Annotated in this window: 94 protein-coding genes and 1 tRNA gene (1 of these 95 running past the window's edge); 45 read left to right on the top strand and 50 right to left on the bottom strand. The window is 72.4% G+C overall.

What is annotated here, in order from left to right; genetic code table 11:
* Window positions 1-68 precede the first annotated feature (68 nt).
* Together AC2D8W_RS10010 and AC2D8W_RS10005 are read left to right on the top strand one after the other, a co-directional pair.
* On the top strand, window positions 69-980 hold the full coding sequence (locus AC2D8W_RS10010) for an SMP-30/gluconolactonase/LRE family protein (RefSeq protein ID WP_484671412.1): 912 nt from the start codon (window positions 69-71) through the stop codon (window positions 978-980).
* A gap of 61 nt (window positions 981-1,041) precedes the next feature.
* Entirely contained in the window at window positions 1,042-1,236 is a 195-nt protein-coding gene (locus AC2D8W_RS10005; RefSeq protein WP_484671411.1) for a hypothetical protein, read from the top strand.
* Between the two features lie 34 nt (window positions 1,237-1,270).
* On the opposite strand, the gene AC2D8W_RS10000 is transcribed toward AC2D8W_RS10005, so the two are convergent.
* Window positions 1,271-2,371, bottom strand: coding sequence for an NADH:flavin oxidoreductase (locus AC2D8W_RS10000; protein WP_484671410.1), 1,101 nt, complete (start codon window positions 2,369-2,371; stop codon window positions 1,271-1,273).
* A 117-nt stretch (window positions 2,372-2,488) separates the two neighbouring features.
* On the bottom strand, window positions 2,489-2,956 hold the full coding sequence (locus tag AC2D8W_RS09995) for a GFA family protein (protein ID WP_484671409.1): 468 nt from the start codon (window positions 2,954-2,956) through the stop codon (window positions 2,489-2,491).
* 134 nt (window positions 2,957-3,090) lie between these two features.
* On the opposite strand from AC2D8W_RS09995, the gene AC2D8W_RS09990 reads away from it, so the two are divergent.
* The 4 genes from AC2D8W_RS09990 to AC2D8W_RS09975 all read left to right on the top strand — a co-directional run bounded on the left by AC2D8W_RS09990 (window position 3,091) and on the right by AC2D8W_RS09975 (window position 6,215).
* Window positions 3,091-4,371: a cytochrome P450 gene (locus AC2D8W_RS09990; protein ID WP_293484341.1), complete on the top strand. Its 1,281-nt coding sequence runs from the start codon at window positions 3,091-3,093 to the stop codon at window positions 4,369-4,371.
* Between the two features lie 59 nt (window positions 4,372-4,430).
* Window positions 4,431-4,841, top strand: coding sequence for a CHRD domain-containing protein (locus tag AC2D8W_RS09985; RefSeq protein WP_484671408.1), 411 nt, complete (start codon window positions 4,431-4,433; stop codon window positions 4,839-4,841).
* A gap of 269 nt (window positions 4,842-5,110) precedes the next feature.
* On the top strand, window positions 5,111-5,293 hold the full coding sequence (locus AC2D8W_RS09980) for a TFIIB-type zinc ribbon-containing protein (protein ID WP_484671407.1): 183 nt from the start codon (window positions 5,111-5,113) through the stop codon (window positions 5,291-5,293).
* The gene (locus AC2D8W_RS09975; protein ID WP_484671406.1) at window positions 5,286-6,215 is read left to right on the top strand and encodes a lipid kinase; all 930 of its coding nucleotides are present in this window, start codon (window positions 5,286-5,288) and stop codon (window positions 6,213-6,215) included. Before AC2D8W_RS09980 ends, AC2D8W_RS09975 begins: the two co-directional genes overlap by 8 nt.
* A gap of 50 nt (window positions 6,216-6,265) precedes the next feature.
* Here the strand turns inward: AC2D8W_RS09975 and AC2D8W_RS09970 are convergent, their stop codons facing one another.
* The 3 genes from AC2D8W_RS09970 to AC2D8W_RS09960 form a co-directional block, all read right to left on the bottom strand.
* On the bottom strand, window positions 6,266-6,724 hold the full coding sequence (locus AC2D8W_RS09970; protein ID WP_484671405.1) for a tellurite resistance TerB family protein: 459 nt from the start codon (window positions 6,722-6,724) through the stop codon (window positions 6,266-6,268).
* On the bottom strand, window positions 6,721-6,933 hold the full coding sequence (locus AC2D8W_RS09965; protein WP_484671404.1) for a hypothetical protein: 213 nt from the start codon (window positions 6,931-6,933) through the stop codon (window positions 6,721-6,723). The genes AC2D8W_RS09970 and AC2D8W_RS09965 overlap by 4 nt, the downstream gene beginning before the upstream one ends.
* Before the next feature lie 191 nt (window positions 6,934-7,124).
* Window positions 7,125-8,093, bottom strand: coding sequence for a sodium-dependent bicarbonate transport family permease (locus tag AC2D8W_RS09960; protein ID WP_484671403.1), 969 nt, complete (start codon window positions 8,091-8,093; stop codon window positions 7,125-7,127).
* 95 nt (window positions 8,094-8,188) lie between these two features.
* Here AC2D8W_RS09960 and AC2D8W_RS09955 point away from each other — a divergent pair, with 95 nt between their 5' ends.
* Entirely contained in the window at window positions 8,189-9,091 is a 903-nt protein-coding gene (locus AC2D8W_RS09955) for a LysR substrate-binding domain-containing protein (protein ID WP_484671402.1), read from the top strand.
* A gap of 123 nt (window positions 9,092-9,214) precedes the next feature.
* On the top strand, window positions 9,215-9,340 hold the full coding sequence (locus AC2D8W_RS09950) for a hypothetical protein (RefSeq protein WP_484671401.1): 126 nt from the start codon (window positions 9,215-9,217) through the stop codon (window positions 9,338-9,340).
* Between the two features lie 44 nt (window positions 9,341-9,384).
* Here the strand turns inward: AC2D8W_RS09950 and AC2D8W_RS09945 are convergent, their stop codons facing one another.
* On the bottom strand, window positions 9,385-11,643 hold the full coding sequence (locus AC2D8W_RS09945) for a TonB-dependent receptor (RefSeq protein WP_484671400.1): 2,259 nt from the start codon (window positions 11,641-11,643) through the stop codon (window positions 9,385-9,387).
* A 92-nt stretch (window positions 11,644-11,735) separates the two neighbouring features.
* On the bottom strand, window positions 11,736-12,815 hold the full coding sequence (locus AC2D8W_RS09940; RefSeq protein WP_484671455.1) for a Gfo/Idh/MocA family protein: 1,080 nt from the start codon (window positions 12,813-12,815) through the stop codon (window positions 11,736-11,738).
* A gap of 133 nt (window positions 12,816-12,948) precedes the next feature.
* Between AC2D8W_RS09940 and AC2D8W_RS09935 the strand changes: the two genes are divergently transcribed.
* Window positions 12,949-14,238, top strand: coding sequence for an MFS transporter (locus AC2D8W_RS09935; RefSeq protein ID WP_484671399.1), 1,290 nt, complete (start codon window positions 12,949-12,951; stop codon window positions 14,236-14,238).
* A 95-nt stretch (window positions 14,239-14,333) separates the two neighbouring features.
* Here AC2D8W_RS09935 and AC2D8W_RS09930 read toward each other — a convergent pair whose 3' ends face one another.
* The 9 genes from AC2D8W_RS09930 to AC2D8W_RS09890 form a co-directional block, all read right to left on the bottom strand.
* Complete coding sequence (locus tag AC2D8W_RS09930) at window positions 14,334-15,917, bottom strand: trypsin-like peptidase domain-containing protein (RefSeq protein ID WP_484671398.1); 1,584 nt, start codon at window positions 15,915-15,917, stop codon at window positions 14,334-14,336.
* A 152-nt stretch (window positions 15,918-16,069) separates the two neighbouring features.
* Complete coding sequence (locus AC2D8W_RS09925) at window positions 16,070-16,522, bottom strand: cytochrome c-type biogenesis protein (protein ID WP_484671397.1); 453 nt, start codon at window positions 16,520-16,522, stop codon at window positions 16,070-16,072.
* Window positions 16,519-18,486 (bottom strand): heme lyase CcmF/NrfE family subunit, encoded by a 1,968-nt coding sequence (locus AC2D8W_RS09920; protein ID WP_484671396.1) that lies wholly within the window; start codon window positions 18,484-18,486, stop codon window positions 16,519-16,521. Before AC2D8W_RS09920 ends, AC2D8W_RS09925 begins: the two co-directional genes overlap by 4 nt.
* Window positions 18,486-19,016 (bottom strand): cytochrome c maturation protein CcmE, encoded by a 531-nt coding sequence (ccmE, locus tag AC2D8W_RS09915; RefSeq protein WP_293481769.1) that lies wholly within the window; start codon window positions 19,014-19,016, stop codon window positions 18,486-18,488. Before ccmE ends, AC2D8W_RS09920 begins: the two co-directional genes overlap by 1 nt.
* The gene (ccmI, locus tag AC2D8W_RS09910) at window positions 19,013-20,089 is read right to left on the bottom strand and encodes a c-type cytochrome biogenesis protein CcmI (protein WP_484671395.1); all 1,077 of its coding nucleotides are present in this window, start codon (window positions 20,087-20,089) and stop codon (window positions 19,013-19,015) included. The genes ccmE and ccmI overlap by 4 nt, the downstream gene beginning before the upstream one ends.
* A 95-nt stretch (window positions 20,090-20,184) precedes the next feature.
* Window positions 20,185-21,552, bottom strand: coding sequence for a hypothetical protein (locus AC2D8W_RS09905; RefSeq protein WP_484671394.1), 1,368 nt, complete (start codon window positions 21,550-21,552; stop codon window positions 20,185-20,187).
* A 77-nt stretch (window positions 21,553-21,629) separates the two neighbouring features.
* The gene (locus AC2D8W_RS09900; protein ID WP_484671454.1) at window positions 21,630-23,012 is read right to left on the bottom strand and encodes an ATP-binding protein; all 1,383 of its coding nucleotides are present in this window, start codon (window positions 23,010-23,012) and stop codon (window positions 21,630-21,632) included.
* A gap of 17 nt (window positions 23,013-23,029) precedes the next feature.
* Window positions 23,030-23,722, bottom strand: coding sequence for a response regulator transcription factor (locus tag AC2D8W_RS09895; protein WP_293481763.1), 693 nt, complete (start codon window positions 23,720-23,722; stop codon window positions 23,030-23,032).
* Window positions 23,723-23,760: 38 nt separating this feature from the next.
* Window positions 23,761-24,078, bottom strand: coding sequence for a PepSY domain-containing protein (locus AC2D8W_RS09890; protein WP_484671393.1), 318 nt, complete (start codon window positions 24,076-24,078; stop codon window positions 23,761-23,763).
* A gap of 277 nt (window positions 24,079-24,355) precedes the next feature.
* On the opposite strand from AC2D8W_RS09890, the gene AC2D8W_RS09885 reads away from it, so the two are divergent.
* Window positions 24,356-25,333: a hypothetical protein gene (locus AC2D8W_RS09885; protein ID WP_484671392.1), complete on the top strand. Its 978-nt coding sequence runs from the start codon at window positions 24,356-24,358 to the stop codon at window positions 25,331-25,333.
* A 703-nt stretch (window positions 25,334-26,036) separates the two neighbouring features.
* Here the strand turns inward: AC2D8W_RS09885 and AC2D8W_RS09880 are convergent.
* Both AC2D8W_RS09880 and AC2D8W_RS09875 read right to left on the bottom strand, forming a co-directional pair.
* Window positions 26,037-26,981 (bottom strand): DnaJ C-terminal domain-containing protein, encoded by a 945-nt coding sequence (locus AC2D8W_RS09880; RefSeq protein WP_293481759.1) that lies wholly within the window; start codon window positions 26,979-26,981, stop codon window positions 26,037-26,039.
* 103 nt (window positions 26,982-27,084) lie between these two features.
* Window positions 27,085-27,549: a YcgN family cysteine cluster protein gene (locus AC2D8W_RS09875; protein WP_484671391.1), complete on the bottom strand. Its 465-nt coding sequence runs from the start codon at window positions 27,547-27,549 to the stop codon at window positions 27,085-27,087.
* A 127-nt stretch (window positions 27,550-27,676) separates the two neighbouring features.
* Between AC2D8W_RS09875 and AC2D8W_RS09870 the strand changes: the two genes are divergently transcribed.
* From AC2D8W_RS09870 to AC2D8W_RS09855, 4 genes are all read left to right on the top strand, one after another.
* Window positions 27,677-29,464, top strand: a complete 1,788-nt coding sequence (locus tag AC2D8W_RS09870) for an ABC-F family ATP-binding cassette domain-containing protein (RefSeq protein ID WP_484671390.1) — start codon at window positions 27,677-27,679, stop codon at window positions 29,462-29,464.
* 504 nt (window positions 29,465-29,968) lie between these two features.
* Entirely contained in the window at window positions 29,969-30,964 is a 996-nt protein-coding gene (locus AC2D8W_RS09865; protein WP_484671389.1) for an ABC transporter substrate-binding protein, read from the top strand.
* Window positions 30,965-31,097: 133 nt separating this feature from the next.
* Complete coding sequence (locus AC2D8W_RS09860) at window positions 31,098-31,835, top strand: ABC transporter ATP-binding protein (RefSeq protein ID WP_484671388.1); 738 nt, start codon at window positions 31,098-31,100, stop codon at window positions 31,833-31,835.
* Window positions 31,832-32,599: an ABC transporter permease gene (locus AC2D8W_RS09855; protein WP_484671387.1), complete on the top strand. Its 768-nt coding sequence runs from the start codon at window positions 31,832-31,834 to the stop codon at window positions 32,597-32,599. The genes AC2D8W_RS09860 and AC2D8W_RS09855 overlap by 4 nt, the downstream gene beginning before the upstream one ends.
* Before the next feature lie 15 nt (window positions 32,600-32,614).
* Here the strand turns inward: AC2D8W_RS09855 and AC2D8W_RS09850 are convergent, their stop codons facing one another.
* From AC2D8W_RS09850 to AC2D8W_RS09825, 6 genes are all read right to left on the bottom strand, one after another.
* Entirely contained in the window at window positions 32,615-33,277 is a 663-nt protein-coding gene (locus AC2D8W_RS09850; protein WP_293481747.1) for a hypothetical protein, read from the bottom strand.
* Between the two features lie 56 nt (window positions 33,278-33,333).
* A complete protein-coding gene (locus AC2D8W_RS09845) occupies window positions 33,334-34,704 on the bottom strand; it encodes a hypothetical protein (protein WP_484671386.1) in 1,371 nt (456 codons plus the stop codon).
* Window positions 34,705-34,930: 226 nt separating this feature from the next.
* Window positions 34,931-35,665 carry a pseudouridine synthase gene (locus tag AC2D8W_RS09840; protein ID WP_484671385.1) on the bottom strand — a complete coding sequence of 245 codons (735 nt, stop codon included), beginning with the start codon at window positions 35,663-35,665 and terminating at the stop codon, window positions 34,931-34,933.
* Window positions 35,662-36,564 carry a class I SAM-dependent methyltransferase gene (locus AC2D8W_RS09835; protein WP_484671384.1) on the bottom strand — a complete coding sequence of 301 codons (903 nt, stop codon included), beginning with the start codon at window positions 36,562-36,564 and terminating at the stop codon, window positions 35,662-35,664. The genes AC2D8W_RS09840 and AC2D8W_RS09835 overlap by 4 nt, the downstream gene beginning before the upstream one ends.
* Before the next feature lie 4 nt (window positions 36,565-36,568).
* Window positions 36,569-38,200, bottom strand: coding sequence for a peptide chain release factor 3 (locus tag AC2D8W_RS09830; RefSeq protein ID WP_484671383.1), 1,632 nt, complete (start codon window positions 38,198-38,200; stop codon window positions 36,569-36,571).
* A gap of 59 nt (window positions 38,201-38,259) precedes the next feature.
* On the bottom strand, window positions 38,260-40,275 hold the full coding sequence (locus tag AC2D8W_RS09825) for a TonB-dependent receptor (protein WP_484671382.1): 2,016 nt from the start codon (window positions 40,273-40,275) through the stop codon (window positions 38,260-38,262).
* A 119-nt stretch (window positions 40,276-40,394) separates the two neighbouring features.
* On the opposite strand from AC2D8W_RS09825, the gene nikR reads away from it, so the two are divergent.
* Window positions 40,395-40,880: a nickel-responsive transcriptional regulator NikR gene (gene nikR, locus AC2D8W_RS09820; RefSeq protein ID WP_484671381.1), complete on the top strand. Its 486-nt coding sequence runs from the start codon at window positions 40,395-40,397 to the stop codon at window positions 40,878-40,880.
* A 12-nt stretch (window positions 40,881-40,892) separates the two neighbouring features.
* On the opposite strand, the gene AC2D8W_RS09815 is transcribed toward nikR, so the two are convergent.
* The 8 genes from AC2D8W_RS09815 to AC2D8W_RS09780 all read right to left on the bottom strand — a co-directional run bounded on the left by AC2D8W_RS09815 (window position 40,893) and on the right by AC2D8W_RS09780 (window position 47,926).
* Window positions 40,893-41,402, bottom strand: a complete 510-nt coding sequence (locus AC2D8W_RS09815) for a hypothetical protein (protein WP_484671380.1) — start codon at window positions 41,400-41,402, stop codon at window positions 40,893-40,895.
* A gap of 66 nt (window positions 41,403-41,468) precedes the next feature.
* Entirely contained in the window at window positions 41,469-41,774 is a 306-nt protein-coding gene (gene minE / locus AC2D8W_RS09810) for a cell division topological specificity factor MinE (protein WP_293481730.1), read from the bottom strand.
* Complete coding sequence (minD, locus tag AC2D8W_RS09805) at window positions 41,771-42,592, bottom strand: septum site-determining protein MinD (protein WP_293481728.1); 822 nt, start codon at window positions 42,590-42,592, stop codon at window positions 41,771-41,773. Before minD ends, minE begins: the two co-directional genes overlap by 4 nt.
* Before the next feature lie 22 nt (window positions 42,593-42,614).
* On the bottom strand, window positions 42,615-43,307 hold the full coding sequence (minC, locus tag AC2D8W_RS09800) for a septum site-determining protein MinC (RefSeq protein ID WP_484671379.1): 693 nt from the start codon (window positions 43,305-43,307) through the stop codon (window positions 42,615-42,617).
* Window positions 43,308-43,445: 138 nt separating this feature from the next.
* On the bottom strand, window positions 43,446-44,447 hold the full coding sequence (locus AC2D8W_RS09795; RefSeq protein WP_484671378.1) for an ATP-dependent DNA ligase: 1,002 nt from the start codon (window positions 44,445-44,447) through the stop codon (window positions 43,446-43,448).
* A gap of 53 nt (window positions 44,448-44,500) precedes the next feature.
* Window positions 44,501-45,748, bottom strand: a complete 1,248-nt coding sequence (locus tag AC2D8W_RS09790) for an LLM class flavin-dependent oxidoreductase (RefSeq protein WP_484671377.1) — start codon at window positions 45,746-45,748, stop codon at window positions 44,501-44,503.
* An 87-nt stretch (window positions 45,749-45,835) separates the two neighbouring features.
* Window positions 45,836-47,533: a class I adenylate-forming enzyme family protein gene (locus tag AC2D8W_RS09785; protein WP_484671376.1), complete on the bottom strand. Its 1,698-nt coding sequence runs from the start codon at window positions 47,531-47,533 to the stop codon at window positions 45,836-45,838.
* A gap of 60 nt (window positions 47,534-47,593) precedes the next feature.
* Window positions 47,594-47,926 carry a DUF1491 family protein gene (locus AC2D8W_RS09780; RefSeq protein WP_293481718.1) on the bottom strand — a complete coding sequence of 111 codons (333 nt, stop codon included), beginning with the start codon at window positions 47,924-47,926 and terminating at the stop codon, window positions 47,594-47,596.
* A gap of 201 nt (window positions 47,927-48,127) precedes the next feature.
* On the opposite strand from AC2D8W_RS09780, the gene AC2D8W_RS09775 reads away from it, so the two are divergent.
* Complete coding sequence (locus AC2D8W_RS09775) at window positions 48,128-48,979, top strand: hypothetical protein (protein WP_484671375.1); 852 nt, start codon at window positions 48,128-48,130, stop codon at window positions 48,977-48,979.
* 48 nt (window positions 48,980-49,027) lie between these two features.
* Here AC2D8W_RS09775 and AC2D8W_RS09770 read toward each other — a convergent pair whose 3' ends face one another.
* Complete coding sequence (locus AC2D8W_RS09770; protein WP_484671374.1) at window positions 49,028-50,674, bottom strand: sensor histidine kinase; 1,647 nt, start codon at window positions 50,672-50,674, stop codon at window positions 49,028-49,030.
* A 161-nt stretch (window positions 50,675-50,835) separates the two neighbouring features.
* On the opposite strand from AC2D8W_RS09770, the gene AC2D8W_RS09765 reads away from it, so the two are divergent.
* From AC2D8W_RS09765 to AC2D8W_RS09750, 4 genes are all read left to right on the top strand, one after another.
* Window positions 50,836-51,588 (top strand): sensor histidine kinase, encoded by a 753-nt coding sequence (locus tag AC2D8W_RS09765; protein ID WP_484671373.1) that lies wholly within the window; start codon window positions 50,836-50,838, stop codon window positions 51,586-51,588.
* A gap of 39 nt (window positions 51,589-51,627) precedes the next feature.
* Window positions 51,628-52,053, top strand: a complete 426-nt coding sequence (locus AC2D8W_RS09760; protein WP_484671372.1) for a SufE family protein — start codon at window positions 51,628-51,630, stop codon at window positions 52,051-52,053.
* A 74-nt stretch (window positions 52,054-52,127) separates the two neighbouring features.
* The gene (locus tag AC2D8W_RS09755) at window positions 52,128-53,093 is read left to right on the top strand and encodes a hypothetical protein (RefSeq protein WP_484671371.1); all 966 of its coding nucleotides are present in this window, start codon (window positions 52,128-52,130) and stop codon (window positions 53,091-53,093) included.
* A gap of 215 nt (window positions 53,094-53,308) precedes the next feature.
* The gene (locus tag AC2D8W_RS09750) at window positions 53,309-53,734 is read left to right on the top strand and encodes an endonuclease domain-containing protein (RefSeq protein ID WP_484671370.1); all 426 of its coding nucleotides are present in this window, start codon (window positions 53,309-53,311) and stop codon (window positions 53,732-53,734) included.
* Between the two features lie 441 nt (window positions 53,735-54,175).
* Here the strand turns inward: AC2D8W_RS09750 and trxC are convergent, their stop codons facing one another.
* Window positions 54,176-54,622: a thioredoxin TrxC gene (trxC, locus tag AC2D8W_RS09745; RefSeq protein ID WP_484671369.1), complete on the bottom strand. Its 447-nt coding sequence runs from the start codon at window positions 54,620-54,622 to the stop codon at window positions 54,176-54,178.
* A 75-nt stretch (window positions 54,623-54,697) separates the two neighbouring features.
* On the opposite strand from trxC, the gene AC2D8W_RS09740 reads away from it, so the two are divergent.
* The 3 genes from AC2D8W_RS09740 to AC2D8W_RS09730 all read left to right on the top strand — a co-directional run bounded on the left by AC2D8W_RS09740 (window position 54,698) and on the right by AC2D8W_RS09730 (window position 58,794).
* Window positions 54,698-55,843, top strand: coding sequence for a serine hydrolase domain-containing protein (locus tag AC2D8W_RS09740; RefSeq protein WP_484671368.1), 1,146 nt, complete (start codon window positions 54,698-54,700; stop codon window positions 55,841-55,843).
* Between the two features lie 673 nt (window positions 55,844-56,516).
* A complete protein-coding gene (locus tag AC2D8W_RS09735; protein ID WP_484671367.1) occupies window positions 56,517-57,935 on the top strand; it encodes a M20/M25/M40 family metallo-hydrolase in 1,419 nt (472 codons plus the stop codon).
* 7 nt (window positions 57,936-57,942) lie between these two features.
* The gene (locus tag AC2D8W_RS09730) at window positions 57,943-58,794 is read left to right on the top strand and encodes a tetratricopeptide repeat protein (RefSeq protein ID WP_484671366.1); all 852 of its coding nucleotides are present in this window, start codon (window positions 57,943-57,945) and stop codon (window positions 58,792-58,794) included.
* Window positions 58,795-58,962: 168 nt separating this feature from the next.
* Here AC2D8W_RS09730 and AC2D8W_RS09725 read toward each other — a convergent pair whose 3' ends face one another.
* From AC2D8W_RS09725 to thrB, 4 genes are all read right to left on the bottom strand, one after another.
* Window positions 58,963-59,664 carry a hypothetical protein gene (locus AC2D8W_RS09725; RefSeq protein ID WP_293481286.1) on the bottom strand — a complete coding sequence of 234 codons (702 nt, stop codon included), beginning with the start codon at window positions 59,662-59,664 and terminating at the stop codon, window positions 58,963-58,965.
* 21 nt (window positions 59,665-59,685) lie between these two features.
* A complete protein-coding gene (locus AC2D8W_RS09720) occupies window positions 59,686-60,132 on the bottom strand; it encodes a MarR family winged helix-turn-helix transcriptional regulator (RefSeq protein ID WP_484671365.1) in 447 nt (148 codons plus the stop codon).
* A gap of 63 nt (window positions 60,133-60,195) precedes the next feature.
* Complete coding sequence (rnhA, locus tag AC2D8W_RS09715; protein ID WP_293481288.1) at window positions 60,196-60,648, bottom strand: ribonuclease HI; 453 nt, start codon at window positions 60,646-60,648, stop codon at window positions 60,196-60,198.
* The gene (gene thrB, locus AC2D8W_RS09710) at window positions 60,645-61,610 is read right to left on the bottom strand and encodes a homoserine kinase (protein ID WP_484671364.1); all 966 of its coding nucleotides are present in this window, start codon (window positions 61,608-61,610) and stop codon (window positions 60,645-60,647) included. Before thrB ends, rnhA begins: the two co-directional genes overlap by 4 nt.
* A 95-nt stretch (window positions 61,611-61,705) precedes the next feature.
* Here thrB and AC2D8W_RS09705 point away from each other — a divergent pair, with 95 nt between their 5' ends.
* Both AC2D8W_RS09705 and AC2D8W_RS09700 read left to right on the top strand, forming a co-directional pair.
* On the top strand, window positions 61,706-61,933 hold the full coding sequence (locus AC2D8W_RS09705) for a hypothetical protein (protein WP_293481290.1): 228 nt from the start codon (window positions 61,706-61,708) through the stop codon (window positions 61,931-61,933).
* Between the two features lie 24 nt (window positions 61,934-61,957).
* A complete protein-coding gene (locus AC2D8W_RS09700; protein ID WP_484671363.1) occupies window positions 61,958-62,335 on the top strand; it encodes a type II toxin-antitoxin system death-on-curing family toxin in 378 nt (125 codons plus the stop codon).
* Here the strand turns inward: AC2D8W_RS09700 and ispH are convergent.
* A complete protein-coding gene (ispH, locus tag AC2D8W_RS09695; RefSeq protein ID WP_484671362.1) occupies window positions 62,332-63,273 on the bottom strand; it encodes a 4-hydroxy-3-methylbut-2-enyl diphosphate reductase in 942 nt (313 codons plus the stop codon). The genes AC2D8W_RS09700 and ispH overlap by 4 nt on opposite strands.
* 135 nt (window positions 63,274-63,408) lie before the next feature.
* On the opposite strand from ispH, the gene AC2D8W_RS09690 reads away from it, so the two are divergent.
* From AC2D8W_RS09690 to argS, 3 genes are all read left to right on the top strand, one after another.
* On the top strand, window positions 63,409-63,960 hold the full coding sequence (locus AC2D8W_RS09690) for a hypothetical protein (protein ID WP_484671361.1): 552 nt from the start codon (window positions 63,409-63,411) through the stop codon (window positions 63,958-63,960).
* A 103-nt stretch (window positions 63,961-64,063) separates the two neighbouring features.
* Complete coding sequence (locus tag AC2D8W_RS09685) at window positions 64,064-64,747, top strand: Tat pathway signal sequence domain protein (protein ID WP_293481294.1); 684 nt, start codon at window positions 64,064-64,066, stop codon at window positions 64,745-64,747.
* On the top strand, window positions 64,744-66,528 hold the full coding sequence (argS, locus tag AC2D8W_RS09680; RefSeq protein ID WP_484671360.1) for an arginine--tRNA ligase: 1,785 nt from the start codon (window positions 64,744-64,746) through the stop codon (window positions 66,526-66,528). Before AC2D8W_RS09685 ends, argS begins: the two co-directional genes overlap by 4 nt.
* 130 nt (window positions 66,529-66,658) lie before the next feature.
* On the opposite strand, the gene AC2D8W_RS09675 is transcribed toward argS, so the two are convergent.
* Entirely contained in the window at window positions 66,659-68,479 is a 1,821-nt protein-coding gene (locus AC2D8W_RS09675) for a DUF885 domain-containing protein (RefSeq protein ID WP_484671359.1), read from the bottom strand.
* A gap of 103 nt (window positions 68,480-68,582) precedes the next feature.
* Window positions 68,583-68,744, bottom strand: a complete 162-nt coding sequence (locus tag AC2D8W_RS09670; protein ID WP_293481387.1) for a hypothetical protein — start codon at window positions 68,742-68,744, stop codon at window positions 68,583-68,585.
* 270 nt (window positions 68,745-69,014) lie between these two features.
* On the opposite strand from AC2D8W_RS09670, the gene AC2D8W_RS09665 reads away from it, so the two are divergent.
* The 13 genes from AC2D8W_RS09665 to AC2D8W_RS09605 all read left to right on the top strand — a co-directional run bounded on the left by AC2D8W_RS09665 (window position 69,015) and on the right by AC2D8W_RS09605 (window position 99,222).
* Entirely contained in the window at window positions 69,015-71,555 is a 2,541-nt protein-coding gene (locus AC2D8W_RS09665) for a helicase-related protein (RefSeq protein ID WP_484671358.1), read from the top strand.
* Window positions 71,552-71,839, top strand: a complete 288-nt coding sequence (locus tag AC2D8W_RS09660; protein WP_484671357.1) for an RNA-binding S4 domain-containing protein — start codon at window positions 71,552-71,554, stop codon at window positions 71,837-71,839. Before AC2D8W_RS09665 ends, AC2D8W_RS09660 begins: the two co-directional genes overlap by 4 nt.
* Window positions 71,840-72,010: 171 nt before the next feature.
* Window positions 72,011-72,352: a ferredoxin FdxA gene (fdxA, locus tag AC2D8W_RS09655; RefSeq protein ID WP_293481390.1), complete on the top strand. Its 342-nt coding sequence runs from the start codon at window positions 72,011-72,013 to the stop codon at window positions 72,350-72,352.
* 291 nt (window positions 72,353-72,643) lie between these two features.
* Window positions 72,644-73,159: a CarD family transcriptional regulator gene (locus tag AC2D8W_RS09650; protein WP_293481391.1), complete on the top strand. Its 516-nt coding sequence runs from the start codon at window positions 72,644-72,646 to the stop codon at window positions 73,157-73,159.
* 122 nt (window positions 73,160-73,281) lie between these two features.
* Window positions 73,282-73,358, top strand: a tRNA-Arg gene (locus tag AC2D8W_RS09645).
* Between the two features lie 88 nt (window positions 73,359-73,446).
* Window positions 73,447-74,982, top strand: coding sequence for a N,N-dimethylformamidase beta subunit family domain-containing protein (locus tag AC2D8W_RS09640; protein WP_484671356.1), 1,536 nt, complete (start codon window positions 73,447-73,449; stop codon window positions 74,980-74,982).
* A gap of 456 nt (window positions 74,983-75,438) precedes the next feature.
* Complete coding sequence (locus AC2D8W_RS09635; protein ID WP_484671355.1) at window positions 75,439-76,929, top strand: ShlB/FhaC/HecB family hemolysin secretion/activation protein; 1,491 nt, start codon at window positions 75,439-75,441, stop codon at window positions 76,927-76,929.
* A gap of 3 nt (window positions 76,930-76,932) precedes the next feature.
* Complete coding sequence (locus AC2D8W_RS09630) at window positions 76,933-87,705, top strand: hypothetical protein (RefSeq protein WP_484671354.1); 10,773 nt, start codon at window positions 76,933-76,935, stop codon at window positions 87,703-87,705.
* Window positions 87,706-87,708: 3 nt separating this feature from the next.
* A complete protein-coding gene (locus AC2D8W_RS09625) occupies window positions 87,709-90,891 on the top strand; it encodes a CHAT domain-containing protein (protein ID WP_484671353.1) in 3,183 nt (1,060 codons plus the stop codon).
* A 59-nt stretch (window positions 90,892-90,950) separates the two neighbouring features.
* Window positions 90,951-93,350, top strand: coding sequence for a CHAT domain-containing protein (locus tag AC2D8W_RS09620; RefSeq protein WP_484671352.1), 2,400 nt, complete (start codon window positions 90,951-90,953; stop codon window positions 93,348-93,350).
* Window positions 93,347-96,487 carry a two-partner secretion domain-containing protein gene (locus AC2D8W_RS09615; RefSeq protein WP_484671351.1) on the top strand — a complete coding sequence of 1,047 codons (3,141 nt, stop codon included), beginning with the start codon at window positions 93,347-93,349 and terminating at the stop codon, window positions 96,485-96,487. Before AC2D8W_RS09620 ends, AC2D8W_RS09615 begins: the two co-directional genes overlap by 4 nt.
* The gene (locus tag AC2D8W_RS09610; protein WP_484671350.1) at window positions 96,484-98,352 is read left to right on the top strand and encodes a ShlB/FhaC/HecB family hemolysin secretion/activation protein; all 1,869 of its coding nucleotides are present in this window, start codon (window positions 96,484-96,486) and stop codon (window positions 98,350-98,352) included. The genes AC2D8W_RS09615 and AC2D8W_RS09610 overlap by 4 nt, the downstream gene beginning before the upstream one ends.
* Window positions 98,353-98,544: 192 nt before the next feature.
* Window positions 98,545-99,222 carry a 3-keto-disaccharide hydrolase gene (locus AC2D8W_RS09605; RefSeq protein WP_484671349.1) on the top strand — a complete coding sequence of 226 codons (678 nt, stop codon included), beginning with the start codon at window positions 98,545-98,547 and terminating at the stop codon, window positions 99,220-99,222.
* A gap of 10 nt (window positions 99,223-99,232) precedes the next feature.
* On the opposite strand, the gene AC2D8W_RS09600 is transcribed toward AC2D8W_RS09605, so the two are convergent.
* Window positions 99,233-99,991, bottom strand: coding sequence for a VOC family protein (locus AC2D8W_RS09600; protein WP_484671348.1), 759 nt, complete (start codon window positions 99,989-99,991; stop codon window positions 99,233-99,235).
* 135 nt (window positions 99,992-100,126) lie between these two features.
* Between AC2D8W_RS09600 and AC2D8W_RS09595 the strand changes: the two genes are divergently transcribed.
* Together AC2D8W_RS09595 and AC2D8W_RS09590 are read left to right on the top strand one after the other, a co-directional pair.
* Entirely contained in the window at window positions 100,127-100,948 is an 822-nt protein-coding gene (locus AC2D8W_RS09595; protein ID WP_484671347.1) for an enoyl-CoA hydratase, read from the top strand.
* A gap of 45 nt (window positions 100,949-100,993) precedes the next feature.
* Window positions 100,994-102,037, top strand: coding sequence for a formylglycine-generating enzyme family protein (locus AC2D8W_RS09590; RefSeq protein ID WP_484671346.1), 1,044 nt, complete (start codon window positions 100,994-100,996; stop codon window positions 102,035-102,037).
* Here AC2D8W_RS09590 and AC2D8W_RS09585 read toward each other — a convergent pair.
* The 3 genes from AC2D8W_RS09585 to AC2D8W_RS09575 all read right to left on the bottom strand — a co-directional run bounded on the left by AC2D8W_RS09585 (window position 102,013) and on the right by AC2D8W_RS09575 (window position 104,494).
* Complete coding sequence (locus AC2D8W_RS09585; protein ID WP_484671345.1) at window positions 102,013-102,855, bottom strand: fumarylacetoacetate hydrolase family protein; 843 nt, start codon at window positions 102,853-102,855, stop codon at window positions 102,013-102,015. The two genes, AC2D8W_RS09590 and AC2D8W_RS09585, sit on opposite strands and share 25 nt — an antisense overlap.
* A 100-nt stretch (window positions 102,856-102,955) precedes the next feature.
* Window positions 102,956-103,888, bottom strand: a complete 933-nt coding sequence (locus tag AC2D8W_RS09580; RefSeq protein ID WP_293484508.1) for a glutaminase — start codon at window positions 103,886-103,888, stop codon at window positions 102,956-102,958.
* 42 nt (window positions 103,889-103,930) lie between these two features.
* The gene (locus AC2D8W_RS09575) at window positions 103,931-104,494 is read right to left on the bottom strand and encodes a GNAT family N-acetyltransferase (protein WP_484671344.1); all 564 of its coding nucleotides are present in this window, start codon (window positions 104,492-104,494) and stop codon (window positions 103,931-103,933) included.
* Window positions 104,495-104,648: 154 nt separating this feature from the next.
* On the opposite strand from AC2D8W_RS09575, the gene AC2D8W_RS09570 reads away from it, so the two are divergent.
* Window positions 104,649-107,150, top strand: a complete 2,502-nt coding sequence (locus AC2D8W_RS09570) for a circularly permuted type 2 ATP-grasp protein (protein WP_293484505.1) — start codon at window positions 104,649-104,651, stop codon at window positions 107,148-107,150.
* Window positions 107,147-108,034 (top strand): transglutaminase family protein, encoded by an 888-nt coding sequence (locus AC2D8W_RS09565; protein WP_484671343.1) that lies wholly within the window; start codon window positions 107,147-107,149, stop codon window positions 108,032-108,034. Before AC2D8W_RS09570 ends, AC2D8W_RS09565 begins: the two co-directional genes overlap by 4 nt.
* Before the next feature lie 738 nt (window positions 108,035-108,772).
* On the opposite strand, the gene AC2D8W_RS09560 is transcribed toward AC2D8W_RS09565, so the two are convergent.
* From AC2D8W_RS09560 to AC2D8W_RS09540, 5 genes are all read right to left on the bottom strand, one after another.
* Window positions 108,773-109,522 carry an enoyl-CoA hydratase/isomerase family protein gene (locus AC2D8W_RS09560; RefSeq protein WP_484671342.1) on the bottom strand — a complete coding sequence of 250 codons (750 nt, stop codon included), beginning with the start codon at window positions 109,520-109,522 and terminating at the stop codon, window positions 108,773-108,775.
* A gap of 68 nt (window positions 109,523-109,590) precedes the next feature.
* Window positions 109,591-111,066 carry a carotenoid oxygenase family protein gene (locus AC2D8W_RS09555; protein ID WP_484671341.1) on the bottom strand — a complete coding sequence of 492 codons (1,476 nt, stop codon included), beginning with the start codon at window positions 111,064-111,066 and terminating at the stop codon, window positions 109,591-109,593.
* Between the two features lie 29 nt (window positions 111,067-111,095).
* On the bottom strand, window positions 111,096-111,749 hold the full coding sequence (locus tag AC2D8W_RS09550; protein WP_484671340.1) for a TetR/AcrR family transcriptional regulator: 654 nt from the start codon (window positions 111,747-111,749) through the stop codon (window positions 111,096-111,098).
* A 34-nt stretch (window positions 111,750-111,783) separates the two neighbouring features.
* Window positions 111,784-113,244 carry a bifunctional 3-(3-hydroxy-phenyl)propionate/3-hydroxycinnamic acid hydroxylase MhpA gene (gene mhpA, locus AC2D8W_RS09545; protein ID WP_484671339.1) on the bottom strand — a complete coding sequence of 487 codons (1,461 nt, stop codon included), beginning with the start codon at window positions 113,242-113,244 and terminating at the stop codon, window positions 111,784-111,786.
* Window positions 113,241-113,913, bottom strand: partial view of a fumarylacetoacetate hydrolase family protein gene (locus AC2D8W_RS09540; RefSeq protein WP_484671338.1) — the 3' portion only. Its footprint extends 188 nt past the window's final position; only the last 673 of its 861 coding nucleotides appear in the window; its start codon lies off the right edge, out of view — the gene reads right to left on this strand; it ends in the stop codon at window positions 113,241-113,243. Before AC2D8W_RS09540 ends, mhpA begins: the two co-directional genes overlap by 4 nt.

Here is a 113,913-nt window from a genome sequence, read left to right as displayed (position 1 = left end):
GGGGTCACCGATGGCGCCTCTCGAGGCGCGCGCTATGGTCGCCGCCAACGGGAGAGGGAGCGTGCGCCATGGATTTCGAGGTGGTCTGCGAAGGGCTGGAGTTTCCCGAGGGGCCGATCGCCATGGCCGACGGATCGGTGATCCTCACCGAGATCAAGGGCCAGCGGCTGACGCGGGTGAAGCCGGACGGATCGAAGGAGACCGTGGTCGAGACCGGCGGTGGTCCGAACGGCGCGGCGATCGGGCCCGACGGCGCCATCTGGATCACCAACAACGGCGGCTCGTTCGTCTGGCTCGACAACGGCGGCCTGACCATCCCGGGTCCCACGCCGCCCACCCACACGGGCGGCTACATCCAGCGCTACGACCTGAAGACGGGCAAGCTGGAGACGGTCTACGAGGCCTGCGACGGCAAACGGCTGGTCGGGCCCAACGACCTCGTCTTCGACAGGTCGGGCGGGTTCTGGTTCACCGACCACGGCTGCTCGACCCCTGACGGCCGGAAGAACGGCGCCGTCTACTACGCCAAGGCTGACGGCAGCCACATCAGCCAGCAGCGCGGGCACCTGATCTCGCCGAACGGCGTTGGCCTCTCGCCCGACGAGAAGACGGTCTACGTGGCCGACACCCAGCTGGGCCGCCTGTGGGGCTTCGACGTGGCCGAGACCGGGATCCTCGCGCCGAACCCCGGCTTCGCGCCCGGTCGCGTGATCTGCAACCTGCCCGGCTACCAGCTGCTGGACAGCCTGGCGGTGGAGGCCTCGGGCAAGGTCTGCGTGGCCACCATCATCAACGGCGGCATCACCGCCTTCGACCCGGACGGCTCGGTCGAGCACTTCGCCTTCCCGGACCTGATCTGCACCAACATCTGCTTCGGCGGGGCCGACATGCGCACGGCGTGGATCACGGCGTCGTCCACCGGCAAGCTGATGAAGGCGACCTGGCCGCGGCCGGGACTGAAGCTGAACTTCAACGGCTGAGGGTTCATCGAACCGTCGCGAAACTGTGATCACGTGGGGTCCCATAAGCGGAGACCTGTCCATGGACAGCTTCGAGATGCTTCTGCTTGCAGCAAGCGCCGCGGTGATCGCGCTTGTCACCACGATCGTCCTGTTCAGACCCTTCGATCGCATTCGCCGCAGCGACAACAGGGACTGGGCATGGTTCGGAGGCGACCATCGAAGTGATGGCGACTGCGCCCACGGCGGAAGTGACGGCGCCGGAGGCGGCGACTGACCATCGCCACCTCGCGAGCGGCCGGGCGGAACAGCTAGTACAGCGTCGCCATGGCCGCGCGGTCGAAGGCCTTCAGTTCGCCGTGGCGGCCGTCGCGGACCTTCACGACCCACTCCGGATCCTGCAGCAGGGCGCGGCCCACCGCGACGAGGTCGAAGTCGCCGCGCTCGAGCATCTCCTCCAGGCGGTCCAGCGACGCCGGCTCGCTCTTTTCGCCCGCGTAGGCGGCGATGAACTCGCCCGACAGACCCACGGAGCCCACGGTGATGGTCGGGACGCCGGTGATCTTCTTGGCCCAGCCGGCGAAGTTGAGGTCGCTGCCCTCGAATTCCGGCTCCCAGAAGCGCCGCTGCGAGCAGTGCAGGCAGTCCGCGCCGGCGTCCACCAGGGCGCCGAGCCAGGCTTCCAGCGCCTGCGGGGTCTCGGCTAGGCGGGCGGTGAAGTCCTGCTGCTTCCACTGGCTGATGCGGATGATCACCGGGTAGTCCGGCCCGACCGCCTTGCGCACTGCGCGCAGGATGTCGGCGGCGAAGCGGGCGCGGCCGGCGATGTCCTTGCCGCCGTAGGCGTCCTCGCGGAGGTTCACGCCGTCCCAGAAGAACTGGTCGATCAGGTAGCCGTGGGCGCCGTGCAGCTCGATGGCGTCGAAGCCCAGGTCCTTGGCGGCCTCGGCGGCGTCGGCGAAGGCGCGGACGGCGTCGGCCACCTCCTCCTCGCTCATCGGCTCGCCGAACTTCTTCCCGGGGCTCGAGTAGCCCGACGGGCTGTCGTAGGGGCCGGGCGGCCGCCAGGTCTCGCTCCGGGTGCGCACCGCGCCCACGTGCCAGAGCTGGGGCGCGATCTTGCCGCCCTCGGCGTGCACCGCGTCGACCACGCGCTTCCACGCCGCAAGCTCGGCCTCGCCGTGGAAGCGGGGGATGTTCGGGTCGTTCAGCGAGGCGGGCCGGTCGACGCCCGTGCCCTCGGTGATGATCAGGCCGACCTGGTTCTTCGCGCGGCGCGCGTAGTAGGCCGCGACGTCCTCGGTGGCGACACCGCCGGGCGAGAACGATCGCGTCATGGGCGCCATGACGATGCGGTTCGGAAGGTGCACGCCCTTCAGGTCGAAGGGGCGGAAGAGGACGTCGGTGGCCATGGAAGTTCCCGAGAGGCGATGTTCAGGTTGTCTCTAGCGGAGCTTCGGACCGCAGGCAGCGTAGAAAAGCTGAGCGCTCCGGCGCCGCCTCTGGGCGCGCGGCCTTCGGGAGCGGGCTCAGCGCACGTTCAGCGCCGCTCTGCGGGCCAGGCTCTCAGGCGGCCAGAGGGCCTGCATGTCGTAGTAGATCTCGAACGACGGCGTATCGTCCGGGAGCCTCACCCAGGGCAGCTTCGAGCGCGTGAAGATGTGCGCATCGGGGACGATCGCGGCGGGATCGTCCAGCGTGGCGGCGCGCAGGAAGCTCATCACCCTGCGGTCGCCGTAGTCGGACCACAGCGTCGTGCCGCAGGCCGTGCAGCGGTAGACCAGGTGCGGGCGGCCGGAGTCGGTGGGCATGGCGGTCGGCCGGAGCTCGCCCGAGCGCACCGCGATCCTGTCGGTCTCGATGATGGCGTTGATGACGAACGCCGACCCGACCTGACGCTGGCAGTCGCGGCAATGGCAGCAGTTCGTGAACATCGGCCGCGACGCGAGTTCGTAGCGCACCGCGCCGCAGGCGCATCCTCCGGTCAGTCCCGTCACCTCGGTCCCCTCATGTTGCAGGCGCGAAGAAGTTGACGCTCGCGTCATCTTTCTTGACTCAGCCAAGGTCGAAGGCCATCGTTTTTCCTGACGCCGTGCGGGCTGCAGAACCCGCGCCAGAGAGGATGCAGAAGATGGACGACGCCTCGATCGACCTCCACCGCGCGGCTCGTGACGCCGCCTACTCGATGCCGCTCGAGGAGATCAATCCGGCCGATCCGGAGCTCTTCCGCACCGACACCATGTGGCCCTACTTCGAGCGGCTGCGGAAGGAGGACCCCGTCCACTACACGGCCCAGACGCCGTGGGAGGACATCGGCGCCTACTGGTCCATCACCAAGTACAACGACATCATGGCGGTGGACACGAACCATGAGGTGTTCTCGTCCGAGCCGACCATCGTGCTGCCCGACCCGGCAGAAGACTTCACGCTGCCGATGTTCATCGCGATGGACCAGCCGAAGCACGACGTACAGCGCAAGACTGTCCAGCCGATCGTGGCGCCGAACCACCTGGCCTACCTCGAGCCGATCATCCGCGAGCGCGCCGGCAAGATCCTCGACGACCTGCCGATCGGCGAGGAGATCAACTGGGTCGACAAGGTCTCGATCGAGCTCACGACCATGACGCTCGCCACCCTGTTCGACTTCCCGTGGGAAGACCGGCGCAAGCTGACGCGGTGGTCGGACGTGGCGACGGCCGGGCCGGAGAGCGGCATGTTCTCGTCGAACGATCCCGAGGTCGCCGAGCAGGAGCGGCGCCAGGAGCTGTTCGAGTGCGTCGACTACTTCATGAACCTCTGGAACGAGCGGGTGAACGCCCCGCCGAAGCCCGACCTGATCTCCATGCTCGCTCACGGCGAGGCGACGCGGAACATGGACCGCATGGAGTACCTCGGGAACCTGATCCTGCTGATCGTCGGCGGCAACGACACGACCCGCAACTCGATCTCGGGCTCGGTCCTGGCGCTGCACCAGAACCCGGACCAGAACCGCATCCTGCGCGAGAACCCCGCGCTCATCCCGAACATGGTCTCCGAGACCATCCGCTGGCAGACGCCGCTGGCCTACATGCGCCGCACGGCGAAGCGGGACGTCGAGCTGGGCGGCAAGACCATCAAGGAAGGCGACAAGGTCGCCATGTGGTACGTCTCGGGCAACCGGGACGAAGAGGTCATCGAGCGGCCGAACGACTACTGGATCGAGCGGCCCCGCGTGCGCCAGCACCTGTCCTTCGGCTTCGGCATCCACCGCTGCGTGGGCAACCGCCTGGCCGAGCTGCAGCTCAAGATCATCTGGGAAGAGATCCTGGCCCGGTTCCCGCGGCTGGAAGTGGTGGGGCCGCCGCGGCGCGTCCTGTCGTCGTTCGTGAAGGGCTACGAGCACCTGCCGGTGGTGATCCCGACACGCAATTGACGCGCTTCGGCCCCTAGGCTTCCATCCCGCCTCCAAGTCGGGGGCGGATGGAGGACGAGATGATCAAGAACTGCATGCTGGCGCTTGCCGCGGTCGCGCTCCTGGGCGCGCCTGCGCAGGCGGCCGACAAGCTGTCCGCCCACCTGGGCGGCGCGGGCTCGCCGGACACGGACGGCGGCGGCCACGCCAACTTCCAGATCGACACCGCCAAGAACGAGGTCTGCTACGACCTGATGGTCGAGAAGATCGACTCGGCGACGGCGGCCCACGTCCACCGCGGCGCCGCCGGGGCCTCGGGTCCGCCCGTGGTTCCGATGAACAAGCCCGGCGCCGACGGCAAGTCGAAGGGCTGCGCCACGGTCGGCGCCGATGTGGTGAAGGACATCCTGGCCAACCCGGCCGGCTACTACGTCAACGTCCACAACGGACCCCACCCGGGCGGCGCGATCCGCGGGCAGCTCTCCAAGTAGGGACGGGACGCGGCGAGGCCCTCACCGCTTCGCGGGCGGGGCTTTCGTCGCGGCAGTCTTCGCGCACGCGGCCTTGGCCGTCGGGGCGGCGGGCGCCTTCCCGGGCCGCGCCCACGCGCACGAGCCTCGCCGCCGGTCGAGACGCCGATCACCCAACGCGACGGCACATCCGGCGTTGATCGCAGCCATGAGGCCTTTTCATCGCCTGCCGCTGGCGAGGGAGCCCTCGAACCCCAATGTCCTGCGTCGCCGCGCCGTCAGGAGAAGTCGTGATCGCCCCGCTCTGCCTGAGCTGCCGAGTCCCGATGCAGTCGCTGCACTTCAAGTGCGTGGAACTGGACCTGTGCCCCCATTGCCGCGGCGTCTGGCTGGATCATGGCGAGCTCGAGAAGCTCATGACCTACGCCGCGGGCGAGGGCGCGCCGCCCAGGCGACGGCCCGCGTATGACTGAGCTGGCGGTGCTTCCCTCGCGGTCCGCCCGCCCGGCGGCCGCGCCGCCGGTGCGCCGCCTGCTGCTGGTGGGCAACACGCGCTCGCGGAAGGGCCGGCGCGGCCTCGCCGAGGCGCAGGAGGCGTTGCGGCGCGAAGGCTACGGCTTCGATACCCTGCCGCTGTCGCCCGACCAGGATCTGACGGCGAGGGTGCGCGGCCGGCGGTACATGGTCGACGCGGTCGCCGTCGCGGGCGGCGACGGGACGCTGAACGCGATCGCGCCGGCGCTTCTGGAGACGGGCCTGCCGCTCCTGGTGCTGCCGACCGGTTCGGCCAACGACCTCGCCCGCACGCTCCGCGTGCCGCCGGCGCTTCCCGACGCGGTGAGGCTGGCGCGGACGGGCGAGCTCCGCACGATCGACGTCGGCTTCGCCAACGGCCGCCCCTTCTTCAACGTGGCCAATATCGGGCTGGGCGCCCTGGTCACGGAGAACCTCGACTCCGGGCTGAAGCGCCGGCTGGGCCCCCTGGCCTACCCCATCGCCGCCCTGCGAACCCTCCGGCGGGCCCGCCGGTTCACGGCCCGCATCCGCGGCGCCGGCTGGGACGTCGAGGTGCAGACCTTTCAGATCTCCGTCGGCAACGGGCGCTACTACGGCGGGGGAACCCCCATCGAGGCCCAGGCGCAGATCGATGACGGGCAGCTCGACCTCTACAGCCTCGAGGTCTCGGACCTGCTGCGCCTGCTTGCCCTTGCGCCGCGGCTGCGGCAGGGCCGTCAGCGCCTGTCCGCCCAGGTCCGCGTCGGGGCCTGCACCCGCTTCGAGGTGGAGACCCGACGCCGCTGGCCGGTGAGCCTCGACGGCGAGATCCTCACCCACACGCCGGTGACCTTCACCATCTCCCCGCAGGCCGTCCGGGTCTTCGCGCCCGCCGCCTGACGGGTCGCCCGTTCGGGCCGAACGTTTGGAACTGGTTCTCCGGCTCGGGCTCAGGGCGCGTCGGCGACGCCGACCTCCTCGGCGGACACCCCGACCGCACGGCAGATGCGGCGCACCGCCTGCCGTTCGGCCTCGTCGTAGCCGCCATCGGCCATCGCCACCGCGTTGCAGGCCTGCAGCAGCGCGCGCGCCTGGCCGGGATCGGAGCGGAGACGGGCGATCAGCGCCATGCAGACGGGCTCCGCCGTCTCGGGATCCTCGATCAGGGCGTTCAGGAACCGATCGAAGTCGCGGACGACGTGCTCGAGGTCGAGATGGGTGGAGTCGGCGAGCAGCCGGAGCCGCTCGACCATCTGCCGCCTTTCGTCGTCGGTCGGCCAGCCGTCGGCGCCGGCCACGATGGCGCAGGCCGCCGCCAGGGCGCGACCGGACTCCGGGGTGCGTCGAAGGGGCTGCTCGACGCGACCTGTCGCGCGGATGGGGCGGCGCAAGCTGAGGACCGAACTCATTCGGCGGCCATGAGCTGGACCGGCCGTGCGTCGGGCGCCGGCGCCGGCATCAGCCCGCCGAGGTCGGCGCCCCACCACAGGTCGGCCGCCGCCACGTAGGGCGTCCACCAAATCTGCGCCAGGATCAGCCCCTCCATCGTCTGCCGCCGGCCAAACCGCGCGGACTGGTCCTCTCCCTGTCGGAGCTCGATTGTCGGCGTACGTTTCATCAGTCCCTCCGGTGTGGCCCGGCGCGATGACGCGGCGCGGGCGCGGCTGCTGGACCGACATCGTGAAGCCGCCCCAAGTCGGCGGCCGCACCAGAGGGGCCGGTCCCGGAGGGGATTTCAGGCCACGGCCGGCGCTCCGCAAGGCGAAGGTCGATGAGGAAGCGCCATCGTCGCGAGAAGCAACGCTCATGCTAGCTGAGCAGCCGCGAGGCGGCCCAGGCGTAGAGGGGGATGCCCACCAGCAGGTTGAACGGGAAGGTGACCGCCAGCGGCAGGGTCACATAGACCCCCGCGTTCGCCTCCGGCAGCGCCAGGCGCATGGCGGCGGGGACGGCGATGTAGGACGCAGACCCGGCGAGGACCATCAGCATCGTGGCCTCGGCAAGCGGCAGATCCAGCGCAACGCCGATCCCCAGCGCCACAGCGGCGCCGGTCAGCGGAACCAGGATGCCGAGCACCACCAGGCGTGGATGAAGCGCCTTGCCGCCGAGCAGGCTGCGCGACGCGGTCAGCCCCATGTCGAGCAGGAAGAAGCAGAGCGCGCCCTGGAAGATCGTGTTCACGAAGGTGTCCAGCCTGGCCATCCCGGCCGCGCCGGTCAGGGCGCCGATGACGAAGCTGCCGACGAGAACCATCAGCGCCCCATTGCAGAAGACCTCGTGCAGGGTGCGTCCGGGCGTGGCGGCGGGCGCGGAACCGGGCGTGCGCCGCGCGAGCAGCAGGCCCGTGAGGATCGCCGGCGTCTCCATGACGGCCAGCACGGCGGCCATGTAGCCGGCCGCCGGCCGCCCCAGGCCGGTCAGGAACTCGCTCGCCGCCGCAAAGGTGACCACCGAGACCGAGCCGTAGGCGGCCGCCGCGGCCGCGGCCGTGGGCGAATCCAACCGTCCGAGCGTCCGCAGCAACGGGAACAGAGCCAGGGGCGTCGCGAAGCTCAGCAGGAGGCCGGCCGCGCCGGCCGTCAGCATGCCGGCTTCGAACCCGTGGAGCCGAGCTTCCACCCCGCCCTTGAAGCCGATGCAGAGCATCAGGTAGAGGGCCAGCCCCCGCGAGACCTGTTCCGGCACCGTGAGGTCCGACCGCACGAAGCCGCCGATGGCTCCCAGCACGAAGAAGAGAGTTCCCGGCGCCACCAGCGCCGCCGCCATTCCCAGGTCCATGGGTCCGCCCCCTGCGAAGAAGTGCGCCGCACTACCCCGCCCAGCCGACCGGCCAACCTTGATACTGCACATCGGGATGATTAGTTGGAGCAATCATGCCGAACCGAGCGCAGCGAAACATCAATCTTGATCTGGACCTGATCCGGACGTTCGTCACGATCGTCGAAGCCCAGAACTTCACCCGCGCGGGCGAACGGCTGGGCCGCAGCCAGTCGGCGGTGAGCCTGCAGATGCGACGGCTGGAGGACCAGGTCGGCGCGGTGCTGCTGTCCCGCGATCCGCGGCACGTGGTGTTGACCGAAGCGGGCGAGATCTTCCTGCCGCAGGCGCGCCGCCTGCTGCGCGTCAACGACGAGATCCTCGCCGAGGTGCGGGGCGACGATATCGAGGGCGAGGTGCGGCTGGGCGCGCCCGAGGACTTCGCCACGGTTCACCTGCCCGAGATCCTGGGGCAGTTCGCCCGGCTCCACCCGAAGGTCTCGCTCACGGTCACCTGCGACCTGACCCTGCACCTGCTCGACAAGCTGCGCGAAGGGCAACTGGACCTCGCCCTGGTGAAGCGGGAGCCCCTCGGGCCGGACCAGGGCGTCCGCGTCTGGCGCGAGCCGCTGGTCTGGGTCGCCGCGGACAAGAGCGTGCTCGACGCCGCGCCGGTGGCGCCGCTGATCCTGGCCCCCTCACCCTGCGTCTATCGCAAGCGCGCCATCGCGGCGCTGGAGGCGGCCGGGCGCGCCTGGCGCTGCGCCTACACCAGCCCCTCCCTGGCGGGCCAGCATGCGGCCTTGCGCGCCGGGCTGGGGATCACCGTGCTGCCCCGCGACATGGCGCCGCCGGACCTCACCGTGCTCGGCGAGGCCCAGGGACTGCCGCCCCTTCCCGACGCCGAGATCGCCCTGTTGCGGGCGCGCGCCGCCGTCCCCACCGCCGCGGTCCGCCTGGGCGAGTACGTCCTGTCGGCGCTCGACCGGCGTCACGCGCTGCACGCCGCCGGCGCGTGAGCGACGCGCCGGCCCCCGCACGATGACGGCGCGCGATCGGCGCGGTCAGCCCGCGCAATGCCCTTGCGTGCGAAGGCGCGGTCCCGACATCAGGAAGGCGCCTCCGGCGCAGGAGACACCGAGATGCGGCATCCGTTGAGCTGGAACGCGGCCCAGGCCCTGGGCGCGGTCCTGCTGGCCCTGGGCGCCTTCCTCGCCTTCGCCGGACGCTCGCGCCGCGGGAAGGCTCGGGATCCGCGGGAGCCGTAGAGCCCGCAGCCGGATGGCGGCGGGCCCTACGACCTGTCACGGGATCAGAAGTTCACGCGCGCCGTCACGCCATAGTAGCGGTCGGCCTCGCGCGGGATCAGGTAGCGGAAGCTGCCGCCCGGACCGCCGGACGTGATGGCCGACGGGAAGCTGGTGTCGAACAGGTTCTTGACCTGCAGCATCACGCGATACCGGTCCTCGGGGTCGGCGATGCCGGCCGAGAGGTCGACCAGCGCATAGCCGTCGATGGTGGTGGCGGCGCGAACGGCGGCCGAGGCGTCGAACTGGCTGAGCTGCTTGGACTGGAACGAGCCCTGCGCGCCCAGCAGAACGTCCACCGGGCCCACGCCGCGGATCCGATAGTCCACCGCGACCGACCCCTTCCACTTCGGCGCATACGCCAGGGTGGTGCCGGACGGCACGACGCCGGTGATCACGCCGTTGGTGGGCAGCTTGAACTGGTCGACCTTGGCGTCGGTGTAGGCTAGGCCGCCCGAGATGCTGAGGTCTTCCAGGGGCCGGAACAGGAAGTCGAGTTCGCCGCCCCGCGTGGAGATCGTGCCCGCATTGGTGAAGCGGGTGACCAGGACGCCCGCGACCACGTCGGGATTGTTGGCCTGGAAGTTGTGGTACTTCGCGTAGTAGGCGGCGAGGTTCAGGACGAGCCGGCCGCCCATGAGGGTGTTCTTCAGGCCCACCTCGAAGCTGTCGGCCGTCTCGGCGTCGATGACGTTCGTGCCCGTGGCGGTCAGGTTGTAGAAGACGTTGTAGGCCGGTCCCTTGTAGCCGCGGGAATAGGTGGCGTAGGCGGTCGACGCCTCCGAGAGGTCGAACTGGGCGCCGGCCTTGCCCGACAGGTTCTCGTTGGACGTGGAATCCGCGAAGGGCCCGAAGCTGGGCTGGATGCCCGGCCCCGCCAGCGCGGTGACCCGCTGGTGGTAGACCGACAGCTTGTCGGAGGTGAAGCGCAGGCCGGCGATCAGGCGGAAGCGCTCGCTGACATTGATCGTGCCCTGGCCGAACAGGGCGTAGTTCTTGAACACCGAGCCGAAGGTCGCCGTGCCCGTGGGCGTGGTCACCACCGTGCCCGGCGTGGTGCAGGGCGTGATGACCGTGGGGGCGGGCGTCAGGGTGCAGACGATGTCGTTGCGGGTGAAGGTCCGGTCAGTCTCGGCGCGCGAGTAGTAGGCGCCCAGGACGTAGCTCACGGTCTGGTCGGCCGGCGACGTGACCCGCAGCTCCTGGGTCAGGGTGTTGCTGGTCTGCGGCCCGATGTCGTGCAGCTGGTTGAAGCCGACGTAGGCGCGGGGCAGCCAGTCGCCGTCGCGGATCTCGGTGTTGTCGTACTCGCGGTACGAGCCGATGTAGGTCACGACGTGCTGGCCCACGCCCCAGTCGGCCTGCAGCGAGACGCCGCCGCTCTTCTCCGTGGTGGCCGTGATCAGGTCCTGCGCCACGCGCCGGGTGCGGTCGCCCCGCGGGGTCGGCAGGACCGTGGCGGTGAGGTTCGTCGGAACGGTGCCGATCAGCTCGGCGCAGCAGTCGTCGTCGCTCTCGCGGTAGTCGGCGATCAGCGTCAGGGACAGCGCCTCGCTGGGATCGGCCACTATCATGCCGCGAACGCCCCAGTGCTCGTAGCCGTTGACCCGCGTGTCGCGGGTCACGTTGCGGATGTTGCCGCCGTAGGTCCCGTAGAAGGCGGTGAAGCGGCCCTGGACGGTCTCGCTGAACGGCACGTCCACGCCGGCGCGCACGCGATACTCGCCGCCGTTGGAGAAGGCTCCGCCGTCCACATAGCCCGCGAGCACGTCGCCGGGCCTGCGGGTGACGATGTTGATCACGCCGGCCGACGTGTTCTTGCCGAAGAGCGTGCCCTGGGGCCCGCGCAGGACCTCGATCCGCTCGACGTCGATGAGGTCGCTGAACGCCTCGCCCGCCCGGCTGTAGACGACCCCGTCCACCACGGTGGAGATCGACGGCTCGCCGGCGATCGAGAAGGTCGAGGTGCCGACGCCGCGGAGGAACAGCGTCTGGTTGATGGTGGTGCCCGACTTCCGGAAGTTCAGCGTCGGCACGAGGTACTGGGCGCTCTCCAGGTTGACGGAGCCGCGCGCCGCGATGGCGTCGCCCGAGACCACCGAGACCGCGGCCGGCACGTCCTGCAGGCGCTCCTCGCGCTTCTGGGCGGTGACCACGATCTCGCCCACGTCGGTCACGCCGTCGCTGTCGGTCTGGGACATGGCCGGACCCGCCGCCGCGATGGCGACGACGGCGGCGCTGGTGATCAGGATGGTCCTCTTCATGTGTCTCCCCCCTGTTCCTTCTTCTCTCGTTCGTTGTCTGACGCTGTCATACGGACAGCAGGTTCATGATCTTCCGGGCGACCGGCTCGGCTTCAGAAGCCCAGTTCGCTCATCTCCACCACGCGCTTCTCGCGGGCGCTGATCTCGGCGGCGGTCCCGATGGCGACGGCCATCAGTCCGTCGTGCGCGGTCACCTCGACAGGGCCGGCGCCGCGCACAGCGGCGTTGAACCGCTGGTGCTCGTAGAAGGTCGAGCCGTGGTGCGTGCCCGCCTCCAGCGCGGTGCGGTCCACGTCCACGATCCGCGACTCGACGCGCTTCGGATTGCGGAATCCGACGCGGGGCGAGAAGACCAGCGCTCCCGTCGGGATCAGGACGTCCAGCCGACCCGTATCCCCGACCGCTGTGATCTCCTCCTGGTTCTCGGCCCCGTCGGCGAACATGCAGAGGTCCAGCATGGCCCGGACGCCGTTCGCGAAGTCGACGGTGGTGTAGCTGTTGTCGATGATGTCGGGCGTGCGGCCGCCGTAGCGCTCGTCCCGATGGTTCACATCCATGGCGCCCGAGCAGTAGACGCGCACCGCCTCGGAGCGCGTGATCAGGCGCATCAAGTCAAAGAAATGACAGCACTTTTCGACCATCGTGCCGCCGGTGTTGCCGGCGAAGCGGTTCCAGTCGCCCACCTTCCGCAGGAAGGGGAAGCGGTGCTCGCGGATGGACAGCATCCGCAGGTCCCCGATCCGCCCGCCGTGCACCTCCTCGATGAAGGCGGCGGCCGGGGGCATGTAGCGGTACTCCATCGCCGTCCAGAACGGCGCGGCGCTTTCGGCCGCCCGCCGCACCACCCAGCGCGCGTCCTCGAGCGTCGTGGCCAGGGGCTTCTCGCAGAGGATCGGCAGCCCCGCGTCGAACAGCGGCTCGAGGACCTCGCGGTGCGTGTGGTTGGGGCTGGAGACGATGACGCAGTCGACCTCGCCCCCCGCGGCAAGGGCGGCGCTGTCGGCGTAGGCCTTCGCCAGGTCGGCCCGCTCGCCCAGGGCCTTGCGGGCCCAGCCGAGCGAGGTTTCCACGGGGTCGGCGATGGCCGTCACCACCGCCCCCGGCGTGACCGCCAGGTTGTGGATGTGCTCGACGCCCATCATGCCCGTGCCCACCAGGCCGTAGCGAACCACCTCGGGCAAACGCCTCTCCAGAATTCCATATGACAACGATGACTTATTATGAGCATTCTCCCAGACGGCTCGGCGGGGCAAGCCCAAAAGTTGCGCAGACGACGGCCGGCCAGGATCGAGGGGGAGGCCTGACTTGACGAGCGCCACGCACCCGGTCGGCGGCGAGCCCAGCCTGCGGCTCCGCTGGATCCTTTTCGCCTTCCTGGCCGCATCCGGCATCCTGGCCCTGGTCGACCGGCAGATCATATCGGTGCTGAAGCCCGAGATGGCCGCAGAGCTCGGCTGGACGGACGACGACTACGGCACGCTGGGCGCCTGGTTCCAGGGCGCGACAGCCGTGGCGCTGCTCGGCGCGGGGCCGCTGGTCGACAAGCTCGGCGTGAAGTGGGCCAACCCGATCGCGGTGATCAGCTGGAGCGTGGCGGCCCTGTTCCACGGCTGGGCCCACACCCTGGTCCAGTTCACCCTGTGCCGCATCGGCCTCGGCGCCACCGAGGCGGCCGTGACGCCGACGGCGGTGAAGACCATCGCCACGATCTTCCCGCCCCACATGCGCTCCACCGGGGTGGGCCTCCAGAACGCCATCGCCAGCTTCGGCGCGATCAGCGCGCCGTTCATCATCCCGATGATCGCCGGCCCCTTCGGCTGGCGCGGCGCCTTCCTGCTGGCCGGCGCGGCCGGCCTCGTCTGGGCGGTCGGCTGGCTGCTGGTGACCCGGAAGGTCAACTTCGGGGACGCCGCGCCGCCCCCCGCGGCCGCCGCGGAAACCCTGCCGCGCGGCGCCTTCTTCCGCGACCGCGCCGCTTGGGCCGTCGCCGGGGCCAAGTTCCTGAGCGATTCGACCTGGTGGCTGCTGCTGTTCTGGATGCCCGACTTCCTGAACCGCCAGTTCGGGCTGTCGGGCGGCGACATCGCGGCGCCGCTGGCGCTGGCCTATATGGGCGCGGCGGCGGGCTCGCTGATCAGCGGCACGCTGGCCACGCGCTTCCTCGCCCGCGGCGTTCCCGTGAACCGGGTGCGCAAGGTCGCCATGCTGGTCAGCGCGCTGATGGTCCTGCCCATGCCCCTGGCGCTGCAGGCCACCAGCCCGTTCGCCGCGGCCGGCGTGCTGGCGCTGGTCCTGGCGGCGCACCAGGGCTTCTCGACCAACCTCTTCGCGCTCATCACCGACGTCACGCCGAAGGCCAAGATCGGGCGGATGACGAGCTTCGGCGTCTTCAGCGGCAACATCGGCGGGATGCTGATCCTGAAGGTGGCGGGCATGGTCCTGGCCGCCGGGCTGGGCTACCTGCCCCTCTTCCTCTTCGCCTCGGTGTCGTACCTGCTGGCGCTCGGCTGGATCCACGTGATGCTGCCGAACATCCGCCTGGTGGACGCCGGCGAGCGTGCGAACCTGCCCGGCGACGGACACGCCGGCGCTTGAGCGGCGGCGGGCCGCCGCGGCGCAGGCTTGAGGCGGCGGCCTCGCCGCGCCTCGAGGCGGAGATCTGAGATCCGCCCCCCCGGGGGTCGCGGCGGCTAGCCGGCGACCTTGATGGGGAGGAAGGCGGTGCGGCCGTTGCGGTAGACGCCCACGACGACGCTGGTGCGGCCCGCCTTCTTGGCGGCGTCCACCACCGCGGCGAGATCCGTCGCCCCGGCGATGACCCGGCCGTTGGCCAGCGTGATCACGTCGCCCCGGCGCAGGCCCTTCGCGCCGGCGTCGGACGCCTGGTCGACGTTCTCGACCAGGGCGCCGCGGACGTCCGCGGGCAGGTTGAGGCGGTTGCGCGCGCCCTCGTCGATGGGGCCCAGCGACATGCCGAGGACCGGCGCCCGCGGCGAGGGCGAGGCGCCCGGCGGCGTCGCGCCGCCGCCGCGCCCGAGGTTGTCGTTCGCCGCCAGCTCGCGCTCGGACGGACGCACGCCCGAGCGGATCTCCACGGTGCGGCGCTTGCCGTCGCGGATCACGTCGAGGCGCAGGATGTCGCCGGCGCGCACGCGGGCGACCTGGCGCGTGAGGTCCGAAGAGCTCTTCACGGTGTTGCCGTTCACGGCGATCACCACGTCCCCGATCTGCACGCCGGCCCGCTGGGACGGTCCGCCGGGCGAGATGTCGGACACGATGGCGCCCTTCTGGTCGCCCAGGCCCTGGGCCTCGGCCATCTCGGCGGTGAAGTTCTGGATCGTGGCGCCGATGTAGCCGCGCTCGATCTTGCCGCCCGAGATCAGCTGCTTGGTGACCGCCTCGGCCACCTCGGACGGGATCGCGAAGCCGATGCCCACGGAGCCGCCCGAGGGCGAGAAAATGGCCGTGTTGACGCCGATCACGCGGCCGTAGACGTCGAACGTCGGTCCGCCCGAGTTGCCGCGGTTGATGGGGGCGTCGATCTGGATGTAGTCGACGAAGGTCTCGCCGATGTCACGCCCATAGGCCGAGACGATGCCCGCCGTGGCCGTGCCGCCCAGGCCGAACGGGTTGCCCAGGGTGATGACCCAGTCGCCGACGCGCGGCTTGCCGGCGTTCTCGAAGTTCACATAGGGGAACGGGCCGCGCCGGCCCTTGACCCTGAGCACGGCCAGATCCGTGGCCTCGTCGCGGCCCACGACCTCGGCCTCGAGTTCGGTCTCGTCCTTGAGCACGACCTTGATGGTCTCGGCGTTCTCCACGACGTGGTTGTTGGTCACCACATAGCCGTCCGCCGAGATGAAGAAGCCTGAGCCCGACGACTGCTGCGTGGGCAGGCGCGGCTGGCCGCGCTCGGTGCGGCCGCCCGGATCGCCGCCGCCCGGACCGTCGTCGTCGTCCTGCCCGCCCTGCGGCCCGCGCGGGATGATGCCGAAGGGCAGCCCGGGGAACTGGCGGAGGTTCGAGGTGTCGACCCGGCTGGTCACGTTAATCGAAACCACCGCCGGCGAGACGCGGTCGACGATGTCGGCGAACGACATCGGCGCGCCCGGGGGCGGGGCGAAGATGGGGGCGGTCGAGGCCTTGATCAGGCCCCCCGGAGGCATTTCGGCATGGGCTGCGGGCAGGCGCATGCCTGCGCCCGCGACGGCGGCGGCCATGACGCCGGCGCCGGCGACGGCGCCCAGGATGTAACCGGTCTTCTTAGAGGTCATCAGCCTTCGTTTCCCTGCGCAGCCCGCGTCTCGCAAGAGACATACTGCGCCCAAACAACCTAGGTGGGATGCACCGAAGTGCAACGTCCGCGCAAATTACTTTGCATCCACCCTTAGGCGCCGCTTCGCGTCCATTTATGGGCGGGAACGTGTCAGGCGCCGTCGTCCCTTGAAACCTGCTGCAACCGCTTCCTTTCCGAAGGGCTCAGCTCGGGTTCCGGCGCCGTCTTGCGGAGGCGCGCGAGGAGCAGCGCCGCCCCCGCGACCACCACCAGGAAGGGCCCCGCCCAGAGCAACAGGTTGCCCGGCGACCACGACGGCGTCAGCAGGACGAACTCGCCGTACCGGTCCGTCAGGAAGCGCTTGATCTCGGCTTCGCTGCGGCCCGCGCTGACCTGCTCGCGGACGATGACGCGCAGGTCGCGCGCCAGTTCGGCCTCGCTGTCGTCGATCGATTCGTTCTGGCAGACGAGGCAGCGCACGTCGCGGAAGATCTCGCGCGCCCTGGCCTCCTGCGCCGGATCGGGAAGACGCTCGGCGGGGTCCGAGGCGGCGGCCAGGCAGAGCACGCCCGCCAGGCCGGCGAGGAACGCCCTCAGCCTCACGCCTCCTGCTCCCGGCGCCGACGGCCCGCCGCCAGGCGAAGGCGCCGGTCGGAGAGGGACACGAGGCCGCCCGCGGCCATGATGGCCGGCCCCACGAAGATCAGGCTGGCCCAGGGGTTCCAATAGGCGCGCACCAGGTATGTCCCGCCCTCGCGCCGCTCCCCCAGCACCAGGTACAGGTGGGACAGCCCGCGGTAACAGAGGCCCACCTCGGAAGTGGTCTGGCCGCCGGCGGTGTAGAACCTGCGCTCGGGCGTCACCTGGCACACCGGCTGGCCGGCGCGGGTCACGACGATCGTGCCCCGGTCGGCGTCGTAGTTGGGACCGTTCACCGGCTCGACCGCGGCGAGGCGGACGCTGTAGCCGCCGACCTCGATGGCGCGGCCCACCGGCAGCGCCTCGGCGGCCTCGAGCTTCCACGACGTCTCGAACACGGCGCCGAGCACGAACACGCCCAGCCCGAGATGGGCCAGCGTCATGCCCCAAGCGCCGCGCGGCAGGCCGGTGAACCGCCGCCACGCCTCGGCCCGCGGGACCCGGAAGACCCGCGTGCGCTCGAGGATCTCGGCCAGGGCGCCCGCGATCAGCCAGCCGCCCAGACCGACGCCCAGCGCGCCCCAGGTGTGGCGCGGCGTGACCAGCAGGCCGACCAGCAAGGTAAGGACGACCGCCACCGCCGCGGCCACGGCGAGCCGCCGCAGCGCCGTCGCCCCGTCGCCACGCTTCCACGCGAGCAGCGGGCCGATCGGCAGCAGGACGAGCAGCGCCGCCATCAACGGGGTGAAGGTCAGGTTGAAGTAGGGCGGACCGACCGAGATGGCCTCGCCGGACATCGCTTCGCGGATGAGCGGGTAGAGCGTCCCCAGGAGGACGGTGGCTGTGGCGGCCGCCAGCAGGATGTTGTTCAGCACCAGGGCGCTCTCGCGGCTCACCGGCGCGAACATCCCGCCACGGCCGAGGGTGGGCGCGCGCCAGGCGAAGAGGCTGAAGCCCAGGCCGGCCGTCACGCCGAGGATGATCAAGAGCAGCACGCCCCGCGTGGGGTCGACGGCGAAGGCGTGAACGCTGGTCAGCACGCCCGACCGCACCAGGAAGCCGCCGAGCATCGAGAAACTGAACGCCGCCAGCGCCAGGAACACCGTCCAGCCCGCCAGGGCGCCGCGCTTCTCGGTGACGATGGCCGAGTGCAGCAGGGCGGTGGCGACCAGCCAGGGCATGAAGCTGGCGTTCTCCACGGGGTCCCAGAACCACCAGCCGCCCCAACCCAGCTCGTAGTAGGCCCAGAACGACCCGAGGGTGATGCCGACGGTGAGCAGGCTCCACGCGGCCAGCGTCCAGGGCCGGACCCAGCGCGACCAGGCCGCGTCGACGCGGCCTTCGATCAACGCCGCGACCGCCAGGGAGAACACCACCGACATGCCGACATAGCCGGCGTAGAGGAACGGCGGGTGGACCGCGAGCGCAGGGTCCTGGAGCAGCGGGTTGAGCGAGCGTCCCTCGACCGGCGGCTGGGCGACCCGCGCGAGCGGGTTGGAGGCGAAGACCGTGTAGGCGAGGAACACCGTGCCCAGCACGCCCTGCGTCCCCACCGTCAGGGTCCTGAGCCCCTGGGGCAGCGTGCGGCCCAGACCGGCCACCGACGCGCCGAAGCCGGTCAGCGCCAGACACCACAGGAGCATCGAGCCCTCATGGTTCCCCCACGTGCCGGCGATCCGGTAGAGCAGCGGCTTCTCCGTGTGCGAGTTCATCGCCACATTGGCCACCGAGAAGTCCGAGACCACGAAGGCGTACATCAGGGCCGCGAAGGCGGCCGCCACGCCGAGGAAGGCCGCGATGGCCGCGCCCTCTCCGGCGCCGGCCAGCACCGCCGAGCGGCGCACGCGGGCCGCGTACGACAGCACCGCCTGCGCCAGCGACAGGGCCAGCGACAGGATCAGCGCGAACGCGCCGACTTCTGCGATCACTAACGCCCCCCGCTCTGCGGCGGCGAGGGGCCGCCGGCGGCGGAGGTCACCGCAGGCCCGCCGGCGTCCTTCGGGGGTCCGTCGCCGCGGTACTCGCCCTTGGCCTTCAGTTCGTCGGCGAGCGCCTTGGGCATGTAGGTCTCGTCGTGCTTGGCCAGCACGCGCTTGGCCTCGAAGACCCCGTCGCGGCGGTACGAGCCTTCGGCGACGATGCCCTGGCCCTCGCGGAACAGATCCGGCAGGTCGCCCTGGTAGACGACCCGGTCGGCGGCGGTGTTATCGGCCACGGTGAACTCCACCCGGCCGTCGGGGTGCTTGAGCACGGAGCCGGCCTGCACCAGCCCGCCGAGCTGGATCGCGCGCCCCGGCGGCGGGTTGGCCGCCTCGGCCTGCGACGGCGTGTAGAACAACGAGATCGAGTCCCGCATGCCCCAGAGCGCCAGGGCCACGGCGGCGATCACCACCGGCGAGATCACAGAAAGGAGCAGGAGGCGCGTGCGCGCCTTGCGGGATTTGGGAAGGAAGCTCATCGCATCTGTTCCGCGCGGGCGGCCTCGTCCAACTGTTTGAGCACGGCCGGTTGTCCGGCGTATTTCGCACGCGCCGCGGCGTAGGCCTCGTCGCGCTTCCCGGCGTCGCCCAGCACGGCATAGGCGCGCACCAGGCGCACCCAGCCCTCCGGGTTCTCCGGATCCGCCTTCAGGCGCGCGGCGAGGCCGTCGACCATGCCGCGGATCATGGCGAGCTGCTGCGGGTCCGCCGCCGCAGCCGGGCGGCCCTGCAGGCGCGCCAGTTCGGTCTCCACGTACGCGCGCCGCGCGTCTCCCGCCGGCAGGTCCGCGAGCAGGGCCTGGAGCTCGGCCGCGGCCTGGGACGCCTGGCCGGCCTCGGCCTTGGCGCGGGCGAGGTAGAAGCGGGCCCCGGCGTCGCCGGGCGCCAGCGCCAGCACCTGCCGGAAGGTCGCCTGGGCGTCGGCCTCGACCTTGCCGCCGGCGGCGATGACCTGGGCCTCGCCGAGCTGGCGCCAGGTGTCGACATCGCCGGGCTCCAGGACCGTCGCCCGGCGCAGCGCGCTGACGGCGCCGGCGGGGTTGCCCGCGGCGTTCTCCACCATGCCCAGGAAGCGGAAGCCCTGCGCCTCGTTCGGACGCTTGGCGGTCGCGTCGCGCAGCACCGCCGCCAGTTCGGGCGGCGGCAAGGTCCGAAGGTCGCTGACCTTCCACTCGGCCAGGCGGCGGGCGAAGGGCTGGTCGCCGAACCCTGGCGCGCCGAGCTGCAGATAGAGCCCCAGGGCCAGCGCCGGCGCGGCGCACACCACCGCGAGCAGCACGCCGCGGCTCTTCGGATCGGCGGTCCAGGGCGCCGTCGGCGCGTCGGTCGCGGCCAGGAGACGGCGCGCGGCCTCGGCCTCCGCGCCCTTACGCTCGCCCTCGCCCATCAGCCCGCGCTCGACGAGGTCTCCGATCTCGGCGAGCTGGCGGCGATAGAGAATGGGAGCGGGGTCCGCGGCGGCCGCCGCGTCGGCGGCGCCTGCGGCGCGCATCAGGATCAGGCCCGCCGCGGCGGCGGCCAGGACGCCCGCCACGACCCAGAAGAGCAACATGGCAGCAGCGTCTAGCCGAAACCGCTCGCGTGCGCGAGCCGTCCGAACGCCGCGGGCCGCCCGATCGCGCCCGGTCCAGGCCGGTCCGGACGGGCCTAGACCTGCGCGACCGCGGGTTCGGGATGTATGGTCGCGTGGATCCGACGGTGGATGAGCTCGGCGGCCGGCGCGCCCCGGATCAGGCGATCGAAGGCGGCCGCGTGCTCCAGGAAGGCCTGGGCCTGGTGCAGGTTCTCGACCTCGTGCGTGCGGACCAGGTCCAGCACCTCCTCCACGTAGTAGTCGATATGCTCGCCCAGCGTCTCGATCAGCCGGTTCCGCGTGGCGGAGAAGCCGCCGTAGTTGGCGGTGGAGCGCAGGTCTTCGGAGAACGACAGCAGCGTGATGGCGCGGTTCACCAGCCGCTCCTGGGGCGGGTCGGCCAGTTGCGGAACCGCCCGTCGCGCGCGCTGCCGCGGCACGTGCATGGGCAGCGCCTCGACGACCGCCTTCTCAGCCTCGTGCAGGCGACCCTCAACCACGCTGGCGAGGCTGGCTCGCTGCTGGTGGATCCGGCGCCCCCAGCCCGTGTCGCGCGTGAGGTCGATGCAGGTCTCGAGCTCGACGATCTGCTGCACGATCAGTTCGGCCCGTCGCGCGGCGTCGCGGCCGGCGGCCGGCCCATCGTCGGCCTTCAGGCCCGCGATATGGCCGAGGCCCGCGTCGATCTCGTCCAGCAGGGTCTCGGCGAAGCCCGCCAGTTCGGAGTCGCGCAGGTAGCGCTCGGTGGGCTTGTCCATCACCGCCGAGATCACCCGCAGCACCATCCACGGCTGCGCCATCTGGGCGGCCAGCATCTCGAAGAACAGTGGCCCCGCGTCGTCCGACACGGCCACCGCGTCCCGGTAGGCCAGTCGAGCGGCGGCCGAGGCGTCGGCGCCCGGATGCGTCAGCCATCCGTGCAGGCGCCCGGTGGCCCGCCGCACGACCGGGGCCATGTCGAGGCAGGTGGCGAGGGTGTCGCGACCGCCGGGGCGGGCCTGCTCGCAGGCGTCGCCGGCCGCGGCGAACTCGGGCTGTTCCGCGGCGCGCAGGCCGGCCGCCGCCGCCGCGGTGAGCGCGTCGGTGAGCTTCTGGACCTCGTGTGGCGCGAGCTGGTCCTCGAACGCCGCCCGCACCTCGTCGATGGCCGGGCCGTGGTGCAGCCGCAGGCCGCGCCAGAGCTGCGCCAGCGCCCGCGCCGGGAAGGTGAGCTTCTTCGGGTCTTCGCCGGAACCCACGCACATCGGCGCGACCGGCTGCAGGACCAGGTTCCGCAGCGCGCGCTCGCGGTACTCGGACTCGACGAGCCGACGCACGTTGCCGAGCGCGCTGTCGGCGGCCGTCTCGGAGAGGGCCGCCTGCAGGCTGCCCACCACCGAGTCCGGCGCGGTCTCGACCAGCGTGCGGACGATCTGGATCTTGCGCTCGGACAGCCCGGGCATCGTCAACGGCCTCCGACGGAAGCGTCTTGCCGCGAGACTGGCCCGACCTCAGTTAAGGCTTTACGAAAACAGGATTTTCACGCTTCCGCCCGCGGGAGGTCGACGCTCACCAGCAGGCCGCCCAGGCGCGATTCCCCCAGCATGAGCTCGCCCCGGTACGCCCTCGCCAGCTCGTCGATGATGGAAAGGCCGAGGCCGGACCCCGGGGCGTTCTCGTCCAGGCGCGCGCCGCGCTGGACCATCGCCTCGCGCTGTTCGGGCGTGAGCCCGGGCCCGTCGTCCTCCACCGTGAGGCGCAGGCGCTCCGGACCGGCGGCCTCTGCGCGCACCCGCACGCGGCGGCGGCCGAACTTGCCGGCGTTCTCCATGGCATTGCCGGCGATTTCCATGAAATCCTGCCGCTCGCCCAGGAAGCAGAGGTCGTCCGGCGCGTCCCAGTCGATCTCCACGCCCTTGGACCGGAAGATCTTCTCCAGGGTGCGCGAGAGCTCGTCCAGCACCTCGGCCACGGGGGTCCGCTCGCCCTGCCCCTGGCTGCGGGCGGCGGCGCGGGCGCGGCGAAGATGGTGGTCCACCTGCTGGCGCATCACGTCGGCCTGCCGCGTCACCACATCAGCCAGCGCCCCGGGCCGCTGGCTCGCCTCGGTGATCATCACCGAGATCGGCGTCTTCAGCGCGTGCGCCAGGTTGCCCACGTGGGTGCGCTGGCGCTCCACGGTCTCCTGGTTGTGCGCCACCAGGGCGTTCAGCTCGTCGGTCAGCGGCGCCAGCTCGGTGGGATAGGCGCCCTGCAGCCGCTCGGCCTTGCCCCGGCGCACCTCGGCGACCTCGCTGCGCAGCCGGAACAGCGGCTCCAGCCCCACCCGGACCTGCACGAACACCGCCACGATCAGGCCGCCCGAGAGCAGGGCGAAGAAGATGGCCGTGGCCGTCAGGAAGTTGCGCACCTCGCGGTCGATGGGCAGCCGGTTCTCGGCCGCCACGAAGATGAGCGGCGTCTCGCGTCCCGGGATGGTCGTCCAGCGCGCCACCAGGCGGAGCCGTTCGCCCGGCTGGGGGCCCGGGCCGTCGAACGCGATGGGCTTCGAAGGCTGGGCCCGCAGGCGCGCGGGCAGGTCCGACGGCACGGTGAGCTCGGAGTCCCAGAGCGAGCGCGAAGGCACCAGCGTCCGCACCCCGCCGCCGGGCTTGGGCTCGGTGATCGCCCAGTACCGTCCTGAATAGGCCCGCAGCGCCCGCAGGTCGGTCAGCGCCGGCGCCAGCACCTCGCCGCCCTCGACCGTCGAGCCCGAGATCAGGTTGTCGATCAGGTCCGAGAGCTGGGCGTCGAAGCGGCGCAGGGCCGCCTGCTGGAAGAGCAGCGCCAGCACGACGGCCGAGATCACCAGGGCGGCGAAGCTCCAGCCGACGGCCAGGATCACCAGCCGGCGCGCGAGGGACGGGCGCCCGAGGCGCGCCATCACGCCCCCGGCGGCGGTCACGTTCTCGCGGTCTCCGCGTCGACCTCGTCGGCCGGGCAGATCAGGCGATAGCCCAGCCCGCGGACCGTCTCGATGCGGTCGGCGCCGATCTTCTTGCGGACCCGCCCGATGAACACCTCGATGGTGTTGGAGTCGCGGTCGAAGTCCTGGTCGTACAGGTGCTCAACCAGCTCGGTGCGGCTGATCACGCGGCCCTGGTGCATCATCAGGTAGTGGAGCAGCCGGTACTCCAGCGACGTCAGGCGCAGCGGCTCGCCGTTCACGCTGGCGCGCGCGGCGCGGGGATCCAGCCGCAGGCCGCCGCACGAGAGGTTCGGCGTGGCGTGGCCGGCCGAGCGCCGCAGCAGCGCGCGCAGCCGCGCCAGCAGTTCCTCGGTATGGAACGGCTTGGTCAGGTAGTCGTCTGCGCCGGCGTCGAAGCCCGCCACCTTCTCGCTCCAGGCGCCCCGCGCGGTCAGGATCAGCACCGGCGTGGTCATGTTGTCCCGCCGCCAGCGCTCGAGGACCGACACCCCGTCCACCTTGGGCAGGCCAAGGTCGAGGATGACGGCGTCGTAGGGCTCGGTCTCGCCCAGGAACTGGGCCTCCTCGCCGTCCGGCGCGTGATCCACCGCATAGCCGGCGTCGGCCAGCGCCAGCTTCAGCTGCCGCGACAGGTCCGGATCGTCTTCAACAAGCAGGATGCGCACGTCGGCGTCCCTCTCCTCTGGTCCTTGAGCCCCGGTCCCTACCCGCCCTGCCGGGCGATGACCTGCCCGGACTCGGCGTCCACGACGAAAACCACCACCCGGCCGCTCTCCATCTGCCACTGGACGAAGTAGGCGGATCGCCCGCCCGCCTCGCCCCGGGTGGTGTTCAGGTGACGGCCCGGATAGCGGGCGCTCAGCATGGCCAGAACGCGCGAAAGCGGCGCTTGGCGCCCGCGGGCCTCGCGGCCCTGGTCCTCGGCCCCCAGCACGGGCCGGCCGTAGTCCTGCCCGAGGGCGACGGAGGGGACCGTCGTCGTGACCGCGCCCAGGAGGGCAAGGGCGAAGAGGCGTTTCATGCGACCCCTGTTACGGGAGCCGGACTGAACCCGGCCTGAACGCACCTCTAACCCCCTGTTAGGTGGAAGCCTAGCCGTCGAGGCGCAGCTGCATCCCGAGCGCCGCTCCACGGGGCGGAAGCCGCAGCTATGTTCTTGTTTTGTTCTTGACTATCGGCTTGGCTTGTGAGACTTTGTGTGCTGCGGGCGGTGTCCACCCAATCCTCGGAAATCGCCGAGATCGAGACCTCAGAAGCGGGAGCAACCCGGTTCTGGCTCATCACGACTGGGGGTAACAGTGATCAACAGGCAGCTGAATCCGGCTGAACTTGAGGGCGACGCGCTGAGGGACTGGTACCTGCGTCCACTGGATCAGATCGCGGACGAGCGTGCGCTTCGAAAAGAGCAAGTCTACCATGAGTTTTTCTTCGGCGATGGACGCTGGGAAGACGCCCGCTTGAGGCGGCCGCCAGCGCCCCCGCCTTCGGTGGCGGGCCCACCTCGACCGGAGATTCGAGCGGCTGCACCGCCGATGAGGGGCCAGCCAGCGGAACCAAATGAGCCTGGCGGCTTCTTCGCGAACTATCGACCCCTGCCCGGCGGCAGCTACCTTCCCCCTGAAGTCCCGGCGCCGCTGAATCGCGTGGAGCCTATTGGCGTAGGCGCCGAGTGGTACTGGCTTGCCGACGGTCAAGTCGTCAATGCGGCGGAGGTCGAGCGGATCTACGCTGAGCAGAAGCGCCGAGCACGAGGCGAGGAGGAATCGGCCCGAGAAGGTTGGGTCCGCTCTGAGGATCGTTTGAAAGACGGATTTATCCCGCGAGCCTCTCAATTGAGCGACGGCCGGCGCGAGAAGGATTCCACATGTCACCCCAATGGTGGCTGGGAGCTCGATCCCGGGTTTCACTCGTACCCGAAGCGAACGCAGGACTATGAGTCCCAGATCACACACGCTCCCGGACTCGACTATGTTGTACGCAACCCTGACGAGCGCCCTGTGAAGTTTGATGGGTGCGCTGTTTGGGATCCGCGTCACCAGCTGTTGGAGGCGAAGGGCCCCGGCTATGACGCGGTTATCGATGCGGGTGAACGATACAACTTCAGCGACTCCGTCGCCAAAGGCCGAAGATCCCAAGGATCCCGGCAGGTCGAGGCTGCGCGTGGGCGGCCGATTGATTGGCATATCGCAGAAAAACGCGCGCTCGATTTCATTCGGAACGTGATGCCGCGGCCTGACCGTGACCGGATCAGCTTCAAGCACACACCTGCAAAGTGACGCGCATGAGCCCTCGCGACCCGCCATCCTACAATAGCCGGAAATTCACCTGCGGATGGGCCGATCGCCGCGAGGACGTGAGGAAGATCGCCTCGAGATTGCGGGCTACGGCGCGCAACCTCGGGCGGGTGGAGCCGGAACTGGGGGCGTTGTGGCCCCAGTTCGAAGCACGTCGGATGCGGCCCAGCGATCCGGGGCCGGTCCTCGAGATGTCCGAGGACGATCTTTCACGCCTGATCGATCGCCGCGGCCGCCTCGACCCGCCCGCCTATCCCGCGCCCGTGGCGGAGACCGGATACCTCTTCGCTGCTGTTGGAGGTCTCAGGTGCAGTCTGAGCATCTGGGCCGAGTGCCACAGGTCCTCGAACCCGACGCCGATAGTCCTCACGCTTCCGAACGACGATCCCATTTGGCGGGACGCCGAGAAGGGTCGCCTTCTTCTGTTCGCCCTGGCAGATGCCTGGGATGCCGACTGGGCGTCCGCAAGCGCCTTTGTGAGCCTCGGACTGCGCGATGACCGTACGCTGATGTCCGAAGAGCGACCCTGGATGACTTGGGCGAAGGCGGGGAGCGAACCGGCTCCGCATCGCCTCCACGACGGGGGGCCTCCCGAAGAGGTTCGGAAGGAGCATGGGGGTCAGCTTTCGCTGTGGACTTGGCTGCCCCTAGAGGAGCCGCGAGAGAGATAGGCCCGCCCGACGCTTCAGCGCCGGCGGGGCGAATAGGGCCGCTTGGCCTGGATCTCCTCGGCGGCCTTCTCCAGCGCGGGATCCGGGGTCTCGGGCAGCATGACCACGAGGCGCGCGAAGAGGTCGCCGCGCTGGCCCTTCGAGTCGGACAGGCCTTTCCCCTTCAGGCGCAGGCGGGCCCCGGTGTTGGAGCCCTTCGGCACCGAGATGTTCACCGGCCCGTCCGGCGTGGGCGCCTCGACCTTGCCGCCGAGCACGGCGTCGTAGACGGTCACGGGCAGGTCCATGACGAGCACGTCCCCCTCGCGCCGGTAGATCGGATGCGGCGCGATGGCGATCTCGATGAAGGCGTCGCCGGGCCCGCTGCGCCCCGGCTGGCCCTGGCCCTTCAGCCGCAGCGTCTGGCCGTCCTGGGCGCCCTTGGGGATGGTGACGTCGATGGTGCGCCCGTCCGAGAACGCGATGCGCTGCTTGCCGCCACGGATGGCGTCCACAAGGTCGATTTCCAGCCGGGCGCGGGTGTCGGCGCCGCGCTGGGAGAAGCCGCCGAAGCCGCCGCCCATGCCGCCGGGCCGGCCCTGGCGGGCGCCGCCGAACATCTCGCCCAGGATGTCGCCGAGGTCGGCGCCCTCGAACGTCTCGGTCCGGAAGCCGCCCTGCCGACCGCCGAACCCGCCGCCGGGCTGGCCGCCGCCCCACGGGCCGCCCGCGCCGAAGCCGCCCATGTGGACCTCGCGGCCGTCGGCGTCGATCTCGCCGCGGTCGAACTTCTTGCGCTTCTCGGGATCGCCGACGATGTCGAAGGCCGCCGAGACCTTCTTGAAACGCTCCTCGGCCGCCTTGTTGCCGGGGTTCTGGTCGGGGTGGTTTTCCTTGGCGAGCTTGCGGAACGCCTTGCGGATCTCGTCCGCACTCGCGGTGCGGGCCACGCCCAGTTCCTGATAGGGGTCGCGCGCCAAGCTCGTCAGAATCCCTGCTGAAAGTCCACGCTCACGGTGTGAGTACTAGATTGGGCTGTGGGTTCCAGCCCGCAAGGGTGACTGTGGCGGATTTGCCACAGGGCTAGTCGTCGCCCCGCTCCACCACGAGGTCCCAGGCGGCGAAGTCCAGCGCGTCCTCCGGGTCCGCCAGCGCGGTCTCGTTGACGGTCTGCCCGCGCACCGAGATGCCGGCGCGGTGCACGCTCTCGGGGTCGCCCGAGATCAGCGGATGCCAGTCGGCGAGGTCGCGCCCCTCGTGCAGCCGACGGTAGGCGCAGCTCTTCGGCATCCACTCCAGCGCCTCGATGTTGTGCGGCGTCAGCTTGATGCAGTCGGGCACCGTCCTGTGGCGGTGGGCGTAGTCGGAGCAGCGGCAGATCTGCGCGTCGAAGAGCTTGCAGTGCACGCGCGTTGGGATGACCTCGCCCGTCTCCTCGTCCTCGAAGCGCACGAGGCAGCAGAGACCGCAGCCGTCGCAGAGGCTCTCCCACTCCGCGACCGTCATCTGTTCGAGCGTCTTGCGCCGCCAGAAGGGTTCGCCGGCCATCCGCAGGGGTTTAGGCCGCACGCGCCGGCAACAGAAGCGCGAACTTCGCGCCTTCGGCCACGCGCGCCGGGCCTTCGCGCGCTTTGGGGTGGCCTCCCTGGCCCGGCCCCGCTATCTCCCGCCCCCCATGAGCCGCGCGCCCATCCTGGCCCTGAAGGACGTCCGTCTCGCCGACGGGCCGGCGATGCTGTTCGACGGCGTCGACCTGGGCCTGGAGCCGCGGGTCCGGGCCTGCCTGGTCGGCCGCAACGGCGCGGGCAAGTCGACGCTGCTGCGGATCCTGGCCGGCGAGGTCCAGGCCGACGCCGGGGAGCGCACGGTCACGCCCGGGACGCGCATCGCCTTCGTCGCCCAGGAGCCGGCCATCGTCGGCGCGACCGTTCTGGACTACGCGATCTCCGGCGGGGCGCCGGCGCACCAGGCCGAGGCGGCGCTGACGGACTTCGGCCTCGACCCCGCGAAGTCCACCCAGGGGCTGTCGGGCGGCGAGATCCGGCGCGCGGCGCTGGCCAAGGCCTTCGCCGAGGACCCGGACGTCCTGCTGCTGGACGAGCCCACCAACCACCTCGATATCCTGGCCATCGAGGTGCTCGAGGCCGAGATCGCCGCCGCCCGGGCCGCGACGCTGATCGTCAGCCATGACCGCGCCTTCCTGGACCGCGTGACCGGCCGCTGCTTCTGGCTCGAGCACCGCAAGGTGCGCCGGCTCGACCAGGGCTTTTCCGCCTTCGACGCCTGGGCCGAGAAGATCGAGGCGCAGGAGGCCGAGGAGGCCCGCCGCCTCGCCGTCACGATCAAGCAGGAGATGCACTGGCTGGCCCGCGGCGTCACCGCCCGGCGCACCCGCAACGAGGGCCGCCTGCGTCGCCTGAACGCCATGCGCGAGGCCAAGGCCCAGTGGATGAAGGACCAGCGCGGACAGCTCAACATGGGCCTCGCCAGTTCGGGCGTCTCGGGCCAGCGCGTCGCCGAGGTCAAGGGCATCACCAAGGCGTTCGGCGACCGGGTCGTCCTGAAGCCCTTCTCGACCCGCATCCTGCGCGGCGACCGGATCGCCATCGTCGGCCCCAACGGCGCCGGCAAGACCACGCTGGTGAAGCTGCTCCTGGGCGAGCTTCCGCCCGACGCCGGGGAGGTGAAGCTCGGGACCAACCTGGAGGTCACCTACATCGACCAGAGCCGGGCGGCCCTGGACCCCGAGATGACCCTGAAGGACGTGCTGACGCCCGGCGGCGGCGACCAGGTCATGGTGCGCGGCCGGCCCATGCACTACGCCGGCTACGCCAAGGATTTCCTGTTCCGCGAGAGCCAGTTCCGCCAGCCGGTCCGCACGCTGTCCGGCGGCGAGCGCAACCGCCTGCTGCTGGCCCGCGCGCTGGCCAACGCCGCCAACGTCATGGTGCTGGACGAGCCCACCAACGACCTCGACATGGACACGCTGGACCTGCTCGAGGACCTCCTGGCCGACTACGAGGGCACGCTGATCCTGGTGAGCCACGACCGTGACTTCGTGGACCGGCTCGCCACCTCCACCATCGGGCTCGACGGAACGGGCCGCGCGGTGGAGACGCCGGGCGGGTGGCAGGACTTCGTGGCCCAGAATCCCGGCTTCTTCGGCGCGCCGCGGGTGGCCGCGCCCAAGGCCGCGCCGGCCGCGCCCCGCCCAGCCACGCCCAAGCCGGCCGCCAAGCTGTCGTTCAAGGACCAGCGCCGGCTGCAGGAGCTCGACGGGCTCATCCACGACCTGCCGGGCAAGATCGCGACGCTGGAGACCGCGCTGGCCGACCCGGACCTCTATTCGCGCGACCCCGGGGCCTTCGACCGGTTCACCCGCGCCCTGCAGGCGGCCCAGGCGCAGCTCGCCGCCGCCGAGGAGGAATGGCTCGAGCTGGAGGAGCGCCGGGAGGCCCTGTAAGCCGGCCGCTGAGCGCTTTCCTGTGGACGACCCGGAGCGACTGATTTCGCTGCGGAAACCGCGGGTCGTCGAACGGTTGTCCACCGGTTAATCACCGTTTTCCGACAGCGCGTCGACACATCGGTGACGACGCCCGCTTGCGGGCGCCCGGGATCGGGCGCACCGTCCCCTTGCCGACAGGAACTGCGGCGCGGCGGAGGGAAGAGCTGGCGACAGCAGGACCCCGAGCAAGCGGGCGGAGCGGCAGGTCGAAGGGACAAGGAACCGGGGCGACCCGGAACCGGAACCGGAAGGTCTGGCGCCGGCGGCCAGGGAAAACCGCGGGGCGACCCGCAACCGAACTGGCGGTTGGCCTGAGGCGCAGATCCCCCAACGGATCTGTATGAGAGGGCGACGCTCCGGGCGACCGAAGCGCCGCCCTCTTGCTATGGCGGGGCCAGCACTCGCCCCTTGGAACCTCCGCCGCAGCGCCCTACCCTTTCGACGGTCAGTCGAGGGGACTTCATGAAAGCGTTGCGTAGCCTGGTCCTGGCGGCCGCCGCCCTGATCGCCGCCTGTTCGCCCGCGAAGAATGACGAGGCCGCGCCCGCCCCCGGAGCGCCGGTGACGATCCGGTTCGCCACCGACTGGCGCGCCCAGGCCGAGCACGGCGGCTTCTACCAGGCGCTGGCCTCCGGCGAGTACGCCCGGCGGGGTCTCAATGTGCAGATCGTGCAGGGCGGGCCGGGCGTGAACGTTCCCCAGCTGCTCGCCGCCGGCGCCGTCGATCTCGGCATGGGCTCCAACAGCTTCATCGTCATGAACCTCGCCCAGGAGGGCGTGCCGGTGAAGGCCGTGGCCGCCTTCATGCAGAAGGATCCCCAGGTCCTGATCGCCCACCCTGACACCGGCGTGGAGAAGATCGCAGACCTGAAGGGCCGCCCGATCCTCCTGTCGGACGCCTCCATCACGGCCTTCTGGGTCTGGCTGAAGGCGAAGTACGGCTTCACCGACGACCAGGTGCGCAAGTACACGTTCAACGCCGCGCCGTTCCTGGCCGACAAGCGCTCCGCCCAGCAGGGCTATGTGACCTCCGAGCCCTACACGATCGAGAAACAGGCCGGCCTGAAGCCCAAGGTCTTCCTGCTCGCCGACGAGGGCTACCCCGGCTACGCGACGATGGTCCTCGCGCCCGACAGCCTGATCGCGAAGAACCCCAAGGCGGTGCAGGCCTTCGTCGAGGCGTCGGCCAAGGGCTGGCGCGACTACCTCGGCGGCGATCCGTCCGCCGCCGACGCGCTGATCCGCAAGGACAACCCGGAGATGACCCAGGACGTCCTCGACCAGGCCCGCGAGAAGCTGAAGAGCTACAGGATCGTCGACGGGGACGAGGGCGCGCCCGTCGGGGCCATGAGCGACGCCCGCTGGAAGGCCTTCTTCGACGTCGCCTCGGCCCAGGGCGTCTATCCCGGGACCCTGGACTACAAGCGCGCCTACACCCTGCAGTTCGTCCCGAAGTGAGTGTCGCAAGGCGAGGTCGCGGTCTCCTCTGCCCCGCGCGCCGCGGGCGCGGCGAGAGGGAGAGGGCCGGGCGAGGGTGGCTCGGCCGATCCCATGGCGCCGGGGGCGATCCGATACCCCGCGGGGGGAGAGGATGAGTGTCGTCGCCCTCACCGCTGTCGAGGTCGACTACGACCGGGGGCGGGCGCTCGGACCGCTCGATCTGGCCGTCGGCGCCGGCGAGACCGTGGCGATCGTGGGCCCGTCCGGCTGCGGCAAGTCCACGGCGCTGCGGCTGCTCGCCGGGCTGGAGGCGCCCACGCGCGGACAGGTCGTCCGCGCCGCCGGCCGGGGCGAGACCGCGGTCGTGTTCCAGGCGCCCACCCTCGCTCCCTGGCTCTCGGCGCGCGCCAACGTCGCTCTGCCGCTCGAGCTCGCCGGCGTCCGCCGCGACGAAGCCTGCGCGCGCGCCGACGAGGCCCTCGGCCGCGTCGGGCTGGCCGGCGCGGAGGCCGCACGGCCGGTCCAGCTCTCCGGAGGCATGGCGATGCGCGTCAGCCTCGCACGCGCGCTCGTCACCGCGCCCAGGCTGCTGCTGCTCGACGAGCCCTTCGCCGCGCTCGACGAGATCACGCGGCGCACGCTGGCCGACGACGTCCTGGCCCTCTGGGCGGCCACCCGGCCCGCCATCGTGTTCGTCACCCACAACGTGGAAGAGGCCGTCTACATGGCCTCCCGCGTGGTGGTGCTGACCCGCGGCCCCGGCCGCATCGCCGCGGACGTCGAGGTGGAGGGACCCCTGCCCCGACAGCCGGGCTTCCGCACCGGGGCGGCGTTCCGCGCCACCGTCGAGACGGTCTCGGCCGCGCTGGCGGAGGGGGTCGCCGGATGAACCGCGCTGTGAACCTGCTGGCGCCCTGGCTGCTGATCGCGGTGCTGCTGGCCGTCTGGGAGGCCGCCTGCCGTCTGCGGGACATCCCCGTCTATTTCCTGCCGCCGCCCAGCGCGATCGCCGACAGCCTCGTCACGGATCTGCCCAGCCTCGCCGCCGCGGCCTGGTACACCCTCTCCAAGGCGCTGGTCGCCCTGGTCATCGCCTCGGTCGTGGCCCAGCTCCTCGCCCTGGCCGTCGTGGTCAGCGGGGTCCTGGAGCGCACCGTCCAGCCCATCGCGGTGGTCCTGCAGGTGACGCCGGTCATCGCCATCGCCCCGATCGTCAACATCTGGGCCGGCGTGGACCATCCCGAGCGGGCGCTGATCGGGCTGGCCAGCATCGTGGCGTTCTTCCCCGTCTACTCGGGCGCCGTCACCGGCCTGCGCTCGGCCGACCCCGACCTCGTGCGCCTGTTCGACCTGTACGGCGCCGGCCGGCTGCAGAAGCTGCTTCGCCTGCGGCTCCCCTCGGCCGTGCCGTTCCTGCTGGAAGGCCACAAGGTGGCGGCCGGCCTTGCGATCGTGGGCGCCGTGGTCGCCGAGTTCGTTTCCGGCTCGGGCAAGGTCCAGGGCCTCGCCTGGCGGATCCTGGACGCCGGCAACCGCCTGCAGACGGCCAAGATGTTCGCCGCCCTCGTCGTCCTGGGGGCCATGGGCGTCGCGCTCTATGCCCTCCTGCAGGCCGCGGAGCGCGCCGGTCTCCGCTGGTGGCGGGGCCGCTGACCGCGCCCCGCGGGTCTAGTTGGTCGCCTGCTGCACCGGCTTGAGGTCGAAACGCACCGGCACCCGGACCTTGCCGCCCACGGTCGGCATTCCCTCCGCGCTCATCAGCGCCACGCGGAACTTGGGCGCGAGCGCCAGGATCGCCGGGCCGAACCCCTGTCCCGCGGGCTCCTCGCGGTCCACGACGCAGCCCGTCAGCACGCCGCCGGCCTGCACCTCGCAGACGAGCGTGACGCGGATGTTGTTGGGGCCGCCGGCGTCGCCTTTCGGCGCGGCCGCCTGCATGTCCTCGACGCTCGGCAGGGCGGTCCACCGAGGCGTCTTCACGTTGTGGCTCGTGGCCCTCGCCAGCTCGGCCGGGAAGGACATCGAGACGCGCACTTCGGTGTCCTTGCGCAGGCCCTCGGCGCGCATCCCGTGCGCGAGCTTCCGCGCCGCGGCGCCGAAGCCGTAGCCCCTCGGGGTCTCGCCCAGCACGTCGCAGTCCGTCATCTCGCCCGAGCGGTTGGACGTACAGACCAGTTCGACCCCGCCGCCGACGCCCGCCGCCCTGGCCTTCTCGGGGAAGACCGCGGCCATCTGCTGGGCGGTCGGCGCGGCGATCCAGTTGGTCTCGGCGCGCGCCGCACCCCCGGCGGCCGTCGCGAGGGTGACGAGGAATGCAAGCTTGCGGGACATGGCGCGGATCCTCCGGGCGGAAGGATGCGCCCGACCGCCGCGCCTGTGAAGCCGGGCTAGCCGCGGCGCGGGGGTTCGCCGAGCCGCTCCATGGCGTCGTTCGCCAGCACCGAGAGCGAGCGCAGGCCATGGTCGCCGAACACGTCGAGGGCCGCGTCGAGGGCCATCATCGCGGCCGCCCGCTCTCCGGCGTCGCGGCCGGTCATGCCCATGCGGGCCTCATAGAGCCGCGCCAGGTGAAGCTGCGCCAGCGCCCAGCCCACCGGATCGCGCCGCGGCGAGAGGTTCGAGAGCTCGATCTTCATCGCCGCCTCTGCGGCGTCCAGCACCGCGGCGTCGCCGGTCAGCTCCGCCTGCCGGGCCAGGCAAACGGCCCGCGATCCGGCGGCGACCCCGCGCAGGGGCAGCGTCGGCGCCTCGCGAAGCACGAGGCCGGCGCGGTCGTAGCAGGAGACGGCGTGCTCGAAGGCGCGAGGGTCGCTGGAGGCCTCGCCCAGCGCCTGCAGCGCCTGGGCCAGGGCGATCTGGGTGCGGGCCCAGTCGAGGGGGCTGTGCTCACGCGTCAGGTTGTCGAGCGCCAGGGCCAGCGCCCCCGCGCCCGCGGCCAAGGCGTCCACGTCGCCGATCGCTTCGCCCTTCAGGGCCAGCGCCTGGCCGTGCGCGATCTTGGCGCGGGCCCAGGTGAGCGGCTCGTAGGCGGGGTCCAGGCGCTCGCCGGCGATGGCCGCCTCGCCCGCCGCGGCGTCCAGCAGGTCGGCGTCCTTCAGCCGCGCGCCGAACCCGCAGAGCAGGTCCGCGCGGATCAGCCGCGCCTCGGCGGCCAGCGCCCGGGCGGCGGTCAACCGCTTGGCGATGTTGTCGAGCGCCGAGATCGGCATCGTGAACCGCTGCGAAAACGCGGCGGCCCCGCGCGCGTCGAGCTTGTCCAGCACCCGGCGACCTTCGATGGCGAGCAGTCCCACATCGGCCAGCGGCGCGGCGAGCCCACCCTTCACGCTCGTGCGCGCCTCGCGGAAAGCCACCTCGGCGGCGGCGTTCAGCCCGGGATCGCCGAAGATCTCTGCGCCCAGGAGGGCGGCGAAGGCCTGCTCGCAACGCGCCCGGGCCCAGCCGTCGCGGCGATGGGCCTGCTCGAAGCCGGCGGCGGCGGTCTCCGCGCCCGCGGCGGCCTTGCGCAACGCCACGGCGTCGCCGGTGCGCCGGGCGACCTCGCGCCAGACGATCGCGGCTTCCAGGCGGCGGCGCGGCTTGTCCTTGGCGCTGATGCGGCTGGCGGCCACGTCGCAGGCCTTGGCTTCCTGCGCCAGCAACTGGCAGTCCAGCAGTTCCAGGAGCGAGGAGTCTCCGCCCGTCAGCCCGTCCTGGGGCGCGCCCTTGGCGCGGTCGGACGCGAAGAAGCGTCGAAGCTCTCGACCCAGCTCGAACATTGACCCGCTCCGGCCCCCCGGCGTCCCACGATGGAACGCCCCTCACAGGCTTCGTCAGGTCTCAAGCAAAGCCGGAGCCGAAGGGTTTAACAAGCCGTTAATTCCGCAGATATGGTTAATGTGGCTTCAAAGAAACGTCAGAAAAACAAAGCCCTGATGCTTTGGGATCGTTAATTTCTGGCACGCTTCTTGCTTTGGCGCGGGGCGCGTCGCGGCCCGCAATCCTTCACGCTAGGATCGCCGCCTGTTCGGACGCCGTGACCGGCCGCCAGGCGCCCGGGGCGAGATCCTCGGGCAGCGCCAGGCCGCCGATGCGATCGCGGTGGAGGGCGACGACGTGGTTGCCCAGGGCGGCGAACATCCGGCGGACCTGGTGATAGCGGCCCTCGGTGATCGTCAGGTAGGCCTCCTGCGGGCCGATGGGCTCCAGCACCGCCGGCGCCAGCGGGTCGGTGTCGCCGTCCAGCACCAGCCGCCCGCCTGCGAACGTCTCGGCCTCCCAGCCTTCCAGCGGCCGATCCAGGGTGGCGCGGTAGCGCTTGGCCACGTGGCTCTTGGGCGAGATCACCCGGTGCAGGAACGCGCCGTCGTCGGTGATCAGCAGCAGCCCGGTGGTGTCCTTGTCCAGTCGCCCGATGGTCGACAGCCCCGGCATCCGCGCCCGCCAGCGGCGCGGCAGGAGCTCGTAGACGCTGCGCCCGGGCTCCTTGTGCGAGCAGACCACGTCCAGCGGCTTGTGCATGACCAGTGTCAGCGGCGCCGGCGGATCGACCGGGCGGTCCACGACCGTCATCCGCTGCGGGAGGTCGGCGGTCACGGGCACTTTCGCGCCGGGGTCCTTCAGCACCTCGCCGTCCAGGACCACCTGCCTGTGCCGCACGAGGTCGGCGATCTCGCGCCGGGAGCCGTAGCCCAGGTTGGCGAGCAGCCGGTCCAGCCTGGCCATGGGCGTCTTGCTCATCGGCGCGCCTCGAAGACCTTGTAGCCGCCGCCCTCGGCGCGCACGTCCACCGACGCGAACGCCTCGCGCAGCGGCGCTTCGTACGGCAGGTGCCGGTTGGCCACCAGCCAGCAGGTCCCGCCCTTGCGCAGCATGGCCGCTGCGGCGCGGACGAAGGCCACGCCCAGGTCGCGGTCCTCCGCGCCCCCGTCGTGGAACGGCGGGTTCATCACCACGAAGTCCAGTCCCTCCAGCCCGGCCTGACGCGCATCGGCCCATCGCAGCGTCACCCGCGGGTCGTCCAGGTTGCGCCGTGCGCACTCCACCGCGCGGCGATCCAGCTCCACCCCCGTGAGCCGCGTGACGGCGGGCGAAGCCAGCACCCGCGCGGCAAGCACGCCCACGCCGCAGCCCAGGTCCGCGCCCTCCCCGGCCAGCGGCGGCAGCGCCTGCAGCAGCAGCGCCGATCCCGGATCGAGGCGGTCCCAGCTGAAGACCCCCGGCTGGGACCAGAGCCCCAGGGCGGGCACGATCCGCGGAGCCCCGGCGGCGATCGCCGCCTCCAGGCCCCCCACCGCCTGCGGGCGCACGACCCGGCAGAAGCGATAGTGCCGCCGTGCGTCCTCCGCCACCGTCACGCCGAAGGCCTCGAGGCTCTTGCGCAGGCGCGAGCCGCCCTTGTCCTTGGGGGCCAGCGCGGTCAGGACGCCGCCCGGCCGCAGCACGCGCAGCGCCTGCGCCAGCACGGCGTCGCGCTCCAGCGTGCCGCCGGGGGCCAGCACCACCGCCGCGTCGATCGACCCGTCGGCCATTCCGGCGAGATCCGCAGAGCCGGGCGTCAGCGGCGACACCTGGAGCGCCCCGGCCGGAACCTCCACCAGCCCCGGCGCCGGCGCGCCGTAGAGGACGGCGCCGCTCACGGCGCTAGGCCCGCTCCTTGGAGCGCTCGAACCGCACCTTCGGGAAGCGCTCGCCCACGTAGCCGACCTCCCAGGCCGACTTCGCGAGGAAGACCGGCTGCGCGTCGATGTCGCTCGCCATGGCGCCGCGGTGCTTGCCGGCGAAGTCCTCGAGGTCGGCCTCGTCCCCGACGATCCACCGCGCCTCGGCATAGGGGCTGGGCTCGAAGATCACCTCCAGCTGGTATTCCTCGCGCAGCCGGTCGGCCATCACCTCGAACTGCAGCTGGCCGACGGCGCCCACGATGAAGTCGGCCCCGATGTTCGGCCGGAACAGCTGCGTCACGCCCTCCTCGGCCAGGCTCTCCAGCGCCTTCTTCAGGTGCTTGGCCTTCAGCGGGTCCTTCACGCGCACCCGCTGCAGGATTTCCGGCGCGAAGTTCGGCAGGCCGGCGAAACGCAGGGTCCCGCTCTCCGACAGGCTGTCGCCCACCCGCAGCACGCCGTGGTTCGGGATGCCGATCACGTCGCCCGCGTAGGCGTCCTCGGCCAGCTCGCGGTCCGAGGCGAAGAACATCATCGGCGCGTTCACGCTGAGCTGCTTGCCGGTGTTCTGCACCTTCAGCTTCATGCCGCGCGTGAAGCGGCCCGAGCACAGCTTCAGGAAGGCGATGCGGTCCCGGTGGTTGGGGTCCATGTTCGCCTGCACCTTGAAGACGAAGCCCGTGACCTCGCGATCGCCGGGGGCCACATGGGTCTCGTCGCCGCCCTTGCGAGCCGCCACGGGCTTGGGCGGCGGCGCATAGGCGCCCAGGCCCTCGAGCAGCTGGTCGACCCCGAAGTGGCGCAGCGCCGAGCCGAAGAACACCGGCGTCATGTGCCCTTCCAGGAACGACTGCGGGTCGAACGTCTTCAGTCCGCCCTGGGCCAGTGCGGCGTTTTCGGACAGTTCTTCCTGCTCGTCGGGGTCGAGGTAGCTCACCACCGCGTTGCCGCGGAAGGCGATGGGGTCGGGGTGACCTTCCTCATCGTCCTTGCCGCCGCGCTTGCTGGCGAACGGCAGGAACCTGTCGCGCCGCAGGTCCAGCATCCCCTTGAACCGCCCGCCCGACCCCGCGGGCCAGTAGAGCGGCGCGGGGTCCAGCGCGAGCTTCGAGGCGACCTCGTCCAGGAGCTCGAACGGGTCCTGCGCCTCGCGGTCCATCTTGTTGATGAAGGTGACGATCGGGATGTCCCGCATGCGGCACACCTCGAACAGCTTCAGGGTCTGCGGCTCGATGCCCTTGGCCGCGTCGAGCACCATCACCGCCGCGTCGGCGGCCGTGAGCGTGCGGTAGGTGTCCTCGGAAAAGTCTTCGTGGCCGGGGGTGTCCAGCAGGTTGAACATCAGCCCGTCGTGGTCGAACGTCATGACGCTGGCCGAGACCGAGATCCCGCGCTCGCGCTCGATCTTCATCCAGTCCGACCGGGTGCGGCGGTTCTCGCCGCGGGCGCGCACCTGCCCCGCCGCCCGGATCGCCCCGCCGGCCAGCAGCAGGTTCTCGGTCAGCGTCGTCTTGCCGGCGTCCGGGTGGGAGATGATGGCGAAGGTGCGCCGCCTCGCCGCCTGTGCGGCGATCCCGGTGCGGGAGTTGGCGGCCTCGGGAGAAGTGCTCATGGGGCGCCGCGCCTACCACGCGCACGCGCCGCGCGAAAGCGACGGGCCGCCCGACGCCTCTAGAAGGTGTAGCGCAGGCCCACGCGGACCTGCCGCGGCTCCATCGGGTGGAAGTGGAAATCCTCGACGCCTTCGTCCGGCTCGCCCGGCAGGCGCGAGGCGTAGAAGTAGGTGATGTCGTTGTCCTTGCTGTCGAAGAGATTGAGCACGTCGACGCGCGCCGCAAGCCGCCCGAACGTGCGCGTGTAGGCGAGGTTCACCACGGTCGAGGACCGCGATCGGGCGCTGTCGTCCTCGACCAGGGGCGCCGGCCCCAGGCGGCGCAGGGTCAGCTGGGCGATGTCGCGGGGCGTGAGGCGCACCGTCGCGCCGGCCGTCACCGCGTACTCGAGCGCGTTCGGGATCCGTGCGCCGCCGGGCGGGTCGCCCCGGTAGCGGGCGCGGGTCGCCGCCGCCGAGAGGTCGAGGTTGACGCCCGGCCGCGGCGACCAGGTCATCAGCGCCTCCACGCCCAGGCGTTTCGTGCCGTCGGTGCTCTCGGTCTCGCCCGCGTCGCCCACATAGACGAGCTCGGACTCCAGCCGCAGCGCCCACAGCGCCAAGCTCGCCGCGAAGCCGGGCGTCTCATAGCGGGCCCCCAGCTCGGCCCCGTCGGCGGCCGCGAAGAGCGGCGCCTTGTCGGCCGGCTCGCCGGTCGAAGGGACCACGCGCTGCACCGCGCCGCGGGCATCGTTGGAATGGAAGCCGCGCCCGGCGTCGGCGTAGACATCCACGGTCGGCGAGATCCGCCAGGCCAGCGTCAGCTTCGGGCTCACCTGCGCGTCGGTGGCGCGGCCCGAATTCAGCGGATTGTCCGAGTCGACGTCCACGTGGATCGCGTCGGCGCGTAGGCCCAGCGTCGCGCGCAGCGGCCCGTCCGCCCACGTCGCCGCGCCCCAGACGCCGGCTGACAGCTCGCGCACCTCGTCGCGCCGATCGGTGGAGAGGCGGCGGCGCGCCTTGGTCCGGTAGAGACCGACCGAGCCGATGTCCTCCAGCCGCGTCTCCGCGCCCGCCCGCAGCGTCAGGGTCCCGGACGGGCGCCACGTGGTGAAGCCCGACGCGCCCGCGATCCAGCGCTTCTCGGCCTGCTCGAACTGGTCGCCGTTCACCGGGTCGTCGAGGAAGTAGGTGAAGTTCGACCAGAGGTTCAGCGTGTAGCGCTGGGCATAGATCACCAGGTCGCTGTCGGCGTCGGGACGGCGGCGCGCCGAGAGGATGAAGCGGCTGGTCTTGCCGCCATCGGTGTCGTCGATGAGGCCGAAGCGCGACAGCGCCCCCGCCTCCACCGCCCGCCGCGGGATCTGGTCGGTGGAGTCCCAGCTTGCGTCGTACGCCAGCGCGGTCAGCGACCACCCGCCGACGGCGAGGCGGCCAAGGGCGCTCACCTTGCGCAGGTTCTCGTCACGCGCCCAGGGCCCGTCGGCGGTGGTCAGGTCAAGTCCCAGCAAGCCGGCCCCGAGGTCGACGCCGACGACCGCCCGGCCGAAGCTGTGCTCGCCGACCTGGGTTTCCACGAAGCTCGCCGGCAGCCGCTCGAAGGTCCGGAAGGCGGCAGTCCCCGCCGCCGAGAAGTCGCCCGCGTCCGCGAAATACGGGCCCTTGCGGTAGTCGATGGTCTGCACGAACTCGGGCGTCACGCCGTTCACGTCCAGATAGCCCTGGCCGTGGGCGTGCGTGCGCAGGTTCAGGGGCACGCCGTCCAGCGAGATCGAGAAGTCGGTGCCGTGGTCCAGGTTGAAGCCGCGCAGAAAGAACTGGTTGGCCTTGCCCGACCCCGAGTGCTGGGTGGCCGCCAGGCCCGGGATGACCTCGGCCAGCTCGCCCGGGCGCAGCAGAGGGCGGTCGGCGTAGGCGCCGTACGAGACCTCGCCCTCGCTCGCGCTGGCCGCCACCCCGACGCGGCCCTCCCGCTTGCCCCACACATAGACCTCGTCGATCTCGGGGCCGGCGGTGGGGATGGCCTCGTCGGCGTACAGGGGCGCCGCCCCCAGGACGCCGCCCGCCAGCGCGCATAGCAGCCGGACACGATTCAAGGCCTTCCCCCGCGTAGGAACTTTCGATCCATCTTTCATACGATATGGCGGCGGGTCCAGCGGACGGGGAGGACTGGCCCCATGCCCCGCGCCTATGATGCGGCGGTCAGGAGATTCCCATGCAGCGTGTGACCGTTTCGCTCGAAGAGGACCTCGCCGAGGCCTTCGACGCCCTGGCGGCGGAGCAGGGCTACGGCAGCCGGTCCGAGGCCGTCCGCGACCTGGTGAGGCGCGCGATCGCCGAGCGGCGCGACGAGGCCGCCGACGGCGACTGCGTGGCGAACCTCAGCTACGTCTACAATCATCACGTCCGCGCGCTGGCCCAGCGCCTGACCGAGATCAGCCACGCGCATCATGACCAGGTGGTCGCCACCTTCCACGTCCATCTCGACCACGATCACTGTCTGGAGAGCATGATGCTGAAGGGCCGGACCGCCCGCGTCCGCGCGCTGGCCGACGCCATCCGCGCCGAGCGCGGCGTCCGGTTCGGCCAGCTCAATCTGATCGCCGTCGAGCCGAACGGCAGCCACGCCCACGAGGGTCATCACGACCACGGGGCCCACGAGCACGGGGCCCACGAGCACCTGCGCCCGCGGATCGGCTGAGGCGCGCCGGGATCACTTGCCCCCGGACAGCCCCGCGGCCCGTTCGGCGGCGGCGTTGTAGTAGAAGAGCGCCTGGCCCGCGGCCTCCGCATCGCCGGCGCGCGTCACCCGCAGATAGGTCGCCCAGTGCCCGTAGGCGTTGCGGCAATGGGCGTCGCGGTCGTTGATCGCCGCCGAATAGCGGAAGGTCAGGTAGTTCTCCTGGGTGTAGCCGGCGCACGCGGCCAGCGGCGTGAGCCAGTCGAGGCGACCGTGCTTGGCCATCAGCGCCTCTTCGAGCGTCGGTTCCTTCTTCGGCGGCGCCGCGCCCACCGGACCGTAGGCGCCCTCGCGTACCGCCTTCTCAACCTCCTCGGCCTGCCGGATCATCTGCGCGCGATCGTCAGGCCCGAGGCCCGGCGTCGCCTGGGCGCTGGCGCGGATCCGCGCGGCCATGTCCAGCATCTGCTGGGCGGTGCTCTGGGCCTGGGCCGCGGCGGGAAGGCAGAGGGCGGCGGTCAGGGCGAGGGACAGGACGCGCAAGGCGGGGGCTCCGATGATGGCCAGGAACCCCATCTACGGCCCGGAGACGGATTCGGACGAGCCCGTTCAGGTGGCCGCCGCGCGCCGGCGCCGCGCCTTGGGCGGCGGCGCCGGGGCCGCCAGGGCCGCGGCGGGCACCTCGATGTCGATCGCCAGGGTCGAGACCTGCGTGCCGCGATCCAGCTTCACCTCCACATGATCCCGGTCGATAGGGATGTGGCGCGCGATCACCTCCAGGATCTCCTGCTTGAGCACCGCGGCGAGGTCCGCGCCGCCCGAGAGCGCGCGCTCGTGGGCCAGCAGCACCTGCAGCCGCTCCCGCGCGACCGGCGCCGTCTGCCGCCGCCGGCTGAAGAGGTCCAGCAGGCTCATGCCGCGGCCCTCTTGCCGAAGAGGCGGCTGAGCAGGCCGGGCTTCTCCTGGCGCGGCATGCGGAGCGGGATCGTCTCGCCCATGAGCCGCCGGGCCGCCTCGTCGTAGGCCCGCGCCGCCGGCGAGTCGGGATTGTGCAGCGTCACCGGGCAGCCGAGGTTCGAGGCGGTCAGCACGTCCGGGCTCTCCTGCACGATGCCGAGCAGCGGGATCGCCAGGATCTCCAGCACGTCGTCGACGCTCATCATGTCGCCGCGCGCCGCGCGCGCCGGGTCGAAGCGGGTGAGCAGGAGCTGTTTCTCCACCTTTCCGCCCGTTTCCGCGCGCCGGGTCTTGGAGTCCAGCATCCCGATGATCCGGTCGGAGTCGCGCACCGAGGAAACCTCGGGGTTGGTGACGACCACGGCGGTGTCGGCGAAGCGCATGGCCAGAGTGGCGCCCTTCTCGATGCCCGCCGGGCTGTCGCACACGATCCAGTCGAAGCTCTCGCGCAGCTCTTCGATGACCCGGCCGACGCCCTCCTCGGTGAGCGCGTCCTTATCGCGCGTCTGGGAGGCCGGCAGCAGCGCCAGGTTGTCCAGCCGCTTGTCCCGGATCAGCGCCTGCGGAAGCTTGGCGTCGCCCTGCACCACGTTGACCAGGTCGAAGACCACGCGACGCTCGGCCCCCATCACCAGGTCGAGGTTGCGCAGGCCCACGTCGAAGTCGATGACAACGGTCTTCTGCCCCGCGCGCGCCAGCGACGCCGCTATGGCGGCCGACGATGTGGTCTTGCCGACCCCGCCCTTGCCGGAGGTGACGACGACGACGTTGGACATGGCGGTGACTCCTGGCGCGGGTTCAGTCGAGGGCCGAGAACGAGAGCGCCCCACGGTCGCAGCGCACCTGGACGGCGCGGCCGTGCAGGTCGGGGCCCCAGTTCTCGGCAGTGCGGTAGAGACGGCCGACGCCCACCATCTCGGCTTCGAACTGGCGGCAGAAGATCCGCGACTCCTCGGCCTTGAGCCCGGCGATCGCGCGGCCGCGGAGGCGGCCGTAGATGTGCACGTTGCCGGCCGCGATCACTTCGGCGCCGGAGGCGACAGGCCCGACCACGACGACGTCGCCCTCGTCGAAGACGATGGACTGGCCCGAGCGCACCGGGCGGTCGATGAGCAGCGCGCCCGGCGCGGGCGCAGGCGTCGCGCTCCGCGCCTCCAGGGTCGTGTCGCGGCCGTGCAGGCTGGTCGGCATGTCGCCCCAGCGGGTGCCGCGAAGCAGGCCCGGCGGCACGCCCTCGACGCCGACGAGGCGCAGGTTCCGGGCGGCCAGCCCGTCCAGTACGATCGGCAGGGACTGGGGGCCGACGGCTTCGGCGACACCGGCCAGGTCGGCCACCACCGGGCGGCCCTCGAAGAAGCCGGGCGCGCCCTCGAGCTGGCGATCCAGCGCGGCGAACCAGTCGCCGAAGGGAAACTCCGGGGCGACAACGATCGCCATGAAGCTCCGTCCCCGGACGCGGATCGTCGGGAGCGCCAGCGCATCGCCGTCCATGGCCGCCCTTCCTGAGTGTCGGAATCGGGCGCGCCCCGGCGCGCCCTGGAGGCGGCTATCCGCACCGAGTCGTGCGGCATTCCTGCGGCTTGACCACGCCGCATTGCCGCCTTGCTGCGGCAAAGCTGGCGGATGGCCTCAGCGGCGGATCTGCTCGCATCTGCACTGCGCCGGCGCCTTGTCGGGGCGCCAGCGGACCAGCCGCGCGCCATGCCGGAAGCGGCCGCCCGTCACCTGGTCGTAGGCCACCTCGACCACCAGTTCAGGCCGCAGCGGGACCCAATCGCCGCTTCGCCCGGTGCTCCAGCGGCTGGGACCGCCCGGCGCATCGCCAGTGAACCCCTCGCCCTGCAACGCCAGCAGCCGCGCCGTGAGCTCGGGCCGGTCCGCATGCCGGATCGTCGAGGTGAAGCCCACATGGTTCAGCCGCCCCTGGCCGTCGTACAGCCCCAGGAGCAGCGAGCCGACGGCCTTTGTCCCCTCCGCATAGCGGAAGCCGCCCACCACGCAGTCGGCCGTGCGGATGGTCTTGATCTTCAGCATCGCCCGCTCGCCGGGCGCGTACGGCCCGTCCAGGCGCTTGGCGACCACGCCGTCCAGTTCCGCCGACAGGTCCTTCAGCCAGCCGCAGGCCTTCTCGCGATCCGTCGTGCCCGGCGACAGCCGGATCACCGCCGCCTTCCCGAACCGCTGCACCAGCGCCTCCAGGGCCTTGCGCCGCTCGGACAGGGGCGCCGACACCAGCGAGCGGCCGGCCTTGTCCATCAGGCAGTCGAACAGCGTCAGCGAGGCCGGCTGTTCCGCCGCCAGTTTCCGCACGCGGCTCTCCGCCGGGTGCAGCCGCATCTGCAGCGCTTCGAAGCTGGGCGTCCCGTCCACGTCGATGGTCAGTTCGCCGTCCACCACGAACCGGGGGACCGGCAGCGCCTTCAGCGCCTCGACCACGTCCGGAAAGAACCGGTTCAGCGGCTTGCCTGACTTGGCCTTCAGCAGCACCTCGTCGCCATGGCGGAAGGCCAGGCACCGGAACCCGTCCCACTTCGGCTCGAACCGCCAGCCGGGGCCCGTCGGGACCTCGTCGACCAGCTTCGCCTCCATGGTGGCGAGATCCAGCGGCACGGGCAGGTCAGCGAGCGGCATGCCGGTGAAAGGCCGCCGCGCGCTCCGCGTTCCCCGTGCGCGCCGCCGCGCGGCTATTCGCCGGCCTTCACCTCGGCGGCGGCCTTGTTCAGGTCGGGCGCGTTCGGCGAGCGCATGGCCACGCCGGCCTGCATGCCCTCCTGCAGCGCCTTGGCGGCGCCCTCGTGGGACATGATCTTGGCCAGCACCGCCTGCCCCGCGCGCTCGAACCACTCGCGGTTGTCGATCACGTACTGGCGCGAGGTCCGATAGCCCTCGAGCAGGCCCTGCACCTCCGGGATGACGTAGCGCGCCACCAGCTCCCAGCTGCGGTTGGTGTTCTCGCGGTTGGCCCAGTCGTGGACGAAGCCCAGCACCACGCCGAAGCCGCCGGCCGAGTCGTGCAGCTTGCGGATCGCGGCCACCAGGTCGTCCGGCGTGCCGATCACCGCCGCCGCGCCGGGCGAGAAGGCGGTCTGCTCCACGGCCTCCTCCGGCGTCTTGAACGCCGCGGCGCCGGGCCGCATCAGCGTGCCGACAGTGTACTCGTTGTGCCAGTGCATCAGGCCCTGGGCCGACTCGGCGATGGCCTGCTCGCGCGTCTCGGCGATGTGCCAGCTCATCAGCACGCGCCAGTTCTTGCGGTCGACCGTCTTGCCGGACTTCCGGGCCGCCTCTTCGGCGAAGCCCCACTGCGTCGGCAGCGCCGCCAGGCCGGCGTCCGAGTTGGAGCCGATCGAGAGCACGCCTAGGCCGTACTTGCCCGCCAGCGTCATCCCGGAGGGGCTGATCGACGACGCCGCGACGATCGGCATCTCCTCCTGCAGCGGGAAGAGCTGCAGGCGGGCGTCCTGCAGGGTGAACCAGTCGCTCTTGTGGCTGACACGCTCGCCGGCGAACAGGCGCTGGATCACGCCGATGGCCTCGTCCTGGCGGTCGCGCTGGGTCATCGGGTCGATGCCGAGCATGTGCGCGTCGGACGGCAGCGCCCCCGGGCCCGTGCCGAAGATCACCCGGCCGCCGCTCATGTGGTCCAGCTGGACCATCCGCTGGGCCACGTTGAAGGGGTGGTGGTACGGCAGCGAAACCACGCCCGTGCCCAGCCGGATGCGATGGGTGTGCTCGGCCACGCCCGCCAGGAACATCTCGGGCGAGGCGATCACCTCCCAGCCGGTCGAGTGGTGCTCGCCCACCCAGAACTCGTCGTAGCCCAGGGCGTCCAGGTGCGCCGCGAACTTGATGTCGTTGCGCATCTGCAGCATCGGGTGCTCCCCGATGGGGTGATGCGGAGCCAGGAACGCGCCGAACTTCATGCGGGCCATGGTGATCCCCTCCCAGTCTTTCACGGGAGTCGTAAGTGACGACCGATCACTTGGCCACTCTGACCTTGCGGCAGCCGGCGGTGATCGTCAGGCGGCGTCCTCGACCTTCAGGGTCTCGCGCAGCTCGCGCTTCAGGAATTTGCCGTTCGCGTTGCGCGGGATCGGGTCGTCCAGCAGCCAGATGTAGCGGGGCACCTTGTGCTTGGCGATCTGCGCGCCGACGGCCTCGCGCACCTCCTCGGCCGTGAGGGACTTGCCCGGCTGCACCACCACGGCGGCGCCGACCTCCTCGCCCAGGCGGTCGTCAGGCACGCCGAAGACGCAGCACTCCGCCACCTGCGGCAGGTGGTGAACCGCCGATTCGACCTCGGCGCAGTAGATGTTCTCGCCGCCGCGCAGGACCATGTCCTTCTTGCGGTCCACCAGGAAGATGAACCCGTCGTCGTCCAGGTAGGCCACGTCGCCGGTGTGCAGCCATCCGTCGGTGATCGAGTCGGCCGTGGCCTCGGGGCGGTTGATGTAGCCCTTGATGACCGAGGCCCCGCGCACCCACAGCTCGCCGGGCTGGCCGGGCGGCAGCGCCTGGCCGTCGTCGCCCACGACCTTGACCTCGAAGGTCGGCATCGCGCGCCCGCAGCTCGCCGGCTTGTCCACGAAGAAGTCGCCCGAGATCGAGGTGATGATCCCCGACGTCTCGGTCATGCCGTAGCCGGTGTTCGGCCGGGCGGTCGCCACCGTCTTGTCGATCTTGCCCACGAGGTCGGGCTGCAGCTGCGCCCCGCCGCCGCCCACGGTGAGCAGGCTCGAGGTGTCGTACTTGTGGAAGTCCGGATGGGTGACCAGCTCGCGGGCCATCACCGGCACGCCGCCCGCCGAGGTGCAGCGCTCGCGCTCGATCAGCTTCAGCGCCTCGACCACGTCCCACTTGTACATCAGCACCATCTTGCCGCCGGCCGCGGTGGCCGCGTAGGCGCCGCAGTTGTTGGCCGTCACGTGGAACAGCGGCGTGGTCACCAGGCCCGACGGGATCGGGACCGGCGCATTGGGGTCGGGAACCACGCCCGTCGCCCGCTGCGTCGCCAGCGCGGTCACCTGTCCGGCGAACATCATGTTCATCAGGTTGTTGATGCAGCTGCGGTGCGTGAGCTGCGCGCCCTTCGGGAAGCCCGTGGTCCCGGAGGTGTAGAAGATGCAGACGTCCTCGTCCGGATCGATCGCCACCTCGGGCATCGCCCCGCCGTGGGCGGCCACCTGCGACCAGGGAACGGCGCCGGCCGGCGGGTCCGCCCGCACCGCCACCAGCGTGGCGCCGCCCAGCATCTCGGGCTGCTCCATGAGGCGGCCGATGCGTTCGGCGTCGGCGAACAGCACCTTGGGCTGCGCGTCCTTCATGCCGTAGGCCATCTCGGGAGCCGTCCACCAGGCGTTCATCCCGACGCAGGCCACGCCGATGCAGGCGCAGGCCCAGTAGATCAGCATCCATTCGGGGTAGTTCCGCATGGCGATCGCGACGCGGTCGCCCGGCTTCACGCCCTGGGCCAGCAGCCAGTTGGCGGTCGAGGCGACCAGCCTGTGCGCCTCGGCGTAGGTGATGCGCTCGTCGCCGAAGACGAGATAGTCGCGGTCCGCGAACTGCGCCGTCGAGAGCCAGAGCGCGCGCACGTTCGGCGGCGCGTTCTTGAAGGCGCGGATCGTCACGCCGCGCACCTCGACCTCGACCACTTCCATCGGCGCGCCGGGCCCCGTCAGCTCGGCCCAGGCCTTGTTCAGTTCGGCGTAGTGCATTCCCGCTCCATCCCCTGAGAACTCTGCCGGCGTCTACCGCGCCGGTCGCCGCCAACCTAGCTAGCCTTTTTCGACAGGCTCAACGAGGAAATGGCGGCCTTCCTTATCCTCGATCTCGACGATCCATATGTCTGGGTCGATACGGACCGCACGCTCTATGTAGCGGTCGAGGTCGGCCTCGGCCCGGCTCGCGGCGGGCTCCATCCAGACCCGGTCGCCGTCGCCGCGCGTCGCCTCCGCCAGCAGCCGGGCCGTCCCGTCCGACCGGTTCAGCACCTTCACCAGGACCGCGCCCGCCCGGGGATCGCCCTTGCGCGCCACGACGGCGAAGCCCCCGCCGATCTCGACCCGGCGGATGAGCGCGCCGACCCAGATGTCGGTGGAAAGCAGCATCGCCCGCCATATGCGCGAGCCGCAGCATGCTGTCACGCGGGCGCCGCAAAGACGAACGGGCGTTAACCGTCTCCGTCCATAGGACCTCAACCCTGTACGGCTAAGCCTCCGCCTATCCAGACGGCCGTTCTCAAGGCCGCGGAACGATGGTGGACGGCAAAACGCATGAGCTCGCGCAGAAGCGCTGGGCCGACGTTTCGGATGGGGTTTGCAGGGCTGGCCGCGGCGATCGCGGCCCCCGCGATCGCGCTGGCGCAGCCGGCGGACCTCTTCTTCGAGCGGACGGTGATGACCGCGGCGGACAGCCGTTGCGGCCTCTTCACGCCCGAGGTGTCCTCCGCCCTCGCCGCCGGCGCGGCCCAGGCCCGCGGCGCGGCGCTCCGCGCCGGCTCCGACCCCCGGTCCCTACAGGTCGTCGAACGCAACGCGCGCGCCCGCGCCGCCCAGATCGACTGCGCAAGTCCGCTGGTCGCCAGCCAGGCCGCCCGCATCCGCATGGCCTTCGCCGGGTACCAGCGGGTGACGCGGATGGTCTATCCCGGCGACCTGACCGAGTGGCGCGCCGACCGCGGCGTCGGCCGCAGCGCCCGCTGGCGGCTGTCGCAGAGCGCGGACTTCGGCTCCAACCGCATGATCTTCGGCCTCGCGGGCCGGCAGGACATCCAGAGCGCCCTGGTGGCCGTGGCCGGCTTCTCCGACAAGGCGACGCCCTACTCGGCCCGGCTCGTGATGCGCGACACGCAGCGGACGCTGGGCCCCTACCTGCTGGGCGGCCGCCAGCCCCTGTCGCGCAAGCTGCCGCCCGCCTCGGCGACGCGCGCCTGGTTCGCCGAGGCCCGCGGCGGGGCCGAGGCCGAGCTGCTGCCCAAGGGCTACGGCGGGGGCTGGGCCTTCCGGTTCCCGAACACCGCCGTCCAGGCGCTCAGCGAACTCGATCCGCGCGAGGCCGTGGCCGTGGAGTTCCTGTTCGCGGGCGGCCGCACGCGCACCGCCTATGTGGAAGTCGGAGACTTCGCCGCCGGCCGCGCCTTCCTGCAGCTGGCGAGCCGCTAGCGGCTAGGCGGCGTCCTACGGACCGATGGCGACCCGCAGCGTGCGGCCCTAGACTTTCCGCCGCAGGGGTTGTTGCTCCGCCGGCTTCTCAACCAGAACGGGTAGGCGGACGGTCACGGCGGTGCCGTGGCCGACCTCGCTCTCGACGCTCATCTCGCCGCCGTGCAGCCGGGCGAAGGCCCGCACCAGCGACAGGCCGAGGCCCGTGCCCTCGGTCCGCTTCTCGGCCTCACCCACCTGCTCGAAGGGCCGGCCCAGCCGCGCCAGGTCGTCGCGGGCGATGCCCACGCCGGTGTCGGCGACCACCAGCTCCAGCGTGTCCCCGTCGCCCTGCACGGTGACCGTCACCGAGCCGCCGCGGGGGGTGAACTTCAGCGAGTTGGAGATCAGGTTCAGGGCGATCTGCTTGACGGCGCGCTTGTCGGCGTCGGCGGGCAGCGCGGCGATCGGCAGGACCCCGCGCAGGTGGACGCCGGCGCGATCGGCCTGGCCCCGCATCAGCCGCAGCACCGCCGAGATGGCGTCCCGCGCATCGAAGGTCTCGATGTGCAGTTCGAACCGCTCGGCCTCGATCTTCGACATGTCGAGGACGTCGTTGATCAGCTCCAGCAGGTGCGTGCCGCTCTCGTGGATCAGCTCGGCGTACTCGGCGTAGCGGTCGCCCAGGGGCCCGAACAGCCGCTGCCGCATGATGTCGGAGAAGCCCATGATGGCGTTGAGCGGCGTGCGCAGCTCGTGGCTCATGTTGGCGAGGAAGCGCGACTTGCCGGCGTTCTGCTGCTCGGCGGTCACGCGTTCGGCCTCCAGCCGCCGTTCGCGGGCGAACTGCTCGCGCGCGTCGCGCAGGGCGGCCACGAGCCGCCCGTCGCCCGCCTGGCGCACCGTCAGCTCGAAGGGGCTGTCCGGATCGTCGGCCCGGGCGAGATAGACGCTGGCGCGGCCGTCGCGCGCCGCCTCGTGAAGGGCGCCGGCCAGGGCGGGGAGGTCCGCCTCGGCCACCAGGTGGCCCAGGCTGCGTCCTTCGAGCGATCGAGGCTCGTGGCCGCCCACGGGCGCCCCGGCCGCCGTCAGCACCCGCCCGGCGCGGTCCAGGACCGCCAGCAGCAGCGGCTGCGCCTCGAGGATCGCGATGATGTCGGCCGCGCGGGCCGTCCGCCGCTGGTCGCGGGCGACCGAGCCCTGCAGGTCCACCAGCCCCCAGGCGAAGCCGAGGGTGACCGTGGCGAGGCTCAGCAGGCCCAGCCAGGGGGCCGCGGCGGCGTCCGCCTGCGGCAGGGTCATGAGCGCGCCGTCCAGGGCGGTCACGGCCGCAGCGGCGAGGGATACGGCCGCGCCGAGGGCCAGGGTCTCACGGGCGCGGAACGCCGTGGCCGCGGCGGCGGGGGCGAGGCACCAGGCCGCCAGCGGGCCCCCGGCGCCGCCCGTCAGGTGCGCCGCGACCGCGCCCGCCGCGCCCCACATGAGGATCGCCGCAGTCCGGCCTGCAGGCCCGAGCGTGGAGAGGAGCGCGCCGGCGATCGCGGCCGCGCCGCCCGCGGCCAGCGCCAGCAGTTCGGGGCCGATGCGGAGGCCCTGGAGCGAGAGTCCGGCCATGGCGGCCGCCGTCGCGAGCGCCCAGGCCGCATGCCAGAGCATGCCCGGCGCCGCGCCGCCGCGCCCCCCTGGCTTCGCCGATGTCGAACGCGCCCCGCTCATGCCCTGACCCTATACGGCCCCGTCAGGTCCGGCCCGCGAAAGTAGCCGCGGACGCAGATTCGCACGAGGGCCGCCGGGACAACGCCGTTCCCGCAAGACTTTCGTAAACGCCTTGGGCGAAGTTGCGGGCCTCGACTGACCACCAGGCGCATCGCCGTTCGATGGCTGAAACGGCCGACATCCCCGCCCGCGTTCGCGCCCGCGCCCGCCTCGAAGCGGCCATGGACGAGCAGAAGCGATCGTTCCTGCGCGTGGTGAGTCATGAGCTTCGCACGCCTCTGAACTCGATCCTCGGCTTCTCGGAAATTCTCAATGCGGAACTGTATGGGCCTCTCGGGGCTCCGCAGTACAAGGAATATGCCGAGATCATCCACCAGAGCGGCCAGCGGCTGCTGAAGCTGGTCAACCAGGTTCTCGAGATCGCCCGCCTGGAAGGGCGCACGATCGACTTCGACCCGGCGGTCGAGCCTCTGGAGACCGCGCTCGAGGACGTGCTTCCGGCCCTCTCCGCCGAGATGGCGGCGCGGGGCGTGACGCTGGAGGTCGCGCAGCCCGAGGCGCTGCCTTCGGTCATGGCCGACCATCGGGGCCTGCGCCAGGTGCTCTCGCAGCTGCTGCACAACGCCATCGCCTTCTCCCCCGAGGGCGGGGTCGTGCGCGTCTCGACCGCGCGCATCGCCGACATGGTCGAGATCCGGATCTGCGACGAGGGCGACGGGGTCGACGCCGCCGAGATCCACCGGCTGATGGCGCCCTTCGAGCAGGGGGAGAACGCGCTGACGCGAAAGTCCGAGGGCGCGGGGCTTGGCCTGCCGATCGCCGACCTGACGTGCCGGGCCATGGGCGGGCGGCTCAAGCTCGCCTCGCAACCCGGCCGCGGCCTCAGCGCCATGGTGCGCCTCCCGGCCGGCTGAGGTTGCGCCGCGGCCCCGGGCCCCTTAACTGCCGCGCACATGGCCGCCATCGACGACGCCCTTTCCGAACTCGCCGACGAGTTCGACCTCCTGGGCGACTGGGAGGAGCGGTACCGCTACGTGATCGAGATGGGCAAGGACCTGGCCCCGCTCTCGGACGCCGAGCGCAGCGACGAGACCAAGGTCCGCGGCTGCGCCAGCCAGGTCTGGCTCGTCACCGAGCCGCAGGCCGACGGGACCCTGCGCTTCCGGGGCGATTCCGACGCCCACATCGTACGGGGCCTCATCGCCATCCTGCTGCGCCTCTATTCCGGCCGCAGCCCCTCCGAGATCCTGGCCTTCGACGCGCGGGCGGCGTTCGACAAGCTGGGCCTCTCGGGCGCCCTCTCCTCGCAGCGCTCCAACGGCCTTGCCTCGATGGTGGCCCGCATCCGCCGCGACGCCGAACAGGCGCGGGCCGCCTGACGTCCGCATCCATCGCAGCCGTTGCGGCCGTAGCGCATCCTGCGCGAGGCTGAAGCTTCAGCGGGGAGGCGATCTTGATTCACCGACGTCAGCTTCTGGTCCCGGCGCTGGCCGCCGCCCTCGCCGGCCCGGCCGCGGCGCAGCCGCGCTATCGCCCGCCGCGCACCCGCCACGGCCATCCCGACCTGGACGGGACCTGGACCAACGGCACCTACACCGAGTTCGAGCGGCCGCGCGAGCTGAAGACCCTCGTCGTCCCGCCGGACGAGGCGCGCGCCTGGGAGGCTCGCCTGGCGCCCACCGGCGGGGTCAATGTCCCGAACGACCCGGTGGGCCAGGCCCAGTCCGAGTTCCCCGAGGTGGGCACGGGCCTGATGCGCGTGCGCGGCGAGATCCGCAGCTCCGTCATCGTCGACCCCGAGGACGGCCAGCTGCCCTACAGCGACGAGGGCATGGCCCGGCTCGGCATCCGCAAGCACTACCGCCGCTGGTCCTACGATCACGTGGAGCAGCGGCCCGAGAACGAGCGGTGCCTCACCGCCGGCAACGCCGGGGCGCCGCTCATCGCCGAGCAGGACGCCAACCTCATCCAGATCGTGCAGACCCGCGACGAGATCGCCCTGGTGGCCGAGCGCTACCACGACGTCCGCATCGTCAGGCTGGGGCCCGCCGCGCCCACCGCGAAGCCCGGCTGGTTCGGCGACTCGCGGGGTCGCTGGGAGGGCGACACGCTCGTGGTGGTCACGCGGGGATTCCGCCCGGGCGTCACGCGCCGGACCGACGACGTGTTCCTGTCGGACGCCGCCGTGGTGGTCGAGCGCTTCACCCGCACCGGCCCGGCCGAGATCCACTATGCCTTCACGGTGGAGGATCCGGCCCTCTACAGCCGGCCGTGGCGGGGCGAGGCCGTCCTGACGCCGGCGCCCGGACGCATCTTCGAGTACGCCTGCCACGAGGGGAACTACGCGCTGACCAGCATCCTGGCCGCCGCGCGGCAGGGCAACCAGCCGTCGTCCACGCCGGCCAAGCCCGCGCCTTAGAGCTTGTGCTGGAATTCGAGACGACGCCGTAGCGGGCGTCCCGAACGTCAGCGAGGGGTGGATTGCGGGCGTTGAAACGGCTTGCCGCCGCTCTGGATGTTCCGATATTGTTCCGCTCCTCCTCTCCCAGGCGCGGCAGCGCCGTGGGAGAGGCCGGGAGAGGGCGGCGCTGAGCTGCGCGCGCCGCGCCGCCGTTGGACCAGGAGGCGACGCCTGTGGGCAAGGTCATGTCCGTCACCGCCAAGCTGCGGCGGGATCGGGCCCGCCGGCTCCGACGCGAGCAGACCGAAGCCGAGGCCCGCCTCTGGGAGGCCCTGCGCGGCGGCCGGATGGACGGCTGGAAGTGGCGTCGCCAAGCCGTCGTCGGTCCCTTCATCGTCGACTTCCTGTGCCTCGAGGCTGCGGTCGTGGTCGAACTGGACGGCGGCGTGCATGCCGAGCGCACGGTCTACGACGACCGCCGCGACGCCTATCTGCGGGGGAAGGGCCTGCTCGTGCTTCGCTTCGGTAACGCCGCCGTGCTCCAGGATCTCGACCGGTCAAGCTGGCGCATCCTGAGCGCCTGTCGCGAGTCCGACCCCAGCCGACGTGGGCGTCACATCGAGCGGCGTCGAGCGGAATCAGGCGCTTTCCGCCCCTGACCTGCGACCGGGTCCCACGCGGCGTCTTCGGCCCGTCCAGCCGCGCCGCCCTCTCCCGGCCTCTCCCACAGCGCTGCCGCGCTTGGGAGAGGAGTCCTCACGATGTTCCAGCCGTCCGATATGGGTCGGAAGCGGAACTTGGCTTCGAGTCGAAAACCGGACGTTGGCCGTCCGGCTCCAAGAGGATCAGCGGGGGTGGGAAGTTGCCCTTACCTCCCCCGTCGCGGCAGCGACGGCGGGAGGGGGACCGCCCGCCGAGGCCGGCGCGAGCCGGCCGGAGAGCGGGGGGTGGAGGGGGCGAGCCTCATCCGCTGAGCCCAACACGGCCGATCGTTCCGCAATGCCGGCGGCTCGCCCCCTCCACCACTCGCTCTTCGGCTGCGCCTCGGCGAGCGGTCCCCCTCCCGCCGCTTCGCGGGGGAGGTAGGCGACGCCCCGAGCCTACGCGGCCTGCGGCGCGAACTGGTCCACCCAGCGGCGGAACAGGCCGGGGTCGGAGAGGCCCGCCTGCTGGGCCGCGACCTGGCCGTCCTTGAAGCAGAACAGCGCGGGGATGCCCTGGACGCGGTAGCGCGCGGCCAGCTCGGGGTTGGCGTCCACGTCGACCTTCACGAAGCGAGCCCGCGGCTCCAGCTCGGCCGCGGCGCGCGCGAAGATCGGCGCGATGGCGCGGCAGGGTCCGCACCACACCGCCCAGAAGTCGACGATCACCGGCAGGTCGCTGCGGGTCACGTGCCTGTCGAAGCGCGCAGCCGTGAGCGCCACCGGCTCGCCGGTGAACAGCGCCTGGCCGCACTTCCCGCACTTGCCGCGTTGGGCCAGGCGGGCGGCGGGAAGCCGGTTGGCCGCGTCGCAGTGCGGGCAGACCACGTGCAGGGCGTCGGACATCGCAAGCCTCCTTCGGATTGACTAACGCTGGGGCGGCCCGTTGGGTTGGCTTCGCCATAACCCGAAGGATCCCACATGGCCCAGCTCGCCGAGAAGCCCGACGCCGCACTCGCCGCCCGCCTCGATCCCCTGATCGACGCGGCGCTGTCCGAGGGCCGGCTCGCGGGCGGGGTCTGCCTGGTCGCCCGCGGCGGCGTCCTCGCCTACGCCCGCGCCGCCGGCCAGGCCGACGTGGAGGCCGGCCGGGCGATGACGCGCGACGCCATCTTCCGCGCCTCGTCGCTCACCAAGCCCATCGTCACGGCCGCGGCGCTCAGCCTGGTGGAGTCCGGCGTCATGGGCCTGGACGACGCCGTCACCAAGTACCTGCCCGACTTCCAGCCCAAGTGGGACGGGCAGGCCGCGCCGATCACCATCCGCCAGCTGCTCACCCACACGGCGGGCCTGTCCTACGGCTTCATGCAGCCCGAGGGCGGCCCCTACCTGCAGATACGGGTCTCCGACGGCATGGACCAGCCGGGCCTCTCCTTCGCCGAGAACCTCGCGCGGATCACCGAGGCCGGCCTCTTCTTCCCGCCGGGCGCGGCCTGGCTCTACTCGGTGAGCATGGACGTGCTCGGCGCCGCGATGGAGAAGGCGGCCGGCAAGAGCCTCGGCGCGGTGGTCGCCGAGCGCGTCACCGACAAGCTCGGCATGTCCGACACCGGCTTCCACGTCGCCGACCGCGCGCGCCTGGCGCGGGCCTACGCCGACGGGCCCCCGCCGCAGCCGATGGGCGAGACGCACGTCGTCCCGTTCGCCGAGCTCTCGGGCATTCGCTTTGCGCCCGACCGCATCTTCGACCCCGGCTCGTTCCCCAGCGGCGGCGCGGGCATGGCCTGCTCGGCGCCCGACTTCATCACCTTCCTCGAGACCATCCGCCAGGGGGGCGCGCCGATCGTCTCCGCCGAGACCGCCGCGGCGATGCGGACCAACCAGACCGGGACCCACGCGATCGTCACCTCGGGACCGGGGATGGGCTTCGGGTTCGGCGGCGCCGTGGTCGTCGATCGCGCCGCCAACGGAACGCCGCTGCCGGACGGCGCCTGGCTGTGGGGCGGGGTCTATGGCCACACCTGGTTCGTGGCCGGCGACACCAGCTTCGTCCTGATGACCAACACCTCCACCGAAGGCATGAGCGGCCGCCTCGCTCAGGAACTCACCGCCGCCGTGGCGGCCTGAACGGCGGCTGTGGCCGGGCGACGGGTGTGCGTCGTCGCCTGCCGGACGACAAGGTGAAGCGCTCACCCTTCGGCTGTCATCCCGGTTTCCGCGCAGCGGAACACCGGGACCCATACGCGCCTGATGGCCGAGGTCGTGGCGCGGCGCCGCCGCCGGGGGTCAGCCTGAGACGCGGCGCTTATGGATCCCGGTCTTCGCCGGCGGCGAAACCGGGATGACAAGGTTGGAAAACAAGGCGCTCACCCTTCGGCTGTCATCCCGGTTTCCGCGCAGCGGAACACCGCGACCCATACGCGCCTGATGGCCAAGGTCGTGGCGCGGCGGCGCCACCGGGGTCGGCCTGAAGCGCGGCGTTTATGGATCCCGGTCTTCGCCGACGGCGAAACGGGGATGACAAGGTGGGAAAACAAGGCGCTCACCCTTCGGCTGTCATCCCGGTTTCCGCGCAGCGGAACACCGGGACCCATACGCGCCTGATGGCCGAGGTCGTGGCGCGGCGGCGCCGCCCGGGTCGGCCTGAGACGCGGCGTCTATGGATCCCGGTCTTCGCCTGCGGCGAAACCGGGATGACAAGGTTGGAAATCAAGGCGCTCGGTCAGCGCTCCAGGCGCGGCGCTTGCGGCGGCCGGGCGGCGGTGAATACAGTCCGCCCCGTTGCTGGGAGGGGATTGCGATGCTGAGGTTCGCCGCCACGCTCGCCGCGTCCACCCTGCTTGCCGGCGTCGCCACGGCGAAGACGCCCGTGGACACCGGCGAGGCCGAGTTCCGCGCCCTCTACAAGGAGCTCGTCGAGACCAACACCACCTTCTCCGCGGGCGACTGCACCCTGGCGGCCCAGCGCATGGCCGACCGGCTGAAGGCGGCGGGCTTCGCCGACAGCCAGCTCACGGTGTTCGCCCCCGAGGGCCGGCCCAAGGACGGCGGCCTGGTGGCCGTGCTTCCGGGCAAGGACCCCAAGGCCAAGGCCATCCTGCTGCTGGCCCACATCGACGTCGTCGAAGCCAGGCGCGAGGACTGGGAGCGCGACCCGTTCAAGCTGGTCGAGGAGAACGGCTACTTCTACGGGCGCGGCGCCTCGGACGACAAAGCCCAGGCGGCGATCTGGACCGACCTGCTCGTGCGCTTCAAGCGCGAGGGCTACCAGCCGCGTCGGGGCGTCAAGGTCGCGCTCACCTGCGGCGAGGAGGGCGGCGGCCACGTCAACGGGGCCCTCTGGCTGGCCCAGAACCGTCGCGAGCTGATCGACGCGGCGTTCGCGCTCAACGAGGGCGCGGGCGGCGGCCTCGACGCGGCCGGCAAGCGCGTGGTGCACAACATCCAGGCCGGCGAGAAGCGCTCGGTCAGCTACCGGCTGGAGGTGACGAACCCCGGCGGCCACTCCTCGCGGCCCGTGCCCGAGAACGCCATCTACCGCCTTTCCCGCGCCATCGACCGGCTGTCGCAGCACCAGTTCCCCGTCCAGCTCAACGACACCACCCGCGCCTACTTCACGCGGATGTCCAAGGTGACCGGGGGCGAGATGGGCGCCGCCATGGCCGCCATCGTCGCCAACCCCACCGACCCTGCCGCGCGCGCCGTGCTGAGCCGCGACGCCAACCACAACGCCATCCTGGGCACCACCTGCATCCCCACCATGCTGTCGGGCGGGCATGCGGCGAACGCGCTGCCCCAGCGCGCCACCGTCACGGTCAACTGCCGCCTGTTCCCCGGCGACACGGCGGCCGGCGTCCGCGAGGCGCTGGCCCAGGCCGTGGCCGACCCGCAGGTCGCCGTCATCGCCCCGCCCGCCAACCCGGCCCGCAGCGACGTGGGCGCCCCGCCGCTGACGCCCCAGGTCCTGGGCCCGATCGAGAAGGTGTCGCAGCAGATGTGGCCCGGCGTCCCGGTGGTGCCGATCCTCCAGGCCGGCGGCACCGATGCGCCGGCCCTGATCGCCGTCGGCATCCCCACCTACGGCGTCTCCGGCATCTTCTACGAGCCCGACCTCGGCCGCATCCACGGCCTGAACGAGAACATCCGCGTCCAGTCGCTGATGGAAGGGCGCGAGTTCAGCTACCGGCTGGTGAAGATGTACGCCGAGGCGCGGGACTAGCCGCCGCGTGAGCCCCGCCCCCGGCGCCCCTGCCCCGCCGCCGCGGCCGGCGACCATCGACCAGGCGCTGCAGGGCGCCATGGCGGCGCTGGCCGAGGGGCGGCTGGCCGACGCCGAGCATCTCGCGGGCTACGTGCTGAAGTCGAACCGCGGCCATGTGCGCGCCGCCCAGCTCTTCGGCCAGGCGGTGCTCCGGCAGGGCCGGCCGGAGGCCGCGCTCGGCGCCCTGGCCCCGGTCGCCCGGCGCACGGGCGATCCCGCCGTGGAGACCCTGCTAGGCCGCGCCCTCCTGGACCTGGGCCGGGCCGACGAGGCGGCGGCGCGCCTGCGCGAGGCCGTGACCCGCCGCCCCGCCTACCCCGTCGCCTTCCTCGAACTGGGAGACCTGCTGCGCAACCGGGGACGTCTCGACGAGGCCGCCACGGTCTTCGAGGAGGGCCTGGCCCTCGTCCCCGACGCCCTGGTCCTGAAGGTGGGGCTCGGCCACGTCCGGCTGGACCAGAACGACCGCGCCGCCGCCCGCCGGCTGTTCGAGGCGGTGCGCGCCGCGGCGCCGGAGCGTCCCGACGCGGTCATCGGGCTGGCCCGCACCCTGGCGCTGCAGGGCGAGCACGCCCAGGCGGCTGACCTCTACCGCCTCGCGCTCCGCGCCCACCCGTCGGACCTGCTGCTGCGCATCGCGCTCGCCAAGTGCCTGCTGGAGACGGGCGACCGCGCCGCAGGCGAAGCCGAGCTGCGCAGGGTGGCCCGCGCCGGCGACCAGCCGGCCGCCCTCGCCGCGGCCGCGCTCGCCGCCACGCCGCGCGGCCGCGCGTTCCTCCGCCCCAGCGCCGCCGCGCGGCATCTGGCGACGGGCTAGGGTCCGGCCTCAAGACCCTGTCATCCCGGCGAAGGCCGGGATCCAGATGGAATGGCTCGGATGCGGGTTCCGTGGGTCCGGAGCCCCTCCAAGATCTCGTGCGTGGACCTGGGTCCCGGCATTCGCCGGGACGGTCGGAAGGTATGCAAATCGCTGTTGAGTCTGACCCTACGCCCTGAATCGCCGGCGATAGACGCCGCCCTCGCGGCGCACCTCGGCCAGCAGCGCCTGGGCTCGCGCGCCGTCGTCGGCCGTCATCACCTCGGTCCGCGCGGTCCAGGCTTCGCGCCGCACCGGGAACACCTGCGCCACCGGCGTGCCCTTGCGCAGGACGCCGCGGAACTCGGGGTCGCGCCAGACCGCCGGGAAGTGGATCCAGGCGTCGCGGTAGCGGTCGCAGTCGACCAGCCCGGTCAGGGTCGTGAACGGCAGGTCGAAGCGGTTGACCGGATGCGTGAACAGCAGCGCGTAGCCCTCGGGCGCCTCGATGGTCCACTGGTTGTGGAACTTGATCGCCGCCCGGTCCTCGTCGAACAGCGGCGTCCCCGCCACGTTGCCGGGCTCGTGCATGGCGATCGGCGCCCGGGGGAAGTCCACCGAGCCGGCCGGAAGCTCCACGTCCCACTCGAACTCGCCCGCCTCGACGCGAACGTCGCACCACAGGGGGATCAGGAAACCGCCGGTCATGGCGTCCAGGAACGGCGGGCAGCGCTTCACCGTGTCCGCCGGCTCGCCCGCCAGCGCCGAGAACGCCTGCGCCGGCATCGTGCGGATCCAGTCGGGCAGCCCCTGGGCGGCCGCCACCGGCGGCGGCAGAAGCGCCGCGAGCTCCGGGGGACAGCGGAAGGTCAGGACGCGCGGGTCACTCAACGCGGCACACGGAAGGGCTCCTCACGCCAGCTCGTTCATCCAGACCCGCAGCGCCCGCAGGAACGGCAGCGCCTCACGGAACTCCTTCTGCGTGAAGCCCTCGCGGAGCTTCTCCACCTTGGGCCGGATGGCGGCCATGGCGCGGTTGTAGGCCTCGCGCCCGCCCGCGGTGAGCCGCACCCGCTTGCGCCGGCGGTCCCGCGGGCAGGGCTCCACCGAGATGAGCTGCGTCGCCTCGAGCCGCTGCAGCGTATTGGTGATCGCGCCGGGCGTCATCTTCAGCGCGTCGGAAATCTGCGCCGGGGTCAGGTCCTCCCCGCGCCGCGCGATCAGGTTCAGCACCTCGTACTGCGGATAGCTCAGGCCCACCGGCAGCGCGCGGGTGATGGCCGTGCGCACGCCGTGCTCGATCAGGCTGATCTCGTCGAAGACCTGGACTTCCGGATGTTCCTCGATGACGGCGACCATACCGTGCTCCCCGAATCACACGGCGAGCGTACGGCCGGACCGAGAAAGTTCAAGATTGAACGATCAGCCCGCCGAGGCCTCGACCGTGTCCTTCAAGCCCCGCCGAGCGAGCGCATCCGCCCGCTCGTTGAGCTCGTGGCCGGCGTGGCCCTTGACCCACCGCCACTTCACGTCGTGTCGCAGCCGCGCTTCGTCAAGGCGCCGCCAGAGGTCGTCGTTCTTGACCGGCTTGTTGTCGGCGGTCTTCCAGCCGCGCCGCTTCCAGCTGTGGATCCACTCGTGGATGCCCTTCTGGACGTACTGGCTGTCGGTGTGCAGCTCCACCTGGCAGGGACGCTTCAGCGCCTCCAGCGCCTGGATCGCCGCCATCAGCTCCATCCGGTTGTTCGTGGTCGACAGCTCCCCGCCCGAGAGCTCCTTCTCGGTCGTCCCGTGGATCAGGATCGCCCCCCAGCCGCCCGGGCCCGGATTCCCCGAGCAGGCGCCGTCGGTGTAGATCACCACGCCCGGCGTCATGCGGGCGCGCCGAAGAGCACCAGGTCGGGCGAGGCGCGATGCACCGCCAGCTTGCGCTCGTACTCCAGAGGGTCCTTGGCCTTCACCAGCGCCCCGGCCGGCGTGGAATGCCAGTCCTGCAGCCGGGTCAGGAAGAAGCGCATCGCCGCGCCGTGCGCCATCACCGGCAGCGCCGCCCGTTCGGCGTCCAACAGCGGCCGCCGGCTCTCGTAGCCGGCCAGCAGCGCCCGGGCCGAGGTGATGTTGAAGCTGCCGTCGGCCTCGAAGCACCAGGCGTTCAGCGCCACCGCCACGTCGTAGGCCAGCGCGTCGGTGCAGGCGAAATAGAAGTCGATCGCCCCGGCGAACCGGCCTGCGGTGAAGAACACGTTGTCGGGGAAGTAGTCGGCGTGGATCACGCCCTGCGGCAGCCCCCTGGGCCAGCGCGCGGCCAGCGAGGCGAGGTCGGCGTCGATGGTCGCCGCCAGGCCGGGCTTCAGCGTCTCGGCGTCGCCGTGGAGGTCGGCGAACATGCCCGCCCACGCCGGCTGGCCCAGGTCGTTGTCCCGGCGCATCGGGAAGCCGTTCCCGGCCAGGTGCAGATCGGCCAGGCCGATCCCCGCCTCGCGGCAGTGCGCCACGGTCGGCCGCCGCACGGAGAGCCCCGCCAGGAAGCCGATGATGGCGCAGGGCTTGCCGCGCACGCGCCTGACGAGCCGCCCCTCGCGGTCGGCCACGGGCTCGGCCGACGGGTAGCCGTGACGCGCCAGCCAGCGCATCAGCTCGAGGAAGAACGGCAGGTCGTCGGGGTTGGTGCGCGCCTCGTAGACGGTCAGGATGTAGCGGCCCCGGTCCGTCTCGAGCAGGAAGTTCGAGTTCGACACCCCCTCGGCGATGCCCTTGAACGCCGTCGCCTGGCCGATGTCAAAATCGGCCAGCAGCCCCGCGAGCTCTTCGTCGGTGACGTCGGTATAGACCGCCATGGCGCGGGGAGTGCGGCAGGTCGGCGGTCGGGTCAAGCGCGCCCCACGAGAGACGACGGACCTAGCCCATGCTAGAGTGAGATTTCGGAGGCCTGATGATCGTCCTGAAGATCGAGGAGACCGAGAAGGGTCTCGCCATCCTGCTCAACGCCGAGGCACAGGAACTGCTCGGAGCCGTTCCAGGCCAGGATGTGGGATTCGAGGTCTCGGCAGAAGGCCAGCTCACGATCGGACGCCTGGACATGTCGTTCGAGGCGAGAAGGGCCCGAGGCCGCGCGTTTCTGAAGCGGTATGACAAGACGTTCCAGGCGCTGGCCAAGTAGCCGTGTCCGAGCCTGTCTGGCTGGATGAGGCGCTCATCCTGGCCCTCTACCAGGACATCGTGGCCGCCAGCGGGGGCGCTTTCGGTTTGCGCGACGCCGGCCTTTCTCGCGTCGGCGCTGTCTCGGCCTCAGCAGCGATTCCACTACGAGAACTCGCTGGATAGTCTCGCCCTGGCAGCGACCTACGCGGTCGCCATCGCGTCGAACCACCCCTTCATCGATGGCAACAAGCGGGTGGCGTTCATCGCCCTGGGTCAGTTTCTGGCAGACAACGGCGTCGTTCTCGTCGCGACGCCCGATGACGCCACGGAGATCATGCTCGGCGTCGCGCGGGGCGAAACGACAATCGATCAACTGCGGGACTGGTTGGTCCCTCGGACGATCGGTCCTCTCCGCGCCTAAGCCACCGCCCGCGGCAGCTTGAACGTCACCGTCTCGCGGGCCGCGGCGGCCTCCTCGAGGCTGACCTCGAACGCCGCGGCCAGCCTGTCGATCACGCCCTGCACCAGCACTTCCGGCGCCGAGGCGCCCGCCGTGACGCCCACGGTCCGCACGCCGTCCAGCCAGGCCAGGTCCAGCGCCGAGGCGTCGTCGATCAGGTAGGCGCGGGCGCCCGCGCGCCGCCCCACTTCCGCCAGCCGCACCGAGTTCGAGGAGTTCGCGCTGCCGATCACCAGCAGCACCTCGGAGCGCGCCGCGATCGCCTTGACCGCCTCCTGCCGGTTGGTGGTGGCGTAGCAGATGTCCTCCTTGTGCGGCGCCGCGATGTCGGGAAACCGGGCGCGCAGCGCCGCCACGATCTCGCTGGTGTCGTCCACCGACAGGGTCGTCTGGGTCACGAAGGCCACGTTGCCCGGATCGCGCGGCTGGAAGGCGCGGGCGTCCTCCACGGTCTCGATGAGGGCCACGGCCCCCTCGGGCAGCTGGCCCATCGTTCCCACCACCTCAGGATGGCCGGCGTGTCCGATCAGCACGATCTCACGGCCGGCGTCGAAATGCCGCTGCGCCTCCACGTGCACCTTCGAGACCAGGGGGCAGGTGGCGTCGAGGTAGAGCATCGCCCGCGCCTTCGCTTCGGCCGGCACCGACTTCGGCACCCCGTGGGCGGAAAACACCACCGGCCGGTCGGCGGGGCACTCGGACAGCTCCTCCACGAACACCGCGCCCAGCGCCTTCAGCCGCTCGACCACGTGGCGGTTGTGCACGATCTCGTGGCGCACATAGACGGGCGCGCCGTACTTGCCGATCGCCCGCTCCACGATCTGGATGGCCCGGTCCACCCCGGCGCAGAACCCCCGCGGGCTGGCGAGGAGGACGGTCAGGGAGCGCGGCGCGGACATGGCGCGGAACCTAGTGCGCCGGACCCCGATCCGCCAGCGCCGCCGCGCCTGCACGCTTTCTCCATCCGGCGCGCATACGGTCCGGGCCGCCGCATGGCAGAGTGCGCACCTTCCGGCGTGCGTGAGGAACCGAGCATGGAGATCAGGGCGGAACTAGGCGGCGGCCGGTGGCGGCTGGCGGTCTGGGGCGGCGGGACGCTGATCCTCCTCGCCCCGCTCGTGGCGATGCAGGTCACCGACCAGGTCGCCTGGACGCCGTTCGACTTCGCGGTCCTGGGCGGCCTCCTCCTGCTCGCCGCCCTCGGCGTCGAGCTGACCGTGCGCGCGGGGTCCAGCCTCGGCTACCGGATCGGCGCGGCGCTCACCCTCGGCCTCGTGGTCCTCCTGACGGCGGTCAACGGCGCGGTCGGCGTGATCGGCAGCGAGGACCTGGCCGCCAACCGGCTCTACCTGGCCATCCCGGCCGTGATCCTGGCCGGGGCCGCGCTGTCGCGGCTTCGGCCCGCGGGCCTTGCCCGGACCCTGGCCGTCGCCGCGGGCGTCCAGGTCGCCGCGCCCGTCGTGGCCGCGCTCACCGGGGCCCCGGCCTGGGCGCCGGAGGTGCTGGCCGCGACGGCCGTGTTCACCGCGGGCTGGCTGCTGGCGGCCCTCCTGTTCCGCCGCGACGCCGCCTCGCGGGCGACGTGAGGCGGCGACGGCGCCGCAGCCGCGTTGCCGCCGCATTGTTCCCGCTGTACTTAGCCCCTGATCCCCGCGCGCCCCGGCGCGGGACTGACGATTGGACGCCTCCATGCGCCGCCAGATGCTCCTCGCCGCCGCCGTTCTGGCGGCCTTCACCGCCGCCCCGGCCGCTTCCTTCGCGCAAGGCCGCCGCGACCCCGAGGAACAAGCCCGCAAGCAGCAGGAGGAGGCCGCCAAGAAGCGGCGTCAGCGCGAGGAGTGGGGCGACGTCCAGGCGCCGCTGCCGCAGCTGCGCAACGCCGGCCCCTGCCCGTTCGTGAAGTCGCTCTACGACGCGGCCCGGTACGTCGAGTTCAAGGACGGCCGCGAGGCCTCCTCGGCCGTCGGCTTCTCGGGCGAGATCCAGGGCATCTCCGCCGGCTGTTCCTACAAGGACGAACAGCCGATCGAGGTGACCATGGAGGTCCTCTTCGAGCTCGGCAAAGGCCCCCAGGCCGAGGGCCGGCAGAAGACCTTCAAGTACTGGGTGGCAGTCACCGACCGGAACCGCGACGTGATCGCCAAGGAGACGTTCGACCTGCCCGTGACGTTCCCCGAGGGCGAGGACCGCGTCTACGTCACCGAGACCATCGCCTCGATCACCATTCCGCGCGCCGGCATCGCCGTCTCGGGCTCGAACTTCGAAGTCCTCGTGGGCTTCGACGTCACGCCCCAGATGGCGGCCTTCAACCGTGACGGCAAGCGCTTCCGGGTGAACGTCGGCCAGACCGCGAGCGCCCAGCAGACCCCATGAGCGACCTCAAGACCGCCTTGGGCGAAGCGGTGGCCGCCGCCTTCGCCGCCGAAGGCGTGCCTGCCGACCTTGCCCGGGTCACCGCCTCGGACCGGCCCGACCTGGCCGACTTCCAGTCCAACGGCGCCCTGGCGGCGGCCAAGCGCCTGGGCCGCAACCCCCGCGACATCGCGTCAGCCGTGGCGGACCGCCTGAAGGCCGATCCCCGTCTGGCCGGCGTCGAGATCGCCGGCCCCGGCTTCATCAACCTGAAGGTGGCCGATGGGGCGCTGTCGGCCCGCGCCGACGCCATCGCCGAGGACCCGCGGGCCGGCGCCGGGACCGTGGCTCACCCGCGCCGCGTGATCGTCGACTACGGCGGCCCCAACGTGGCCAAGCCCATGCACGTGGGCCACCTGCGCGCCTCGATCATCGGCGAGAGCCTGAAGCGCCTCTACCGCTTCCGCGGCGACGAGGTCGTCGGGGACGCCCACTTCGGCGACTGGGGCTACCAGATGGGGCTGCTGATCGGCGCCGTCTGCGACGAGAACGCCGGGATCGCCGCCCTGGTCGAACAGCTCAATGCCTCGGGCGATCCCGGGGCGGAGATCCCGGAGGCGTTCCGCGGCATCACCCTGGCCGATCTGGACCGCCTCTACCCCATGGCGGCGGCGCGGGGGAAGGAAGACCCCGCCTACCGCGACCGGGCCCGCAAGCTCACCGCCGACCTGCAGGCCCACAAGCCCGGCTGCTACCTCCTGTGGCGGCAGTTCCACGACGTCACCCAGGTGGCGCTCGAGCGCGATTTCCATGCCCTGGGCGTGGACTTCGACTGGTGGAAGGGCGAGAGCGACGTCGATCACCTCATCGCGCCGATGGTCGCCGACCTCGACGCCAAGGGCCTGCTGGTGGACGACCAGGGCGCGCGGATCATCCGGGTGGCCCGCGAGGGCGACAAGCGAGAGTTGCCGCCCCTGCTCGTGGTGTCTTCCGAGGGGTCGGCCATGTACGGCACCACCGACCTCGCCACCATCCTCGACCGCAAGCAGGGCTTCGGCTTCGACCAGGTGATCTACTGCGTCGACCAGCGGCAGGCCGATCACTTCGAGATCGTCTTCCGGGCCGCCTGCCTGGCGGGCTACGCCGCCGAGGGCCAGCTGGAGCACGTTGGGTTCGGCACCATGAACGGTCCGGACGGCAAGCCCTTCAAGACCCGCGAAGGCGGTGTTTTGAAGTTGAACGACCTCATCGAGATGACCCGCGCCAAGGCGCGCGAGCGGCTGAACGAGGCCGGCCTCGGCGAGGACGTCTCCGAAGCCGAGTTCGAGGACATCGCCGGGAAGGTGGCCGTGGCCGCCCTCAAGTTCGCGGACCTGCAGAACTTCCGCGGCACCAGCTACGTCTTCGACCTGGACCGCTTCTCGAGCTTCGAGGGCAAGACCGGCCCGTACCTGCTCTACCAGGCCGTCCGCGTGAAGAGCCTGCTGCGGCGCGCCGCCGGCGAGTCCGTGCAGGCCGGCCCCGTCGCCGTCGGCCAACCCACCGAGCGCGACCTTGTGATGTCGCTGGACGCCTTCGAGACGGCGCTGGCCGACGCCTACGACAGGAAGGCGCCCAACATCCTGGCCGAGCACGCCTACCGCCTGGCGCAGGCCTATTCGAAGTTCTACGCCGCCTGCCCGATCCTGCAGGCGCCCGACGCGGCCACCCGCGGCAGCCGCCTCACCCTGGCCTCGGCCACGCTTCGCCAGCTCGAGCTCGCACTGGATCTCCTGGGAATCGCGGTCCCGGACCGGATGTAGCCGGGGCGCGCCGCACGCGGCCTCGGCCCAGCGCTTCCGGATGCGGGCGGCCGCCCCTCAACGCCGGCGCACCACGGCCAAGCCGACCCGGTGAGCTCGATCAGCCTGTGCAGGCTGTCGGCGCCATCGATCACGCCACGCCAGCGCCCGCTCCCTGTCGGTCGATGACCGTCTCGAGGACGGACAGCGGGCAGCCTCCGGTCGCCACCACGGCGTCGTTGAAGTCGCGGACGTCGAAGCGGGGGCCGAGCGCCGCGCGCGCCTTGTCGCGCAGGCGGACGATCTCGTTGTGGCCGGTCTTGTAGGCGCAGGCCTGGCCGGGGCTGGCGCAGTAGCGGTCGACCTCGCTCGTGCAGGCGCCCAGCGAGCGCCCCGTCGCATCGGCCAGCCAACGGATGGCGTGCTCGCGCGTCCAGCGCTTGTCGTGAAGACCCGTATCGACCACGAGCCGCGCGGCCCGGAAGCGCAGCGCCTGCAGGTAGCCCAGCCGGCCCATGGGGTCCTCGGCGTAGAGCCCGAGCTCATCGGCGAGCTGCTCGGCGTAGAGCGCCCAGCCCTCGATGTAGGCCCCGAAGTTCATCAGCGAGGCGATGGTGTGGATCTCGCCGGAGCGTTCCGCCAGGTAGGCGCCCTGCCACGCGTGCCCGGGGATCGCCTCGTGCATGGAAAGGCTCGCCAGGGTGTACTTCGGCCAGTTCGCCGTATCGCTGAGGTTCACGTAGTAGATCGCCGGCCGCGAGCCATCGAGGGCCGCGTAGTTCATGTAGCCCAGCGAGGCGCCCGCCTCGATCTCGCGGGGCACCGCGCGCACCTCCACCGGGGCCTTCAGGCTCAGCTTCGAGAACCGCGGCACGAGCGGGCGGATCGCGGCGATACTGCCTTCGATGTACGCGATGACCTCGCGCTTCCCGGCCTCGGTGTTGGGGAAGACCCACTTCGGATCGCGGGTCAGCGCGCCCATCCGCTGGCCCACCGTGCCCTGGGCGTAGCCCTGGGACCGGAGGATCTCGTCCATCCTGGCGTCGATCTCGGCGCCCTGGTCGAGGCCCGTCCGATGGACGTCGGACGGCGTCAGGTCGGTGGTCGTGTTGTACTTGAGGCTCCAGCGGTAGTAGTCGGCCCCGTCCGGGAACTTCCAGACGCCGGCGTCCTTCGTGGCCCGCGGCGCCTGCGCCCGAAGCATGGCGATCTGCCGCTCCAGCGCCGGGAACACCTGCCCCGACACGATTGCCGTCGCACGGGCCCGCCATTCGCCGCTCAGGCCCTTGGCCGCCGCGCGGTCCGCCAGCGACGAGACCAGCCGGGTTTCGCCCGCCCCCTGGCCGCGCAGCTCCGCGGCCTGCTTCAGCGTCGTGGCCAGCAGGAAATCGGGCAGCACGACGCCCTTCGCCGCCGCGGCGCGGATGCGGTCGGTCTCCTGGTCGAGCCGGCTTCCCACCTGCTCGAGTCGGGCCACGTAGGCCTCGGCGTCCTCGCGCGTCTCGATCAGGTGCTGCGAGTTCAGGAATTCGCCGATGTTGGCGACCACGCCGTCCTGCTGGCTGACCGCGTAGGGGTTGGCGTAGTCGCGGCCGTAGGCGAAGCGGCCGCCCTCCGCTCCGACCTCCTGGGCGTAGAGGACGGTGTCGTAGGTCGTCAGGTCGCGGCCGGTCAGGCTGGCGCGGGGGATCGCCTTCAGGCGCTTGGCCCGGTCGGCGTAGGCGGCCAGCGCCTTGGTCCGGGCGTCGCCCGAGCGCTCGTCCAGCCGGCGCTTCAGGGGCGCGCGCGGGCCCTTGTCCTTGCCGATGCTGGTGGCGGTCTCGGGCTGCTCGACCAGGATCTCCTCGACGAAGGCGTCGAGCAGCTTCGCCAGCCGCGGATCGCTGACGCCCTCGCCGTCCAGGGCAAAGGCGGCCCGGGGCGCGGCGCCCGCCGCAAGGGCGGCGAGCAGAAGCTGGCGGCGGTCGATCATTGCGTGGCTCCCCGGAACGGAAGCCGGCGACCCTAGCGTCGCCCGGACCACGCGCAACGAATTTGCGTCGAACGCGCCTGCGGGCGCGACGCTGTCTCCGTGGCTAGAGGACCAGCGGCGTGGCCACGAGGGCGATCAGGAGCGCCGAGTGCCAGAAGGCCACGCGGAGCACCGCGCGGCGGCGGTTCGGCGACTGGCGACGCGGCGCGTCGCTTGTGGCGACGACGCGGTAGACGCCTTCGATGACTTCGGCGGAGGCGGACATGGGGAGGGGTCCTTGTTCTTGCTCTTACGCCCCTAGGACGTTCGACACTCTGGATATGCGACACGCCGGACCCCCTCAATCAGCGCTTCCGCATAGTTACTGTGCAGAAATGCTGCATGGCCCGGCGGAACGAAGGCGGGGGACTGCGCGTCATCCCGAGGGCCCTGTCGGAGTTCCCGCGTTGCCCAAGCGCAAGGCGCCCAGCGTGACCGCACCGTCCCCGCCGCGGCGGCGCTTGCCCGACTCTCCATCGGAACCCAACTTAGGGCCATGAGTGATCGCCCCTCTGGCGCCGCGCCCTCGCGGCTGGTGGCCGTCCTGGGGCCGACCAACACCGGCAAGACGCACCTGGCCGTCGAGCGGATGCTGGGCCACGCGTCGGGGATGATCGGCCTGCCGCTGCGGCTGCTGGCGCGGGAAATCTACGATCGCATCGTCAAGGCGCGCGGGCCGCGTTGCGTGGCGCTGATCACCGGCGAGGAGAAGATCGTCCCGCCCCGGCCGCAGTACTACGTGTGCACCGTCGAGGCGATGCCGCTGTCCGTCGAGGTGGAGTTCCTGGCCGTCGACGAGATCCAGCTCTGCGCCGACCCCGAGCGCGGCCATGTCTTCACCCACCGCCTGCTGCACGCCCGCGGCAAGGCCGAGACCATGCTGCTGGGCGCCGGGACCATGGCGCCCCTGGTGCGCCGGCTGCTGCCGCACGCCGAGATCCAGACCCGCGACCGCTTCTCGCAGCTCACCTACGCAGGGTCCAAGAAGCTCACCCGCCTCCCCCGGCGCTCGGCGGTCGTCGCCTTCTCGGCCGACCAGGTCTACGCCATCGCCGAGCTGATCCGCCGCCAGCGGGGCGGCGCGGCCGTGGTCATGGGCTCGCTCAGCCCCCGGACCCGGAACGCCCAGGTCGCCCTCTACCAGTCCGGCGAGGTGGACTTCCTGGTCGCGACCGACGCCATCGGCATGGGCCTGAACATGGACGTCGACCACGTGGCCTTCGCGGGGCTGCGCAAGTTCGACGGCCGTCGCACGCGGTTCCTGCATCCGCAGGAGATCGGCCAGATCGCCGGCCGCGCGGGCCGCTACCAGACCAACGGGACCTTCGGCGTCACCGGCGAGGCCGAGGACATGGACCCGGACCTCGTGGAGGCCGTGGAGGGCCACAGCTTCGAGCCCGTGGCCGGCGCCGATTGGCGCAACGCGCGGCTGGACTTCGGATCGCTGCCGGGACTGCTCGCGTCGCTGGCGAAGCCGCCGGAGCGGCCGGGCCTGTCCCTGGCCGCCGAGGCGCTGGACGAGAGCACGCTGAAGGCGCTGGCGGGCGACGAGGTGGTGCAGACCCGCGCGCGCGACCGCACCAACCTGGCGCGGCTCTGGGACGTCTGCCAGACGCCCGACTTCCGGAAGGTCGCGGCCGAGGAGCACTTCGCGCTGGTGAAGACCTTCTTCCTGCAGCTCACCGAGCGCCGGCGGCGGATCGGCGACGACTGGATCGCGCGGCAGTACGAACAGCTCAACGTCAGCGAGGGCGAGATCGACACCCTGGCCGCCCGCCTGGCCTCGGTCCGCACGCTGGCCTACGTGGCCAACCGGCCCGACTGGCTGGCCGACCCGGCGGAGTGGCAGGGCCGTACGCGCGCGCTGGAGGACCGGCTCTCCGACACGCTCCACGAGAAGCTGATGGCGCGGTTCGTGGACCGGCGGACCAGCGCGCTGATGCGCGGCCTGCGGGTGCGCGAGGAGATGCTGGCCGGCGTCGCCGCCGACGGCGCGGTGACCGTCGAGGGCCACTTCGTCGGCCGCCTGTCCGGCGTGACGTTCGAGCCCGCCCCCGGCTCCACCGTTCTGGAGGAGAAGGCGCTGCGCGCCGCCGCCCAGCACGCGGTGGCGCCCGAGATCGCCCGGCGGCTGGGACAGCTCGCCGCCGAGCCGGACGAGGCGTTCGCGCTCCTGCCGGACGGCGCCCTCGCCTGGCGCGGGCAGGTGGTGGGGGCGATCAGCGGCGGCCAGCCGTTCGCGCCGCGGGTTCGGCTTCTGGGCGAAGGCGGGCCCGACGCGGCGCGCCAGCGGGCCACGCGCCGGCTCGAGGCGTTCGTGGCGGCCGAGGCGGGCCGCCGGCTGGGCGCGCTGCGCCGCCTCGAGACCGCCGTCGCCGACGGGAAGGTCCGCGGGCTGGCGCGGGGGCTCGCCTACCGGCTGATCGAGGCCGGCGGCCTGATCGACCGCGCCGAGGTGCAGGCCGACGTCCGCGCCCTCAGCCCCGTGGAGCGGCGCATGCTGCGGAGCCTGGGCGTGCGGATCGGGGCGTTCTCGATCTTCCTGCCCGCGTTGCTGAAGCCGGAAGCCCGGGCGCTGGCCCAGGCGCTGGTGCAGCGCGAGAGCGCAGGCTGGCGGCCAGATCCGGACGCCGTCAGCCGCCTGCCCGCCCCGGCGCCGGGGCCGCGCGTGCTCGCCGCCCACGGCCTGCGCGCCGTGCGTGGGCTGGCCGCGCCGGTGCTGCAGCTGGAGCGCGCCGAAGAGCTGCTCCGCGCCGGACCGATCCGCGGCGGCGGCGTGCTGCTGACCGACGAGGCGCGCGCCGAGCTGGGGTGGAGCGCGCCTGAGGCGCAGACGCTGCTGCGGGGCCTCGGGTTCACGCCGGTGAACCGGCCGGCCGGGGACGAGCCCGTGGCGTGGCGGCGGCGCGCCGAGCGCGCCCCGGCGGCCCAGCCAGCCGACCGCCCGCACTCGCCCTTCGCGGCGCTCGCGGCGCTGAAGGAGCGGCCGCCGCCGCCGCGCCGCCGCCGCCGGCGGCCGCGCGCGGCGAAGGCATGAGCGAGCCCGACGCCTGCCGCGCCGACGTGTGGCTCTGGCGCGCCCGCTTCTTCAAGACCCGCTCGCTGGCGGCGCGGTTCATCGACGAGGGCCGCGTGCGGCTCGGCCGGGCCGGCCAGGCCGAGCACCGCCTCGACAAGCCCGCGCGCCCGGTGAAGGTGGGCGACCAGCTGGTGTTCGCGCTGGGCGGGCGGCTGGTGGCCGTGCGCGTCGAGGCCATGGGCGACCGCCGCGGCCCGGCCGCCGAGGCGCGGACCCTCTACTCGCCGCTGGAGCAGGGCTGAGCCCGGTTACGTCGAGAGGCAGGGAGGCCGACTTCGCCGAGACGTCTGGCCAGGCGGCGCGGGGCTGGGCCGGCTTGCAGAAATCCTCGGAGGCGGCGGCATTGACATCCGCCCCTCGCGCCGTGAAAAACCCGCGCCCCGCGAACGGGCTGCCGGAGTACTGCGCGCGCCATGACCTACATCGTGATGGATCCCTGCATCAAATGTAAGTTCATGGACTGCGTCGAGGTCTGCCCCGTGGACTGCTTCTACGAGGGCGAGAACTTCCTGGCGATCAATCCGGACGAGTGCATCGACTGCGGCGTCTGCGAGCCCGAGTGCCCCGTCGACGCCATCAAGCCCGACACCGAAGACGATCCCGACGGGAAGTGGCTGCGCATCAACTCCGAATACTCGCGGGTCTGGCCGAACATCACGGTTAAGGGCGATCCCCCCTCTGATGCGGAAGCTTTCGAGCGCGAGACCGGAAAGTTCGAAAAATACTTCTCCGAGAAGCCTGGCCGCGGGTCCTAGCCCGTCCCGGACCCGTGCTCCCGGGGGGCGGCCCAACCCTTTCATTCGGTTGTCTTTTGTGTTAATGTCGTCATCGACGCGACACGAAAGGCTTCGCCCGCGTCGTCTGCTAATCAAGAACGAGCCGCCGGCTGCGCCGGACAGGGCGAAGGGTGTCTTAAGAGGTCAGTTTCCGTTTTCACAGTGACGACGCCGCCGCGAACGATCCCGCGGACGAGGTGGTTTTGTCCCGTATCCGGAAGCTCGGCTGTAGCGCCGCGGACCAGCCGCGGATGGAATGAGAGGTTGCTGATGAGCAAGAGCGGTACGGAGTTCCAGGTCGGCGATCACGTCGTCTATCCGGCCCACGGCGTGGGTCAGGTTCAGGGGATCGAGACCCAGGAAGTCGCCGGTCTGAAGCTCGAGGTCTACGTCATCACGTTCGACCACGAGAAGATGACGCTGCGCGTGCCCACGGCGAAGGCCAAGACGGCCGGCCTGCGTCCGCTGGCCGAGACCGGCGTGGTCTCCAAGGCGCTGACCACCCTGAAGGGCCGCGCCCGCGTGAAGCGCACCATGTGGTCGCGCCGCGCCCAGGAGTACGAGGCCAAGATCAACTCGGGCGACCTGATCTCCATCGCCGAGGTCGTGCGCGATCTGCACCGCGCCGAGAACCAGCCCGAGCAATCCTACTCCGAGCGCCAGCTCTACGAGAGCGCCCTCGACCGCATGGCGCGCGAAGTCGCCGCGATCGAGCGCATCGACCGCGAGGCGGCCATCGCCATGCTCAACAAGTCGCTGGTGAAGACCTCGGCCGTCGCGGCCTGAGCCCTTCGCCCCGCGAAACGCGAAACGCCCGGCCGAACGGCCGGGCGTTTTCGTTTGGACCCGGCCCGCCCACGCCGCCGTTCCCAAACGCCGGCGCATGCGCTACCACCCGCCGGCGCTGCGGCCCGGTAGCTCAGCCGGATAGAGCAGGGCTTTCCTAAAGCCAAGGTCGGGGGTTCGAGTCCCTCCCGGGCCGCCAGCGCAAGCGGCGGCGGCGGGCGCGCGCACGTTGGGGCTCGGCGAGAGGTGGGGTAGGACGGCCGGGAGCGACCCCCGGAGGAGGCCCCATGATCGCCTGCTATGCGGACCGCACCAGCCTGCGCCCGGGCGAGCGCTTAGGCCTGTGCGCCTCGGGCGATGGCGGGCCGGTATCGGTCGAGATCGCCCGCGTGGGCGCCCGGCGCGAAGTGGCGCTGCGGCTCGACGGCGTCGCGGTGGGCGACCACCCCACGCCCGCCGATGCGGTCTCCGCCGGCTGCAACTGGCCGGTGGCGGTGGAGATCACCGTGGGCGAGACCTGGCGCAGCGGCTACTACGACATCGTGGTCACCGACGCCGCGGGGGAGCGGGCCCACCACTTCATCTGCGTCCGCGCCGCCCCGGGCCGGGAGAGCCGCGAGGCGCTGGTCCTGACCACCAACACCTGGCACGCCTACAACTACTGGGGCGGGGCCAACGCCTACTGCGACGTGGCCGCCCTGATGGAGGGGCGAGCGCCGCTGTCCGAAGCCATGGAGGGCGCCGTCGGCGTGCTGTCCACGCAGCGGCCCTTCGCGCAGATGCTGCTGGCGCCGCCACCGGGCATGCCGCGCCTGGTCAACCTGACGAAGCGCGGCTTCCGTCGTCGGCCGTGGGCCGGCGCGGACACCGCCTGGTCGCGGGCGCACGGGCAGAGCCCCTACGACGGGTCCGCCGGCTTCCTGCAGAAGTGGGAGGAGGCCTATGTCCGATGGGCCGAGGGGACCGAAAGGCGGGTGTTCGACTACCTGACCGACCATGACCTCGACGCGGACCCGGCCGCGCTCTCGCCCTACGAACGCGTCATCCACGTGGGTCACAGCGAATACTGGTCGGCGCCGCAGCGCGACGCCGTCGAGGCGTTCGTCGACCGGGGCGGCGCGCTGGTGATCCTCTCGGGAAACACCGCCTTCTGGAAGGTGCGGTGGGAGGACGCCGGCCGGCGGATGATCTGCCACAAGTGGCGCGGACTGTCCGCCGAGGCGCAGGACCCGGCGCGCAGCACGCACCTGTGGTCGCATCCCCTGTTCGGCCGCCCCGAAGCGCAGATGACGGGCCTGAGCTTCGTGTTCGGCGGCTATCACCGCCTGGGGAACTGCGTGGCGCGCGGGGCCGGCGGCTATACCGTCTATCGACCCGACCACTGGGCGCTCGAAGGCGCCGACCTCTACTGGGGCGACGTGATCGGGGATTCCGTGCCGCTGATCGGCTACGAGAACGACGGCTGCGCCGTGACGTTCGACGAGGCGGGCCTGCCTGCGCCGGTCCCGCGCCTCGGCGTTCCCGGCAACCTCGAGATCATCGCCATGGCGCCCGCGTCGTTCGCCGAGGCCGACAGCCCCTACGCGCCCCTGATCCCGCCGGAGCAGCTCGACGTCGTGGCGGCCATCGCCTTCGGTGACGGCGGACCGGCGGGCCAGGCCCGCGTCCTGCGCGGCCATGCGGTGATGGCGAGCTTCGAGCGCGGACGCGGCTTCGTGTTCAACGCCGGCACCACCGAGTGGGCCCATGGCCTGGCGGCCGGCGATCCCTTCGTCGAGCAGATCACCCGCAACGTGCTGGCGCGGCCGGCCAACCTGGCCTGACCGCGCGCGGCTGTCGTCCAAGGCGTCGGTCGCGCGGCCCAGTCAAGGCGTCCAACGCCCCCGACCTCGCCAGAAGAGACCGCGCCTGTTTGATGTGCTCTTCCGTGGCGCACCCGCAGAAGCCCGGCGCAGATGTCGCCGCAGCACAACCGCCGCACGAATCCGCATCGCAAAGGCCGCGCAAGTGTGCTTTCGATTGTGGATCGAGGGTCCGGGGCGCGCCGGTTACTTGGCGCTGGGCGACAAGTGAAAGTACGTGGCGTGCATAGATGCCGGCTGTCGCTGGCGGTATTGGCCCTGCTCGGGCCATTACCTGCGTCGGCGCAGGTGGCCGCGCCGACTCCTGCGCCCGTTGCGCCCTCACGCCAGGATCTGGACCCGGAGTCGCGCCGCGGCGCCCAGCCCGCGCCCAGGGACTCCGACCTCTTCTCCGCACCGGCGCCGCTCCCCTGCCCGTTGGCCTCGTCCGAGCTGACGTTCCGGCTGCAGGCCGTCGACGTCGTCGGCAGCTCGATCGCGCCGGAGGATGCGCAGCCGGCCTACCGCCGCCTGATCGGGACCGAGATCCCGGTGTCCCGGATCTGCGAAATCCGCGACCGGCTGTCGCTGATCCTGTTCCGGAAGGGCCGCCTGGCGCGCGTCGAGATCCCCGAGCAGACCATCTCGGGCGGGCGGCTGCGCATCGAGGTGACCGAGGCGCGCATCGTCGCGGTGCGCGTGCGCGGCGACATCGGGCCGGGCCAGGACCGGGTCGAGGCCTACCTGGACAAGCTGCGCGGCATGACGCCGTTCGACCTCGACACGGCCCAGCGCTACCTGCTGCTGGCCAACGACGTCCCGCGGGTGCGCGTCTCGGCGGCCCTGCGGCCCTCGGCCGAGGGCCAGGGCGGCATCGACCTGGAGGTGCAGCTCTCGCGCGATCCCTGGAACTACCTGGTCGCCGCCCAGAACACCGGATCGGAGTCGCTCGGCCCGTGGAGCGTCCTGGGCCGCGTCGACCTGAACAGCTTCACCCGCTTCGGCGAGCGCACCACGCTGATCGCCTACCGGACCGTCACCCCGAACGAGCAGTGGATCGCCCAGGTGGTGGAAGAGGCGAGGTTCGGCAGCCGCGGCCTCGTCGGGCGGGTGTCCATGGCCTACGGCCAGTCGCGCCCGGGCGGGGCGCTGTCGGCCTTGAAGTTGCAGGGCGTGTCCCTCGTTGGCACAGCCGAGGTGCGCTATCCCGTGATCCGGCTTCGACGCTACAGCGCCTATGCCGCGGCCGGGGTCGACCTGGTGAGCCAGAAGACCGCCTTTCCGGGCGGGGACGTGCTGGCGGACGACCAGCTGCGCGTGGTGTGGGCGCGCGCCAGCGGGGATTTCAACCGCAGCCTCGGCGCGCGGTTCAACCTGTCCGGCGAGGGCAGCCTGGAGGCCCGCAAGGGCTTCTCGGTGCTGGGCGGCAGCAAGGCCGGCGAGCAGGGCCTCTCGCGAATCCAGGGCAAGCCGGACGCCTGGCTGGTCCGGTTCGAGGGCGAGGGCCACCTGACGCACCGCTGGGTCGACCTGGGCCTGCGCACCCAGGCGCAGTGGGCGGCCAAGCCGACGCTGGCCTACGAGGAGCTGGCCATCGGCGACCTCACGATCGGGCGCGGCTACGAGCCGGCCGTCCTCTCCGGCGACCGCGCGGCGAGCGCCGAGGTGAAGCTTCAGGTGCGCCCGCAGCGTATCGTTAACGGGGTCACGCTTTCGCCCTTCGCCTTTGCGGACGCGAGTTACATCAAGAACCTGGACATAGGATCGGAAACGCGCGTGCTGCGCTCGGCGGGCGTCGGCCTCGAGGCCCGCCTGCCCTTCGGCGTGCGCGCCCAGGTCGAATGGGCTCGACCGTTCGACAAGCCGTTCCCGAACGCGCCGAACAAGCCGTCGGACCGAGTGCTGTTCCAGCTGCTGGTGGCGGGCTGAGCGATGGGCCGCCGCGCAAACCCGCATGGATCGACCCGGCGCGGCCGCCTGCTGGCGGGCTCGGCGCTGTGCGGCGCGGCCATGGCGATCGCGGCGGCGGCGCAGGCCCAACTCCCCGGCATCCCGGACCCCTCGGCGATCTCGGTTCCGTCCGGGGCCACGAAGCCGACCATCACGGCGCCCGACGCCAATACGTTGGACGTGGCCCTGCAGGCCAGCCGGACGGTCATCAACTGGGACAGCTTCCACGTCGGCGCCACCGACACGGTGACGTTCAACTTCCAGGCGGCGTCGGACATCGTGCTCAACAAGTCGCCCACCGCCGTGCAGATCGACGCGGGCGGCCAGGTGCTGGGCAAGGTCGGCGCCGCGACGGGCGGCAACATCTGGTTCTACTCGCCGCAGGGGGTGGTGATCTCGCCCGGCGCCGTGATGACCGCCGGCTCCTTCGTGTTCGCCCGCGGCGACGCCATCGTCGACATGGACTTCGTCGACTCGGCGACGCCCCTGGCGTTCCTGCGGGCGGCCTCGGACGCCCTGATCCAGATCGACACCATCAGCTCGGCCACCAGCGCCTCCATCAACGCCCAGGGGCAACTGGTGCTGAGTGCGTCCAGCGGCGACCTGATCGCGACGACGGCGGTGGCGGCGAAGGGCGCGACCGTCACCACGGACGCGGGCTCGATCGACATCGGCGAGGTGACCGCGGCCGAGGGGGCCAGCGTGGCGGCGACCGGCGGCGGCGTGACCCTGGGCTCGCTGAACAGCGGAAGCGGGTCCACGGCCACCGCGACGACCAGCGTGTCGGTCTCCTCGGCGTCGGCGAGCGGCGGCAACGCCGACATCGTGCTGACGGGCGGAACCAGCGCGAGCCTCGGCAGCGGTTCGGCCGGGCGCGACATCACGGTGTCCGGCCCGGCGGCCAGCCTGGGCTCGGCGACGGCGGGCGGCGACGTGCTCGTGACGGCGACGACCGGCACGGCCGCGGTGACGGGCGTCGTCTCGGCCGGCGACGACATCGAGGTCACCGCCACGACCGGTTCGGTCAGCGCGTCCGGCGGCAGCCTGATCTCCACCGGCGCAGCCGCCACGGGCGGGCACGCGCATGTGCTGGCCAGGTCGACGGGCGGCGACGTCACGGTGGGTTCGGCGACCACCCAGGGCGTGGGCGGCGGCGCGGCCGGCGACGTCACGATCGAGGCGGCCGGGACGGCCACCCTGACCTCCGGGACCTCCACGCAGGACATCCTGCTCACCGGCGCGACCACCAGCCTGGGCTCGGCCTCCGCCGCGCGCGACGTCATCGTCACCGCCGCCGGCGGCGCCGGCGTGACCGGAACCGTCACGGCCGGCGACGATATCGAGATCACCGCCTCCGGCGGGGCCGTGAGCGCCGGCGCCGGCTCGCTCACCGCCACGGGCGCGAACGCCGACGGCGACGCGCACGTGACCGTGCGCTCGGTGACCGACGCCGCGACGGTCGGCTCGGCGGCGACGCAAGGGACCGGCGGCGCGGTCGGCGACGTGCGCATCGAGGCCGCCACCACGGCGACGCTCAGCAGCGGCTCTGCCTCACGCGACATCATGGTGCTGGGGCCGTCGGCGGTGCTGGGATCGGCGGACGCGGCCGGCGACGTGTTCGTGACGGCGACCACCGGCGCCGCCAGCGTCACGGGTTCGGTGACGGCGGGCGACGACATCGAGGTCACCGCGACGTCCGGTTCGGTGACGGCCGGCGGCGGCGATCTCACCGCCACCGGCGCGAGCGGCGGAGACGACGCCCATGTGCTGGTGCGCTCGACGGGCGGCGCGGTCACCGTGGGCTCGGCGGCGACGCAGGGGACCGGCGGCCAGCGCGGCGACGTCACCGTCGAGGGCGCGACGACCGCCACGCTCAGCGACGGGGCCTCCACGCGGGACATCCGCGTCTCCGGTCCCACCGCGACGCTCGGGACGGCCACGGCGGCCGGCGACGTCTTCGTCACCGCGACCACGGGCACGGCCAGCGTGACGGGCTCGGTGACGGCGGGCGACGACATCGAAGTGACGGCGACGTCCGGCTCGGTGACAGCCACCGGCGGCGCGACCCTAGTCTCCACCGGCGCCGGGGCCGCCGACGACGCGCACGTGCTGGCGCGGTCCACGGGCGGTTCGGTCAATGTGAGCGCCGCCGAGACGCAAGGGACCGGCGCGGCCCTCGGCGACGTCACGATCGAGGCCGCCACGACGGCTACGCTGGGCGCGGGCGCGGCGTCCCGGGACGTGCGCGTCCTCGGCCCGACCGCCACGCTGGGCTCGGCCACGGCGGGGCGCAACGTGTTCGTCACGGCCGGCGCCGGCGACGCCAGCGTGACCGGCTCGGTCTCGGCCGGGAACGACGTGGAGGTCACCTCGGCGTCCGGCTCGGTGACCGCGTCGGGCGGCAGCCTGACCTCGACCGGGGTCGGCGCCGGCGACGACGCCCACGTGCTGGCGCGCGCCCTCAGCGGGTCGGTGACGGTGGGCTCGGCCACGACGCAGGGCGCCGGGGCCGCCCAGGGCGACGTGACGATCGAGGCGGCGTCCACCGCCTCCCTGGGTTCCGGGACGTCCTCGCGCGACATCAAGGTCTCGGCGACCACCGCGTCGCTGGGCTCGGGCGGCGCGGCCCGCGACGTGTTCGTCACGTCCACGACCGGCAACGCCAGCGTCACGGGCGCGGTCACCGCCGGGGACGACATCGAGGTCACCGCCACGTCCGGCGCCGTGACGGCGGGCGGAGCCAGCCTGACGTCCACCGGAGCCGGAGCCGGCGACGACGCGCATGTGCTGGTGAAGTCCACGGGCGGCGCGGTCACGCTCGGCTCCGCCGCCACCCAGGGGACCGGCGCCGCCGCGGGCGATGTGACCGTGGACGGGGCGACCACCGCCGCTGTGACCGGCACGGTGAACGCCTCGCAGGACGTGGTCGTGCAGGCCACGGACAGCGTTTCCGCGGGCGGCTCCACCCTGCTCGCGGCGCGCGACGCCACCGTGCGCGCGAACAACGGCGGCGTCACGGTCGGCACGGTGCGCGCCGGAGACGACGTGGCCCTGCGCGCGCTGGCCGGATCGCTCACCGCCACCGGCGACCTGCAGGCGGGCACGACGAGCGGCGGCGCCGATCCCGCGGGCGCGGCAGACAGCCTGGTCGGCGCGACCCTGGCGGGGCACGATCTCGACATCAAGGCGCAGACCGTAGCGGTCACGGGCGACGCGCTGGCGGGCCGCGCCGCGGGCCAGGGCGAGAACCTCGACGGCGCCCAGCTGGGATCAGACGTCCTGGTGTCGGTGACCAGCCCCGACGCCGGCGGCGTGGCGGCGATGCGCCTGGCGACCGGCGCCGGCAAGCAGGTGAGCGCGCACCAGGACATCGTCCTCACACCCGAAGCCGCCGGCGCCTCGATCCAGGCGGGCGACGTCTTCGCCGGCCGCGACGTCGCGGCCCATGCCCTGTCGGGCGACATCACCCTGCGCTCGGCCCGCGCGGGCGACGACGTCGTGCTGCGCGCGCCCGTCGGGAAGATCGAGGTCACCGGCGACGTGCAGGCCGGGCGCGACCGCGCGGGGATGACGCCGGCCGACGCGGCGGGCGCCGGCGACGACCTCAACACCGCCCAGCCCTTCCTCGACTTCGACGCGAACCCAGGCACGGTCTTCAAGGTCGTCGGCTTCGACGTCAGCATCGTCAGCCAGGCCGTCCGCATCACCGGCGCCACGGTCGCGGGGCGGCAGCCCAGCACCGACGATCCCGACACCGCCGGCGCCGTCGACACCACGACGTCGGATGTGCGGATCGAGACCCTCGTGTCGCTGACGCCGGTCACCGGCCTGGCCCCCAACATCGAGCTCGGCGCGGTCACGGCGACCCGCGACCTGCAGATCGACTCCGCGAAGGCGGTGACCACCGGCGCCCTCATCGCCGGGCGCGACGTCGCGGTGCTGGGGCGCGGCGGCGTGACGCCGGGCGCGGCGCCCGGCGACCACAGCGGCTCGGGCGTGACCATCGCCTCGGCGCGCGCCGGGGACGACGCGCTGGCCTTCAGCGTCTACGGCCGCACGCAGATCTCGGGCGGCGTCACCTCGGGGTCGCCTCTCCAGCGGCTCGTGCCCACCAACGATCGGATCATCGACGGCGCCACCGAGGCCGCCGACCAGCTCGCGATCTACCTGCGCTACTTCGACCTCGACGAGGCCTCGACGCCCTATGTGCTGCCCGGCGGGGTGATCCACCTGCGCGGGGAAGGCGTCACCGTGGGCGGCGCCCTGACCGCCCAGGGCGCCGCCTCGGACGTACGGGTCCGCTCGACGCTCGATATCGACGTCAGCGGTCCGACGAACGCCGGGCGCATGGCGGTCTTCGAGACCCAGGCCATGGGCGGCGGCGCGCTGAAGGTGGGCGCGGTCACGGCGGCCGGCGACGTCTTCCTGGACGGCCTGGGCGTGCAGTCCACCGGGACGCTTCAATCGACCTCGGGCGACGTGGCGGTGCGCAGCCGGAGCGGCGGGAGCATCCAGATCGCGGGCGCCTCGGCGGGGGACGACGTGGTCCTGCGCACGACCGGCGCCATCACCGTGGGCGGACCGGTCACCGCCGGCGGCGCCGCGGACTCCGCAGGCGTCGGCGACGCCCTCCGGACCGCCGACGGCGCGATCGTGGTCGAGGGGGTGACCTTCGACCTGACCGGCGGGGACATCGACATCCTGGGCGGCTCGGTGACCATGACCGGGACGGCCACGGCGGCGGGCGCGAGCTCGGACATCCGGGTGCAGTCGGTCGGCGTGATCAACCTCGCGGGCCTCGCCGCGGGACGCGACGTCCTGGTCGATGGGGCTACGACAGTCTCGGCGGGCCTTCTCGCGGCCGGCCGCGATGTGGGCGTGCGCTCGACCGGCGACGGCGCGATGGTGACGGTCGGCGGCGCCACGGCCGGCGACGACGTGGTGATCCGGGGCAAGGGCGCGATCGTCGCCGGAGCGCTCACCGCGGGCGGCGGGGCCGATTCCGCCGACGCCGACCAGGCCGGCGATCTGATGTTCGCCGTCGCCCGCTCGAACCTGGGCGGCGACCTCGACCTGACGGGGCGCAACATCGACGTCCTCTCCAGCGCCGGGTCCATCACCCTGACCGGCAGCGCGACGGCCGCAACGGACGCCCGAATCCAGACCGCGCCTGGCGTCGGCGGCTCGGTCAGCGCAGGCGCGGTGACCGCCGGACGCGACGTCCTGATCGACGGGGCAGGCGTGACCGCCACCGGAGTGCTCACCGCTACGATTGGCGACGTGGCGGTGCGCAGCCGAAGCGGCGGGAGCATCCAGATCGCAGGCGCCTCGGCGGGGGACGACGTGGTCCTGCGCACGACCGGCGCCATCACGGTGGGCGGACCGGTCACCGCCGGCGGCGCGGCCGACTCCGCAGGCGTCGGCGACGCCCTCCGGACCGCCGAAGGCGCGATCGTGCTCGAAGGGGTCACCTTCGACCTGGCCGGCGGGGACATCGACATCCTGGGCGGCTCGGTGACCATGACCGGGACGGCCACGGCCGCGGGCGCGAGCTCGGACATCCGGGTCCAGTCCGTCGGCGTGATCAACCTCGCGGGCCTCGCCGCGGGACGCGACGTCCTGGTCGACGGGGCCACGACGGTGTCGGCGGGCCTTCTCGCCGCCGGCCGCGATGTAGGCGTACGCTCGACCGGCGACGGCGCGGTGGTGACGGTCGGCGGCGCCACGGCCGGCGACGACGTGGTGATCCGGGGCAAAGGCGCGATCGTCTCCGGAGCGCTCACCGCGGGCGGCGGGGCCGATTCCGCCGACGCCGACCAGGCCGGCGACCTGATGTTCGCCGTCGCCCGCTCGAACCTCGGCGGCGACTTCGACCTGACCGGACGCAACATCGACGTCCGCTCCAGCGCCGGGTCCATAGCGCTCAGCGGCGACGCGGTCGCCGACACCGACGCCAGGATCCAGACCGCGGCCGGCGCGGGCGGCTCGGTGACGGTGGGCGCGGTGACAGCGGGCCGCGACGTCCTGCTCGACGGCGCGGGCGTGACCGCAACCGGAGTGCTCACCGCGACGGACGGCGACGTGGCGGTCCGCGGACGCGACGGGGGCGCGGTGACGCTCGCCGGGGTGGCGGCCGGCGACGACCTCATCGTGCGCACGACGGGCGCCGCCACGCTTTCCGGCGCCGTCCAGGCGGGCGGCGGAACCGACGCGTCCGGGCTCGGCGACATCCTCCGGGGACTGGAAGGCGGCGTCACGCTGGAGGGACAGACCTTCGACCTGACCGGCCACGACGTCGAGATCCTCGCGGGCTCGGTGACGACCACCGGGTCGCTGTCCGCCGTGGGCGCGGCGTCCGACGCCCGGATCCGCTCCGCAGGCGTGCTCAACCTCGGCGCGGTGACCGCAGGACGCGACGTCCTGATCGACGGCGGCGCCGCCGTTTCCACGGGACTTCTCTCGGCCGGCCGCGATGTCGGCGTCCGGTCCACCGGCGACGGCGCGGGCGTGACCGTGGGCGGCGGCGCAGCGGGCGACGACGTGGTGATCCGGGCCCGCGGGTCGATCCGCGTCACCGGCGCGCTGACGTCGGGCGCGGGGACCGACAGCGGCGACGCCGACCAGGCGGGCGACCTGATGTTCAGCGCGGCCCGCTCGCGGCTTGCGGGCGACCTGGATCTGGCCGGCCGGACCATCGACGTCCGTTCGAGCGGCGGCGGCGTCGAGGTGACGGGCGCCGTCAACGCCGCGACCGATGCGCGCTTCCAGACGGAGTCGGGAACGGGCGGCGCGGTGAAGGTCGCCATGGTCTCGGCCGGCCGCGACCTGCTCCTCGACGGCGGCGGCGCGGCCAGCGGCAACGGCGTGGAGGCGACGGGCTCGCTGATGGCGGCCGGCGACGTGGCGATCCGCGCTCGCGGCGGCAGCGGCATCCGCGTCGTGGGCGTGACCGCCGGGGACGACGTCGCGCTGCGCGCCTCCGGCGCCGTCATGGCGTCCGCGACGGTGGGGACGAGCGGCGGCCCGTCCACGCTCGGTCTCGCGGACCGGCTCACCGACTCCCTCGAGGCGGGCCGCCTCTCGGTGGGCGGCATCAGCTTCGAACTCAACAGCTCCGACATCGACGTGGTCGGCGGCTCCGTGAACATCGTCCGCACCAGCGCCCAGGGCAGCGCGCGCATCAAGGCCGGCGCGGTCGCGCTCAATGGCGGGGCGGCGGTCGGGATCGACATCCTGGTGGACAGCGACACCTCGCTCACCGTGGGCGACCTGATGGCGACCGGCGACATCGCGCTGCGCTCCCGGACGGGATCGCTCACCGTGGGCAACCTGACGGCCGGCGACGACATCGTGCTCCGCGGCGCGCTGGGCGTCACGGCGCTCTCGCTCAAGGCCGGCGGCGGCGCCGAGCGCGTCAGCGTGGGCGACATGCTGTTCCAGTCCGACCCGTCGCTGCTGGGCGGCGAGTTCAGCCTCGTGGGCGCGACCATCGATCTCCGGTCCTCGGGCGGCGGCGTCACGCTGGGCGGCGCGGAGTCCGCGGGCGACGTGCGGATCCAGGCCCTGGGCGGGGCGGCCAACATCTCGGGCCTCGTCCTCGCCGGCCGCGACATCTTCGCCGACGGCGCGTCGGTGAACGCCGCGGGCGCCCTGAACGCCGCGGGCGACGTCGCCCTCTACGGCCGCCAGGGCGGCGTCAGCATCGGCTCGGTTTCCGCGGGCGACGACCTGGTGATCCGCGCGGGCGGGGACGTGACCTCCACCGGCGAGCTCAAGTCGGGCCAGGGCGCCGACGTGGCCGGCGTCGCCGATCGCCTGATGGCCGCCACGGGGCCCGCGACCCTCTTCGGCATGGAGGCCGGCGCCGAGGGCGGCGTCATCGACATCGGCGGCGGGGCGATCCGCCTGGGCGGGCCGATCCTGGCGGCGGGCGAGAATGCGCACCTGCGCCTGCGCTCGACGGGCGCCACGTCGCTGGGCGACGCCACGCTGAGCGGCGACATCGCCATCGACGCGGGCGGGGACGTCACGGCCGGCGCGCTGAACGCCGGACGCGATCTCGCGGTGCGTGCGTCCGAGGGCGCGATCGCGCTGGCGTCGGGGACGGCGGGCGACGACATCGTCCTGCGCGCCACGCGCGGCGTCGCAGTGACCGGCGCGCTCAGCACCGGGCAGGCCGCCGACAGCGCCGGCCTCGGCGACACCCTCTTCGCCCTGGACCCCACCGGCCTGGGCGCCAGCTTCGACCTGGCCGGCCGGACGATCGACATCCGCGCGTCCGGTGGCGACGTGACGACCGGCGGCCGGGTCACCGGGTCGGGCGACGTCCGTATCCTGGCCTCCGGCCGCGTGACGACCGCGGACGTCGAGGCTGGGCGGGACGTCCTCCTCGACGCCGGACAGGTTCAGGCCGGCGCGGTCGCCGCCGACCGCGACATCGCGATCCGCGTCGCGTCCGGCGCGATCGGCCTCGCTTCTGGCCGGGCGGGAGACGATATCACCCTGCGCGCCGCCGCCGGCGTCAGCGTCGCCGGCGCCCTGGCCGCGGGCGGCGGCGCAGACGGAGACGGCGCCGCCGACCGCCTCGCCGCCGTGGACTCCCCCGGCCAGGGCCTCCTGGGCCGCAACGTGGACATCCGCGTCTCCGCCGGCGCCGTCTCGACGCAGGGCGCGGTGACCGCGGCGGACGACATCCGGCTGCGCTCGGGCGGCACGGTCGCCGTCTCCGGGCGCCTAGAGGCGGGCCGCGACGCCCTGCTGGAAGCCGGCGGCGACCTCTCGATATCCGGCGGCGTCAAGGCGGGGCGGGATGCGACCCTTCTGGCGCCGGGCGCGGTGGCGGCGGGCGAGATCGACGCGGGCCGCGATGTGATGCTGGAGGGGGCGTCGGTCACGGCGGCGACGGTCAAGGCCGGCCGCGACGTGGCCGTGCGCGGACGTACCGGCGCCGCGACCCTCGGCTCCGTTTCGGCGGGCGACGACGTGGTGATCCGCGCCGCGCAAGGGATCACGGTCAGCGGGACGATCACGGCCCAGGGCGGCCCGGACGGCGACGGGGCGGCCGACAGCCTGGCCGCCACCGATCGCACGGTGCTGGGCGGCGACCTCGATCTCGGCGGGGCGAACATCGACCTGCGGAGCGGCGGCGCCATCGCCGTCGCGGGCCGCGCGACGGCGGGCGCCGACGCCCGCTTTCAGGCCGTTGGCCAGGGGGGCGTGAGCCTGGGCGCCGTCGCGGCCGGCGGCGACGTCCTGGCCGACGGGCCGGAGGTCCGCGCCACCGGCCAGCTCACAGCCGGCCGCGACATCGCGGTGCGCGCGCGGGCCGGAGCGGTCGACCTCGCCGCGCTGACGGCCGCCGACGACATCGCGATCCGCGCGTCCGGCGGCGTGAAGATCTCCGGCGCCGTCACCTCCGGCTCGGGCGCCAATGCCCAGGGCGTGGCCGACCGGCTGATCGCGCCCGGCGAGGGCGGCATGATCATGCGCCTGGTGGATCCCCTCGCCGCCACGGCCAGCATCGCCGGCTTCACCCTGTCGGGCGGCGACATCGACATCCGCAGCGGCGGCGACATCGCCCTCGCGGGAGATCTCAGCGCCACGAACATCCGGCTGCAGGCCGCCGCCAAGCTCACCACCGCCGCAGCGACGGCGCGCGAAGGCCTGTTCGCGCGGGCGTCCAGCCTGTCGCCGGGCGGGACGTGGCGCGCCGCCACGGTGCGCCTGGAGGTCACCGCAGCCAGCCTGGCGCTGGGCGAAGGCGTGACCGCGCCCTCGGGCGGCCTGGCGCTTTCCAGCGAGCAGGTGGCCCGGATCGACGCGCCGACGATGCAGATCTTCCTGGGCGACACGTCCGGCACGATGCGCGGCGGCGAGGTCGCCATCGGCGCGCTGAACATCGACACGTCGAAAATCCGGACCGCGTTCGAGCTCTACGCGGGCGGGCTGTCCGACGTCACCATCACCGGCGCCTTCGCGCCCCTCAGCGGCGCGGCGAACACGACGGCCGTTCGGATCGGCGCGCCCGACGCCGCCGGGAACTGGACGCCGCGCAACATCCGTGTGGTCGCCAACAACGGCGGCTCGATCGGCTACGCCCTCACCACGGGCGGGCGGACCTTCACCGACGTCCGCGCCTTCGGCTCCGTCGAGCTGAACGCCAGGGGCGACATCCTGCTGGGCTTCCAGGACTTCATCGACCGCCTGGCCGCCACCCAGGCGGCGAGCGTGCCCGGCGTGGTGAAGGCCCTGATCGCCCCGCAGACGACGACCGGCCCCCGCATCCTGGTCACCGCCGGCGCGCTGACGCTGCGGGCGGACGGCAAGGTGGCGCAGCAGGACACCGGCGGACTCCTCGGCACCACGCCGACAGGGCTCTACCTGCTCGGCGGCGCCTCGGGCGGCCCACAGCTCACCCTCGGCCGCGTCACGCTCGGCGGCTCGGGCCTGCCCGAGTTCATCGAACTCAACGGCGCGCTGACGTCGGGCGCCACGGTAATGACCGGCCAGAGCGTCTCGCTGACCAGCGGCATCGTCTTCGACCGGGGCGTCATGCCGAACGGCTACTACCGGCTCAACACCTGCGCGATCCTGCAGCAGGGCAGCTGCATGCCGTCGAACGGCCATCCCACCATCAGCATCCCGCCGGAGCAGCTCACCGGCTTGACCCTCGAGGACCGGACGGCGGCCGCCGGGGCCGCCGACCCCACGGTGGCCAGCGCCACCAACGAGGAAGTCTGGAAGGACCCGAACTGAGCCATGCGTGGGGCCCCTTCCCGCATCGCCCGAGCCCTAGCCCTCGCCGCGGCCGCGCTCACATGTGCGACCCCGGCCCTGGGTGCGCCGCGCGAGAACTTCTCGTTGGGCCAGAGCGCCCGGAGCGGGGCGGTCTGCACGGCGGTGCGGGACTGGGACGACCCGCTGGCCCAGCGCGCCGGACAGCGGGCGTGGCAGGTGATGTGCCGTGGCTGGACCCAGACGCTGGGCCGCATCTACGCCTTCCACACCGACGCCGCGGCGGGCGCAGCCGCCTGGCGCAGCGCCGTGTCGGACCGCGCCGCCTGCGACACCGCTCAGGCCGCGGCGGACGCCGGCCTGCCCCGCACGACGCTGGCGGCCTGCAAGACCAAGCCGCTCGGCGCGAGCTACGTGGTCTACGAGGCCCGCGACGGCAAGGACGTGGTCGCCGCCGAGGGCTACGCCGCGATCGCCGACGTCCTGGCCACCGGGGTCAAGGTGGCGCTGGGCCGCTCCAGGCCGCCGGCCGCGACCAGTCAGCAGACCACCAACCTGGGCACCGTGCTCGGCGGCCAGATCGAGAACCTCAACGCCGTCGCCGAAGCGAGCGCCGCCTCGCCCGCCAAGCAGAAGGAGTCGGCTTATCGCGAGGCGCAGCTCTGGCAGTTCGGGGACGCGGAGTCCCGGTTCAGCCAGCTCGCTGCGGCGTCGCTGGAGCGCCTGAGCCTCGCCGACCGCGCCGAGGCCTACCTGAACGTGGCGCTCAACGCCTCCAACGGGGGCCGCACCGCCGAGGCGGAGTCCTACTTCAAGGCCGCCGCGCCGCTCGTCCGGGAGGCCAACAGCACCCCGTTGCGCGCGCTGATGCTGAACATGCTGGCGGCGCATGCGCGGAACCAGCGCCGCTTCGAGGAGGCCATCGACCTGGCGCGGCAGGCGATCGCGCTGCGGGCCAGTTCGGCGCAGCTCGCCGCCGCCGGGCTGGTGACCGCCGTGGGGCCCGACATCCGGCTGGGCCAGGCGGCCGCCATGGCCCTGAACGCCCAGGGCAAGATGCCGAGCCTGCAGCTCTCCGCCAACGAGCGCGAGGCGGTGCGCGACGCCCAGGCCTGGCAGATCATCGGCACCTGCATGGAGGCGCTGAAGCGGCGCACCGAGGCGCGGCAGAACCTGCAGGCGGCCGTGGAGATCCTGGAACGCCCCCGCGGCGCCGACGTGCTGGGATCGGCCGCGCCCTGGCTGGTGGTGCGCCTGCAGGTGGACCTGGCCGGTCTGGACCGGGCCGACGGCGCGCCGCAGCTCGCGGTGCGGCGTCTCGAAGCCGCCCTGGCGGCCTACGAGATGCAGGACGCCGACTCCCTGCCGCTCGGGCGCTTCATCCTGGAACTGGCCCGCGCCAAGGCGGCCGCGGGCATGGAGGAGGCGGCGCTGGCCGACTTCGAGCGGGCCTTCGCAATCTTCCAGGCGAAGCGGGGCGCGCTGGGCGCCTCCGCCGACGCCGCGGCCGACTATTTCGACCTCCTGCTGAAGCGGATGGGCAGCGACCCCGTCGGCAAGGCCGCCGACGCCCAGCGGTTCTTCACCAGCTCGGAAGCGCTGGTCGGAGAGTCCACGGCCGCCGCGTCGCTGCAGTTCGCCGAGCGCCTGAGCGCCGAAGGATCGGCGAGCGCCGGCATCTCGCGGGCCCGCGACGCCACCCTTCGCCTGATCGCCCAGAAGGACCAGGAGATCCGCCAGCTGCAGCGCGCAGGCGCCTACACCGGCGAGGCGCGCGCCAGGGCGGACGCCGAGCTGGACGGGCTGCGCAAGCAGGCCAACGAACTCGAACAGCGCCTGTTCGACGCCAATCCGCGCTACGCCACCGCGCTCTCGACGACCGTGACCAGCAAGGACCTGCAGGGGGAGCTGAAGGAGGGCGAGGCCTATCTGAAGGTCATGCTGCTGGCGACGCGGGGCTACGGGGTCCTGATCACGCGCGACGCCGTGCGACCCTACGCCATCGACCTCAGCCGGCCGGAAGCGCGGCGGCTCGCCATGCGCCTGCGCGAGCCGATCAGCGAGGTGGGATCGGGCTTCCTCGGGGAGTGGGACGTCGCGCTGGCGCACCAGCTCTACAAGGCGCTGCTCGGCCCCATCGAGCCGCAGCTGCGGACGGTCCGGCGGCTGATCTACCAGCCCGACCCCACGATGGTGGGCGTGCCGCTCGGGGCGCTGGTGACGGACGCCGAAAGCGCGCAGGTGCTCGCCCGGAACGTCGAGGCGGCCCGCGCGAAGAAGGCCCAGGTCTCGTATCGGGGCGTGAGCTGGGTCGCGTCCCGCCTGGAGACCTCGGTCTCGGTGTCGACCGCGGCCTTCTTCAACACCCGCCGCAGCCGGCCCAGCCGGGCGCCCAAGCCGTTCCTGGGCTTCGCCGACCCTCTCATCGCCAAGGACTCGTCGGCGTTCGGCAGCGTCGTGGCGCCGGACTGGTCGATCCAGTTGGCCGGCGGCGAGGACTTCTGCGCCGTGTTCCGCAAGCAGCTCATGGACATGCCGCAACTGCCCGAGGCGGCCGCCGAGGTCCGCTTTGTGGCCCAGGCCCTGGGCGCGCCCGGCAACGTCATCGTGGGCGCCGACTTCACCGACGAACGGGTCAAGCGCGGCGGCGGGTTCGAGGGGTCGCTCGACCAGTACCGCATCCTCTATTTCGCGACCCACGGACTGCTGCCGCAGTCGAACGGCTGCCTCCAGCCGGCCCTGGTCACCTCGCAGGGCGGCGCGGCCAGCGATTCCCTCCTCGACGTGAGCGAGATCCCCGAGCTGCAGCTCGACGCCGACCTCGTCGTGCTTTCCGCCTGCGACACGGGCGCGGGCCTCGAGGACGGCGGCGGCGGCGCGGCGCTGGGCGGCCTCGTCTCCACCTTCACCTACGCCGGGGCCCGCAACCTGCTGGTGTCGAACTGGGAGGTGGATTCGGCCGCCACCGAGGTCCTGATGTCGGCGTTGTTCAAGGCCAAGGCCGCCACCCAGGGCGAGGCGCTGGCCGCCGCCGAGCGCAGCTTCATCGCCCGCGACGACGACTACTCCCATCCCTACTACTGGGCGGCGTTCCTGATCGTCGGCGACGGCGCGCGCCCGCTGCCGGCGGCCGACGCCGCTGAGCCGGCCCCCGACGCGCAGCGCGTCGCCCTCGCGACGCCCCGGCTCGTCGGAGCTGCGCCTTAGGCGATTGACAAGCCCCCCCGGCGCGCCGCCACAATTCAAGGCGTAGCTTGGGGGAGAGCATGAGACGCGGGGGCGTCCCACGCTGGGCGGTTTCGACAGTCGTGGCGGCGGCGTCCGCCGCTTGCGCCTGGGCCACGCCCGCCGCGGCGGCCCTGTCCGATCAGCTGTGCATTCCCACGGGCGCCGACCAACTGGCCGCCTATCCTTCCGCCGCCGAGCTCCAGCGGGCGGCGGCCATGGCCGAGCAGAGGCTGTCGCGCCGGGGCGCGGCCGACCCCTTCGCCGACATCGCGCCCGCGCTGGACGTCCCCGCCGCCGGCGCCGAGCGGCCGTCTCCCCAGGCGCTGGCGGAGTACTGCGCCGCCGCGGGCGAGCTCATGCGCGTGAGCGCCCAGGGCAGCCAGCTGCAGGCCCAGACCTATCTCCTCGCGGCCTTCCAGGCGGCGAGCCGGGCGCAGCTGCAGGGCCCCGCGTCGGTGGCGGCGTACCGCCTGGGGCTCGTTTCGCTCTCGGGCGCGCCCGCCACGGGCGGGACCCGGGGCGGCGGGCGGCGCGCAACCCGCGGCCCTTCGGACGCCGTGCGCGAGGTGGGCGAGATGCGCGGCGGCCCCTGCGAGCTGCTCCAGCGCACCGCCTTCGTCGTCAACTCCAGTCTCCCCCTGTCGGTGGCCTCCCTGGGCTGCGCGGCCGAGCAGGCGCGCGCGGCCGGCGACCGGCGCACGGCCGCCCTGGCCGAGCTGCGCCTGACGCGCCTGCGGCTTTCGGTGGCCGAGGCCAACCTCGAGGCGGCCGCCGCCTTCCGCGCCGACGCCGCCCAGTCGGCCCGCGCCGGGCTCGCGGACGCCCGCGGCATCGGGGACGCCGACCTGCGCGCCGAGGTCATGGGCCGCCTGGCCGCCGCCCTGCTCGACGCCGACAAGGGCCGCGCCGGCGAGTTGGCCCCGGTCACCGCCGCCATTCGCGAGGTCCGGACTCCTGCCGCGCAGGCCTACGCCGCGGCGCTCGACGCGCGGGCGGCCGCCGCGGCCGGCGACCGGCTCACGGCCCGCCGCCTGCTGGACGAGGCCCTGCTGCTCGAGAGCCAGCGCAGCCTGCCCACGCGGCTGCCGGAGTACCGCCTGCTGCTGGCCGAGATCGACCCGGCCCACCGCGAGGCCCACGTGCTCGCCGCCTACGACGCGCTGGAGGCGATCCGGCCGCTGCTGCCGCGGTTCGATCCCATCACCGAGGAGACGGCGTTCAGCCTCTACATGCGCCGGGTGTTCCAGGGCGCGGTGGATGTCCAGCTGGCCGGGGCGGACGGCGGCGGGGCGGCCATCCGCGTGAGGAACGCCCAGCAGATCCTGGAGGCCTACCGGCAGGCCGAGCTGCAGAGCGTGTTCGGCAGCGAGTGCATCCCGGTCCGCGACGCCCTGAAGCCCGAGACCCTGCGGGCGGGCGAGGTGCTGCTGTATCCGATCCTGCTGCCCGACCGGCTCGAGCTCCTGTACGTGGCCGGCGGCCCGGGCGGGACCACCGAGTTCCGGCGGCTCCCGCCGAACACCCGCGTCGACCGCCAGGCCGTGGCGCGGCTCGTGGAGACGGTGGTGGTGCCGCTGAGCGGCGACGGCGACGTCCGCTGGCGCGCGGCGTCGCGCGAGCTTTACGACCTGCTGATCAAGCCCATCGAGGGTCAGCTCACCGAGGGTTCGCTTCTGGCGGTCGTGCCGGACGGCGCCCTGCGCAGCCTGCCCTTCGCGGCCCTGCTCGACGACCGGGACCGCTATCTGGTGCAGAAGACCCGCATCGCGATCGCCCCCGCCCTCGCCTACTCCCAGGCCGGCCGCGACGAGGCCCAGGGCCTGCAGCTGGTCGCGGCCTCGCTGGAGAAGGAGGTGCGGCTCCCGGCCGGCCGGTTCGAGAAGCTGGAGGGCACGGCGTCCGAGGCCAAGCTCGCCGCGGTGGTCGACGGCCAGCGGATCGAACGCGCCCGGGTGATCGAGAACTTCAACAAGACGGACCTGGTCACGGCGCTCACCCGCGAGCAGGTCGACGTCCTGCACCTGGCCACCCACGCCTCGTTCAACGGCCGTTCGGACCGCGCCTTCATCGTGGCCGACGGCGAGGTCATCCTGCTGTCGGAACTGCGCCAGATCCTGGGCCAGAACCGCACGCGCGGCGGCGAGCTGGATCTCCTCGTGCTCTCGGCGTGCGAGACGGCCGTCGGCGACGACGAGGCCAGCATGGGCCTGGCCGGCGCGGCGGTGCAGGCCGGCGCCAAGAGCGCGATCGCCTCGCTCTGGCCGGTCAGCGACGTGGGGACCGCCGAGCTGATGAAGATCTTCTACGGCTTCTACCGGGACGGCCGGACCAAGTCCGAGGCCCTTCGCGAAGCGCAGCTGGCGCTCATCGGCAGGGGCGGCGACCTGGCCGATCCCAACATCTGGGCCGCCTTCACCCTGCTGGGAGCCTGGCGTTGAGAGGAGCTGTCGCGGCGCTGGGCCTGGTGCTGGCGGGCTGGCCCCTGACGGCGCTGGGGCAGACGGCGATCAACCCGGACGCGGCCGCCGGCCGGGGCCTCGGCACCACCGTCGGCCAGGCGGGAAGCGTCTTCACCATCGACGGCGGGACCCGGGCGGGCGGCAACCTGTTCCACAGCTTCAGCCGCTTCGACCTCGGCGCCGGCGACACCGCGCTCTGGACCCGCGCGGCGGGCGACGCAGGCGCAATCGCCAATGTGATCAACCGCGTGACGGGCGGCGACGTCTCGACGATATCCGGCACGCTCGACTCCACCGCCCTGCCCAACGCCGCCTTCTGGTTCATCAATCCGGCCGGCGTCGTCTTCGGGCCCGGCGCGCGGGTGAACGTGCCGGCGGCCGCCTACTTCTCCACGGCGGCGGCGCTGCGGTTCGCGGACGGGACGCGCTTCTCGGCCGCCGCGCCCGACGGCTCCACCCTGTCGATCGCCGCGCCAGAAGCGTTCGGCTTCGTGGGCGGCGAGGGCGCCATCGTCATCAACGGGGCCGGTCTCGATTTCGCCCCCGTCCAGTCGACGCTCAGCTTCACAGGATCCAGCATCCGGGTGGAGGACAGCGAGTTCGCCGTGCGCGGCCTGGATTTCGCCGCCGCCGGCGGAGCGGCCAGCGTGCGGGTGGAGGAACCGCTGTCGGGGTCGACTTCGGGGACCGTGGAGATCTTCAACAGCCTGCTCGGCGTTGTGGACATCGCGGCGGTGGGCGGGCGCTCGCTCAGGGTGGCCGGCGGAGCGATCGATCTTCAGACGTCCAGCCTCTTCTCGGACGGCAACGTCATCGTGCAGGCGTCTCGTCGTATCGACGCCACCGGCGCGTCGATCAACGTCTCCGGCCTGTCAGGCGACGCGGCGGGCGTCATCGTGCTTCGCGCCCCCGAAGTCATCCTGGACGACACCCGCCTGCGCGCCGACGCCGCCGCCGAGAGCGCGCCGGGCCGGATCCTGGTCGAGGGTGAAAACGTCGCCCTCCTCGGCGTCACCGTGCTTGCCGACGCCAAGGACGGCGTCGGCGCCCTGCCGGGGCTGGTCCAGATCCGCGCCACGGACGACCTCTTGCTCTTCGGCAGCAACATCCGATCGAACGCCAACGGCGACGCCGACGGCGGGGTCGTGACCCTGGAGGGGCGCGCCGTCGAGATCATCGACAGCAACGTCGAGTCCGACACCCTGCCGATCGCCCGTGGCAGCGCGGGCCTGGTGACCGTAAAGGCCGAGACGCTCCTGCTGGCGGGCGCGAGCGCCATCACCTCCACCACCAACGGGGAGGGCGCCGGCGGGAACGTCCTGATCGACACGGGCGAGCTGCGGATGCAGGACGCCTCGGCGATCCGCTCCGACACCCGCGACTCCGGCGACGCGGGCGGCGTCACCATCCGGGCCGACAGCATCGATCTCATGGACCGCGCGTCCATCACGTCGCGGGCGCGCTCCGGCACGGGCAACGCCGGCACCGTGTTGCTCGACGTCGGGCGGCTCACGATGACGGACGCCCTCATCTCCTCGGGCACCGACAGCCGCGGCGACGCCGGGGCCGTCTTCATCACCGCCCAGGACATCGTGATGGACGGGGCGCGCCGCGCGTTCACCGCCATCACGTCCGAGACTTTCGGCCCCGGGGCGGCCGGCAACGTGTTCATCGACGTCAAGACCATGACCGTGCGGGACGGCGCGCTGGTGTCCTCCGACACCCGCAGCGACGGCGACGCCGGCGGCGTGGCCGTGGTGGCCCAGGACCTCACCGTCGCCAACGGCGGGGCCATCTCCTCCGACAGCCTCGGCGAAGGGGACGCGGGGGACGTGGTCATCTCGGCGCGCCGGCTGACCGTGACCGGGGGCGACTTCGACGTCACCTACATCAGCTCCGACAGCCTGAGCACGGGCGACGCCGGCACGGTGAGCATCGAAGCCGGCTCCATCCTCGTGGACGGCCGGGCGTTCATCTCGTCGGACGCCTACTCCGGCGGCGAAGGCGGCCAGATCGTCGTGGCGGCCGACAGCATCGAGCTGCGCGACTTCGGCGCCATCCGCTCCCAGACGCGCTCGGACGGCGACGCCGGGCTGGTGCTGATCGAGACCAAGTCGCTGACCCTCGCGGACGGCGGCTTCATCTCCTCCGAAGCGATCGGGCGGGCCAGGGGCGACGCCGGGATCCTCGACATCGCCGCCGAGCGGGTCCTGGTCGGCGCGGAGTCCTCCATCTCCACCTCCACCGCCGGTTCGGGCGATGCGGGCGCCGTGTCCATCATCGCCGACGAGATCACCCTGGACGGCGGCACGGTCAGCTCGTCGGCCGAGCCCGGCGCCACCGGCTCGGCCTCCTTGCTCAGCCTGGAGGCCCAGACCCTGCGCATCCTGAACGGCGGCGCGGTGTCGACACTGTCCACAAACCCCAACCCGGCCGGGATCGTGACCATCGCGGCCGGCGAGTTCCTGGTCGACGGCCCCGGCTCGATCGTCTCCAGCGAGAACCAGTCGGGCAATCCGAACTTCGGCGGCCTGGGCCCGGGGCCCGGCGGCGACGCCGGCGCGATCCTTATCGCCGCCGACAACGTGACCATCTCCAACGGGGGCCGGGTCAGCACCAACGCCTTCAGCGGCGCCGCCGGCGACATCCAGGTGAGCATCCGGCGGCCGGGATTCTTCACGCTCGAGGGCGCAAGAGCGCCCGGCGTGATCCAGACCTCGTCCGGCCCCGGCACGGGCGGCAAGATCACCATCGCCGACCCCCTGGCCTTCATCTCCAACGGCGGCTCCGTCCTGGCGCAGGGCCAGCAGCGCGGCGCGAACGTGGTGATCCAGAGCCGCTACTTCATCAACTCCACCGATCGGGCGAACATCGTGGACGTGGCCGGTGACTTCACGCTGAACACCGCCACCTACGACGTCTCGACCGGCATCGTCAGCCGCGACATCTCGGTGCTCGACGCCTCGAAGGTGCTGCGCGGCCAGTGCCCGGCGGCCCGCTCGACCGGTGCGGTGAGCCAGCTCATCACCCGCCCCGTGGGTCCCTACGCCCGCGAAGGCGCCGCCGAGGCCCCGCCGCCTCGGGCCGTCGCCACGCCCGGCGGAGCCTGCCCTTGAACCGCCCTGCAGCCGGTCTGGCCGTCCTTCTCGCCGGCGTCGCGCCGGCGGCCGCCCTCGCGCAGCCCGCCCCGGCCGAGCTCTCGCCCGGACGCACGGGCCCGCAGGCGACGCCGCCCGCGCCGCCCCCGTTCGCAAGGCCGGCGCCCGCCCTGATCCCCGCACCGGCCCAGGGCGGCGGCGCGGCGCCCGCGCAGGACGGCGGCCTGCCGGTCCGCGACGTCCGGATCGCCGTGGGGGGGCCGCATCGTGCGGCCGTGCCGCCGCGCGGATGGCGGCCCCCGTCGGAGCCGGGCGCGGGCCTCGCACTCGACCATCAGGCGGACGAGGCGCTGGACGAGGCCTGGCTGCGTCGCCAGTTCGCGCGCAACGGCCTGCCGGGCGCGGGGGTCGCCCGGGCGCTCGCCCTGGTTCAGGTCGTCAACCGCAGCTTCCTCAGCGCGGGGTTCATCAACTCGGGCGTCGTGGTGCGACCCAGCCCCGAGGACGGCGTGCTGGCGCTGGAGATCGTCTACGGCGGCCTGGCCTCGCCCGCCGGCGACCTGCCGCCGGTGACCGTCGCCTGGACGGGAGGCCGCGCCAAGGGTCTCGACGCCGACTACGTCATCGCGCGGATGCCGTCGGCGGCGCGCCGCCCGCTTTCGGCCTTCGAACTGGAGCGGGACTTCCGCCTCCTCGCCGAGGACCCTGCGATCCGCACCATCAACGCCGACCTGCGCCCGGGGACCCGGCCCGGCGAGGCGTCGCTGGCGCTGGCCGTGCTGCCGCAGGACCGCTACGACCTCTACGTGACCGCTGCGAACAGCCGCTCGCCCACGGTGGGCGGCGAGCGGGCGGCCGTGGGCGGCTCGATCCGCAACCTCGTGGGACCCGGCGACCTCTTCAGCGCCGAGCTCGGCGTCACCGACGGCGTGGAGGACGTGACCGCGGCCTGGACCTTCCCGTTCGTCTCGCCGCGCACGCAGGTGTCGGTGCGCGGGGCCTACAACGACGCCGCGGTGATCGACCGGCTGCTCGCGCCGCTGGACATCAGCGCCAAGGACCGCGCCCTCGAGGCCGGCGTGACGCGCAAGGTCCTCGACGTCCCGCTGCTGCCGGCGGCCCAGCCGGGGCGGTGGACGCCCGCGCGCACCTTGAGCGTGGGGGCGCTGTTCGCTTGGCGGCAGTCCACCTCGTACCTGCTGGGCGAGCGCTTCTCCTTCGCGCCGGGCGCCGTCGACGGCCGCACCGAGTACTATGCCCTGCGGCTCGTGGCGGACTATGTGACCCGCAACGTCGACCGGGTCTTCGCGCTCTCGGTCACGGCCACCCAGGGGCTCGACGGGACGCGGCCAGCGGTGGCCTCGCGCCTCACGCCGGACCGCGACTTCCGCGCCGTGCTGGCCCAGGTCAACTACGCGCGGCGCCTGGACGACGCGGGGACCGAACTGCGCCTGCGCGCCTACGGTCAGTGGTCGGACAGCGCCCTCTATTCGGGGGAACGGTTCTCGGCGGGGGGCGAGTCCACCGTGCGGGGCTACCGGGAGAACCTGCTGCTGGCCGATCACGGCGTCGCGGGTTCGGTCGAGGTCGCCCGGCCAATCAACCTCGGGGGACGCCCGCGCGCGGGCGGCTTCGCCTGGGGCGCCTTCACCCTCTCGGCCTTCGCCGACGGCGCCTATTTGCGCGACTACAAGAACAGCCTGTTCGACTCGCGGATCTACAGCGTCGGCGGTTCCGTCACCTGGACCCCGGCCGACTGGCTCTTCGCGCGCGCCACCTTCGCCGAGGACCTCAAGGAGGTGGAGGTGGCCGGCGCCCGGGACCTGCAGGACCGCGGCCTCTCCTTCCGCGTCACCTTGCGGCCCCTCGCGCTCTGGCGCTGACCGCGGATCGGCTCAGCGCGCCTTCCCGGCCGCGCCGACCGCAACGGCCGCCCGGATCAGCGCCATGAAGGCCGCCTCGCCGCCGCGCGATGAAAACGCTTTCCCGAGGCCGCTGCCCGCGCCACGCTGAGGCGAGAACAGCCCGGGGAGGACGCGATGGCCGGACGTGCAAGGACAGGTGCGGGGGTCGCATTGTCGTTTCTGGCGTTCGCCGCAGTCCTCGCCTCGGCCCCTTCGCCCGCCGTGGCGCAGAACGCCCTGACCGCGGCGGAGGCCCGCGCCGGGTGGAAGCTGCTGTTCGACGGACGCACCACGGCGGGCTGGCGCGGCTTCAAGGCGCCGGCGCCCGATCCGGGCTGGCATGTGAAGGACGGCGCCCTCAGCCCCGACCCGAAGACCTCCAAGGACATCATGACCAAGGAGACGTTCGGCGACTTCGAGCTCGCCTTCGACTGGAGGATCGGTCCGAAGGGGAATTCAGGCGTGATGTACCGCGTCACCGAGGAGGGCCAGCAGACCTACTGGAGCGGGCCGGAGTACCAGGTGCTCGACAACAGCCGCGGCGAGCCGCCCCGGCAGCGCGCCGGCGCGCTCTACGACCTTGTCGCGCCCACGCAGGACGTGACGCGGCCGGTGGGCGAGTTCAACGAGTCCCGCATCGTCGTCCGCCGCAACCACGTCGAGCACTGGCTGAACGGCGTGAAGGTGGTCGAGTACGACCTCGGCTCGGACGACTTCAAGGCCAAGGTCGCGGCCAGCAAGTTCCGCATCTGGCCGATGTTCGGCACGGCGTCCCGAGGCCACATCGCCCTCCAGAACCACGGCGACGAGGTGGCCTACCGGAACATCAGGATTCGTCCGCTGGACTGAACCGGAACCCCTACCCCTTCACCAGCTCCACGCGGGTCCCGCAGAGCTTGACCGCGCCGTCGTCGTCGACGGCGCCGCGGGCGGCGGCCCGGGCCTTCACCGCCTCAGGGTCGCGGACCTTCACGTCGAACGCGCGCAGGCCCTCGCCGCGCCCGTCGGTCACGGGCACGAAGCGGATCTCGCCGCCGTCGACGCCGACCACCCACGCCCCGTCGCGGTAGGTGACCGGGCGGTCCATCACCTGGCCCCAGCGTGTCGCCATGGCCTCGGGGTCGTCCCCCTGCAGCTCGGCGCCGACGATTTCCAGCGAGGTGTCGGTCCGGACGTTCTTCTCCCAGTCGGGGCCGCCCCATTCCCAGCGCGACTTGGGGACCATCACGTCCAGCGAGAGGATCGCGCCGCCCACGTCGCGGGGGTGGAGGTGGCTGTAGGCGACCTTGCCGTCGTCGCGGTCGGTCTGGTGGACGATGCGCACGCCGATGTCGGCCATGCGCTTGCGGGCCCCCGCCATGTCGCCGTCGATCTGCATGATCACCATGTAGCCGCCGTCGCCGCCGCGCTTGTCCAGAAGGCGGCCGGCGGTGGTGCCCTCCTGGATCGGCGAGACGACCTCCAGGAAGGTGTCGCCGATCGGCCAGACGGCGTTGTGCAGGCCGAAGTGGCCGACGCCGGGGTCAGGGTAGTCCTTGCCCAGGCCCAGCACCTCGACGATCTCGGCCTTGGCCTTTTCGAGGTCCTGGCCCACCAGGGCGATCTGCCGAAGCCGCATGCTGTCCTCCCGTAGTTTTGCCGAAGACTACGGGGTCCGCCGCCACGGCGGTCAAGGTCGATCGCGCGCGGACGTCTTCCAGACCGGACGTTCAAAGGCGTAGTGTCGCGCCCAACGAACGGAGGGAGACCCACCATGGCCGCGATCGACACCGGCACGAACGACCTCTTGGCCGACCTCGACGGCGGCGTGCTGACCATCACGCTGAACCGTCCCGAGGCGCGCAACGCCATGAGCGACGACATGAACCAGGCCCTGGCGCGCACGCTCGCCGACGCGGAGTTCAATGCGGACGTGAAGGTCCTGGTGCTGACCGGCGCCGGCAAGGGCTTCTGCGCCGGCGGCGACGTGAAGGGCATGAACAGCCGCAACGAGGGCGGCGGCCCCGGCCAGGGCATCGACTACGCCATCCACCGCCAGCGGGTGAACCAGCGGGCCACCGCCGGCAAGCTCTTCAAGATGCCGAAACCCACCCTCGCCGCCCTGCCCGGCGCCGCGGCGGGCGCGGGCCTGGGCCTGGCCCTCGCCTGCGACCTGCGGATCATGGCCTCGACCGCGATCATGACCACCGCCTTCGCCAAGGTGGGCTTCTCCGGCGACTACGGCGGCACCTACTTCCTCACGCAGCTCGTGGGCTCGGCGAAGGCGCGCGAGATGTACTTCCTGTCCGACCGCGTCGACGCGCAGGAGGCGCTGCGCCTGGGCCTCACGAACTGGGTCGTCGAGCCCGACGAGCTGCAGGCGAAGACGAAGGAGATCGCCGCGCGCCTCGCGAACGGCCCCACCATCGCCTACCGCTACATGAAGGAGAACCTGAACCGCGCCATGGCGGGCGACGTCGACGACTGCCTCGACCTCGAGGCCACGCACCACGTCCACTGCGGCCAGACCGCGGACCACAAGGAAGCCGCCCGCGCGTTCGTCGAGAAGCGCGAGCCGGTGTTCGTCGGGCGCTGAGCCCTGGCGCGCTGCGAGGTCCTCGCCGCGGTCGCGGCGCTGGCCATGCTGGCCGGTTGCCGCGAGGCGCCGCAGACGACCGCCGGCGCGCCCCGGCGGCCGTGCCTGTCCGAACGCGTGACGCCGCAGGCCGCGCCGTCCACGGCGGGCATGGTGCTGATCGAGGGCGGCGCCTTCCTGCAGGGCGCCAAGCCCGCCCGTCGCGAGGAGGGCCCGCCGCGCCGCACCACGGTGGGCAGCTTCTGGATCGACCGCACCGAGGTGACCAACGACGATTTCGCCCGGTTCGTGGCGGCGACCGGCTACGTCACCCTGGCCGAGCGGCCGCTCGACCCCAGGGCCTATCCGGGACTGTCGGGAGACCAGCTCAAGCCGTCGGCGATCGTCTTCGTGGGCGCGGAGAACATCGACGCCGGTCCTGGCGGCTGGTGGCGGGTCGTCCAGGGCGCGGACTGGCGCCATCCGCATGGGCCCGGCAGCTCGATCGAGGGCAAGGGCGCCTGGCCGGTCGTGCAGATCGCCTATGACGACGCCCTGGCCTACGCGCGCTGGCTGGGCCGCGACCTGCCGACCGAGGCCGAGTGGGAGTACGCGGCGAGGGGCGGCCTCGACGACGCGGCCTACACCTGGGGCGACGCACCGCTCGACGCCCGGGCGCCCCAGGCCAACACCTGGCAGGGCCCCTTCCCCGCCGTGGACGCCGGCGGCGACGGCTACAAGGCCCAGGCCGCGCCGGTGGGCTGCTTCCCCGCCAACGGCTACGGCCTGCGCGACATGGCCGGCAACGTCTGGGAATGGACCCGGGACTGGTACGCGCCGAACCTGGATCCGTCCGAGACCCGCGATCCCGTCGGTCCGCCGGCCCGGACGGCCTTCGCGCCCGGCGAGGAGCGGCGGCGCGTGATCAAGGGCGGCTCGTACCTGTGCGCCGACAACTTCTGCTTCCGATACCGTCCGCCGGCGCGGGAAGCGGGGCCCACGGACACCGGCTCCGACCACGTCGGCTTCCGCACGGTGCTGCGCGTCGCCGACGCGGCGGGCGTCGGGCGCGCAGGCGCCGCGGGTCAGAGCGGCTCGACGATGCGCTGACGCTGGAGGCCGAGGCCGTCGATGCCCGCCTCGACGACGTCGCCGGCCCGCAGGAAGCGGGGCGGCCGCTTCCCGAGGCCGACTCCGGGCGGGGTGCCGGTGAGGAGAACATCGCCGGGCGCGAGGCTCATGAAGCGGCTCACGTAGCTGATCAGGGCGGGGATTCCGTGGACCATCTGGTCGGTCGAGGAGTCCTGCATCCGCTCGCCGTTCACGGCCAGGCGGATGGGCAGGACATGCGGATCGGGGATCTCGTCGCAGGTCACCAGCCAGGGGCCGAGCGGCGCGAACCCGTCGCACCCCTTCCCCTTGTCCCAGGTCCCGGTCCCCTCGAGCTGCCACTGGCGCTCGGAATAGTCGTTGGCGACGCAGTAGCCGGCCACGTGCGCGAGCGCCTCGGCCTCGCTGACGTAGGCGCAGCGCCGGCCGATCACCACGCCCAGTTCGACCTCCCAGTCCGCCTTCACCGAGCCCCTCGGCAGCGGCAGGTCGTCGTTGGGCCCGGTGGGCGCGCAGGCCTTCATGAAGATCACGGGCTCGTCCGGAACCTTGGCCCCGGTCTCCGCGGCGTGGTCGGCGTAGTTCAAGCCGATGCAGACGATCTTGCCGACGGCGCCGACGCAGGGCCCGAGCCGCGTGCCGGGGTCCACCTTGGGGAACTTGGCGATGACGAGGTCGCGGACGCGGCCCGCGGCGACGCCGGTGAGCGCCGGGCCCGACCAGTCCTCGATCTCGCTCGAGAGGTCGCGCCAGACGCCCCAGTCGTCGATCGCGCCAGGCTTTTCCCGTCCCGGGTCGCCGAACCGGATCAGCTTCATGGCTGCGAATCTCCCCTAGCGGCTACGGCGGCCTCGTACTCGCAGGCCGCCGTGGCCGGAAAGTCCGGGCTGGCACGGAGGTTGGGCGGTCGTTTAGCCGCTAGAATATCGACCAGCCCGTCCGCTGGACCAGCTTCTCCAGCGCCAGCGTCCCAACCTGCGAGTTGCCGACCGCGTTCAGGCCCGGCGACCACACCGCCACGGCCGCGCGGCCGGGCACGATGGTCAGGATGCCGCCGCCCACGCCGCTCTTGCCCGGCAGCCCGACCTCGAAGGCGAACTCGCCCGACGCGTCGTAGTGGCCGCAGGTGAGCATGATGGCGTTGATGCGCCGCGCATGCTCGGTCGAGACGATGCGCTCGCCGGTGATGGGGTCGACGCCGCCGTTGGCGAGGAACAGGCCGGCGCGCGCGAGCTGCTGGCAGGTGATCCGCAGAGCGCACTGGTTGAAGTAGGTGACGAGCGCGTCCTCCACCGGCGCCTTCAGGTTCTCGAACCCGCGCATGAAGTAGGCGAGGCTGAAGTTCCGGAAGCCGGTCGCGGCCTCCTGGGTCGCCACCTCCTTGTCCACGTCGATGGTGTCGTTGGCGGCGAGCTTGCGCAGGAAGTCGCGGATCTCGCCGATGGCTTCGTCCGGCCTGCGGCCGGCGAGCACCGCGTCGGTCACCACGATCGCGCCTGCATTGATGAAGGGATTGCGCGGCACTCCCCTTTCGGCCTCGAGCTGCACGATGGAGTTGAACCGCGATCCCGACGGTTCGCGGCCCACCCGCGTCCAGAGCTCGTCGCCCAGCTTCTCCAGGGCCAGCGCCAGGGTGAAGACCTTGGAGATGCTCTGGATCGAGAAGGGCATCCAGGAGTCGCCCGTCTCGGCGACCTGGCCGTCGCAGGTGATGATCGCCATGCCGAACCGCCGCGGGTCGACCCGCGCGAGAGGGGGGATGTAGTCGGCCACGAGGCCCTCCCCGCGGTGCGGCTGGATCTCGCGCGCCACGTCGGCCACGATCTCGTCGAGGTTCAGGCTCCCACCCATGGGACGACGGTATGCGCCGTGCGGAGTCGCAGCAAGGCAGCGTCAGCGCGGCCGGCGAACCATCGGATAGACGCCCGGGAAGTCGCCGGGCGCCACGTGCCCCAGAACCTCGAAGCCATGGCGTTCGTAGAGCGGCACGTTCTTGGGATTGGAGCTCTCGAGGTAGGCCATGACGCCGTCCTCGTCGCAGCGCCGCAGCGACGCCTCCAGGATCGCCGAGCCGTAGCCGCGGCCCTGCCGCGCGGGATCCACGCCGATCATGGCCAGGTACCAGTGCGGCTCGTGCGGATGATACGCGGCCATCGCCTCGCCCACCTCGCCCAGCACCGGCAGCTTCGCCTCGCGCGCCAGCTCGCCGATGACCGCGAGCATCGCGTCGCGATCCGACTCCACGCCCGGGGGCAGCCACAGGGCCGCCGCGGCGCCGTCCTCCGCGATCCAGGCGGAACCCAGCTCCAGCGCTGCGCCGCCCATGCCCGTGGCGAAGCGGCGGAAGCCCTGGAACAGCGCCTCCGGCGTGTCGAGGACGTAGCGCAGGCAGGGGTCGGTCGCGAACGCCAGCATCAGGGTGTTCAGGACGGCCTCGCCCTCGGACGCGTCCGCCACCCGAACCTCACGGTGCAACATCTGAGTTCCCCGACCGCCGCCTGTCCGGCTGGACCGCTGCAATTGAGCAGGCAACCGGGCCGCCGCCAAGGCCGCTTGCGCGGGCGCGCCTTGTGCTACGGTCAGAGCCGGGGATGGGGACCTGGGCGAGTCGGTGGCTGACGACACCTCCACGGCGGATCGGCGGCGCGGGCGCGAACGGCTCGACGCCTGGCTCGCCGGCTATCGCCCGCTTCCCGGCGCCCCGGACGAGCTCATCGGCGCGGACGGCAAGCCGCGCGACCACTGGATGGGCTTCCTGTCCGAGTTCGCGGGCTACGCCTCGGACTCCGACGGCCGCTTCGGGATGGCGGCGCGGCACATCCGCGACTCCGGCGCGTCCTACCGCATCTACGGCGAGGAGACCGAGCGGAGCTGGCCCCTGGACCCGCTGCCGCTGATCCTGGGCCAGGCCGAGTGGGACCAGATCGCCGAGGGCGTAATGCAGCGCGCGAACCTCATGGAGGCCGTGCTGCAGGACCTCTATGGCGAGGCCCGGCTGGTCAGCGACGGGGTGCTGCCCGCGGCCGTGGTCACGGGAAGCCCGGACTTCCTGCGCGCGATGCGGGGCGCGCGGCCGCCGGGCGGCCGCTACCTGCAGGTCTACGCCGCCGACCTGGGACGCGGCCCCGACGGCCGCTGGTGGGTGCTGGAGGATCGCGCCCAGGCGCCGTCGGGCGCGGGCTACGCGCTGGAGAACCGGCTCGTCGTGAGCCGCGCCTATCCGAACCTCTACACGTCGCTGAACGTGCACCGGCTCGCGCCCTTCTTCGACGCCCTTCGGCGCGGACTGGCGGCCAGCGCCGAGCGGGAGGATCCCCGGATCTGCCTGCTCACCCCGGGCCCGTTCAGCCAAACCTACTTCGAGCAGGCCCACCTCGCGCGCTACCTGGGCTTCCTCCTGGTGGAGGGCGACGACCTGGTCGCCCGCGACGGCAAGGTCTGGGTGCGGACCATCGCCGGGCTGAAGCGCGCCGACGTCATCCTGCGCCGCGTGGACAGCGACTTCCTGGACCCGCTCGAGCTGAACGCCGCGTCGCGCCTGGGCGTGCCCGGCATGCTGGAAGCGATCCGCGCCGGCGGCGTCACGGTGCTCAACATGCCGGGTTCCGGCCTAGTGGAGTCGCGAGCCCTGATGGGCTTCTCGGCCTCGCTCGCCCACCGGCTGCTGGGCGAGGAACTGAAGCTGCCGAACGTCGCCACGTGGTGGTGCGGGCAGCCCCAGGAGCAGGCTCTGGTCGAGGCCGAGCTGGAGCATATGGCGATCGCGCCCGCGTTCCCGGGCTACGGCGGCTTCCTGTCGGGGCCGCGCCTCGTGGCCGACCTGACCGCCGAGGAGAAGAGCGAGCTCCGGGCCCGCCTGCGGGACCGTCCGGGCGACTTCGTCGGGCAGGAGGTGGCCCAGCTCTCCACCATGCCGGTGCTGCGCAACGGCCGCCTGGAGCCCGCGCCGTTCGTCCTGCGCGTCTTCTGCGCCGCCACGCCCGAGGGCCTGCGCGTGATGCCCGGCGGTTTCTGCCGCACGTCCGAGGGCGCCGACGTCCGGGCGATCTTCATGGGCGAGGGCGCGCGCACCACCGACGTCTGGGTCGTCGACGACAAGCCCGTCGAGCGGATGACGCTGATCCAGGCCGGCGACGACGTCCGCGTCCGGCGCATCCTGGGCCACCTGCCCAGCCGCGCGGCCGACAACCTGTTCTGGCTGGGCCGCTACCTCGAGCGCACGGAGGCGACGGTGCGCATGGTCCGGGCGCTCTGCTCCAGCGTGATGGACTCCGAGTCGTCGCTGCACGGCCGCGGCCAGACCTTCGCCGCGCTGCGCGACATCCTGGCCGACTGGGGCGCCCTCAGCGCCGGCGCCGGCGTGGCGCTGGACGCCGCCCGCCGCGCCTTGCACGACCAGGCGGCGTGGGGCTCGGTGATCAACCTGGTGCGCTCGGCGAAGCGCACGGCGTCCGGGATGCGCGAACGCCTGTCGGCCGACTTCTGGGGCCTGCTGGTCGACCTCGAGGCCGACCTCGCCGGCGGCGGCGGCTCCATCACCAACGAAGCCCAGGCGCTGGAGCAGGTGGAGAACGCGCTGCGCCACCTCGCGGGCCTGTCGGGTCTTGCGCAGGAGAACATGAACCGCGTGGCGGGCTGGCGCTTCCTCGACATGGGGCGGCGCATCGAACGCGCCACCAACACCTGCCAGTTCGTCCGCACCCTCGCGCACGACGACGCCTCAATCGACGACCTGGACCTGCTTCTGGACCTGAACGACAGCCAGATCACCTACCGCGCCCGCTACATCATCGGCCTCGCGCTCAATCCCGTCCGCGACCTGGTGATGCTGGACCCCTTCAACACCCGGTCCGTCGCCTTCCAGGTGGCCGCGCTGAAGGAGCACATCGCGGTTCTTCCCACCCTGCGGGAGGACGGGATACCCGAGCCCCCGTCGCGGATACTGCTGCCGCTCGCGGCCGAGCTAGAGACCGAGGACGCGCATGCGCTCTCCGGCGCGAACGTCAGGCGCTACGAGGAGACGCTGATGAGCCTCTCCAACGCCATCGCCGACCGCTTCTTCCTGCAGGGCGCCAACGCCGTCCCGACGGTCAAGCTGGTGGGGCTCGCGTGAACTACAAGCTGCGCCACCGGACGACCTACAGCTACGAGGACGAGGTGAGCTTCGCCCGCTGCGTCCTGCGGCTGACGCCGCGTTCGTCGCCGACCCAGACCGTGCTGCACTCCAGCGTCACCGTCACGCCCGCGCCGTCGCGCGAGCTCGACCGCATCGGCCCCTTCGGCGCGCGCATGCTGACGGTCACCGTCGATACGCCGCACAAGGCCCTGGTGATCGAGGCGAATTCGCGCATCGAGGTGCACGTGCCGCCGCCGGGCGATCCGCAGGCGAGCCCGCCCTGGGAGACCGTCCGCGCGACGGCGCTCGCCACGACCGACCTGAACGCCGAGGGTCCGGCGGCGTATCTCTTCCCGACGAGCCGCACCCCGATCGTGCCCGAGATCACCGAGTACGCGCGCGCGAGCTTCCCGCCGGGCCGCCCCATCGTCGCGGCGATCGACGAGCTCAACCGCCGGATCCACGCGGAATTCCGCTACGACCCCGGCGCCACGGAGGTCTCGACGCCCGTCGCCCAGGCGTTCGCCGCGCGCCATGGCGTCTGCCAGGACTTCGCCCAGATCATGATCTGCGGCCTGCGCGGCCTGGGCCTCCCCGCGGCCTACGTGTCGGGCTACCTGCGCACCATCCCGCCGCCGGGCCAGCCGCGGCTGGAAGGCGCCGATGCGACCCATGCCTGGGTCGCCGTCTGGTGCGGGACGGACCTGGGCTGGGTGGGCGTCGACCCCACGAACGCCATCCTGGCCGGCAACGACCACCTCGTCCTCGCCGTCGGCCGCGACTACGCTGACGTCGCCCCGATCGACGGGGTGATCCTGGCCTCCGGCGCCCAGACGCTGAAGGTCGAGGTCGACGTGATCCCGGAAGACGCCCTGCCCTGACCACCGTCACCCCGCGGTTCCTGCGCGGGATCCTCCGTGAGCCGGACACGTCGCGGACGGCCGTCGCTGCGGATCGCGCCGTGGTCCTCCCCCTGCGGGGGAGGACTGTCGCACATGAAGGTCCGGCGGGCGTGGGGGGCGGTGGAGCCGTCCTGCTTAACCGCAGAGATCGCGGAGGATTCGCGGAGGGCGCGGAGGTCTCTGCGCTCTCTGCGCTCTTCTCTGCGTCCTCCGCGGTTCAATCGAGCGCCTGCGGCGCCCGGCGACCGAAGGACCGTCCTCCCCCGCAGGGGGAGGGGGACCGCCGAAGGCGGTGGAGGGGGGTTAAGCTCGGCGCTCAAGACCCCCCCACCATGCTGCGCATGGTCCCCCTCCCCTTGCAGGGGAGGACCGGGGCCAGCCCTCAGTGTCCGCTCGCCCTCTCCACCACCCGCTCTTCGGCGGGCGGTCCCCCTCTCCCGCCATGCGGAGAGGAAGGTGCGGCGGGGCGGTGGAGCCGTCCTGCTTAACCGCAGAGATCGCGGAGGATTCGCGGAGGGCGCGGAGGTCTCTGCGCTCTCTGCGTTCGTCTCTGCGTCCTCCGCGGTTCAATCGAGCGCCGGCGGCGCCAGGCGACCGAAGGACCGTCCTCCCCCGCGGGAGGCGCGGTGGAGGGGGCTAAGCTCGGCGCTCAACACCCCTCCGCGTCCGCTCGCCCTCTCCACCACCCGCTCTTCGGCGCGCGGTTCCCCTCCCCCGCTATGCGGGAGAGGAAGAGCCTCGCCGGACGATCATCAGCATCTGGTTCCGCTCCTCCGCCTCGAGCGCGGCGGTGAAGCTGGGCTGCTCCAGGGAGGCGTCGAAGGAGCGCTTGCTGACCCGCAGGGCGTCGGGCGCGGCCTTCAGCATGTCGCGCGCCAGCGACAGGCCGTGCTCGTCCAGGCCCTCCTCCGGCGTGACCGCCGAGACGAGCCCCGAGGACAGCGCGTCGGCGGCGCGGATGGGCCGGTTGGTGAGCAGCGTCTCCCGCGCCTTCGACAGCCCGATGGTGCGCTGGAGCCGCCAGCTGACGCCGAGCTCGGTCCCCGACAGGCCGATGGCGACGAAGGCGGGCACGAAGGCCGCGCTCTCGCTCGCGACGATGACGTCGCAGGTCAGCGCGATGGCCATCCCGCCGCCGGCGGCCGCCCCGCGGACGGTGGCGATCAGCGGCTGCGGGCACGCCCGCATCGCGACGAGCAGGTCGCGCAGCACCCAGTCGCCGCGCGGCCCGTCCTGCAGGGCGTCCGGCTGCCCCATCGCCTTGAGGTCCGCCCCGGCGCTGAAGGCGCGGCCCGCGCCGCGGAGGATCACCACGCGGACGTCCCGGTTGCGGCGCAGCCCTTCGAAGTGGGCGAGCAGCGCCTCGGTGAGCGGCTGGTTCAGCGCGTTCAGCCGGTCCGGCCGGTTCAGGGTCACGCGCTGCAGGCCCTCGCCCAGGTCCTCGACCGCCAGGATATCGTCCGCCATGTCGCCGCTCCGATGGTTGCGGCGTGACCATGTCGCTCCGGCGGGCGCGCCGCAACGGCGCCGCGACGTCAGCCGGCGGGCGCCGGGCGGGCGGCCAGGCGCTCGCCGCCGGCCCAGCAGGCGTGCGTCCCGGACGAGATCCGATGCGGCAGGAGGATCCGGCAGACGGGGCCCGCCTCGATGTCCTTCGCATCGACCACCACGCACTCCGAGCGGTTCTCGGCCATGTCGGTGATGAAGCTCACGAGGTAGCCGTCGTCCTCGGTGGTCCCGCCGACGCGTGGCGCGAAGGGAGCCTCCGAGCCGTAGCGCCCCTCGCCGAAGGCCAGGCTCCAGGACCGGCCGGTGTCCAGGTCGTGCTTGACGATCCCGGTGAACAGGAACCAGCCCGGCCTGGCGGTGGTGGAGTAGACGTAGCGGTTCTTCACGCCCGCCACCCGCTGGTCGAAGGTCCCGAACTCCAGGATGCGGTCGTCGAGCGGCCCCTCCTTCGTCTCGCCCGTGCGCAGGTTGAAGCGCCAGCGGTAGAGCTTCGGCTTCATGGAGTGCTCGTCGAGGTAGGCCATCATCTGGCCCATCCGCCCGAAGCCCGGCAGCGGCGGCGGGGCCGGATCCTCCTGGAAGTAGCCGTCCAGGATCACCTCGTCGCCTTCCTCCCAGGCGTTCAGCCAGTGCAGGACGTAGCAGGGCCTGGCCTCGAACCAGCGGATCTCGTCGGGCTGGCCGTACCTCGGGATCAGCGCGAAGCGGCTGGGCATGTCCGGGTGGAACCGGGCCGCGTGGATGCCCCGCGGCAGCAGGTCCTCCTGCCAGAACAGCGGCAGGTCGTTCAGGATCGACCAGTTCTTCGTGAACGCCATGTCGTGCGGCAGGCGCGGTCCCGGCAGCGGGATCGGCACATAGTGCTTCAGCCGGTTGTCCGGCCCCACCACGCCGTAGTGCATGTAGGGCGCGGTCTTGGCGTAGTTGAAGAACAGGAGTTCGCCCGTGGCCTCGTCCACCTTCGGATGGGCCGAGATGCCGTCGGCCGGGACCCAGCCCTCGACGCCGAGGGTCTCGAGCGTGGCGGGGTCCAGCCGGTAGCCCTCTCCGCACTGGTAGAAGGTCGAAAGCACCTGGCCGGCGTGCACGACCACGTCGGTGGACGACGAGTCCTTGAGCCCGCCCTGCGCGCCCCAGCCTGGCCGGAGCGACTTGGACGGATGCTCGGCCAGGCCGGCCCAGAGGGCCTCGCCCGCCTCGGCCTCGGCGAGGAAGCCCTTCGTCCGCACGAAGCGGTTCCGGTAGACGGCCCTGCCGTCCCGGAAGCTCATCGCATGGATCATCCCGTCGCCGTCGAACGGGTGGTAGAGGCCGATCGGCTCGTGGACCGGGTTCTCGGTGTTGCGCAGGTAGACGCCGTCGAGGTCCCTGGGGATCTCGCCGATCACCGTCAGGTCGGCCCCGTCCCATTCTTCGAACGTCGGGCTCCAGGCGCCGGTCATGTACGGATGGTCCGTGTCGGGCCGGATGGTCGAAGGGACACGGTTCACGAGCGTGGGCATGTGCGGCCTCCTGGCGCCACAGTAGCAGGCTAGCCCCCGGCCGCAGCCCCCCCGCGCACGATCTCGTCCGCCGCCTGGGCCGCGATGGCCTCGGCCTCGCCCGCCGGGACGCCCAGGCCGCGCAGGACAAGCGCGCAGAGCTGCTGGGCGAGGCTGACGGCCAGGGCCGGCGACGGCTCGCGGGAGGTGCGGGCAAGCCCCGCCTGCGACGCGCCCATCACGAACAGCATCGCCGAATCCAGCGTCGCGATGGCGAGGCGGCCGGCGGCGAGGCCCGCCGTGAGGTCGTCGGCCAGGCCCTGGTTCACCGGCGCGCTGAGGTTGGTCTCGCCGGTCGAGACACGCACCAGCACGCGCGTGCGCTGGGGCTCGTCCAGGGCATAGCGCTGGTAGACGCAGAGCGCCCGAGCGATCCGCCGGGCCGGATCCTCCACGCTGGCGTTCACGCGGCCCACGGCGACTTCCAGCTGCTCGCGGATCTCGGTCATGACCGCCTTCACCAGCGCTTCGCGGTCGGCGAAGTGGTTGTAGAAGCTGCCCTTGGCGACGTCGGCCGCCCGCACGATGTCGTCGATGGCGACGGCGTCTATCGGCCGCTCGGCGAACAGCTTCCGGCCCGCGCCTATCAGGGCGTCACGCGTGCGCTGGGCGCGGACGGTCAGGACGGCGGGTTGGGGACTCATGCTGCGCCCAGGGTGACGGGCCACGCGGGCGGGCTCAAGCCAGCGCGGGAGCGGCGACCCTGGCGCGCCAGTCCTGCAGCAGGGTTCCGGGGTCCCCCGCGCCGAACACATAGCGGTCGGGCCGCACCAGCACCGCCGAGGCGTCGTGCCGGTCGAGCCACGCGGAGAGGCCCTCGCGGTGCGCCGGCGCCAGCCGGTCGAGCCCGACCGAGACCACGCCCGCCGCCGCGGGCGGCTCGGTCCGCGCGATCAGCCAGGGACCGCTTCCCAGTTCGTCGTCGAGACCGTGTCCCTCGCTCCAGGTCTGGATGAAGAGCGCTCCGGCCGCAGAATCGCCGGCCCGCAGGCAGCCCGCTCCCAGGGCCGGCGTGAACATCGGCACGGGCGGCCGGGTCGCGGAGAGCATCGCCGCATCCCGGGCCGCCGCCTCGGCGCGGTCCAGGGTGCAGACGGTGCGGCCCATCTGGATGGCCAGCTCCACGTAGCCCCGGACGTGCGGCTCGCGCTCGGTCTGGTAGGTGTCGAGCAGGGCGTCGTCGGCCCCGCGCAGGGCGGCCGCCAGTTTCCACGCCAGGTTCGCCGCGTCGCGCAGGCCCGAGCACATGCCCTGTCCCGCGAAGGGCGGCATCTGGTGCGCGGCGTCGCCCGCCAGCAGAACGCGGCCGGACCGCCAGGTCTTCGCCACCAGGCCGTGGAACCGGTAGACGGCCCGCCGCTCCAGCTCGATGTCGCCCACGTCCCAGGTTTCGATCAGCGGACGGATGAAGTCGTCGCTCACCACCGCCGCAGGGTCCTCGCCGGGGAGCAGCATGAACTCCCAGCGGTGCCGCCCGGGGCCCATCAGGACGCAGGTCGTGGGCCGGGCCGGGTCGCAGATCTGCAGGTTCACCTCGGGCGTGCGCGCGCCCTCGCCCACCTTGACGTCCACCACCAGCCACGGCTCGTCGAACCCGTAGTCGAACAGGTCGCCGCCCACGCCGGCCCTTACGGCGCTCGAGGCGCCGTCGCATCCGACGAGCCAGCGCGCTTGCACGGTTTCGCCGCCCTGCGGGCCCTCCAGCGCCGCCTCCACGCCGTCGCCGTCCGCCTTGAAGCCCGCCAGCTTCCAGCCGGTGCGCGCCTCCACCGACGGCAGCGTCGCGAGCCGGGCCCGCAGCGCCAACTCCACGCCCGGCTGGTGGAACATGTAGCTGGCGCGCCAGCCCGACGGCGTCGCGCTGGCCGTGGAGTCGAACCGCATGAGCAGCTGCCCGTCCGCCGCGCGGAACTCGTAGGCCGGCGCCGGCCGAGCGTGCCGGGCCACCGCCTCGGCCACGCCGAGCTGCTGGAACAGCCGCATGATCTCGTGATCGAAGTGCGCGGCGCGCGGCAGCGGATAGACTTCGGTGTCCTTCTCGATCACCAGGGTCTTCACGCCCAGGTCGCCCAGCAGCGCGGCCAGGGTGGCGCCGGTGGGGCCCATCCCGACGATCAGGACGTCGACGGAGCGGCTCATGACGCGGCCGCCTGCGCGCAGGGGTTCTCGATCGCGCCCAGGCCCTCGATCTCGATCCGCACCCGGTCGCCGTCCTTCAGGAAGCGCGGCGGCTTCATGGCCGCGCCGATCCCGCCCGGCGTGCCCGTGAAGATCAGGTCGCCGGCTTCCAGGGTCATGGCGTGGGACAGGTGGGCGACCTGGTCCCAGACGTCGAAGACCAGATGGCGCGTATTGGAGTCCTGGCGCACCTCGCCATTGACCAGCGCTCGGATCGCCAGGGCGTGCGGGTCGGCGACCTCGTCGGCGGTGGTGATCCAGGGGCCGAAGGGGGCATGGGTGTCGAACGACTTGCCCAGGGTCCACTGCGGCGTGCGGTGCTGCCAGGCCCGCTCGGTCGCGTCGTTGCCGACGCAGTAGCCGAAGACGGCGGCCGGGGCGGCCTCGCGGGTCAGCCGCCGGCCGCCGGCGCCGATGACCGCGACCAGCTCGGCCTCGTAGTCGACGAGGCCGCCGGGCAGGATCTCGATGGGCGCGTAGGGTCCGTTCGCCGAGGTCGCGGCCTTGGCGAACCAGACCTGGTGTTCGGGCTTCGCCATCCCGGACTCCTCGATGTGGTCGGCGTAGTTCAGGCCGATGGCGAAGATCTTGCCGGGCCGGGGGATCGGCGCGAGCAGGCGCACGTCCGAG

Source organism: Phenylobacterium sp. T106, assembly GCF_057219735.1.
This window is presented reverse-complemented; position numbering and strand designations above follow the sequence as displayed.

Bases quoted from the DNA above. Each gene is read 5' to 3' on its own strand.
- AC2D8W_RS10010 (WP_484671412.1), top strand. From the start codon at position 69: ATGGATTTCGAGGTGGTCTGCGAAGGGCTGGAGTTTCCCGAGGGGCCG.
- AC2D8W_RS10005 (WP_484671411.1), top strand. From the start codon at position 1,042: ATGGACAGCTTCGAGATGCTTCTGCTTGCAGCAAGCGCCGCGGTGATC.
- AC2D8W_RS10000 (WP_484671410.1), bottom strand. From the start codon at position 2,371: ATGGCCACCGACGTCCTCTTCCGCCCCTTCGACCTGAAGGGCGTGCAC.
- AC2D8W_RS09990 (WP_293484341.1), top strand. From the start codon at position 3,091: ATGGACGACGCCTCGATCGACCTCCACCGCGCGGCTCGTGACGCCGCC.
- AC2D8W_RS09985 (WP_484671408.1), top strand. From the start codon at position 4,431: ATGATCAAGAACTGCATGCTGGCGCTTGCCGCGGTCGCGCTCCTGGGC.
- AC2D8W_RS09975 (WP_484671406.1), top strand. From the start codon at position 5,286: ATGACTGAGCTGGCGGTGCTTCCCTCGCGGTCCGCCCGCCCGGCGGCC.
- AC2D8W_RS09970 (WP_484671405.1), bottom strand. From the start codon at position 6,724: ATGAGTTCGGTCCTCAGCTTGCGCCGCCCCATCCGCGCGACAGGTCGC.
- AC2D8W_RS09965 (WP_484671404.1), bottom strand. From the start codon at position 6,933: ATGAAACGTACGCCGACAATCGAGCTCCGACAGGGAGAGGACCAGTCC.
- AC2D8W_RS09960 (WP_484671403.1), bottom strand. From the start codon at position 8,093: ATGGACCTGGGAATGGCGGCGGCGCTGGTGGCGCCGGGAACTCTCTTC.
- AC2D8W_RS09955 (WP_484671402.1), top strand. From the start codon at position 8,189: ATGCCGAACCGAGCGCAGCGAAACATCAATCTTGATCTGGACCTGATC.
- AC2D8W_RS09950 (WP_484671401.1), top strand. From the start codon at position 9,215: ATGCGGCATCCGTTGAGCTGGAACGCGGCCCAGGCCCTGGGCGCGGTC.
- AC2D8W_RS09945 (WP_484671400.1), bottom strand. From the start codon at position 11,643: ATGAAGAGGACCATCCTGATCACCAGCGCCGCCGTCGTCGCCATCGCG.
- AC2D8W_RS09930 (WP_484671398.1), bottom strand. From the start codon at position 15,917: ATGACCTCTAAGAAGACCGGTTACATCCTGGGCGCCGTCGCCGGCGCC.
- ccmE (WP_293481769.1), bottom strand. From the start codon at position 19,016: ATGAGCTTCCTTCCCAAATCCCGCAAGGCGCGCACGCGCCTCCTGCTC.
- ccmI (WP_484671395.1), bottom strand. From the start codon at position 20,089: ATGTTGCTCTTCTGGGTCGTGGCGGGCGTCCTGGCCGCCGCCGCGGCG.
- AC2D8W_RS09905 (WP_484671394.1), bottom strand. From the start codon at position 21,552: ATGCCCGGGCTGTCCGAGCGCAAGATCCAGATCGTCCGCACGCTGGTC.
- AC2D8W_RS09900 (WP_484671454.1), bottom strand. From the start codon at position 23,012: ATGGCGCGCCTCGGGCGCCCGTCCCTCGCGCGCCGGCTGGTGATCCTG.
- AC2D8W_RS09890 (WP_484671393.1), bottom strand. From the start codon at position 24,078: ATGAAACGCCTCTTCGCCCTTGCCCTCCTGGGCGCGGTCACGACGACG.
- AC2D8W_RS09875 (WP_484671391.1), bottom strand. From the start codon at position 27,549: ATGGCCGGCGAACCCTTCTGGCGGCGCAAGACGCTCGAACAGATGACG.
- AC2D8W_RS09870 (WP_484671390.1), top strand. From the start codon at position 27,677: ATGAGCCGCGCGCCCATCCTGGCCCTGAAGGACGTCCGTCTCGCCGAC.
- AC2D8W_RS09865 (WP_484671389.1), top strand. From the start codon at position 29,969: ATGAAAGCGTTGCGTAGCCTGGTCCTGGCGGCCGCCGCCCTGATCGCC.
- AC2D8W_RS09860 (WP_484671388.1), top strand. From the start codon at position 31,098: ATGAGTGTCGTCGCCCTCACCGCTGTCGAGGTCGACTACGACCGGGGG.
- AC2D8W_RS09855 (WP_484671387.1), top strand. From the start codon at position 31,832: ATGAACCGCGCTGTGAACCTGCTGGCGCCCTGGCTGCTGATCGCGGTG.
- AC2D8W_RS09850 (WP_293481747.1), bottom strand. From the start codon at position 33,277: ATGTCCCGCAAGCTTGCATTCCTCGTCACCCTCGCGACGGCCGCCGGG.
- AC2D8W_RS09845 (WP_484671386.1), bottom strand. From the start codon at position 34,704: ATGTTCGAGCTGGGTCGAGAGCTTCGACGCTTCTTCGCGTCCGACCGC.
- AC2D8W_RS09840 (WP_484671385.1), bottom strand. From the start codon at position 35,665: ATGAGCAAGACGCCCATGGCCAGGCTGGACCGGCTGCTCGCCAACCTG.
- AC2D8W_RS09830 (WP_484671383.1), bottom strand. From the start codon at position 38,200: ATGAGCACTTCTCCCGAGGCCGCCAACTCCCGCACCGGGATCGCCGCA.
- nikR (WP_484671381.1), top strand. From the start codon at position 40,395: ATGCAGCGTGTGACCGTTTCGCTCGAAGAGGACCTCGCCGAGGCCTTC.
- minE (WP_293481730.1), bottom strand. From the start codon at position 41,774: ATGAGCCTGCTGGACCTCTTCAGCCGGCGGCGGCAGACGGCGCCGGTC.
- minD (WP_293481728.1), bottom strand. From the start codon at position 42,592: ATGTCCAACGTCGTCGTCGTCACCTCCGGCAAGGGCGGGGTCGGCAAG.
- minC (WP_484671379.1), bottom strand. From the start codon at position 43,307: ATGGACGGCGATGCGCTGGCGCTCCCGACGATCCGCGTCCGGGGACGG.
- AC2D8W_RS09795 (WP_484671378.1), bottom strand. From the start codon at position 44,447: ATGCCGCTCGCTGACCTGCCCGTGCCGCTGGATCTCGCCACCATGGAG.
- AC2D8W_RS09790 (WP_484671377.1), bottom strand. From the start codon at position 45,748: ATGGCCCGCATGAAGTTCGGCGCGTTCCTGGCTCCGCATCACCCCATC.
- AC2D8W_RS09785 (WP_484671376.1), bottom strand. From the start codon at position 47,533: ATGCACTACGCCGAACTGAACAAGGCCTGGGCCGAGCTGACGGGGCCC.
- AC2D8W_RS09780 (WP_293481718.1), bottom strand. From the start codon at position 47,926: ATGCTGCTTTCCACCGACATCTGGGTCGGCGCGCTCATCCGCCGGGTC.
- AC2D8W_RS09775 (WP_484671375.1), top strand. From the start codon at position 48,128: ATGGGGTTTGCAGGGCTGGCCGCGGCGATCGCGGCCCCCGCGATCGCG.
- AC2D8W_RS09770 (WP_484671374.1), bottom strand. From the start codon at position 50,674: ATGAGCGGGGCGCGTTCGACATCGGCGAAGCCAGGGGGGCGCGGCGGC.
- AC2D8W_RS09765 (WP_484671373.1), top strand. From the start codon at position 50,836: ATGGCTGAAACGGCCGACATCCCCGCCCGCGTTCGCGCCCGCGCCCGC.
- AC2D8W_RS09760 (WP_484671372.1), top strand. From the start codon at position 51,628: ATGGCCGCCATCGACGACGCCCTTTCCGAACTCGCCGACGAGTTCGAC.
- trxC (WP_484671369.1), bottom strand. From the start codon at position 54,622: ATGTCCGACGCCCTGCACGTGGTCTGCCCGCACTGCGACGCGGCCAAC.
- AC2D8W_RS09740 (WP_484671368.1), top strand. From the start codon at position 54,698: ATGGCCCAGCTCGCCGAGAAGCCCGACGCCGCACTCGCCGCCCGCCTC.
- AC2D8W_RS09735 (WP_484671367.1), top strand. From the start codon at position 56,517: ATGCTGAGGTTCGCCGCCACGCTCGCCGCGTCCACCCTGCTTGCCGGC.
- AC2D8W_RS09720 (WP_484671365.1), bottom strand. From the start codon at position 60,132: ATGGTCGCCGTCATCGAGGAACATCCGGAAGTCCAGGTCTTCGACGAG.
- rnhA (WP_293481288.1), bottom strand. From the start codon at position 60,648: ATGACGCCGGGCGTGGTGATCTACACCGACGGCGCCTGCTCGGGGAAT.
- thrB (WP_484671364.1), bottom strand. From the start codon at position 61,610: ATGGCGGTCTATACCGACGTCACCGACGAAGAGCTCGCGGGGCTGCTG.
- AC2D8W_RS09705 (WP_293481290.1), top strand. From the start codon at position 61,706: ATGATCGTCCTGAAGATCGAGGAGACCGAGAAGGGTCTCGCCATCCTG.
- AC2D8W_RS09700 (WP_484671363.1), top strand. From the start codon at position 61,958: ATGAGGCGCTCATCCTGGCCCTCTACCAGGACATCGTGGCCGCCAGCG.
- ispH (WP_484671362.1), bottom strand. From the start codon at position 63,273: ATGTCCGCGCCGCGCTCCCTGACCGTCCTCCTCGCCAGCCCGCGGGGG.
- AC2D8W_RS09690 (WP_484671361.1), top strand. From the start codon at position 63,409: ATGGAGATCAGGGCGGAACTAGGCGGCGGCCGGTGGCGGCTGGCGGTC.
- AC2D8W_RS09685 (WP_293481294.1), top strand. From the start codon at position 64,064: ATGCGCCGCCAGATGCTCCTCGCCGCCGCCGTTCTGGCGGCCTTCACC.
- argS (WP_484671360.1), top strand. From the start codon at position 64,744: ATGAGCGACCTCAAGACCGCCTTGGGCGAAGCGGTGGCCGCCGCCTTC.
- AC2D8W_RS09675 (WP_484671359.1), bottom strand. From the start codon at position 68,479: ATGATCGACCGCCGCCAGCTTCTGCTCGCCGCCCTTGCGGCGGGCGCC.
- AC2D8W_RS09670 (WP_293481387.1), bottom strand. From the start codon at position 68,744: ATGTCCGCCTCCGCCGAAGTCATCGAAGGCGTCTACCGCGTCGTCGCC.
- AC2D8W_RS09665 (WP_484671358.1), top strand. From the start codon at position 69,015: ATGAGTGATCGCCCCTCTGGCGCCGCGCCCTCGCGGCTGGTGGCCGTC.
- AC2D8W_RS09660 (WP_484671357.1), top strand. From the start codon at position 71,552: ATGAGCGAGCCCGACGCCTGCCGCGCCGACGTGTGGCTCTGGCGCGCC.
- fdxA (WP_293481390.1), top strand. From the start codon at position 72,011: ATGACCTACATCGTGATGGATCCCTGCATCAAATGTAAGTTCATGGAC.
- AC2D8W_RS09650 (WP_293481391.1), top strand. From the start codon at position 72,644: ATGAGCAAGAGCGGTACGGAGTTCCAGGTCGGCGATCACGTCGTCTAT.
- AC2D8W_RS09640 (WP_484671356.1), top strand. From the start codon at position 73,447: ATGATCGCCTGCTATGCGGACCGCACCAGCCTGCGCCCGGGCGAGCGC.
- AC2D8W_RS09630 (WP_484671354.1), top strand. From the start codon at position 76,933: ATGGGCCGCCGCGCAAACCCGCATGGATCGACCCGGCGCGGCCGCCTG.
- AC2D8W_RS09625 (WP_484671353.1), top strand. From the start codon at position 87,709: ATGCGTGGGGCCCCTTCCCGCATCGCCCGAGCCCTAGCCCTCGCCGCG.
- AC2D8W_RS09620 (WP_484671352.1), top strand. From the start codon at position 90,951: ATGAGACGCGGGGGCGTCCCACGCTGGGCGGTTTCGACAGTCGTGGCG.
- AC2D8W_RS09600 (WP_484671348.1), bottom strand. From the start codon at position 99,991: ATGCGGCTTCGGCAGATCGCCCTGGTGGGCCAGGACCTCGAAAAGGCC.
- AC2D8W_RS09595 (WP_484671347.1), top strand. From the start codon at position 100,127: ATGGCCGCGATCGACACCGGCACGAACGACCTCTTGGCCGACCTCGAC.
- AC2D8W_RS09590 (WP_484671346.1), top strand. From the start codon at position 100,994: ATGCTGGCCGGTTGCCGCGAGGCGCCGCAGACGACCGCCGGCGCGCCC.
- AC2D8W_RS09585 (WP_484671345.1), bottom strand. From the start codon at position 102,855: ATGAAGCTGATCCGGTTCGGCGACCCGGGACGGGAAAAGCCTGGCGCG.
- AC2D8W_RS09580 (WP_293484508.1), bottom strand. From the start codon at position 103,888: ATGGGTGGGAGCCTGAACCTCGACGAGATCGTGGCCGACGTGGCGCGC.
- AC2D8W_RS09560 (WP_484671342.1), bottom strand. From the start codon at position 109,522: ATGGCGGACGATATCCTGGCGGTCGAGGACCTGGGCGAGGGCCTGCAG.
- AC2D8W_RS09555 (WP_484671341.1), bottom strand. From the start codon at position 111,066: ATGCCCACGCTCGTGAACCGTGTCCCTTCGACCATCCGGCCCGACACG.
- AC2D8W_RS09550 (WP_484671340.1), bottom strand. From the start codon at position 111,749: ATGAGTCCCCAACCCGCCGTCCTGACCGTCCGCGCCCAGCGCACGCGT.
- mhpA (WP_484671339.1), bottom strand. From the start codon at position 113,244: ATGAGCCGCTCCGTCGACGTCCTGATCGTCGGGATGGGCCCCACCGGC.